General features: G+C 47.2%; 86 protein-coding genes and 1 pseudogene. 26 read left to right on the forward strand and 61 right to left on the reverse strand.

Features of this window, described 5'->3' with window-relative positions:
• Positions 1-1,024: 1,024 nt before the first annotated feature.
• The gene (locus BC351_RS21105; RefSeq protein WP_079414741.1) at positions 1,025-2,542 is read right to left on the reverse strand and encodes an extracellular solute-binding protein; all 1,518 of its coding nucleotides are present in this window, start codon (positions 2,540-2,542) and stop codon (positions 1,025-1,027) included.
• 152 nt (positions 2,543-2,694) lie between these two features.
• Here BC351_RS21105 and BC351_RS21110 point away from each other — a divergent pair, with 152 nt between their 5' ends.
• Positions 2,695-5,019, forward strand: coding sequence for a helix-turn-helix domain-containing protein (locus BC351_RS21110; RefSeq protein ID WP_079414743.1), 2,325 nt, complete (start codon positions 2,695-2,697; stop codon positions 5,017-5,019).
• Between the two features lie 49 nt (positions 5,020-5,068).
• Here the strand turns inward: BC351_RS21110 and BC351_RS21115 are convergent, their stop codons facing one another.
• From BC351_RS21115 to BC351_RS21130, 3 genes are all read right to left on the reverse strand, one after another.
• The gene (locus BC351_RS21115; protein WP_079414745.1) at positions 5,069-5,353 is read right to left on the reverse strand and encodes a hypothetical protein; all 285 of its coding nucleotides are present in this window, start codon (positions 5,351-5,353) and stop codon (positions 5,069-5,071) included.
• Positions 5,354-5,699: 346 nt separating this feature from the next.
• Positions 5,700-6,539, reverse strand: coding sequence for a sugar phosphate isomerase/epimerase family protein (locus BC351_RS21125; RefSeq protein ID WP_079414747.1), 840 nt, complete (start codon positions 6,537-6,539; stop codon positions 5,700-5,702).
• 15 nt (positions 6,540-6,554) lie between these two features.
• The gene (locus BC351_RS21130; RefSeq protein WP_144028479.1) at positions 6,555-7,631 is read right to left on the reverse strand and encodes a Gfo/Idh/MocA family protein; all 1,077 of its coding nucleotides are present in this window, start codon (positions 7,629-7,631) and stop codon (positions 6,555-6,557) included.
• A gap of 123 nt (positions 7,632-7,754) precedes the next feature.
• On the opposite strand from BC351_RS21130, the gene BC351_RS21135 reads away from it, so the two are divergent.
• From BC351_RS21135 to BC351_RS21155, 5 genes are all read left to right on the forward strand, one after another.
• Positions 7,755-8,651 carry an AraC family transcriptional regulator gene (locus BC351_RS21135; protein ID WP_079414749.1) on the forward strand — a complete coding sequence of 299 codons (897 nt, stop codon included), beginning with the start codon at positions 7,755-7,757 and terminating at the stop codon, positions 8,649-8,651.
• A gap of 134 nt (positions 8,652-8,785) precedes the next feature.
• Complete coding sequence (locus BC351_RS21140) at positions 8,786-9,517, forward strand: RNA polymerase sigma factor (RefSeq protein ID WP_079414750.1); 732 nt, start codon at positions 8,786-8,788, stop codon at positions 9,515-9,517.
• 7 nt (positions 9,518-9,524) lie between these two features.
• A complete protein-coding gene (locus BC351_RS21145; RefSeq protein ID WP_244209121.1) occupies positions 9,525-10,550 on the forward strand; it encodes a hypothetical protein in 1,026 nt (341 codons plus the stop codon).
• 615 nt (positions 10,551-11,165) lie between these two features.
• Positions 11,166-11,678, forward strand: a complete 513-nt coding sequence (locus BC351_RS21150) for an SRPBCC family protein (RefSeq protein WP_079414754.1) — start codon at positions 11,166-11,168, stop codon at positions 11,676-11,678.
• 141 nt (positions 11,679-11,819) lie between these two features.
• Positions 11,820-13,376 carry an ABC-F family ATP-binding cassette domain-containing protein gene (locus BC351_RS21155; RefSeq protein ID WP_079414755.1) on the forward strand — a complete coding sequence of 519 codons (1,557 nt, stop codon included), beginning with the start codon at positions 11,820-11,822 and terminating at the stop codon, positions 13,374-13,376.
• A gap of 105 nt (positions 13,377-13,481) precedes the next feature.
• On the opposite strand, the gene BC351_RS21160 is transcribed toward BC351_RS21155, so the two are convergent.
• The 4 genes from BC351_RS21160 to BC351_RS21170 all read right to left on the reverse strand — a co-directional run bounded on the left by BC351_RS21160 (position 13,482) and on the right by BC351_RS21170 (position 16,851).
• Positions 13,482-15,071, reverse strand: coding sequence for a DUF5050 domain-containing protein (locus tag BC351_RS21160; protein WP_244209122.1), 1,590 nt, complete (start codon positions 15,069-15,071; stop codon positions 13,482-13,484).
• Positions 15,072-15,239: 168 nt separating this feature from the next.
• Positions 15,240-15,674 (reverse strand): hypothetical protein, encoded by a 435-nt coding sequence (locus BC351_RS21165; RefSeq protein ID WP_079414757.1) that lies wholly within the window; start codon positions 15,672-15,674, stop codon positions 15,240-15,242.
• Between the two features lie 12 nt (positions 15,675-15,686).
• A complete protein-coding gene (locus BC351_RS42340; protein ID WP_158082175.1) occupies positions 15,687-15,833 on the reverse strand; it encodes a hypothetical protein in 147 nt (48 codons plus the stop codon).
• Between the two features lie 100 nt (positions 15,834-15,933).
• Positions 15,934-16,851 (reverse strand): Rossmann-fold NAD(P)-binding domain-containing protein, encoded by a 918-nt coding sequence (locus BC351_RS21170; protein ID WP_244209123.1) that lies wholly within the window; start codon positions 16,849-16,851, stop codon positions 15,934-15,936.
• 144 nt (positions 16,852-16,995) lie between these two features.
• On the opposite strand from BC351_RS21170, the pseudogene BC351_RS21175 reads away from it, so the two are divergent.
• Positions 16,996-17,295, forward strand: a pseudogene (locus BC351_RS21175) (DeoR/GlpR family DNA-binding transcription regulator); the annotation flags it as partial.
• Positions 17,296-17,562: 267 nt separating this feature from the next.
• On the opposite strand, the gene BC351_RS42775 reads toward BC351_RS21175, so the two are convergent.
• From BC351_RS42775 to BC351_RS21190, 5 genes are all read right to left on the reverse strand, one after another.
• Complete coding sequence (locus BC351_RS42775; RefSeq protein WP_167388038.1) at positions 17,563-17,730, reverse strand: hypothetical protein; 168 nt, start codon at positions 17,728-17,730, stop codon at positions 17,563-17,565.
• Between the two features lie 37 nt (positions 17,731-17,767).
• Entirely contained in the window at positions 17,768-17,944 is a 177-nt protein-coding gene (locus BC351_RS42780) for a hypothetical protein (protein ID WP_167388039.1), read from the reverse strand.
• Between the two features lie 523 nt (positions 17,945-18,467).
• Positions 18,468-18,845: a glyoxalase superfamily protein gene (locus BC351_RS21180; protein ID WP_079414760.1), complete on the reverse strand. Its 378-nt coding sequence runs from the start codon at positions 18,843-18,845 to the stop codon at positions 18,468-18,470.
• Positions 18,846-18,926: 81 nt separating this feature from the next.
• A complete protein-coding gene (locus tag BC351_RS21185; RefSeq protein ID WP_079414762.1) occupies positions 18,927-22,178 on the reverse strand; it encodes a response regulator in 3,252 nt (1,083 codons plus the stop codon).
• Positions 22,179-22,275: 97 nt separating this feature from the next.
• Positions 22,276-23,556 (reverse strand): GGDEF/EAL domain-containing response regulator, encoded by a 1,281-nt coding sequence (locus BC351_RS21190; RefSeq protein WP_079414764.1) that lies wholly within the window; start codon positions 23,554-23,556, stop codon positions 22,276-22,278.
• 283 nt (positions 23,557-23,839) lie between these two features.
• Here BC351_RS21190 and BC351_RS21195 point away from each other — a divergent pair, with 283 nt between their 5' ends.
• From BC351_RS21195 to BC351_RS21205, 3 genes are all read left to right on the forward strand, one after another.
• Positions 23,840-24,544: a response regulator transcription factor gene (locus tag BC351_RS21195; RefSeq protein ID WP_079414766.1), complete on the forward strand. Its 705-nt coding sequence runs from the start codon at positions 23,840-23,842 to the stop codon at positions 24,542-24,544.
• A gap of 222 nt (positions 24,545-24,766) precedes the next feature.
• Positions 24,767-25,597, forward strand: a complete 831-nt coding sequence (locus BC351_RS21200; RefSeq protein WP_158082177.1) for a Ppx/GppA phosphatase family protein — start codon at positions 24,767-24,769, stop codon at positions 25,595-25,597.
• A 144-nt stretch (positions 25,598-25,741) separates the two neighbouring features.
• Positions 25,742-26,740 (forward strand): zinc-binding dehydrogenase, encoded by a 999-nt coding sequence (locus BC351_RS21205; RefSeq protein ID WP_158082178.1) that lies wholly within the window; start codon positions 25,742-25,744, stop codon positions 26,738-26,740.
• A gap of 315 nt (positions 26,741-27,055) precedes the next feature.
• On the opposite strand, the gene BC351_RS42345 is transcribed toward BC351_RS21205, so the two are convergent.
• Entirely contained in the window at positions 27,056-27,214 is a 159-nt protein-coding gene (locus BC351_RS42345) for a hypothetical protein (RefSeq protein ID WP_158082179.1), read from the reverse strand.
• 251 nt (positions 27,215-27,465) lie between these two features.
• Here BC351_RS42345 and bcbE point away from each other — a divergent pair, with 251 nt between their 5' ends.
• Complete coding sequence (bcbE, locus tag BC351_RS21210) at positions 27,466-28,698, forward strand: bacillibactin exporter BcbE (protein ID WP_079414771.1); 1,233 nt, start codon at positions 27,466-27,468, stop codon at positions 28,696-28,698.
• 89 nt (positions 28,699-28,787) lie between these two features.
• On the opposite strand, the gene BC351_RS21215 is transcribed toward bcbE, so the two are convergent.
• From BC351_RS21215 to BC351_RS21255, 9 genes are all read right to left on the reverse strand, one after another.
• Positions 28,788-29,489, reverse strand: a complete 702-nt coding sequence (locus BC351_RS21215; protein ID WP_144028481.1) for a response regulator — start codon at positions 29,487-29,489, stop codon at positions 28,788-28,790.
• Positions 29,458-31,017, reverse strand: a complete 1,560-nt coding sequence (locus BC351_RS21220) for a DUF4118 domain-containing protein (RefSeq protein ID WP_144028482.1) — start codon at positions 31,015-31,017, stop codon at positions 29,458-29,460. Before BC351_RS21220 ends, BC351_RS21215 begins: the two co-directional genes overlap by 32 nt.
• A gap of 4 nt (positions 31,018-31,021) precedes the next feature.
• Complete coding sequence (locus tag BC351_RS21225; RefSeq protein WP_079414774.1) at positions 31,022-33,322, reverse strand: histidine kinase; 2,301 nt, start codon at positions 33,320-33,322, stop codon at positions 31,022-31,024.
• A 73-nt stretch (positions 33,323-33,395) separates the two neighbouring features.
• Positions 33,396-33,959, reverse strand: coding sequence for a potassium-transporting ATPase subunit KdpC (kdpC, locus tag BC351_RS21230; RefSeq protein ID WP_079414775.1), 564 nt, complete (start codon positions 33,957-33,959; stop codon positions 33,396-33,398).
• A 28-nt stretch (positions 33,960-33,987) separates the two neighbouring features.
• Positions 33,988-36,030, reverse strand: coding sequence for a potassium-transporting ATPase subunit KdpB (gene kdpB, locus BC351_RS21235; RefSeq protein WP_079414776.1), 2,043 nt, complete (start codon positions 36,028-36,030; stop codon positions 33,988-33,990).
• 30 nt (positions 36,031-36,060) lie between these two features.
• The gene (kdpA, locus tag BC351_RS21240; RefSeq protein WP_079414867.1) at positions 36,061-37,731 is read right to left on the reverse strand and encodes a potassium-transporting ATPase subunit KdpA; all 1,671 of its coding nucleotides are present in this window, start codon (positions 37,729-37,731) and stop codon (positions 36,061-36,063) included.
• Between the two features lie 47 nt (positions 37,732-37,778).
• Complete coding sequence (locus BC351_RS44390) at positions 37,779-37,856, reverse strand: potassium-transporting ATPase subunit F (protein WP_079414868.1); 78 nt, start codon at positions 37,854-37,856, stop codon at positions 37,779-37,781.
• A 110-nt stretch (positions 37,857-37,966) separates the two neighbouring features.
• Positions 37,967-38,368 carry a hypothetical protein gene (locus BC351_RS21250; protein ID WP_244209124.1) on the reverse strand — a complete coding sequence of 134 codons (402 nt, stop codon included), beginning with the start codon at positions 38,366-38,368 and terminating at the stop codon, positions 37,967-37,969.
• Between the two features lie 180 nt (positions 38,369-38,548).
• Positions 38,549-39,016, reverse strand: coding sequence for a hypothetical protein (locus BC351_RS21255; RefSeq protein WP_079414777.1), 468 nt, complete (start codon positions 39,014-39,016; stop codon positions 38,549-38,551).
• Positions 39,017-39,400: 384 nt separating this feature from the next.
• Here BC351_RS21255 and BC351_RS21260 point away from each other — a divergent pair, with 384 nt between their 5' ends.
• Positions 39,401-40,120 carry a hypothetical protein gene (locus tag BC351_RS21260; protein WP_079414779.1) on the forward strand — a complete coding sequence of 240 codons (720 nt, stop codon included), beginning with the start codon at positions 39,401-39,403 and terminating at the stop codon, positions 40,118-40,120.
• 568 nt (positions 40,121-40,688) lie between these two features.
• On the forward strand, positions 40,689-40,955 hold the full coding sequence (locus BC351_RS42955) for a hypothetical protein (protein ID WP_208629813.1): 267 nt from the start codon (positions 40,689-40,691) through the stop codon (positions 40,953-40,955).
• A gap of 46 nt (positions 40,956-41,001) precedes the next feature.
• Here BC351_RS42955 and hpaB read toward each other — a convergent pair whose 3' ends face one another.
• Both hpaB and BC351_RS21275 read right to left on the reverse strand, forming a co-directional pair.
• Entirely contained in the window at positions 41,002-42,450 is a 1,449-nt protein-coding gene (hpaB, locus tag BC351_RS21270; RefSeq protein WP_079414782.1) for a 4-hydroxyphenylacetate 3-monooxygenase, oxygenase component, read from the reverse strand.
• A gap of 118 nt (positions 42,451-42,568) precedes the next feature.
• The gene (locus BC351_RS21275) at positions 42,569-44,395 is read right to left on the reverse strand and encodes an APC family permease (protein WP_079414784.1); all 1,827 of its coding nucleotides are present in this window, start codon (positions 44,393-44,395) and stop codon (positions 42,569-42,571) included.
• A 165-nt stretch (positions 44,396-44,560) separates the two neighbouring features.
• On the opposite strand from BC351_RS21275, the gene BC351_RS21280 reads away from it, so the two are divergent.
• On the forward strand, positions 44,561-45,454 hold the full coding sequence (locus BC351_RS21280) for a helix-turn-helix transcriptional regulator (RefSeq protein ID WP_158082180.1): 894 nt from the start codon (positions 44,561-44,563) through the stop codon (positions 45,452-45,454).
• Here the strand turns inward: BC351_RS21280 and BC351_RS21285 are convergent, their stop codons facing one another.
• The 19 genes from BC351_RS21285 to BC351_RS21380 all read right to left on the reverse strand — a co-directional run bounded on the left by BC351_RS21285 (position 45,455) and on the right by BC351_RS21380 (position 66,142).
• Positions 45,455-46,951 carry a response regulator gene (locus BC351_RS21285; protein ID WP_079414787.1) on the reverse strand — a complete coding sequence of 499 codons (1,497 nt, stop codon included), beginning with the start codon at positions 46,949-46,951 and terminating at the stop codon, positions 45,455-45,457. It abuts the gene before it with no gap.
• Positions 46,948-48,705, reverse strand: a complete 1,758-nt coding sequence (locus BC351_RS21290; protein ID WP_079414789.1) for a cache domain-containing sensor histidine kinase — start codon at positions 48,703-48,705, stop codon at positions 46,948-46,950. Before BC351_RS21290 ends, BC351_RS21285 begins: the two co-directional genes overlap by 4 nt.
• Positions 48,706-48,717: 12 nt before the next feature.
• Positions 48,718-49,530 (reverse strand): carbohydrate ABC transporter permease, encoded by an 813-nt coding sequence (locus BC351_RS21295; RefSeq protein ID WP_079414790.1) that lies wholly within the window; start codon positions 49,528-49,530, stop codon positions 48,718-48,720.
• On the reverse strand, positions 49,530-50,468 hold the full coding sequence (locus BC351_RS21300) for a carbohydrate ABC transporter permease (RefSeq protein ID WP_079414791.1): 939 nt from the start codon (positions 50,466-50,468) through the stop codon (positions 49,530-49,532). The genes BC351_RS21295 and BC351_RS21300 overlap by 1 nt, the downstream gene beginning before the upstream one ends.
• 69 nt (positions 50,469-50,537) lie before the next feature.
• On the reverse strand, positions 50,538-51,878 hold the full coding sequence (locus BC351_RS21305) for an ABC transporter substrate-binding protein (RefSeq protein ID WP_079414792.1): 1,341 nt from the start codon (positions 51,876-51,878) through the stop codon (positions 50,538-50,540).
• Positions 51,879-52,056: 178 nt separating this feature from the next.
• Positions 52,057-53,379, reverse strand: a complete 1,323-nt coding sequence (gene melA / locus BC351_RS21310) for an alpha-galactosidase (protein WP_079414793.1) — start codon at positions 53,377-53,379, stop codon at positions 52,057-52,059.
• Between the two features lie 28 nt (positions 53,380-53,407).
• Positions 53,408-54,184, reverse strand: a complete 777-nt coding sequence (locus BC351_RS21315; RefSeq protein ID WP_079414794.1) for an SDR family NAD(P)-dependent oxidoreductase — start codon at positions 54,182-54,184, stop codon at positions 53,408-53,410.
• 25 nt (positions 54,185-54,209) lie between these two features.
• Complete coding sequence (locus tag BC351_RS21320; RefSeq protein WP_079414796.1) at positions 54,210-55,019, reverse strand: SDR family NAD(P)-dependent oxidoreductase; 810 nt, start codon at positions 55,017-55,019, stop codon at positions 54,210-54,212.
• A gap of 15 nt (positions 55,020-55,034) precedes the next feature.
• Positions 55,035-56,030, reverse strand: a complete 996-nt coding sequence (locus tag BC351_RS21325; RefSeq protein ID WP_079414798.1) for a sugar phosphate isomerase/epimerase family protein — start codon at positions 56,028-56,030, stop codon at positions 55,035-55,037.
• A 50-nt stretch (positions 56,031-56,080) separates the two neighbouring features.
• Positions 56,081-56,848, reverse strand: a complete 768-nt coding sequence (locus tag BC351_RS21330; RefSeq protein ID WP_079414800.1) for an SDR family NAD(P)-dependent oxidoreductase — start codon at positions 56,846-56,848, stop codon at positions 56,081-56,083.
• A complete protein-coding gene (locus BC351_RS21335) occupies positions 56,845-57,861 on the reverse strand; it encodes a galactitol-1-phosphate 5-dehydrogenase (protein WP_079414802.1) in 1,017 nt (338 codons plus the stop codon). Before BC351_RS21335 ends, BC351_RS21330 begins: the two co-directional genes overlap by 4 nt.
• Before the next feature lie 144 nt (positions 57,862-58,005).
• Positions 58,006-59,154, reverse strand: coding sequence for a mandelate racemase/muconate lactonizing enzyme family protein (locus BC351_RS21340; RefSeq protein ID WP_079414803.1), 1,149 nt, complete (start codon positions 59,152-59,154; stop codon positions 58,006-58,008).
• 56 nt (positions 59,155-59,210) lie between these two features.
• The gene (locus BC351_RS21345) at positions 59,211-60,179 is read right to left on the reverse strand and encodes an ROK family protein (RefSeq protein WP_079414805.1); all 969 of its coding nucleotides are present in this window, start codon (positions 60,177-60,179) and stop codon (positions 59,211-59,213) included.
• Positions 60,180-60,196: 17 nt separating this feature from the next.
• Positions 60,197-61,048, reverse strand: a complete 852-nt coding sequence (locus BC351_RS21350) for an MBL fold metallo-hydrolase (protein ID WP_244209125.1) — start codon at positions 61,046-61,048, stop codon at positions 60,197-60,199.
• A gap of 302 nt (positions 61,049-61,350) precedes the next feature.
• A complete protein-coding gene (locus tag BC351_RS21355) occupies positions 61,351-61,590 on the reverse strand; it encodes a hypothetical protein (RefSeq protein ID WP_079414806.1) in 240 nt (79 codons plus the stop codon).
• Positions 61,591-62,115: 525 nt separating this feature from the next.
• Entirely contained in the window at positions 62,116-62,634 is a 519-nt protein-coding gene (locus tag BC351_RS21365) for a TetR/AcrR family transcriptional regulator (RefSeq protein WP_079414809.1), read from the reverse strand.
• 180 nt (positions 62,635-62,814) lie between these two features.
• Positions 62,815-63,558, reverse strand: a complete 744-nt coding sequence (locus tag BC351_RS21370; RefSeq protein ID WP_079414810.1) for an SDR family oxidoreductase — start codon at positions 63,556-63,558, stop codon at positions 62,815-62,817.
• 193 nt (positions 63,559-63,751) lie between these two features.
• Positions 63,752-64,339 carry a TetR/AcrR family transcriptional regulator gene (locus BC351_RS21375; protein ID WP_079414811.1) on the reverse strand — a complete coding sequence of 196 codons (588 nt, stop codon included), beginning with the start codon at positions 64,337-64,339 and terminating at the stop codon, positions 63,752-63,754.
• A gap of 192 nt (positions 64,340-64,531) precedes the next feature.
• Positions 64,532-66,142, reverse strand: coding sequence for an AraC family transcriptional regulator (locus BC351_RS21380; protein ID WP_079414812.1), 1,611 nt, complete (start codon positions 66,140-66,142; stop codon positions 64,532-64,534).
• 168 nt (positions 66,143-66,310) lie between these two features.
• Between BC351_RS21380 and nikA the strand changes: the two genes are divergently transcribed.
• Genes nikA through cntE form a run of 6 tightly spaced genes read left to right on the forward strand, consistent with a single transcriptional unit; the run spans position 66,311 to position 72,582 of the window.
• Positions 66,311-67,927, forward strand: a complete 1,617-nt coding sequence (nikA, locus tag BC351_RS21385) for a nickel ABC transporter substrate-binding protein (protein ID WP_079414814.1) — start codon at positions 66,311-66,313, stop codon at positions 67,925-67,927.
• The gene (gene nikB, locus BC351_RS21390; RefSeq protein WP_079414816.1) at positions 67,914-68,864 is read left to right on the forward strand and encodes a nickel ABC transporter permease subunit NikB; all 951 of its coding nucleotides are present in this window, start codon (positions 67,914-67,916) and stop codon (positions 68,862-68,864) included. The genes nikA and nikB overlap by 14 nt, the downstream gene beginning before the upstream one ends.
• Positions 68,861-69,694: a nickel ABC transporter permease subunit NikC gene (gene nikC / locus BC351_RS21395; RefSeq protein ID WP_079414817.1), complete on the forward strand. Its 834-nt coding sequence runs from the start codon at positions 68,861-68,863 to the stop codon at positions 69,692-69,694. The genes nikB and nikC overlap by 4 nt, the downstream gene beginning before the upstream one ends.
• 20 nt (positions 69,695-69,714) lie before the next feature.
• Positions 69,715-70,551, forward strand: a complete 837-nt coding sequence (locus BC351_RS21400) for an ABC transporter ATP-binding protein (RefSeq protein ID WP_079414819.1) — start codon at positions 69,715-69,717, stop codon at positions 70,549-70,551.
• A 16-nt stretch (positions 70,552-70,567) separates the two neighbouring features.
• Positions 70,568-71,398 carry a nickel import ATP-binding protein NikE gene (nikE, locus tag BC351_RS21405; RefSeq protein WP_079414820.1) on the forward strand — a complete coding sequence of 277 codons (831 nt, stop codon included), beginning with the start codon at positions 70,568-70,570 and terminating at the stop codon, positions 71,396-71,398.
• Positions 71,395-72,582, forward strand: a complete 1,188-nt coding sequence (cntE, locus tag BC351_RS21410; RefSeq protein WP_079414821.1) for a staphylopine family metallophore export MFS transporter CntE — start codon at positions 71,395-71,397, stop codon at positions 72,580-72,582. The genes nikE and cntE overlap by 4 nt, the downstream gene beginning before the upstream one ends.
• A gap of 606 nt (positions 72,583-73,188) precedes the next feature.
• Here the strand turns inward: cntE and BC351_RS21415 are convergent.
• Positions 73,189-74,121, reverse strand: coding sequence for an alpha/beta hydrolase family protein (locus BC351_RS21415; protein WP_079414822.1), 933 nt, complete (start codon positions 74,119-74,121; stop codon positions 73,189-73,191).
• Positions 74,122-74,507: 386 nt separating this feature from the next.
• Here BC351_RS21415 and BC351_RS21420 point away from each other — a divergent pair, with 386 nt between their 5' ends.
• The 4 genes from BC351_RS21420 (at position 74,508) to BC351_RS21435 (ending at position 76,569) form a co-directional block, all read left to right on the forward strand.
• Entirely contained in the window at positions 74,508-75,122 is a 615-nt protein-coding gene (locus BC351_RS21420; protein WP_079414824.1) for a TetR/AcrR family transcriptional regulator, read from the forward strand.
• A 323-nt stretch (positions 75,123-75,445) separates the two neighbouring features.
• Positions 75,446-75,640: a helix-turn-helix domain-containing protein gene (locus BC351_RS21425; protein ID WP_244209131.1), complete on the forward strand. Its 195-nt coding sequence runs from the start codon at positions 75,446-75,448 to the stop codon at positions 75,638-75,640.
• A gap of 292 nt (positions 75,641-75,932) precedes the next feature.
• Entirely contained in the window at positions 75,933-76,187 is a 255-nt protein-coding gene (locus BC351_RS21430; protein WP_079414825.1) for a hypothetical protein, read from the forward strand.
• Positions 76,177-76,569, forward strand: coding sequence for a retropepsin-like aspartic protease (locus BC351_RS21435; RefSeq protein WP_079414827.1), 393 nt, complete (start codon positions 76,177-76,179; stop codon positions 76,567-76,569). The genes BC351_RS21430 and BC351_RS21435 overlap by 11 nt, the downstream gene beginning before the upstream one ends.
• 35 nt (positions 76,570-76,604) lie before the next feature.
• Here the strand turns inward: BC351_RS21435 and BC351_RS21440 are convergent, their stop codons facing one another.
• The 5 genes from BC351_RS21440 to BC351_RS21460 all read right to left on the reverse strand — a co-directional run bounded on the left by BC351_RS21440 (position 76,605) and on the right by BC351_RS21460 (position 87,836).
• The gene (locus tag BC351_RS21440; RefSeq protein WP_079414828.1) at positions 76,605-77,708 is read right to left on the reverse strand and encodes a slipin family protein; all 1,104 of its coding nucleotides are present in this window, start codon (positions 77,706-77,708) and stop codon (positions 76,605-76,607) included.
• Between the two features lie 656 nt (positions 77,709-78,364).
• Positions 78,365-83,464: an S-layer homology domain-containing protein gene (locus tag BC351_RS21445; RefSeq protein WP_079414830.1), complete on the reverse strand. Its 5,100-nt coding sequence runs from the start codon at positions 83,462-83,464 to the stop codon at positions 78,365-78,367.
• Between the two features lie 330 nt (positions 83,465-83,794).
• On the reverse strand, positions 83,795-85,558 hold the full coding sequence (locus tag BC351_RS21450; RefSeq protein WP_244209126.1) for a GTP-binding protein: 1,764 nt from the start codon (positions 85,556-85,558) through the stop codon (positions 83,795-83,797).
• The gene (gene cysD, locus BC351_RS21455) at positions 85,446-86,369 is read right to left on the reverse strand and encodes a sulfate adenylyltransferase subunit CysD (protein ID WP_079414833.1); all 924 of its coding nucleotides are present in this window, start codon (positions 86,367-86,369) and stop codon (positions 85,446-85,448) included. The genes BC351_RS21450 and cysD overlap by 113 nt, the downstream gene beginning before the upstream one ends.
• Positions 86,370-86,660: 291 nt before the next feature.
• Positions 86,661-87,836 (reverse strand): MFS transporter, encoded by a 1,176-nt coding sequence (locus tag BC351_RS21460; RefSeq protein WP_341866013.1) that lies wholly within the window; start codon positions 87,834-87,836, stop codon positions 86,661-86,663.
• 257 nt (positions 87,837-88,093) lie between these two features.
• On the opposite strand from BC351_RS21460, the gene BC351_RS21465 reads away from it, so the two are divergent.
• A complete protein-coding gene (locus BC351_RS21465; protein WP_244209128.1) occupies positions 88,094-89,287 on the forward strand; it encodes an oxalate decarboxylase family bicupin in 1,194 nt (397 codons plus the stop codon).
• A gap of 45 nt (positions 89,288-89,332) precedes the next feature.
• On the opposite strand, the gene BC351_RS21470 is transcribed toward BC351_RS21465, so the two are convergent.
• Entirely contained in the window at positions 89,333-90,340 is a 1,008-nt protein-coding gene (locus BC351_RS21470; protein ID WP_079414837.1) for a DUF3231 family protein, read from the reverse strand.
• Between the two features lie 65 nt (positions 90,341-90,405).
• The gene (locus BC351_RS21475; protein WP_079414838.1) at positions 90,406-91,686 is read right to left on the reverse strand and encodes an ArsB/NhaD family transporter; all 1,281 of its coding nucleotides are present in this window, start codon (positions 91,684-91,686) and stop codon (positions 90,406-90,408) included.
• Positions 91,687-92,081: 395 nt separating this feature from the next.
• On the opposite strand from BC351_RS21475, the gene BC351_RS21480 reads away from it, so the two are divergent.
• Positions 92,082-93,362 (forward strand): ArsB/NhaD family transporter, encoded by a 1,281-nt coding sequence (locus BC351_RS21480; RefSeq protein WP_079414873.1) that lies wholly within the window; start codon positions 92,082-92,084, stop codon positions 93,360-93,362.
• 54 nt (positions 93,363-93,416) lie between these two features.
• Here the strand turns inward: BC351_RS21480 and BC351_RS21485 are convergent, their stop codons facing one another.
• From BC351_RS21485 to BC351_RS42960, 9 genes are all read right to left on the reverse strand, one after another.
• On the reverse strand, positions 93,417-93,803 hold the full coding sequence (locus BC351_RS21485) for a rhodanese-like domain-containing protein (RefSeq protein ID WP_079414839.1): 387 nt from the start codon (positions 93,801-93,803) through the stop codon (positions 93,417-93,419).
• Between the two features lie 23 nt (positions 93,804-93,826).
• Positions 93,827-94,090: a metal-sensitive transcriptional regulator gene (locus BC351_RS21490; protein WP_079414840.1), complete on the reverse strand. Its 264-nt coding sequence runs from the start codon at positions 94,088-94,090 to the stop codon at positions 93,827-93,829.
• 95 nt (positions 94,091-94,185) lie between these two features.
• On the reverse strand, positions 94,186-94,665 hold the full coding sequence (locus BC351_RS21495; RefSeq protein ID WP_079414842.1) for a DsrE/DsrF/DrsH-like family protein: 480 nt from the start codon (positions 94,663-94,665) through the stop codon (positions 94,186-94,188).
• Between the two features lie 24 nt (positions 94,666-94,689).
• Positions 94,690-94,917 (reverse strand): sulfurtransferase TusA family protein, encoded by a 228-nt coding sequence (locus BC351_RS21500; RefSeq protein ID WP_079414843.1) that lies wholly within the window; start codon positions 94,915-94,917, stop codon positions 94,690-94,692.
• Between the two features lie 27 nt (positions 94,918-94,944).
• Entirely contained in the window at positions 94,945-95,517 is a 573-nt protein-coding gene (locus BC351_RS21505) for a sulfurtransferase TusA family protein (RefSeq protein ID WP_079414845.1), read from the reverse strand.
• A gap of 33 nt (positions 95,518-95,550) precedes the next feature.
• Entirely contained in the window at positions 95,551-96,693 is a 1,143-nt protein-coding gene (locus BC351_RS21510) for an MBL fold metallo-hydrolase (protein WP_144028485.1), read from the reverse strand.
• 35 nt (positions 96,694-96,728) lie between these two features.
• Entirely contained in the window at positions 96,729-97,508 is a 780-nt protein-coding gene (locus BC351_RS21515) for a sulfite exporter TauE/SafE family protein (protein WP_079414846.1), read from the reverse strand.
• A 284-nt stretch (positions 97,509-97,792) separates the two neighbouring features.
• A complete protein-coding gene (locus BC351_RS21520; RefSeq protein WP_079414847.1) occupies positions 97,793-99,208 on the reverse strand; it encodes an MDR family MFS transporter in 1,416 nt (471 codons plus the stop codon).
• A gap of 655 nt (positions 99,209-99,863) precedes the next feature.
• On the reverse strand, positions 99,864-100,113 hold a 250-nt coding region (locus BC351_RS42960), incomplete at its 5' end, for a hypothetical protein (protein ID WP_208629814.1).

Genomic DNA, 100,113 nt, shown 5'->3' on the forward strand with positions numbered 1-100,113 from the left:
GCGCTGGGGGCGGCGGGGTGAGCGAGCTGAGCCGGGAGAGCCGGGGGCGGCCCGGGGTGAGCGGGCACATTAGGCAGATCGGGGGATAAGAGTTTCAATTTGACTCTTATTTGGCTATTTCCGCTGCTTTTGGCGTAAATAGCAGCCCTGTGGGCTTGGGGGCTCCTATTCTGCTCAGGGGCCTGCTTCCGCCGTCACTCGTAGAGAGCAAGAGCCCCATCTGCTCGTCGGGCAGCCCCCCTCCTCATTTACACCCCTCGTGCCTGTTCCCTCCCTTTTTTTAGGGATTTTCCCACACACAAACTTCAAACGGAACTACAGTCCGCTATTTCCAGCAAAAAGAGCAAAATAGCAGCGAAAAGGAACTATGATCCGCTATTCAGTCCAAAATGCACGTTTCCGATGAGAAACGAAGCAAATAGCGTACCGTAGTTCCGCTTGCACAGGAATAGTCGCTATTTTCATCCAAATAGCGGAACCCAGTTCCGCTTCAGCTGTTTTCCGGCAGTTTTCGACGGAAAAAGCAGCCCCTGGGGGGCGTCTACTATGCTGGCGGAGCCGGCTTCGGCCACCTTGGGTAACAAATAAGAGTCCCGAAGGACTCTTATCTCTCCATTTCCGCTGCTTTCAGCGGAAATAGGAGCCCCCAGGGGCTCTCATTCTGCTCATGGAGCCGGCTTCGGCCACCCTGGGTAACAAAATAAGAGTCCCGAAGGACTCTTATCTCTCTATTTCCGCTGCTTCCAGCGGAAATAGGAGCCCCTAAAGACTCTTATTCCCTCGGTTGAGCTGTCAGCCGGCTTCGGCCACCTTGGGCAACAAAATAAGAGCCCCGAAGGACTCTTATCTCTCTATTTCCGCTGCTTTCAGCGGAAATAGAAGCCCCCAAAGACTCTTATTCCCTCGGCTGAGCTGGCAGCCGGCTTCAGCCGTCACCATCAGCCACCTCCCCACACACCATCGCCGTGCATGACTTTTGGCAAAAGGAGTTGTGCAACCTCATTCTAAATTTGTGGCACAGATGCTACTTCTTCCCATATGCCTCGTTGTATTCGACAATAATCTGGCTGCCGCCGCTGCGTTTCCAACGCTCGATTTCTTGCCGGAAGGCTGCTTTGTCCAGCTTGCCGAGCATGTAATTGTACGTTGCGTCGGATATTATTTTATACAATTCAACGCCGCGCTCATCATACGTTTTGGACTCCAAACCTAGGGTCGGGTCCTTGATCACGTATTTCTCATTGTCCAGACTCAGTTTATCCGCAAGCTGGGATAAGGACTCACTCTCTGCGACCTGTTTCACTTGCGGATTGTTTAAATCTGCAATCATCAGCGCATACAGTGCATTCACTTCATTGACACGAAGCTTGGACGTCTCTTCCGTCAGCTGAACTTTGCCGCCAATGGTCGTGTAATGCCGTCCTTCCAGTCCGTATTTCATCAAATTGGCAATATCCTTATCCATCGTCTGGTCAAAAAACTGCAGCATCTGCTTCAGCTCAGCCTCCGTGCGAATCGCCTTTTTTGAAAACAGGTAGAGGGCGCTGTAGTTGGGAATTGACCACATTTGAAAGCCCTTCGGTCCCTCAATATGGTTGATCAGCGTAAGTTTCGCCTGCGGATTCGCCAGCTGGACCTCGTCGGATAGCCGCTGCACGTCCTGCATGCTGCCAATGTAAGCTCCGGCAACGCCGCGGATTATTTTGTCCCGCTGCACATCCTTGCTCGTTACCGCAAAATCGGAGTTGATCAGCTTCTCCTCATACAACTTCTTCATGTAATTCATGGTGTCCACATAGGCTTCAGTTTCGAATTCTGGAACAAGCTTGCCGTCTATTAAGCCCCAATTATTCGGCGTGCCGAAGTAGGAGCTGATTGTTTTGAAAGCGCCAAAAACCAAATCATTTCGGTCCGTCAAACCGATGGTATCGTCCTTCCCGTTGCGGTCGGGGTCACCGTAAGTAAACGCTTTTAAAACTTGATACAGCTCATCCAGATTCGTTGGTTTGGCCAGCTTCAGATTGTTCAGCCAATCTTCACGAATAATAATCCCTTGACGGGAGGACGGCCGCTCAGTGTACAAACCATATATTTTGCCATCCACCGCTGCCTGTCCCAAAATCTCTTTATTTAGCTGCTTCAAATTCGGATAGGCATCCAAATAAGGTCCGATATCCCAGAATGCGCCGGAACGGATCGAATTTTTCATCAGCATATAGTCGGTATATTTCACGTAGGTAGCTTTTTTCAATGAGTTGGTGGTGAGTGCTGTGTTCATTTTGTCGGTGTAGATACCGTCAGGAACCCAGTTCAATTCCAGCTTCGTTTGCGTAAGCTTCTCAATTTCTCCAATGAGCTCAGGGATGGGCGGGTGCGGAAAATGCAGCGGCGCCATAATCGAAACAACAGGACGACTGTCGTTCGCTTCCGATGCCTTCGTTGCCGTACTCTTCTGACAAGCACCTAGCAGCATGATCATCAATAGCCCCGCAAACACGAATACATAAACCTTGAAACCCTTGCTATGTCTAGCTTCTCTCATATGAACTCCCCCTTGCTGCAGCCATGTTTGTCTGGAAATCAGAGATAATGATTATCCCTTCTTCAGATGATTATTGCTCTAATCGTAAGTCTTGACTACAATACATAGATAGTCTATCACGACCATCCTAGACAGATAAGGTGTTGGATGCGATGCGCTCTTTAAGTTTTCTTAGCAAAATGACCATCTTCGGATTTCTGCTCAGCACGCTTCCGGTTATTTTTATCGGCGCTTTTGCTTTCGTAACCTCGTCGAGCGAGATCCAAAAAAATGTCAACGAAGGCAAAATGCAACTAATCGCCCAAATCAATTCCAATGTAGAGCAGAAATTAACGACTGTCAACCATACACTTAATCAGGTCATTAATTCGACCGTGCTCAAAAAAGCGATGGACATGCCCTTAACTGTAAACGATTTCATGATGTATGACGACCTGCGCAGCGAGATCCGGTATATGCAATCTTTCGACACGAAGCTGGAGGATGTCATCCTGATTAATGCTAGGCAGAACTGGATGATTAAGAATTCAGGCTTGTACCGTTTTGACAGTTATCCGTTTTACGATAAGCTTCTGAACCAAATGAACACGCAGGAGAACAGCACATGGGTCATGAATCCGTCCAAATGGTTCTACACCGAAGAAAACTCACGGAGCGTAAGTTGCGATTATAGCATTTCCTTGGTGAAAAAGCTGCCGACCACTGGTCTGGAGAAATACGGCATGGCAATAGCGAATATCCCGGCTTGCAGCCTGCAGGATCTGTTCCGCAACGATACGGAGTACCTGGATGACATCCTGATTATGGACGAGCACAATCAGATCATTATGCATCCTGATCCTGACCTGATCGGCAAGCCTATCACAGAGGCTGGATTGACCGATATGAGCCAGTTCGCCGCGCCCACAGGCCAATTCACGACAGATATTCGCGATAAGCGCTACGCGGTAAGCTTCCTGCACTCGAATTTAAATAACTGGACCTATTTATCACTAACTTCAATCGACAGCTTGACCAAAGAGTCCGGCAAAATCGGGACCTACACCATTTATGTCTGCGTGCTGATGCTGCTTCTCTCCATGCTGCTGGCTTGGCTGGGTTCGCGTAAAATGTACTCGCCGATTCAGCTCCTTTTGAACCAAATCGGCGGCCTCGTAACCGTGAATCAGAAGCGCAAAGCCAACGAATTCCAAATGATCGGCGAGCACGTCCATACGTTATTTCAATCCAAATCTCAGCTGGAACGAGAGGTTCATCAGCATATCGGGCAGGTGCGGACGTTTTTCTTGATCAAAGCATTTCAGGGACACATTAAGCAAAGCGAACTGCTTGAGAAGCTGAAACAGTTCGGCTACACGAAGCATATTGAGGCATGGAAAACGATGTCCGTCATCACCATGCAGATTGACTCGATTGACAATACGCGTTATGAGAAACGCGACATGGAGCTGCTACTCTTCGCTGTGCACAATATTATCGAGGAGCTTATTCCTTCCGATCAGCGGCTTGCGCCGATCATCATGGATCAGACCGTCGTTACCTTGATCGGCAGCGCGGATGGTGAGGCGGACGCTTTCCGCAATACGGTTTATGCGTTGACAGAGCAGCTGCAGCAGCACATTTTCAACTATTTGAAATTGCATGTCAGCATTGGGATCAGTCTTCCCATCCATACCTTCAGCCAGATCGCCATTGCCTACAGAGAAGGTTTGGAGGCTTTAAGACACCGCATCAAGCTGGGCGAAGGCATCATTATTCAATATGAAAATATTAATTCCGGCAAGCATTATTTGAATTTAAACTATCCAAAGCCTGTCGAAAATGAGCTGATAGACGCCATCAAGCTTGCTGAAAAGGATAAATCCAAAGAGCTGCTGCGCCAGCTGCTGCAAGCCGTATTCGCAGCTCCGCTTACGCCTCAGGAATACCAAATTCCTCTGGCACGCCTGCTTAATAACCTGCTGATGGTGATGCAGGAATCGGGCATTGGCCTCAATCAGATTCATCCGAACAAAGGCTCCCTATTCGAGGAGCTCCTGAATTTGCATATGACGGCCGAAATCGAAGATTGGTTCTGGACCGAGGTTATCCATCCTCTAATCCGAATTTACCGTGATCGTCAGGATGCCCAGTACCACAATATTTCCGAAAAAATTATTGATCTCGTTCAAAAATATTACGATACAGACCTGACTTTAGAGGATTGTGCATCCCGTTTGCACTACAATGCGAATTACTTAAGCAGTATTTTCCGTAAAGAAACGAACTGCTCCTTCAGCGACTATCTATCTGCGTACCGCTTCAACATGGCGAAGAAATGGCTGTCGGAATCCGATATGCCGATTAAGGACATCTCATCCAAGCTGCGCTACAACAATTCACAGAACTTTATTCGCTCGTTCCGCAAACAGGAGGGACTTACGCCCGGCCAATATCGGGATAAGCATAAAGAAGGCAAGGAGCCTACAACTTCGTAGGTCCCTTGCCCTTTTTTACCTGCTTGTCCCAGATGATGGCTGACAACAGCTAGGTAGTTGGCTGTACCGCCGCTTTCAGCGCTGCACGATGATTCCATAAGAAGGAAACCACGCTGTTTCGTTCTTCAAAAAAAGACTCCTTAGGGTCCAAATAGTCTTCACCCAGTCCATGAACGCTGAAACGATCGTCCCCATAATTCATCAGGGTGAGCTGTCCCCCGCGTTTGTTGTCAGCAAACACCAAATATAGTTTTTTCCCTGATGCATCCCACTTGGCAAATGAAGAAAAGTTGTCCAAAATCAAGCCAATATCATTCTTCTTTTTAATTTGCATGATGTCGTATCCTCTCTATCATTTTTAATCAAAATGGTAGCGGAGATTGGCTGCAAAGGTTGTCACATGCTGGGGGTGAATGATGAGAAGTTTTGTCGACTTGTTTTTTGGGGGCGTATAGGGTGTGCAGGGGCGTGCAGCAGGCTCGCTCTGCTACCCGAATCGCGGGCGTTTTCTGGGGCTTGCGCTTCAGCCGCAGCTTTAGCGTTGGTTTTCAGCCTTACCGCTCCAGCCGTAGCGGAAACGCTCCTGCTTCCCAAACAAGCCGCTTCACTACGCTCTCTAATCCAACCAAAAAAAGCAGGCCAGCCCATAAAAGGCCAACCTGCTTTACCCAAAAATCCGCCTAACCAATGCCCGCTTCGGCGTACACCTTATCAAAACCGGCTTTGGAGCGCTGCACCAAACTTTCAGGGGAATCCGTTGGCGGAGCCGCTGTCAAAATTTCCTGAGCCACAGCACCCTTATAGCCAATCCGCTGCAAGCCTTGCAGGAAGCCAGCCAAGTCAATAACGCCTTCTCCCGGATAGATGCGCCCGTTATCTCGTACATCCTCGAGCGGCACGTCCGGCGCGTCGTTGATGTGAACATGAACGATCTGGTCTGCGCGGAGCTTCTCGATGTCCGCAACAGTTAACCCGTTCGTGTACCAGTGGTACGCATCGAACAGCAGACCAACATTGCTCTCGCCAATCGCATCGATCCAATCCAGCGTCTCTTCGAGTGTCCAGATGAACGGATGCTTCCACTGCGTACGCAGATGATGCGGTCCGACGAACTCCAAACCAAGACGAATGCCGTACGCGCCAAGGATTTGAGCGCAGGTGCGCAATCGGCGTGTAGCCAGCGCCATGAAATGTGCAGCTTTATAGTCCGTTGACGGCAGCACATAGGTGCAGCAGTTCTTGCAGCCTAGCGCTGCTGCAGCCGCTGCCGCTTGCGTTAGTTTAGGCAAACCATCAAGGAATGCCTCTTCGCTATGGCGCCACTCAACCGGCAGGCCAATCGAGCCGATAACGAGGCTATGTTTGCCCAAAAGCTCACGCGCACCATCTACACCGTGACTCTCTACTAAGCCTAGCGCATCGATATCAATCGCTTGAAAGCCATATTTGGCCGCTAGCTCGATAAATTGCTCATTGCTTTCCAGCTTGCCAAGCCCTGCTCCGGTTAATCCTCTCAGCATGGTCTTTCCTCCTATTTAAATATCCCAGTTTAGTTTTACTTCATTGCCCGTACGGGAAGATTCATAGATAGCATCCAAAATTAAATTATTCGTATAGCCTGATAAGGCAGAAGTAATCGGCTGCTTTCCTTGCGTAATGCAATCCAGGAAGTGAAGGCTTAGTCGTAGACGCTCGCCCTCGTCATCTTCTGGTTTTTTCAAATCAGTCTCAATCGCCCGATTAAATTTCTCTGTCAGCAGCTTGCCGGAAGCTCCCTTGTAGCTTGCTCCGCCCTCTGAGCCCATAAGATGAATGAATGGCGTATTGTCAGTGTCCATATGAACAGCCCAGCTAACCTCAAGCGTTAGGGTGCTGCCATCTTCCATGCGGATCAAAGCGGTAGCCAAATCTTCCACGTCATATGTACCATTCCAATTAGGCTTGCCCCACGTACCGATTCCTTTCTTGCGCGGCCCAAATTCGGCATAGGTTGCCCCAAAAACCGATACCGGCTTCGGATTGCCCATCAAATACAGCGCCAAATCCAGCATATGCACCCCAATATCAATTAACGGTCCGCCGCCAGATTCGTTCATCTTCGTAAACCAAGTTCCCCAGCCCGGAATTCCTTTGCGGCGGAACCAGCCGGTTTTGGCTGTATAAATTTTGCCGAGCTCGCCTGCATCAACTTGCTCTTTGATAAGCTGCGGCACAGCTTCCCAGCGCATTTGGTGACCAATCATGACCACTCTGTCAGAAGCTTCGCTTGCCTTGTAAATTTGCTTCGCTGCTTCCGCATTAATGCCCATCGGCTTCTCAATCAGCACATGTTTACCCGCTTCAATCGCCTGCACCGCAAGTGATGCGTGATATTGATTCGGCACTCCGATGATAACGGCATCCACATTTGCACTATGTATAAGTTCTTCGGGAGTTGCTGCCACATGAGCAATGCCATGTTCCTCAGCACGCGCTTCTGCTAGAGGCAGATACGTATCCGTAATCGCTGTAATTTCGCATAAATTTGCCAATTTGGAAAACTCGCGGATATGAACGCCACCAATATTCCCCGCACCAATAATACCTAATCTGATTTTGTTAACGCTTCCCACAACAAGTCTCCTCCTCATATCTGCATCCTGTTCGAACTGCTTTTATGATAAAATAAACAGACGAAGAAAACGCACCTAAATTTCGAAAAACGTCCCAATTCTTCGAAGGAGACCAACCTTATTATGACGTACTTTCCCGATTATCTGAAAACGTACCCAAATATGGATTCATCCTTCCCTTTCCACCTTAGCAAAAATACACTTGCTCACGGATTTCGGGCTCATCGCCACGATTATCTGGAGTTCTCTTTTGTCATAGACGGGCACGGGGCCGAAATGATCAATGATGTGAAACACACGATGACGCCGGGCACTTTCACCTTCGTGCTTCCTTATCAGGTGCATGAAATCTTCACCGATCCCGGTCAAAATCTGGTCCTCTTCAACTGTACGTTCAGTATGGACCTTCTCATGGAGCCAGGACATGATCAAGGCTTGTCCGGCCTTTTTCAAGACACGAATACCCTGCCAGCCTTTGTTCAGCTGAGTGGGCAAGATCAACAACAGATGAGCACGCTCATTGAGGATATGTACCAAGAGTACAAAGGCGACGAGCGCTACCGTCAGACGCTGCTGAAATCCAAGCTGAAAGAAGTACTCGTACGCTTCGACCGCAGTCGCTGGAAGCAAGCCGAAGCCGATCATCTTGAAGTGGTCGAAATCGCACCTATCCTCGGCTCCAAGGCGAGCCCCTCCGTGTGGCCCATTATTCACTATATCCATCGGAATTACCAAGAGGATCTCGCCTTGTCGGATCTGGCCTCACGTTTCTCGATGAGCATCTCGCGCATCAGCGAGGTCATTAAACAAACGACCGGCCAGACGTTCGTCCATTTCCTGCATGACCTGCGCTTGCGCCATGCTTGCAGCCTGCTCGTGTCCACGGACATGAGTGTGACCGAAATTGCTCTTGAGGTTGGCTACGGCTCATACAAAACGTTTTCTCGGATTTTCCGGGAAAGCAAAGGCGTCGTGCCTAAGGACTACCGCAAAGTCGAGCATGGGCGGCGGGTGACATGAGATTTACAATACACCGTGACAAAGGATTGCAGACGCGAGGAAAACAGAATCCTCAGCTGTATTCCTTTTTTTTCGTGCGATGATAGATTCCCATGCTTTGGTGGCATCTATGAGATAGCGGGGAGAGTGAGAAGATGAATAGGCGCTTGGAACAGCTCGAGGATGGCTATAAGGAAACACAACGGGAACTTGTCCTGCGGGCACGTGCTGGAGATAGAGAAGCATTCGGGGATCTGGTACGCCACCATCGAAGCCAAGCACTCGGCCTTGCGGCATCAATAGCGCGAGACACCTTCATCGCCGAGGATATTGTGCAGGATGCGCTTATTCGGGCATTCATGCACATCGGCACCTTGATGAATGCGGATCGCTTCGTTCCTTGGTTGCAGCGGATTGTTCGCAATCAGGCTTATATGAAGCTGCGCCGAGGAGGACTTTACGGCAAAGAACAGCCCTTCTCATCTTTCAGCCATCAAGCGGAAGGGACTCTGATACCTACAGACTGGTCGGACATCGACAGTATCCTCTTTCGGCTGGCGGGCTCAGCAATCGACGAAGCGTGCTATCGTGATGATCCTGCGGAATCCTTCCTGAGAGCCGATATGCTTCAATGCTTGCGGGAACTGCTGTCGTGCCTCGGCAAGCGTGAGCGGGCCGTCTTTGAAGCACATTTTTTCGATGAGCTGACTCCTGTTCAAATCGCGGCTCTTTTTCAGACCAAAACAGCCAATGTGTACAATATCCTGTCCCGCTCACGCTCCAAAGTGTGCAGAGAAAGAATTCGCGTCTCTCTGAATGGCTACGTGCAGCAAAGAGCCGCCCTAGGTCTGCCCAAGCGGATTATCCTTTCCTCTCCCCCAATCTGATTGTTCAATGGAGGTTACTACTATGCTAGTGGAACAACGCATCAACCGGGACTGGACGAAGACCTTGTCCTCCGCTGCAAGCACTATTTATGGATCAATTAGCTATACGGATAAAAAGAGCTTCTCCCTCATCGACGTCATGGGCATTACAGGACATGCGTTTCGCCTGAATATCGATCCGATCGAGGTCAATGTGGCTGGGCCCACTTCTTTTCCTGGTGGCTATATCTTTCGCCGCAATCTCTGTAATCTCGGCTTCACCAGCAATATGGGAGAAGCCTCTGTCCCCGTTTCGCCCGACATGTTGGAGAAAACGATAGCCCTAATACAGCGTTCTATAGATAAAGGCTATCCAGCCATTGCCTTCGATCTCTTTACGCCGGAATTCGGTCTGATTTATGGCTACGATGATGACAAGCAGCTGTTCTATGCCAAAGATGTCTCGCAAGATGGCACACTTTCCTATGCCCAATTCGGTCAGCCCAAAATCCCAGTCCTCTTCCTCATCACCATCGAAGATAGCCTCGCCCACTCCAAATATGAAATTCTGCGAATGTCGCTCGATATGATTGTCGATCATGCTCGAGGGCGTGAGTGGGCGCATATGTTCAAAGACCGCTACGCGCAGGGTCTCAAGGGGTATGAGGCTTGGATCGAAGCTATGGAAAAGCGCAGCGCCGATGAATTCGGCAATGCTTATAACGCAGCTGTCGCTGCTGATGCGAGAGAATTTGCCGCCGAGTACCTGCGGGAAATGGCGGTAAAATGGGACGGCAGCAATGTCGTTGAACGCAACGTCCGCGCCCATGCTGCCGAAGCTGCCGCCCATTATGCCGTTGTCGCAGAAGCGCTCAGCGAATTGCGCGACATGTTCCCGTTCCCCGAAGGCGGAACGCCCAAGGAGCCGGCAACAGCGGACCGGGCAATTGACCTGCTGCTCCAAGCCAAAGAATCCGAGACGAAGGGCATCGAAGTTCTGGAGAAGCTGCTGAACTTCATGAAGGCGTACCACTCGGATATCTGGGTGCACTAGCGGGGTGAACCGATTGTCGCTGCACCACGCTCAACGGAATTCTCTTGCATCCATCGCTGCCGCTCCACGATGTCATTGGATTAAATCCAATGACATCACCATTTAACCCATATCTACTTGGATATATCCAATGAAATGAGCAGCTTTCGCTCCCCCCAATCCTACTGCACCAAATAAAACCCACATATTAGGTAATACTGATAACGAAGCATGTTTGCATGTTTACATGTTTACATGTTTGCATGTTTACATGTTTACCTGTTACCTGTTCGCCTATTCGCCTGTTTATCTGTTCGCCTGCCTGCTTCCTTCCGAATTTACCCACATCTCTGCATCAATCCATTAACGATTCAAATATTCCTTGACAGGAATATTCCCTCAGAGGTATATTATAAATGTGAATTCGACTATAAGCGATCTTGCAGAGTCTAACCCTTTTGCATATTGTCGAACTTTTGCGAGACGAGCATCGTGGAGGTTCAGCCCGCTGCTAATTGGCGGATCTACCTGCTGCGAGCCCGGCACCTACTAGATCTGAAATGCCTTTCGCCGTATGTGCGGAGACTACAAGCAATTTTTCTTCATAAACCATTATCTTAATTGGAGGAATCGATCATGTCCGAGAACACAAACCCTGCTAACCAAGAGTTAGAAATTACACGCATTTTCAATGCTCCCCGTGAGCTTGTATTCAAAGTTTGGACCGAGGCGGAACACCTGGAGAAATGGTGGGGGCCAAAAGGATTAACATTACAAGTAGCCAGCCTAGACCTGCGTCCCGGCGGCTCCTTTCATTACAGCATGACAACACCGGATGGTCAGATCATGTGGGGTCTGTTTAAATATCGTGAAATTTCACCCACTGACAAGCTTGTATTCACGAATTCTTTTTCCGATGAGGAAGGCAATGTTACCCGCGCAGCATTTAGCGCTGCTTTTCCGCTGGAGATTCTTAATGTATTAACGTTTGAAGAACTGGATGGCAAAACAAAGGTTACTCTTCGCGGTGGACCCCTCGATGCTTCAGACGAAGAAAAACAATTCTTCGCCGGTATGTTCGACAGCATGCGCCAAGGCTTCGGCGGAACGTTCGATCAACTGGACGATTACTTGGCAACGATTGCCTAAACAATTACTTAAACAACTGCCTAAATGTACGCCGACTCTGCGGAGTCGGTTTTTTCTTTCATCTGGGAGTTGTTAGCGCCGTATCGTTTATAATAAAATGAAAGTAAGCAAAGAAAAAGTTCACAAGAAAAGGTGTCATTCATGAGCATATTAAATGTCGAAAAATTAAGTCACGGCTTCGGAGACCGCGCCATCTTCAACGATGTCTCCTTCCGTCTGCTCAAAGGCGAGCATATCGGACTCATCGGCGCAAACGGTGAAGGGAAATCTACCTTCATGAACATCATCACAGGCAAGCTTCAGCCGGATGATGGGAAGGTCGAATGGTCCAAGCGTATGCGCGTTGGCTACCTGGATCAGCATGCTGTGCTGAACAAAGGCATGACTATCCGCGACGTCCTTAAGGGTGCCTTCCAATACCTGTTCGATATGGAACAGGAAATGAACGATATGTACGGCCGCATGGGCGATGTGTCGCCTGAAGAGCTAGAGCGGATGCTTGAAGATGTAGGAACGATTCAAGATACGCTAACGAATCAAGATTTCTACATGATTGATGCCAAAATCGAAGAAACAGCCCGCGGGTTGGGGCTTACAGATATTGGACTCGAGAAAGATGTCCATGATTTAAGCGGCGGACAACGGACCAAAGTATTGCTGTCCAAGCTCCTGCTCGAGAAGCCGGACATTCTGCTCCTCGATGAGCCTACCAACTATCTCGACGAGCAGCATATCGAGTGGTTAAGACGCTACCTGCAAGAGTATGAGAATGCCTTCATCCTCATCTCCCATGACATTCCGTTCCTTAATAGCGTAATCAACTTGATTTATCACATGGAAAATCAGGAATTAAACCGTTATGTTGGCGACTACGAGCATTTCCAACAGGTTCATGAAATGAGAAAGCAGCAGCATGAGTCGGCCTACAAACGCCAGCAGCAAGAAATTTCCGAGCTTAAAGATTTCGTAGCCCGCAACAAAGCGAGTGTTGCAACACGGAACATGGCCATGTCCCGGCAAAAGAAGCTCGACAAGATGGAAGTCCTCGAACTGGCTAAGGAGAAACCGAAGCCTCAATTCAGCTTCAAAGATGCGCGAACGTCCAGCAAGCTGATTTTCGAAGCTAAGGAGCTCGTTATCGGATACGGCGATCCTCTTTCCAGAGCACTTGATCTCCGCATGGAACGCGGTCAGAAGATTGCCCTTGTTGGTGCCAACGGGATCGGGAAAACGACGCTGTTGCGCAGCATTTTAGGCGAAATCCCAGCGTTGTCCGGCACTGTTCAAAAAGGCGAGAACCTCTTCATCGGCTATTTCCAACAGGAAATGAAAGATACGAACTACAACACCTGCATCGAGGAAGTCTGGAACGAGTTCCCTTCGTTCACGCAGTTCGAAGTGCGCGCGGCGCTCGCAAAATGCGGGCTTACCACCAAGCATATCGAGAGCAAAATTGCTGTGCTGAGCGGCGGCGAGAAAGCCAAGGTCCGTCTATGCAAGCTGATCAACCGCGAAACCAACCTGCTCGTGCTCGATGAGCCTACCAACCATTTGGACGTAGATGCCAAAGAAGAGCTGAAACGTGCGCTGCAAGCGTATAAGGGCAGCATTCTGCTTATTTCCCACGAACCGGAATTTTATCGCGACGTTGTGACAGAGACCTGGAACTGTGAATCCTGGACGACCAAGGTATTCTAGTCCTGCAACCAAAGAACCTTACTCCTGTGAGAACAGTGTGTAAGGTTCTTTGTTATTTCACAGAAGCTGCCGTATGGGCTAGTTTCTCCCATCTCCTCCTCTGTGTCACTTTTCAGCAATCCTTCTGATTACGTTATCCTTCGCAGATCTAATCAAAATCGTATCAGTGTAGACATATACGTCCGAAACCTGATCAGCTACAGCCAAATCAAGCTTGCCCTCACTGTCTATAATCTTAAGCCCATACGCTTCCCCGGCTGCAAGTTTGGCTACAATTTTGCCATTAGCGACTTGTGCGCTTTCCACCGGTTCCTTCAGAATCAGCTTATCTTCGCCATTGGGGATGGCTTTGTACAGATTGGATTGTCCCTTGGCGTCCAAAGAAATATAGAAAATATGACCATCCACTTCATCAAACCATCCAGCCACTTTATTGCCTGATACCTTCTGCTCAAGAGTTCCGTCCATGTTGGATACGTATAGGTTATGATCGGCAACTTTCACATAATAGAGCTTGTTATGGATAATTTTAAAATAACGGACTCCGGAATTAATCAACTTGGTAGTTTCATTCGTATTAAGATTAATCTTATGTATCTGATTGAGCTCACTCGTGGTAACTGGATAAGAAGAAGCCAGTATATAAACATCGTCTCCGATGACTGTCGTGGATTGGTCCTTGCTGAACCCTGTACCTTCACCCGCGGTGATATACCATCCATAAATATGCTTCGCGTCCCCTGCCTGAACCCCATCCTTGTACTCTTTACCCAATGGGACAACCCGCAGGTTATCTCCCCCAGGAGGGACCCCCTGCTGGATGAACAGGGTGCCTTTTGACGTTTTTTTAAAATCCACATAACCCCGCTGTTCCAAGCTCCCTTTGCCAGCATCGTTTACTCTGACATAGTTGTCTGATCCCATGATCGCTCCACCCGTATGATACGAAAACCAAAGCTCTCCATCTCGAATCCCAAATGTCACGTCTTTATTATTGCCATACTTGGAATCCGGCTCGTAGGAATAGACTTCCTCTTGCTTCGTGGTGTCTTGTACGGGTACTCGAATCACTTGGTTCGTGCTCCCCTTCGTTTCCACATAATAATAGTGATCTTGGAATACCGCCACGCTGCTCTCACCTGAAGATACCGGAAGATTCACAGCTTCCATGTGCGGATTGCCAGAAGTGATGGAAAGCCCCTCCGCGTCATCCCACGCATAGTCCCAACCAAATGCATCATGAGCATAATGCCAAGTAAGAGGAAAATAAACAACATCATTATAGCTCAGCAAAGGGTAATCTTCTTTGGAGTTATCCACAGCTAACCCATTTATCGTCATGGCGTAGTCAGGAATGCTGGCCTTGCTGCTTTTGGCATTTGGATGACCGGACAAGTAGGGCACATAGGAGGAAGTCACTTTTCCTTTGGTTACGCTAAGACCATCTTGCACTGTCCAAGCCGTCTCCAATCCCAGAAGCCTGGCATCGTACCACGTCATCGGAAAATAAGTGATATCTTTATACACCAGAAGCGGATATTCCCGTGTTTGATTATCGACATTATTGCCATTTAACTTAACCGCGAACGTTGGCAGCGTTACTTTCACCGTTTGCTCGGATGCGAAACTTTGGCCAGCTGGCCATATCAAGCTCATACAGCCCGTAAGCAGTAAACCCCATGCCACATTTTTCACCAGAATACATCTCCCTTCCAATATTTTCTATATACATTAGACGAGAGAGGGAATCCTTTTGTTTCGTTCCAGACTTTGTAAAATTTCTGATCATTTTTTTATACCTATCCCAAAAAAAGCCGCCAAGGACTTCACTCGAAGTCATCGACCGCTTTGGGGAGCTATTTCCTATCGGAGGAGCATTTTTTTGAGAAGAAGACCTATGCCTACACCTACGAAACAGAACAACAAGGACAACCAAACAGGACCCAAGAAGTAGGGCGAGTAAATCATACCAACCGTTGCAAAAAAAGCCGCACTCACATAAGGCAGGAAGGACAGAGGCTGCTCCTTTTCATCCGCATCGCGATACGCATCCCAGATACCAAACATATACACACAAGGGTAGAACATCAGCCATTCATAATCCGTCGTCTCAATAGCTCCAGCAATATTCCCTTGGAAGCTCATTTGGATGGAGACATTTAAATCCGACTTCACATTAATCAAAACTTCCAGTGCAATTAATACGACACCCTTCAAGTATTTCTTATTCAAAAATTGCCCGAAACCAGGAAGCGCTATGCTCCATAGGAGCCGTTCTATTTTATGTCCCTTGACCACGAATACCCCCGCTTACACAGAGAGAAGTGCATGACACGCAATTGCACCTTGTCTATTTCTTAAATAACATATATTTGTTAAGGTCAGGGGCGTGAATTCACCAGAAGGTAATCTACTGTGTTCTATTTTCTTAGCCATGATCATTTCTTCTTGCTTCATTGATGAAGCCTCCCCATTCTAGGTTGTCAGCATTGTTTAGTTTTTCCTAAAATGTAAGGTTCTTATGTATTCAAAATTTTCTTGCCTGTCCGCCGCGAGCTCAATCATGGGAAATGGGCGGATAATAATGAAGCAATAAACTCTTTTGAACATGCAGCCTATTCTCCGCTTGCTGATAGATAATCGACTTCTCTGATTCAATCAGCTCCTCTTCGATCTCAAATCCCGGATGCACAGGCATATCATGCATGATGTAAGGAGAGCAGCCAGCTAGATTGTGCTTATTGATCTGAAAAGGCATCATCGTTTGAATTCTTCTATTTTTCTCTTCTTGATAATGGCTATCCTGATAATTCTCCATGTCCACCCAAGTGTCCGTATAAATAAAATCTGTCCTTTGTATAGCCTCCGATATATAATGAGTGTTCTCCACATAACCACTCCGATAAGCTTTCTCCATAAGCGCTTCATCCCATGATGCTTCGTTCACGATTGGCGTTACCAACAAAAGGCGAATACCCAAGGTAACACAACCTGCTATCAGCGAATTAACGACATTATTATGAATCCCCACATAGGTCAGCGTAATACCTTCAAACGTACCTTTCACCTCATAAATGGTCATTAAATCGGCCATGGCCTGACAAGGGTGGTACTTCTCACAACAGCCATTAATAACCGGGACTTTGGAATAGGCTGCCAATTCAAGCAAATCGGTATGCTTCTTTAATCTCGCCATAATGACATCACAGTTCCTCGATGCATAACGTACTTCATATTGAATAGGAGATAAACTGAAATTACTTGCGTTCCAATCCATGGTTACCGCGTATCCGCCCATTTGATTCACACCAGCTTGAAATGACAAGTTCGTCCTTGTCGATGTTTTTTGGAACAGCATAAGCAGGCCTTTTCTTTCGAAGGCATGATGAAAATGCTGCGGGTTTTGTTTCATTTCCAACCCTTTTTGAATAATTGAAACCAACGTATCCTTATCGAGTTCTTGTAAAGATAGCATATTAGGCAGCAATTCCTTCACCACTTTCGCATATTCATACATTTAAATGAATATAAATACATATTAGGTTTAGGATATTGTTCTGTCAATAGTTTTGATGGGAGCTCTTAAGAACAACAAAAGCAGCCAGGCAAGGCTTATGATTTTATCCGGCAATTCTCGTTGGACCTCTGTTTTATTACGGGCGGAGCAATATCCAAAAACGGGATCAGTACCGCCACTCCAGAAGTAGCAAGCCTCGGTAGAAGCGCTATTGAAATTTCGAGAAAAACAATCTGCCTAGCTCCGCATGAGAAATTAGGAATCGACGCCTTCGCCAAGTTGTCTCCTATTACACCTATTGATCTATTAATTACAGATGAAGAAGCGACCATTGAAGCGATAGAGGAAATCGAAAGCCGAGGCGTTAAAGTCATCATTGCCAAAGTAGGCGAGACTGACTAATGTGCCGATGCCGCAAAACAAAAAAGAAATAGACGTTTCCCTTTGCACAGGACGTCTATTCCTAGGACATGGAGCCCTTGCAAGGCTCCTTTTTGATTATAGCATACAGTTCTCGGAACGTTAGCCTCAGGTCTATCGCACAACGTAAAATAAGGAATCCAAATTGCACAGCCTAGGCTTGTAATGCAAAAGATGATCATTAGCCGCGGCAATCTTGAAAGGATCAATCCATTCTCCCAAACCCAAAAGTCCCCGTAGAGTTCAATGTTACTTATCCATTTTCTTGAGTATCTTCTGCAGCGTAGCGTTTATATTGATTAGTGCCATGAAAACAAACCCCAGCATAATAAAAGTCACGATTTCTCGCGTGAAAATTGAGACGGCAGCCAATATTACCGCATAACCTCCGTATAAAGAATTGCTTAGAAATTTCATTATCAACTCTTCCCTTCTTATGTATGGCTATCAGCCGCTATGAAAACAATCGAGACAACAAGATCACAAGCAGAGGTCCAATGACTGCGAATCCAATACATAGTGCAAGGATTTTCATCGGCAGAGACAATCCTGTGGATTCATTCATTTTATCTAGTTTCTGGTTTATCTCTTTGAGTTCTTTCAGTATTTCTTGGCTTAAGTTTTCAGACATTTATAATCCTCCTTTGAATAAAAGGAATTTCACTCCATTCATTATTACCATAATAAGGGAACGAGTTTGAGCAGTCCACTGAACAAGCAAAAAACCTCCAAAACCACCGCCTCAGGTGGTCTTAGAGGCTCATGAGTAACACGAAAGGGAACTATGATACGCTATTTGAGGATATTTCAGCGGAATCAGGTACGAGACGGAACTGGAGTCCGCTATTTCTGCCTAGAAGCATGATAATCAGGGGAAAAACCCTAAATAGCGTACCTCAGTTCCCTTTGACGGGGAATATGACCATTTCGCATCAAATAGCGTACCCTAGTTCCGTTTGCCCGGAAATATGCCCCAATCCCACTCCCATTCCGCGTCCGCTACGTTCGCCAGTTCTCCGTCCGCTACGCTCGCTGGTTTTCCGCACCGCGTGCGCCTCCCGGCGCGTGGTGCTCGGTCACACGCCGGCTGTCAAACCTCGTCCGCCTTACCGGAATTCTAAGCCAATGGGCCCCGAAGCGAGCAAGCCCTTTGCTCAAGTCAGTCTTTCGAACATATTCAGCTTATTCCCGAAGCCATCAATGACCGAGATCTCCCTGGTGTTCCAAGGGGTCGTTTCGAGGCCTGGGCGGAAATACTTGTAGTTTTTGGCTAGAAGCTTCGCATGCAAGGCTTCTATTCCTTGCACTTCGATATTCAGCGCTGCTCCAGGGCAGCAGTCGCCATGGTGTTCAGAAAGATGCAGGATGCAGCCTCCCTGTGATACTTGCATGTAGATGGGGGAATCCTCATCGCCCTGCTGCCAATCCAGCGTGAATTCCAAATAATCCAAGTAGAATTCTTTGGCCTTCTTCACGTCAAATATACGCAGAATCGGAGTCAATGACTTAAACTGTATTTCGGTGCTTGCCATACCCTAGAACACTCGCCTTCCTAAGAGGATACCTCCAAGTATTCCACTAACTGCTCTTGTTATCCTGCCGCGATCTTCGCATTAGCCGCAGATTTGCTCCCAGTCATCGCTTGCCCCAATGATCCGATCTATTTCATATTGTACGGCGGCAATGCCCTCTTTGCAGGCTTCTGCGGGACTTTCCTCGAGAAGGTGCTTTTCCAATGCACAAACAGCTGCTAACAACGAATCTGCGTAGAAATTTGCAGCGATTCCTTTGAGGGTGTGAACCATTCTGCGGGCAACCTTGTTTTCCTGATTGATAACCAGTGGAAGCAGTTGTTCCGCGAATTGCGTGTAGTCCTGCCTGAATTTCTCCAGCATGTACTGGAAGATGTGGGTTCTCTGGTCAATATTCCTCATGACGCGTTCAGTATCTACACCTGGGATGTCGAATAACCATTTTAAATCCAGCCACTTCTCTATCATATCGGATAGCTGTTTTTCATCTACCGGCTTAATTAAGGTATCATTCAGGCCAAGCTTCAGAAGCTGAGTCTGATCCTGCATGAATACGTTTGCTGTAAGCGCAATAATCGGGATTCCTTTCATCGACTTATGCTGCCTAAGCTTCATCGTAGCTTCGTAACCATCCATCTCGGGCATATGAATATCCATAAGAATAAGTTTCCATGCCTGCTGTTCGATCATAGCCAGCGCTTCTTTGCCATTTTGCGCGATCACAGCTTGATATCCGAGCTTCTCCAGAAGATGCGAGATTACCAGCTGGTTGATCTCATTATCCTCAGCTACGAGGATGGAACCCTTCGAAACGAAGCCGCCAATCTTCAATCCAGCAGCATCCATCTTCGTCGATGGAGAAGTCTCCATTTTGCGTATTTGTTGATTCATTGCCTCTAAGCTCTTCCGTAATGTAAGTCGACTAACTGGCTTCACGATGATCATATCCGCTTGAATCTCCTTCGGAAGCGCTGACATTTCTTCCCTGCCTTCCAAAGTTGTAAACGCAATCACTTTGGTCTGCGATCGATCAATCGCATTCAATACACGCTGCCAGGAAGATCGCTGCTGCAGCTGTGCCATTTGCATATCAACGAAGATGTAATCGGGTGCCGCTTGCTCGCGTTGTTCTTTTTCCAATACGGCAAGTAGATCAGGCATGGATGCAACAGCCTCCACATGGAGCTGAAAGGAACTCAGAAGCTCGGTAATATGCTCAGCCACGACTGGGTGATCTTCCGCCACAAGGACGCGGGTATTCCATCCCGGCAGATATCCAAGCTTTTGCCCGGGATTGTCCCTCTCCTCCGCTTGCTCGCAATGTCCAAATAGAAGACTGAAATAAAAACGACTTCCAGTTCCAAGCTTAGTATCTACCTGCAGAACGCCTCCCATAGATTGGACCAAATGCTGGCTGATGACAAGCCCCAGACCTGTTCCGCCGTATCTTCGACTTGTGGATGTATCCGCTTGCGAAAAAGGTAGAAATAACTGGGACAGCTGCTCCTTGGAAATGCCAATGCCCGAATCCTCTACGGCAAAGGAGATAATAACGCCTTCTTCGACATATTCCTCCAACTGCACTTTCAATCGAATATAACCTTCTTGTGTGAACTTAATCGCGTTATTCGACAAATTAATAAGCACTTGTTCTAACCGAAACGGATCTCCGCTGACAATGTCCGGTAAATCCATCGACGTATCCAGCATGAGTTCAATGCGCTTGCTGCCAGCCGTAACACCAACCAGATCTGCGACCTTCTGGAGCGATGTTTCCAGCGAGAAGTCTACCTTCTCTAACGTCATTTTGCCCGCCTCGATTTTGGAGAAATCCAGGATGTCATTGATGGTTGCGAGCAGCACACGCGAGGACGCATCCATTTTGCTCAAATAATCCTTCTGAATCTCGCTTAAATCGGTCCGCTGCAAAAGCAAGGATAACCCCATAATTCCATTGAGCGGCGTACGAATTTCATGACTCATTCTGGCAAGGAATTGGCTCTTCGCCCGATTGGATTCATCTGCTTCTTCCCGCTTCTTCAAATCCGTGATGTCGTGGACGGTCCCGGTAACACCTGTAATGTCCGTTCGATCATTGTTAAAAAGAGGCGATAATGTAACGTTATACATGTGCTCGGTGTTATCAGGCTGCAGGAGATTGATGGCGAATTGCTGTGTTTTCCCTCCCATAATCGTTTGTACAAAGGCTTTATCCCATTTCTGCGGATCATCCATCTGAACCACATCGGGCAATGGCTTCCCTTTGACCTGCGCGGGGGTGAGCTGATAGGTCTGATACATTTTATAATTCGCAGAGGATATCTTTCCGTCCAAACGAAATCGAAAAATGAAGTCTTCCGAATTCTCCACAAGCGTCCGGTACTGCTCATCGCGAATCTGTGCTCTCATCTGCGCTGTACGATGCTCGGTTACGTCCACTGCTGAGCCAATGACTTCATGAACAGAGCCATATTTGTAAATCGGCTGCAAGGTAACCAAAATGATATACCCTTCAAGGTCATATTCGTATGTGATGCGCTCGCCTTCCCACGCAATTTCATATTGCTGCATGAGGTATTCGGTAAATTCCTTCTTGAGGACAATGACTTCGTTCACTCTTTTGCCGATGAATTGACTTGGTCTCATGCCAATCTGATACAACAGTTGTCCTTCGATAAGGATGTATACGAAATGATCCCGATGCTTATGAAATTTAAACGTAAACCCCGGTTGAAACCTCAGCATGTCGATAAGCTCTTGTTCCACTTGACGAATCTTTTGCTTATATTCCCTGGCTCGCACCAGATACCGAAGAAAACAAGCAACAATAAATACACATATCATTTGATACGTAATATAAGTCATAACCACACCAATCGGCATTCGATAAATAAGTCCAATCATCGCATAATAAAAGATAAAGAAGAAAGCTTCACCATACAGCCATTTCAGCCAGTAAGAGCTTGTTCGCCGGAAAATGAATCCGGTTCCAAGAATAGCAACTATACCAATCAGCATCTGCGGGATCTGGACAGAGCCTTCCATCAGGAAGCGCCCTACCCATAAGAAAACAAATGTAATCGATAAGGAGACAAATCCGCCCAAATAGGCCGAGAGCAACAAGCCTACTCCGCGGAAATTAAGACTAATGTGATCATCAATATGGACACCGAAGTTAAGCAGAATAACGATAAGGATGCCATGGGAAATCCCTACAAAAATTTTATAGAACCAAGACGGCTTCTGATCCAACTTCGTAATAATAAAAAATTGTTCCACGAAGATGACGAATACGGTAATAATAGCAAAATTAGTAATCAAATCACGCAACATTAGCAATCACCAACCTATTTTCAACTTAACCTGATCCGTTAGTACGATCTGACCGTCATTTCCGTGAGGGCAATCTCATAAGGCGCTGTCCCCATCGTTATATTACGCATATTTCTTGATGCAAAATGTCCTCAATCTGCTTCGCTTGGACTGGAGGGCTGAAATAGTAGCCTTGCACGAACCGGCAGCCGCATTCCTGAAGCACCTGAAGCTCTTCCTCCGTTTCAACGCCTTCTGCTACTACGAGCAAATTCAGGTTTCTGGCCATTGTAATGACCATATTCACGATAGCCGCATTCACTTGTTTGATCTTCAAGCCCTTGATAAACGATTGATCAATCTTCAATTTATCAATGGGGAAATCCTTGAGGTAGCTCAGTGAGCTGTACCCTGTCCCGAAATCATCCATGGCTACGCGAATGCCCAGCATCTTCAATTGACTAAGCGTGTCTGCAACCAGCTTAACCCCCATACTCATACTTTCTGTAATTTCAAGCTCCAAATACTGAGGCTGTAGACCCGTCTCTACTAAGATTGACTTAATCATGGCATAGAGCCCTCGATCCATAAACTGTCTGCGAGATAAATTAACGGCCACGAACATCTTGGGTAGTCCCGCTTCCTGCCAAGCCATATTCTGCCTGCAAGATTCCCTCAGCACCCATTCGCCAATTTGGTGAATTAGACCGCTTTCCTCTGCAATAGGAATGAAATCGCTAGGTGATACATGACCAAGAACTGCACTATGCCAGCGAATTAAACTTTCTAGTCCGACAATACGTTTTGTCACGATATCAACGACGGGTTGATAGACAAGACGGAACTCCTGTTGATCAATCGCTTTGCGCAAGTTAAACTCGATATCCATCCGTCTTTGAAATTTATCCTGCTTGTCCAGCAGCCCCTCAGAGATCGCGGCTTCCTTGTTCACATCGACAGGAATCGCGGACTCATAGACACGTTGAATGCCATTGTGTACAGCCATCTTGCAGCGTTCCAGGAAATAAGCAGTCATGACGCCTGCATACGATTCTTGAGCCAACAATTGTGTATGAAAATAATCCGTCGCTCCGATCCGCATGGCTTGAATCGTTTGCACAGCACCTTCCGGCGTTTGCGAGCTGAGCATCATGACTGGGATCGGATAATGGCTCATAATCAATTGAACGGCGATAAGCCCCTCCGAGTCAGGCATATCCAAATCAATGACAACCAAGTCCGTTTTGTCTGTCAGAATACAAGACAAGGCCTCATTGCCATGGTGAGCTGCACCTATAACCTCAAATGACGTGCCTTTCGCGAAAACAGGTGTCACCGCTGCAAGGAACTCATACGACTGACTAACGATAATGACCCCATACCTGTTCCAAAGACCCATTTAATAAACACCCCCTAAAAACAAATGTCCCCAATTACTGTTAATTCCATTTTACCTTCCACATATTAGGGCACTTACCTAAAAGGTATGAATCATTCAACTTTTTTTCGCTAATATTTTACTAACATTTTCGGATTAAATAATAAATAAAGCGGTTTACTCTTAAATTTCGACACCGTATAATAGAAATAATGAGTAAAGTGTTAGCAATCATTATTCCCTCTGTTCATTTCATATTTCATTTGTATTTGGAGACTACAGTTAGTTTGGGGGGAGTTTACGAATGGACAGAATATTATTAATAGAGGACGACGATATTATCGGTGAGATGATCTGTATGTATCTGAAAGAGGAAGAATTCTTAGTCCTAAGATCACACAATGGTCAGGAAGGTCTCGCAGCCTTGCATGACTTCAAACCCGATCTCATTCTTCTAGACCTTATTCTTCCTGACTTTGAAGGCACAGATTTATGCAACTCATTACGCAGCATTACACCTGTTCCCATTATTATTATTTCTTCCAATGCCCGTGTAAGTGAGAAGATTGAAGCCTTCACCGTAGGCGCGGATGACTATTTATGCAAGCCCTTCAGCATGCATGAGATGAAAGCAAGAATTCAAGCTTTATTACGTCGGTTTAAGCAGTCACATCCCCCAGAAGTGCAGCAACTCCCCGTTCAACAAGCGGTCACCGTACCGCCAATGGATCTGAACATAAACTTGGAAAAAAGAACACTCTACGTTCGCGGAGAGTCCGTGGAAATGACCTTTTCCGAATTCGAATTGATTCGCTTGCTGTTTGAACATCCTGAGCGCGTGTACCGCCGAGAAGATCTCATCAATGCGCTGCGCGGTTTCGATTCCTACATTAATGATCGAGCTATCGATGTACATATTACAAATTTACGAAGAAAAATTGAAATCAACCCCAAAGAACCCAAATACATCAAAACAGTGTGGGGTGTTGGGTATAAATTCGTTCTCTAAACAGGGGACTTCATCCATTAAGGATGGGGTCTTCTTTTTTTGCTGCGAAAGAAAGAAATGTCGGATCTCCTAGTATTTTGACGAAACCTGTTATAGATGAAAACAAATTACAGATATTAGTAAAATATGGTTGACAGAGAAAACGATAATCCCTTATTATTGGACTTCTGGAACCACATAATGATTACCATACGACGGAATAAATGGGTGAGGTCTTATCTTATGCAACGTGATAAATTGATCTTGGATTTGGGAAGTCATAGCGCTAAAATATTCAAAAAGTCCCAGGAAGGCATCAAGCAAGTTGATGTACTGACATGGGAGCTCCTAGAAAGCGAAGCAAGCCTGCCGGACATTGAAGGCCAATTGAAATCGTTATTAGCTACTAATCATACTTTTGTCGAAAGGTTTGACGAGGGCACGGTGGAAGCCATCGGTACAGAAACTATGCGAAGATCGCCGCTTTTATCCGAGCATATGCAGCAAATATGCAAAAATCTGCATATTGCGTATCGCACGATCAGCCAGAAGGAAGAGGCTGAACTGCTGAGGAGGGCTGTGGCAGCTTCCGATATCCCAAGTGATCTGGATGTCATCAATGTCGGAGGCGGCAGCATTCAAATTATGACGCGAGACAGCCAAGAGCCTTACTTGATTCCTTTCGGGATCTCTGATCTGAATCACCAATTTCAGCTGCTGGAGTCTCCGCCTTACAGGCAGATTGCCACCTGCATCAAATGGCTTTCGTGCAGGCTGCCAGCTACGTTGAAAACGTTTGCTTTTACAGGTGGGGAACGTGCATATTTGAAGCATTTCGAAGTTGAGCTGGAGCAAGATCTCTACTGCCTAAGCAGCGATTTCCACTCACTCGCAAGACAACTGGCTGCGCTGGATCTCTCCGATTTGGAAGCTAACTCTCCCTTCGATCCCAAATGGATGCGCGGAGCTGTCGCCTCTAATTGCATCGTACTCGCTGGCTTGATCAAATCAGGCAGCACCAAATTCCTGCCATCCGATCTTCATATTGCTCATGGTTTCATCAATCAATTATAGGCTTCACGCTCGGGCTCATCTGTACCCGTGCTAAGACTTAACCTAAATTTGATGTTTGCAAAGCGTCCGCTGCGCAGTCTTGTATTATATAATACAATGTGGACAATCTTTGTTATTTTACATCAGATAGGTGGGGCAATCAGAATGGGGAAAACGATGAAAGCTGCGCTGATTCAAAGCTATAGCGGGGCTTCAGGAATTGAATTCGGTGAAACAATGGTTCCTCAGATAACAAGTAACGAAGTGCTTATTCAAGTGCACGCGGCCTCTATCAACCCTGCCGACTTGCTGTTTCTTCATGGGAATTACGGCCTCCAAAGGGCCTTGCCCTCCGTTGGCGGCATGGAAGGCTGCGGCACCGTCATTGCAACAGGAAGCAGTCTGGCAGCCCGCATGCTCAAAGGGAAACGCGTAGCCTTCGTTTCCGAGGTTTTCGGTTCTTGGTCGGAGTATACGAAGGCAAGCGCAATGACATGCATGGTTCTGCCTGATCATGTGTCCGACGAACAAGGCGCTGTGTTCTTCGTGAATCCCGCGAGTGCCATGGCGATGATGAAGATCACCAAGCAGCTCAAATCCAAGGCGATTGTTCAAACCGCCGGTGCCAGTGCTCTTGGGCGAATTCTAACAAAGATCGGCAACGAACAGGGCATTCCCGTGATTAGCATTGTGCGCAAGGATGAGCAGGAGCAGCTCCTGCGAGAACTCGGCGGACAGCATATTCTGAACAGCAGCGCGGCCTCCTTCCAAGAAGACTTGAAACGGAAGTCTCATGAGCTCGGCGCTGCGGTCTGCTTCGATGCCGTCGGCGGCGATTTGACAGGCTCCGTGCTGTCAGCCCTCCCAGATGGCTCCTCACTCTTCCAATATGGCCTCCTTGGCGGTCATACGACAACGATCAACGCGGATGATCTGGTTTTCCGCCGGAAACGAATCAGCGGATTCTGGGCCTCCGATTGGGTGAAGACCCAATCCATCTTTGAGCTTCTCGCTTTGCAAGGCGCGATGAAGAAATCCATCGGCTCTGCGATCCAGACCGAAATCAGCCAAACCTATGCGTTGCATCAAGCCGTTCATGCCATCGAGCATTACGCCGCGAGCATGACCTCAGGCAAAGTACTGCTGCTGCCTAAGGTTCATTAAAATCCACATCCAAACAAGGAGCTGTCCCATAAGCAGATAAGGCTGCTTGAGGGCAGCTCCTTTTTACGCTTGGGACCACTTTTGCTGGCCGTTTCTCCTCTTTGGGGCGGTGAGCCTTCCAAAAAGGCAGGCTCAGACTCTTTTGCTCGCCGCATCTCCCCTTTGGGGCGCTGAGCCTTCCAAAAAGGCAGGCTCAAACACAATAGCAGGCCGCATCTCCCCTTTGGGACGCTGAGCCTTCCAAAAAGGCAGGCTCAAACACAATAGCAGGCCGCATCTCCTCTTTGGGGCGCTGAGCCTCCCAAAAAGACAGGCTCAGACTCTTTTACTGGCCGTTTCTCCCCTTTGGGACGCTGAGCCTTCCAAAAAGGCAGGCTCAGACTCTTTTACTGGCTGCATCTCCGCTTCGGGGCGCTGAGCCTCCCAAAAAGGCAGGCTCAGACTCTTTTGCTGGCCGCTTCTCCTCTTTGGCACGCTGAGCCTCCCAAAAAGGCAGGCTCGGACTGTTCTCAAAGGTTTTTCTGGAGCTGCAAAGTAATCCCCCCATCATCTATCTATCTATCTATCTATCTATCTATCTATCTATCGGCACCTAAACACTACCCTTGCTTGCCTGCCTGCCTGCCTTCCGTCCGCCAGAAATAAATCACGGATAATATGCCCCCGGTTCGGTTATTTTAATGAACGATACGAGATCATATTGCGAGGTGTAGCTAGGCTGCGTTATGGGGAATTCAAATAAGAAAGAACTACTATCAATCGCGTCCATCCCACTCATCATGACCCTCGGAAACTCCATGTTAATTCCGGTACTTCCGGCAATAAGGAGTAAATTAAGCGTCACATCACTTCAAGTCAGCTTGCTGATTACCGTATATTCCGCCATAGCGATCCTTTTAATCCCGATTGCCGGCTATTTATCCGACAGATTTGGTCGGAAAATCGTCATCATCCCAAGCTTAATTATTACGGGTATCGGCGGGCTGCTTTCAGGATTAGCGGCATGGTGGGTGGATCAACCGTATATTATGATGCTTCTTGGCCGCTTCATTCAGGGGATAGGCGCGGCTGGCGCATTTCCTATTGTCATTCCCTTGGTCGGCGACATTTTCAAAAAGGAAAGTGACGTTAGCAGCGGTCTTGGCCTTGTCGAAACAGCCAATACCTTTGGCAAAGTGCTTAGCCCTATTTTGGGCTCTGCCCTGGCTATGGCCATCTGGTTTTTGCCGTTTCTGTTCATTCCGTTGTTATGTTTGATCTCGATGCTGCTTGTTCTCTTCCTGGTAAAGCCTCCAGCCAAGAGCACCGAACAAGCAAATCCGGTCTCCTTTGCAGGATACCTGTCCAACATCAAAACGATATTCAAAAATAACGGCCGCTGGCTCTATGCCATCTTCGCAATCGGCTGTGTCTGCATGCTTGTCATATTTGGTGTCTTAACTTATTTGTCCGATCTTTTGGAAGATAAAGTCCACGTCGTGGGTGTAATAAAAGGATGCTTGCTGGCTATTCCGCTTGCTGCTCTATGCCTGGCTTCCTTTGCAACGGGCAAGCTGATCGGAAGGAATCAGCGCCTCATGAAGTGGATTATTTTTGCTGGACTGATTCTATTAACGGGTAGCCTTCTTGTCTGCGGGTGGGCAACCTCCACCTATGTGCTCATGACTTTAATTAGCCTTGCGGGGATCGGCATCGGCGCGGCTTTGCCTTGCCTTGATGTGATGATTACCGAGGGAATTGAGAAAGAACAGCGGGGAACGATTACGTCGATATACAGCTCGATGCGGTTCATTGGCGTAGCCATTGGTCCCCCTTTGGCATCCATTCTAGTCAAAAGCTCACCATCGCTGATGTTTTTCATTATCGCCGGACTGAGCGTAGTCGCCAGCGCCATTGCCCTCTTCGCAATCCGGCCGAAGAAAGACGAAAAGCTCCCATTAAAGGGAGCCTTAGCTTAAACACGATAGATAGCTGTCCCAGCCGTCTCTGCTGTCTATGCTGTCCCTGCCGCTACTGCCGTTACGCACCGCGGGACAGCTTTTTTTGCCTATAAGGACGGCTCCTGCCACATGAATCGGTAGCCGATCCCCGGCTCCGTTAGAATTAATTGTGGTCTTGTGGGGTCTTCCTCGATTTTTTTCCGCAAATGACCCACATATACCCTCAGGTATTGGCTGTCGGATTCATACTGATGACCACCCCATACTTGCTTAAGCAGTTGGCGATGCGTCATGACACGTCCGGCATTGAGGGCGAGCACTTTTAACAGATCATATTCCGTAGGTGTCAACTTCAGCTTCTCTCCCTGAAGCTCCACCATACGCTGGGATAAATCAATGACGAGCGGTCCGAGCCGAAGCACGGGTTCATCCTGTGTTTTGGCAATATGCCGCAGCGCCACCCGCATGCGAGCCATGAACTCTCCCATGCCGAAAGGCTTCGTAACATAATCATCGGCACCGCGGTCCAAAGCCGCAATCTTATCCTGCTCCTGATCTTGGGCGGTAAGAATAATAATCGGCACCTGTGACCATTCACGAATATGCTGGAGGACTTCCATGCCTGTCATATCCGGCAAGCCTAGATCCAGTACAATCAGGTCAGGCCGAACCATCGTTGCCTGCAGCATGCCTTCTTGGCCTGTCGCCGCTTCCGAAGCTTCAAAGCCATGTGCCGTCAATGTAACACGCAATAATTTGCGGATCTGCGGTTCATCATCAATGATCAAAATCTTCGCTCCTGCTGTCATCTCCATCCTCCTCTCTCTCTGCGAAATGCAATGGCAAGCAAATATGAATCGCCGTTCCTTGTTCTCCATTCAGGGTCGCTGTAATATATCCATTGTGAGCTTCCACTATGCTTTTGCAAATAGCTAGCCCTAGGCCAGTGCCGGGAATATGCTTGGTTAATTGCCCGCGATAGAACTTCTCAAACACTCGCGCCAAATCGCTCGAGGCAATCCCAGTCCCCTTATCTCGGATGACCAACTCCAGCATCGCTCCCTGCTGCTCAGCTTCGATCACGATTTCGCTGCCTTCAGGTGAATATTTGATCGCATTGCTAATGACATTGATCAGCACTTGCTCGATCAGCACTTCATCCAGCGGAACCGAAGGAAGCTCCGCTGCCAAGCGGATGCTGACCTTGCGATGCTGGAGAGAATCCTTCAGCTGCGCAAGGGCAACGCCGACAATGTCCTCAATGCCGCACCATTGCTTGTTCAGGCGCAGCATACCGCTCTCAATGCGCACCATGCCCAGCAGGTTGCCCACTAATCTATTCATCCGTGTGGAGCCTTCGCGAATGGTCAGCAGCAGCTCACGCCGATCTTCGGGACTGAAGACGGCCTCACTTTCCAGTAATCCTGTAACGGACCCTATGATCGCAGCAAGGGGCGTCCTTAACTCATGCGACAGGGAGTCGAGCAGCGCTGTTCGCAGCTTTTCCGATTCGGCGGTGAGCTGAGCGACCTTGGCTTCGTTCGCCAGCTTAACGCGCGAGATCGCGACGGCGACCAGATCCGAGAGCGCTTCGATGATCCGGATCAGCTCCGGCATTTCCGACATCCCGCGATCTCCAACATCCACAGCCATGACACCATGCACCTGACCATCTGTCTCTAAGGGGACGTGAAGGTCCGATGACTCTCGCAAGGATTGTGTGCCCCGCCCGGCTCGGGCATGATGTTTGTAAACCCATGCCGCGATGGACAAATGCGACTCCTCATTCGCCCACTCCAAGCCATCTCGCGAGTAGGCTTCTACCTGCTGTTCTCCTATTGAGTTTTGCAAAATAATAGCAACCTTCGCGCCCAGCGTATCGGAGACATGCTGCACGATTTGATTGAGCAACACGTCTACATCGGAAATCGCCGTAATTTTGCGGCTAAGCGCATACAGCGCAGCTGTTCCCGCTTCTCTCTGCTGCGCTTGATGGAATTGATTCCTCAGCCTTGAAGCCAAGCTTGCTGTAAGGGCTGCCACGGATAAAAAGACGAGAAAAGAAATCACATAACGCAAGTCAGCAACAGTTAGACTAAAAACGGGAGGGACGAATAAAAAATCAAACGAGATAACACCTATCGCCGCAGCAAAAAAAGAGGGGCCCCTCCCCCAACGTACTGCACTGAGAAGCACAGGAAATAAATAGAGAAGTGCGATATTAATCAAGCCCAAAAAAGCACCAAACGTTTTTAAAAACAAAGTCATAACTACAATAAAAAGACTGGTCATCACGTAAGATTTCCAGTTTGCCAAACTATTCGTTTTATTCATCATGCTATCATTTTACCTTATTTCCAGCTATTTGCCACGCCTCGTAACCGGCTACAATGAGAACGTCCATGTGATTCGCAAGCGGCAGAAGCTTTTTCGTTATGGCATCTTTCCATACAATAATTTGCGTCGCACCCGCGCGGCTGGCTTGCGCGGCAAAAACAGCTGGAATCTGTTTGCGATTCGTCACTTCCTGAAATGAAAACTCGCCGCCCAGCCGCATAGTCAGCTTCTCGATCACATCGAGCTTCTGCTCCCATCCCTCGCCGCTGCGAGCGGCAATGACACTCACATGCCATGCTGCTTTTAGGCGATGGGCAATGCGGAAGCCGCGGCGAATTAAGCGATCGGCTTGCGGAATTTCCGTGATGCAGACGTAGATAACTTCTTTGCGTCTCCAAGGACCGCGAAGAGAGCTTTTGCGCTCCATAGATTCTAAGCGTTCATCCACATCGTCTGCAATTTCCCGCAAAGCCAATTCTCGCAAGGCGATCAAATTGCCCGTTTTGAAGAAGTTATTCAGCGCCTGCTCCACTTTGACCATCGCATATATCTTGCCTTCTCGCATGCGAAGCTGCAAGGCTTGGGGCGCAACGTCGATCAATTGGACTTCATCCGCTGTTCGGAGAATACTGTCCGGAACCGTCTCCCTCACCCGTATCCCGGTAATTTGCTCGACGGCATCATTCAAGCTTTCCAAGTGCTGCACATTCACCGTTGCAATGACCGAAATACCCGCTTCGAGGATGTCGAGCACATCTTCATACCGCTTCTTGTTCTTGCTCCCCGGCACATTCGAATGAGCCAATTCATCAACCAAAACGACTTCAGGCCGCTGGCGAAGAATGGCTGCAGTGTCCATCTCCTCCAATTTGACCCCTTGATACACAATTTCTGCTCTCGGGAGCACCGCAAGATCACCAATCTGAGCGATGGTTTCTTTTCTTCCATGCGTTTCGAGCAAGCCGACTTTGACATCAATCCCCTTTCTGAGAAGATCATTTCCTTCCCGCAGCATGGTATAGGTTTTACCGACTCCCGGGGCAGCCCCGATATAAACCTTGAATCTGCCGCGCTTAATTTTCTCGATTTTTGCATCCACTTCCTGCTTGCTCAGCCGTTTGTACTTGTAAGGCTCTTTCTGCGTCTGAATATGGGCAGGCAGGATTCGTTCTCCCTCTTGAGAAGCGCGATCGGCAACCAGAAACACGTCGATATTTCGGGTTCTTTTTAAGATCCCGTTGATCACGGAGCCTTGCAGCAAGGTTTGCCACTTCGACTGTCTGGAATGCCCCATGACCAGACGTGTTACTTTATGGGAGATTGCGTAATCGACCAGCGTGCGCGGAATGCTGCGGCGGCAGCGAAGCGGCAGCTCTTCGAATTTGGCGCCTACTTTCTGCACAAGCTTCATCATAGACCGGCGAAAGGTCGCTGCTTCTTTGGTGAGCGGCTTATTGAATTTACGCAAGGTAACCACGTGCAAATCGCCATTCAGCCGCTTCGCGATCTGTTGTCCTCTGCGCACATAGATGGAGCCATTCCAGTGATATTGCGTCGTTACCAGGATGCGCTCCGTTGCCCCGGATGGCCCCAGATAGCCCATCTCTTCACGGTGTGCTTCCAGTGAATCATTCACATCCTCGGCGACAAGGCGGAGGGCAAGCTCACGAAGCACGCCTAAATTCCCGCGTTTGAACAGGGCCGCATCCCGATTTCCTTTCAAGTGTCCTTCTTCCAATCGATTCAGAATCGTTTCCGGTGTGGCGTCTATTAAACGCACCTCATCCGCAAGCTCCAACGTATCCGAAGGCACGCAGGGTCCCATTTCAATCCCCGTCAGCTTATGAGCGAGCTCCATCGCCTCTTCCAGCTCATACACATTTACCGTTGTAATAACACTAATATCATGGGAAAGCAGGAACTTAATATCATCCAAACGGGAGGGAAATTGGGCTTCGTCCCGATTACAATGGGCTAACCCGTCTACCAGAACTACCTCTGGGTTTCTTTCGATTAGTGCATCCAGATTCAGATCTTTTTGCTCAACACCGTCTTTAATCCAATGAATGCTCGGGACCCTTTCCAAATCTCCTAATTGCTCCACCGTTTCCGGCCTTTGCAGGGTGGATACCGCACAGATCACCACGTCGATTCCCTGCTGCTTGAGGTTATGTCCTTCCCGCAGCATATGGTAGGTCTTCCCTGAGCCGCTAACGGCTCCGATATAGATCTTCAGGCTGCCGCGATGCAGCTTTGAGATCGATAACAGAATCTCTTCCGGTGTTTTTCTTTTGAAGCCCTCCAAGACAGCATCCTTCTCCCTTCTTCCTAAAAAGACATGAAACCACTCTCTATGAACGAGAGTGGTTGTCTGCTGATTACAATTTCACTTGCTTAAGCAGTTCCATATTTAATTCCGTCACATTGACTCTTGGCTCTCCGAATAGGCCCAGTTGACGCGTTTTGGTGAACCGATCCACCAAGTCATTGAGACTGCGCTCCGCAATCCCGGTTTCCTTGCTGATTCGAGGCACTTGAGCTTTGGCCCCTTCCGGGGACAAATCAGGATCGAAGCCGGAGCCAGACACCGTCACGACATCAGCGGGGATATCCGTTAGCGCTGGATTTTCCTTTTTCAAAGCATCAATCTTTTCTGCCATCGCTGCTGCATAATCGCTTGAAGCTACTGCCATATTGGAGCCTGACGAGGCGGTTGGATCGTAATTGGCTGCAGAAGCCCTAGGATGAAACAGCTTCGGTGACTCAAAACCTTGGGCCAGCAATTTCGACCCGATCACGGTACCGCCAGATTCAATGAGGCTTCCATTCGCCTGCTTAGAAAATAGCACCTGAGCAACGCCTGTCGTTGCAAGTGGGTAAATAAGCCCACAGACGATCATGAATACGATCGACACACGAATAGCTATAAAAACCGATTTCATAACGATATCTCCTCGTTTCTCTTTCTCTTTATACGATGTTTAACCCATGAAGGACCATATCAATGATTTTAATGCCAATGAACGGCACCACAACACCGCCAATACCGTACAACAGCACATTGCGCGACAACAATCTATTCGCTGACATCGCCCGGTATTTCACACCCTTCATCGCAATAGGAATGAGCAGCGGGATGATAATCGCATTGAAAATCAGCGCGGATAAGATCGCCGATTCCGGCGACGCCAGATTCATAATATTGAGAGATTGCAGCTGCGGCATGGCAAGAATGAACATCGCTGGAATGATTGCGAAGTACTTGGCGATATCATTGGCAATTGAGAACGTTGTTAAAGCGCCTCGTGTGATCAGCAATTGCTTGCCAATCGAAATGACGGAGAGCAGCTTGGTCGGATCGGAATCCAAATCAATCATATTGGCCGCTTCCTTCGCAGCCATCGTGCCTGAATTCATCGCGAGGCCAACATCAGCCTGGGCTAGTGCTGGCGCATCATTCGTTCCGTCGCCGGTCATCGCGACCAGCTTGCCTTCCTGCTGTTCTTTTTTAATCGCGGCGATTTTATCTTCCGGCTTTGCCTCGGCAATAAATTCGTCTACCCCTGCTTCAAGGGCAATCGTTGCCGCTGTTAACGGGTTATCCCCCGTACACATGACGGTTTTGATCCCCATAGCACGCAGCTCGGCAAATCGTTCCTTTAAGCCCGGTTTCACCGTATCCTTGAGGTAAATAACACCGTAAATTCGTTCATTAACCGCAACAGCCAGCGGAGTGCCGCCAGCTTTGGCAATTCGATTCGTGATCGTCTCTAGATCAGCAGGAATCTTGCCCCCCAAAGCGGCTGCGTATTTTTTGATCGCATCGACCGCACCTTTGCGAATTTGCAGACCTGTTGTCAGGTTAAGTCCAGACATCCGCGTCTCTGCTGAGAATTCCACCACTTCTGCCCCTTCATAGGCACCAGCCGGCCAGGATTCACCCAACTTATTGGCAAGCTCTACGATAGAGCGCCCCTCCGGTGTTTCATCTTTGACGGATGCTTGCAGCGCTGCAAAAGTAATATCTCTGGCTGGTACGCCATTCACGGGTACAAACTCTGAAGCCATCCGATTCCCGAAGGTAATCGTGCCTGTTTTATCGAGAATCATCGTGTCAATATCCCCGGCAGCTTCAACAGCCTTGCCTGACATCGCAAGAACATTGAACTGGGTCACACGATCCATACCGGCAATACCGATAGCGGATAAAAGCCCACCGATGGTCGTCGGAATCAAACACACCAGCAATGCGATCAGCGTAGAAATCTCCAATTTAACATTCAAATACTGTGCCATCGGGACCATGGTCATAATGACGATTAAGAAGATAAGCGTCAACACAGCAAGCAGCGTCGTTAACGCAATTTCATTCGGCGTTTTCTGCCGTTTGGCGCCTTCGACGAGCGCAATCATGCGGTCCAAGAAAGATTCGCCGGGATCGGTCGTTACTTTGACCACGATATAGTCTGAGGCGACCCGTGTTCCCCCTGTAACCGAGGAGAAGTCACCTCCTGCTTCCTTAATCACCGGAGCTGATTCGCCCGTAATGGCAGATTCATCTATAGATGCTAAACCCTCAATGATTTCACCATCAGAGGGGATTATTTCTCCTATTTCTATGCGAACGATATCTCCCTTACGAAGCGTCGTAGAAGATACTTCTTTATAAGAACCATCCTTTTGAACAACACGAGCCATCGTGTCGGACTTGGTCTTCCGCAGCGAATCGGCCTGCGCTTTGCCTCGCCCTTCTGCCAAAGCTTCAGCGAAATTAGCAAACAGCAAAGTGAAGAGCAGAATCAGAAATACCGCGATATTATAACTCCTGCCTACTTCCGTCGCGCCAAATAAATCAGGTACAAAGGAAAGCAGGAAAGTAATAACCGTTCCTACCTCCACGACAAACATCACCGGATTTTTGATCATCACCCAAGGGTTTAATTTCTTAAAGGAATCTATGATCGCTTGATTTAAAATATCTTTTGTTAGTGTTTTTTTACGTTCCACAGCCATGCCAATCCTCCCTCTCTACTACGTCTATCTTTAACGCGCTGCCAAATGTTCAGCAATCGGACCCAAGGCCAGCGCTGGGAAGAACGTTAGAGCACCGATAACTAGAATAATCATGATTAAAATACCCATAAATAAAGGTGTGTTCGTGCGCAGCGTGCCCGTTGTCACAGGAACCACCCGCTTGACAGCCAGTGAACCTGCTATGGCCAGCATGGCAATAATCGAAATGTAACGTCCTACTAACATGACAAGACCGATACTAATCGCATAAAAATTCGTGCCTGCACTTAGGCCGCCAAATGCCGACCCGTTGTTCGCTGCACCTGAGGTGAAAGCATACAATACTTCTGAAAGTCCATGGAGACCTTGATTCGCTATCGAAGTGACGGATTCAGGACGGGAAAGTGCCCAAGCTGTTGGTGCCAAAATAATGAGCGGATGCATCAGAATGGCGATTGCAGCTAATTTCACTTCTTTGCCTTCGATCTTTTTGCCCAGAAATTCCGGCGTTCGACCGACCATAAGTCCACATATGAATACGGATAAAATCAGATAGAGCAGCCCATTCAGCAAGCCAACCCCTTTGCCTCCAAAGACATTGTTCAGCATCATTTCTGCCATAGGAACCATGCTTCCCAGCGGCGTGAGCGATTCATGCATAGCATTTACGCTGCCTGTTGTGGCTGCCGTGGTGACTGTTGCAAAAAGCGCCGTTTCCGAGAGTCCGAATCGAACTTCCTTGCCTTCCATATTCCCGTGCACGCCCATGGCATCAACGGCAGGCACACCTTTATACTCGGCATAGAACACCGTAGCGAGCATGACCATGAAGATGATGCCCATGGCAGCAAATACGGTCCAGCCTTGCTTTTTATTCTTGATCATTAACCCAAATGCGTATACCAGAGAGGTAGGCAGCAGCATCATACATAGAATGTGGATGAAGTTGGTCACTGGTGTTGGATTTTCAAAAGGATGCGCAGCGTTCGTACCGAACCAGCCGCCGCCATTGGTGCCGATATGCTTAATGGATTCAAAAGAAGCAACTAAGCCGCGCGTTATCGTTTGCTGGGCTCCTTCCAGCGTTGTCGCTTGAACGGCTCCCAGCAAAGTTTGCGGTACACCTTGAAAGACTAAAACTAAAGCTACAATGAAACTTAGCGGCAGAAATACCCGTATAATAGCTCTGGTCATATCCACATAAAAGTTTCCGAGATTGTCTTGACGGCCAATTAATCCGCGAATAAAAGCTACCGCCACTGCGAATCCGGTTGCTGCCGACGTAAACATCGGGAACGTAATCGCCACCATCTGCGAGAGATAGGACAGAGTATTCTCACCGCTGTAGGCTTGCCAGTTCGTATTTGTAATAAAGGAAGTCGCTGTATTGAACGCGATCGTTGGCGATACATTACCGAGCCCATCGGGATTAAGCGGCAAATACTTCTGCAGCCGGAACACGGCATACATGAGCAGCATCATGACAAAATTGACTAGAAGTACAGCTCCTGCATACTTTTTCCACCCCATCGCTTCTTCTTCTTTCACACCCATTAGGCGATAGGTTACACGCTCAAAGGGAGCAAATATGCGATCAAGGCCACTTTTTTCATATCCAAAAACTTTCACCAAGTAATTCCCCACTGGCTTCACCAGAAGCATGATAATCCCCAGTGTGACGACTACTTGCAACAATCCCATACCCATAGTAGGTTCTCCCCTTGCTTACATAAGTTCATATTTGATAATTAAAATTTCTCCGGTTTCACTAAGACAAAACCCAGATACACCACGAGGGCACTGGCAAGTAATCCAATCACAATCATATGAATGCCTCCTATGCTTTCTCACAAAATTTGATAAATCCCCAAAACGCTAAAAACGGTATTGCCATCAATAGGAGTATTGTCACATCGTTGTACATAGAGCACCTCCTTCAAGTTAGAGATGATATTAAAAATTTGACATCACCATTTTTAGAATAGATCACATAGTCCGCGCCCAGCCCTTTGTAGATCAATCTGGGATTAACGCTTTGCGTAATCACATAGATAGGTCTGGATGTCAGGCTTCGACATAATTGGATATACCTGCAGCACAGCGGCAAGCTCTCCTCGAATAGAATGACGGTTCCGATCGGATAGTCGGGAATGAAGAAGGTTTCCGGTTTCGACGTATCCACTTGCATAATTTGCTTCACTCCCTGCCTTTCCAGCTCGAGTCTTTCCATCTTGTTGTTGGTCAAAGCAATAAAAGGAAGGCCAGCCAGCTTCACCAGCTTCATAAAGTCCTCGCCTGCCTTGGTTGGCGCAGCTATCAGCAAAAAATCGCTTTGCATGTCGATCACCGCCCCCTTTCCTGAATCATTGTAACGCCGAACCGTATAAAAATGAGGTAAAGAATCAGTAGCCAGCGTATAAAAAAAACATAAAAATCAGCCTGATTCCCCAGCAGCCGCTCATGAAAAAAAGAGCACCTCCTCGCTAAATACGCAGAGGAAGTGCTCTTTTTAGAAATCCTAGAAAGAAATATACGTCTGTGAATGGTCGAATAAATAAGTGCGGTTCCCTGGGAAGCTTCGTTCTTTTTTGCCTGCAGCCGAGTGTTCGAGCTTATCGAATAGATCCATCAAAACGGATTTCATGAGATGTGCCCGAACCGTTCCCCATGCCACTTCTTTCTGATGAATGTACACCAAACCATCCTCAGGCGTAAGTCCTTTGAGCTTTTGGAATACAATAGCCCATTGCACGAAATCCCCTTTCAGGCTCTCGCAAGGAATGACGAATTCCCCTAAACCATTAGTTCCGAGATTAGTTGAAATCGTCAGCAAACCGCAATGGCAGTCATTGCTATGACCGGGCTGCAGCTGATCCGACAGTTCGCAGTCAAATCGGAAACATTCGATACGGGTGATCTTGCACGCCTGAGTAAGTTTGGTGGTACATTCCTCTTTATCGAGTACAGACAGGGGTTCGGGATACATAATCAATTCACTCTCCTTCAATATATGAACAATAAAAAAAGCCTAATTGCAGAGAATCTCTACCCTCAGGCTTCTTTGCAGCGCCTTGAAACAAACTGTGAAGTTGTTGAGACGAATCTTACTCCTTTCAGCCATTGTTGTAAAACGTGGCGAAGTATCCTATTTATTATTTTTCGAGGCATTTGAATGAATGGAAGCGCATCCAAATAAAATTTGCATTAATTTTACTCGTTGATTCTCCCGTTTACTCCCATTTTCAGCATTTTTATTTCATTTTTATAGGTTGCTCTCGTTTCTTTACCCCCTTTTTATGCCGTTCTCCTTTACGATGATTTCAAGCATGTGAGAGCAATACCCTTAAACCAGTCAGAAGGAGATAATGCCATGGCTTCCTCTCGCCAATGTTATTTAGGAATCGTTCCCCACCTGCTAAATCCGATCCATTTGGCTTACGAATGGTTTGGTGTTGTATGGCTGGAAGAGGAGCATCAATTCCCTGTGATTATCGGCTATTGGTTCGCTAACGAAAAAACCGAAATCTTAGAGAATGTGAAACTATCCGGCTGCAGCCAATGGGTCGAAGTATCCAATCACTATATCCTCATGAATATGTATCAATCCATCCGCAAGAAACAAAGCGACGAAGATTGGAATCATCGCAGCCGCTTATCGATCCGAACGATGTTCACATCACCTTGGAAAGAAGCATCCCCAGGGTTGTATATCATCAAATCCCGGAATACCTACCCCCTTCATGCTTCAGCCGTGCTGAAAAAGAAGTTCTTTGTATGGCTGGAACACACAGCTGTATGTGAAACGGAAGAGGAGTTTCGTGCTTTCATGGGACGAGTACATGCAGAGCACCAAGACATGCAAGAGCACCAAGACATGCAAGAGCACCAAGACATGCAAGAGCACCAAGACATGCAAGAGCACCAAGACATCCAGAGCACGAAGACATGCAGAGCGCGAAGACATGCAGAGCACGAAGACATGCAGAGCACGAAGACATGCAGAGCACGAAGACATGCAGAGCACCAAGATATAGCACGAAAAAGAGGCTTTCTCCAGGCGAAAGCCCACCTACCTCAAGACTCACTTTAGCCAATCCTCTCAGCAGGAAGCGCGAAATCCGTCTCCACACGATGGCAATGCGATTCGCATTGGCTTTGATTTTAGTACCATGTACTTTCACAATATAGCCTGTGTGTAATTTGGCCTGCGCTCGAGTTGGTAGGGGACTTCTCGCCTGCCGGACCTCTGTCTGGCGTTTTTGGCAATTGGAATAACTCAAATCGTAAAATTCCTGCGATTATGCATCTTTTTGTTCTTGAAATAACCTAAATCGTGAAATTCCTGCGATTATACATCTTTTTAAGGCCTTTTCTTCATTTCTGGGTGAAAAAGCTTAAAAAGCCTGCACTTTGGCAGGCTTTCAGAATCAGCGACAATGTGCCTCACTTCAATGAAGAACCCAGGGCCAAATAAACGGGGGGCTACTTGAGCTACTTAGGCTATTTGGGCTACTCAGGCTACTTGAGCTACTTGAGCTACTTAGGCTACTTGGGCTACTTGGGCTACTTGAGCTACTCGGAGCTACTCAGACTGCTTTGACTACTTGGGCTACTTGAACTATTTTGGCTACTTGAGCTACTTAGGCTATTTGGGCTTCTTGAGCTACTTGAGCTACTCGGGCTACTCGGGCTACTTCGACTACTTGAGCTACTTTGACTACTCGGGCTACCTGGACTACTCGGGCTACTTGAGCTACTCGGGCTACTCGGGCTACTTGAGCTACTTTGACTACTCGGGCTACTTCGGTTACTCGGGCTACTTGAGCTACTCGAGCTACTTGGGCTACTCGGGCTACTTGAGCTACTCGAGCTACTTTGGCTACTCGGGCTATCCCACCTCAAGGGATAATCCCTTTTTTTACTAATTCACTCGGCGCTGAGAGACCATCGATACCAGCTCTCCGCGTTGGTTTACGACAGAAAATCTTGCACCCGCTGCTTGAACGTTTCTCTGCCTTGGTACCCATGATACAAGCGGTTGTTCACGATGAGCGAATTCCCAAAGAAGAATCGCTCGTAAACCGTCTGTCTGCCGCCAAATGCGCTGACGCTCAGCTCCCACGCCAGCCTGGATAATTGCACATTCTCTTTGGCATCCAGGCCTATGCCTTTCAAGTACCGATCCAATTGGCCATGGATTTCGCTGTCGAAATCTTTCTCATCCGGGATCATGATAAGCCCGCTTGAGCCAATTAACTGAATGATTTCAATCATACGGGGATATATTTTCGGAAAATACGCATTAGCGGCAAGCAGCGGCTTCCGATTGGGAAGCATGCTGCCCCACCGATCGAGAGCCGCGCCCTTCTCGGCGGCAAGCTGCAGAGCCTTGAGCGTTTCCAAGGCGATGATAACCTCCGTCACCTTCTCAACCACATGCTCATGTCTCTCCAGTCCGGCGGCTTCGACCATTGATTCAATAGTTCCGAGCAGAAACTCCGTTTTGGCGATGTTTTTGCACATAATCTGTGTGCTGGCATGGGTAAAGAAACGGCTTTCGTCGAAGAATCGGTACGCCAACTCCTCATTCCCGCATATAAAGACCCGATCCCACGGGACTAGCGCATCATCGAAGATGACAAGCGTATCCATCTCCTCAAAGCGGGAGCTTAGCGGATAATTAAACGTAGATTCTCCGCCTACGAAGCTTTCCCGGCAGATGAACCGGACCTTAGGCAGGTTGCTCGGCACAGCAAATGCAAATACAAAAGGATTCTCCTCATCCCCCTCACAAGGAAGCGGTGTTGGATACACAAGAATTTCGTCCGAGGTGGCCCCTTGCGTATCTAATAGAAAAGCTCCGCGGATCACGATGCCATCTTTATTCTTTTCGATAACACGAGCGGCAGACGGCTCTTCAAAAAACTTCATAAAGCTCGGCCATCTGCTTGCCTTTGGTTGGATAAACACATGCGAAAGCGTGATGTCATTTTCACGGCAATAGGCATAGTACTGTCTCAAATTCGAAGCATATTGCGGGTTTTCCTCTTCAAGATAACCTGCCGCGGAAGCGAACGCCATTAGGGATGTATTCATATAATCGGGGGCGCGGCCGAGAAAACCGTGATGCGTATTCGCCCAAATCTGCATCATCTCTCTCCTTGCAGCAAGATCCTTCTTCGTCTTAGGCTGCAAGAAGGATAGCCCGACCGGATCTCCTGTGAGCGGCGAAGCATACGACATTTTGGCTTTCAATTTGTCCTCCAGCTGCATATCATACATGGCTGATTGAGTCGTCATAAGCCCCTTGAACGCTTTATGCTCCGATATCTCCCCCTTCACCTGCTCACCCGCTAACCAGATCTCAGGTAAATTCTTATTTATTCGTTCAATATACTGACCTCCATTTTTCACTGGCATTGTACACTCGCCTCCTTGATTCACTGTGTTACTGTATTCAAATCAAGGCTGCTTTGCATGAACGAATGCCTAATAGGAAGCTAATTCATGGAAGAAACTGGTCGACTGTCCGTTCCAGCTATTTTTTCAAATGGTAAGGAACTGTCGTTACGACTAGATTCCGTCGATACAGCAGGAAAGCGCGAATCAACAAGCTGGACTGGTTATGGAGGATATTGTGCCAGCTTTTCTTGGGAATAAACTGCGGAATCAAGACGGTTACCCGGAAATTGGCTTCATTCGCTTTATGTTCAACGGTGTCTATGAATTTCGTCAAGGGATGAATAATGCTGCGATACTGGGAATGGAGCGTGACTAATCGGACATCCGGCTGCCAAGTCTGCCATTTCTCTTCGAATTGCTTCTCCGCATCCCGATCAAAAGCAACATAGACGGCAATAATCTGGTCCGGTGAAAGCGATTTTGCATAATTCAAAGAATTTTCCACAACATGCGTAATCCCCGCAACAGGCACGATCATGATATTGCCTTCGATAGGAATCGTCGGTTCACAGGTGGTGATACGCAGCTGTTCGCCGACAGCCTCATAATGTTTTTTGATTCGATGGAAGATGAACACAATCAAAGGCAGGAAGATTAAGACCGCCCACACCTGACCGAATTTGGTTAAAAAGAAAATCATCATAACCGTAAAGCTAATCAAGGCTCCAACCAAATTAACCGTTAATTTCAGCACCCAGCCTTTGGGCTTCTCACGTATCCACTTGACCAGCATTCCTGTTTGAGCCAGCGTAAAGGGAATGAATACCCCAACGGCGTACAGCGGGATCAGATGTTCCGTTTTCCCTTTGAAGGCGATGATCAGCAGGATGGACGCTACCGCCAGAAAAATGATCCCATTGGAATAACCTAATCGGTCTCCCCGAATGGTGAACATTCTTGCGATGAATTTATCTTTGGCCAAATTAACAGCCAGCAGCGGGAATGCCGAATAGCCCGTATTCGCGGCGAGCACGAGGATCATGGCTGTAGTCCCCTGGATGAAATAATACATCACATTACGCCCAAACGTCTGAGAAGCTATCTGAGAGACAACCGTTTCCTGCGCTTTGGGAGCAATGCCGTAATAATAAGCCAGATAGACGATTCCCGAGAATAAAATCGCCAGCAAGAGCCCCATCGCCATTAGCGTTTTGGAGGCATTATTCGGACCGGGATCTTTAAAGTTGGGAATTGCATTGGAGATCGCTTCGACACCGGTTAAGGCGGAACTCCCTGACGCAAAGGCTTTTAGTAGCAAAAATAAGGAAATACCAGCAACAGGAGTACCCAAAGAGGCATGTAAATCCGGTGCCACATTTCCCATTAGGATGTGGTATACGCCTACGATAATTAAGATGATCAATGCCAAGATAAACAAGTAGACCGGATAAGCCAGTATGGAAGCTGATTCTGTAATCCCCCGCAAATTCAAGATCGTTATGAACACAACGAGGATAACAGCGATCTCGACATTGTAAGGATGCAGGTGCGGGAAGGCTGAGGTTATGGCATCCGTCCCCGCGGAAATACTGACCGCAACGGTTAAGATATAATCGACTAATAAGGAACCTCCCGCAATCAACCCTGCGTTCACACCGAGATTTTCCTTCGATACGACATACGCCCCGCCACCATGCGGATAGGCGAAAATAATTTGACGATAGGACAAGATAAGCGCAAGCAAAAGAATGAGTACGCCAACAGCAATCGGAATCGTATACCAGAAGGCTACTGCGCTCACGGTAATCAAAACAATGAGTATTTGTTCGGGTCCATAGGCAACCGAAGATAAAGCGTCTGATGAGAGAATGGCTAAAGCCTTCGTTTTATTCAGCTTTTGCTCCCCTAATTCGTTAGACTTTAAAGGCTGACCGATTAAAAGCCTCTTTAATGCATACCACATATCAACACCGCCATCCTTAATAAGATCACCTTAATAATACCCCATTTATGAGAAAAGGAACCAAAAATTAATGACCTTAGAATTATCCCCTTACACCAATCGGATGTGTGATAAAATGGGAAATGCAACTTGATACATCAGTCTACCTGTTGGATGGTGAATACAGTGATCGATCGATTCCCTGCAATTCGGCATGCCACTTTTCGGGAGCTGTCTCCGAGCGTGCATTGGGCACAGATGCATCAGCGAACGCCTCAGTTCAAATGGTCACGACGCATGTATGATTATGAGTTCCTCTATGTCATGCAGGGGGACATTCGAGTGACCTTGCTTGGCGAGTCTTTCCTCGTTCCCGCGGAACATCTGTTGTTTCTGCCAGCCAGCGTGCATCATAGAATTGAAATTCTGACAGAGCCTTGTGTGCAGCTGCTAGGCATCCATTTCGATTTCTTCAATGATTTGCACATGAAACAGGAAGAGCTTGTCGTCGATGAGAGCAATCCCTATGAAGAATCCTTCTGTGCGATGCCTTATATAGAAGGCAACCCGATTCTGCCCTTCCGATATGCGATTCATCTGCCCCCGGCTATCGTTTCGCTAATGGAGGCCATGATTCAGGAAACGAATGAGCAGAAGCAAGGCTACGAAATGATCTGCAATGGGCTTATGCTGCAAATGCTCACGCTGCTAATCCGCCATCATGATGAAACCAACCGGGTCCATCACCCCAAATATCAAGAAAGCTTACATCATTTAGCCCATGAACTGAAAACGCATTATCGAAGAAAGTGGACCAATGTCGAGATGGCCGCTTTCATCAATGTTCATGAAGACTATATGAGTAAGCTGTTTAAAGATAGTATGGGCATGAGTCCCAATAAATATCTGCAATCCATTCGCCATCAGCAAGCCAAGCGGCTCCTTCGCGAAACCGATGATAAAATCGAAGCCATCGCGATGGAAATCGGCTATGAGGACTTTCACTATTTCAGCCGGATGTTCAAAAAGTGGGAAGGCATTTCCGCGCAGCAGTACCGCAAATTCTCGCAAATGATTTAATTACACCTGACTTTTGCGAAAGTCGGACGGATAGCTCGAGCAATTCTCTACGAACAGCTTGGTGAAATGCCGCGTGCTGTAATAGCCCACCTTCTCCGCGATTTGCTTCACCTGCAAATTCGTGTTGAGCAGCAGTTCCTTCGCTTTCAGCATGCGGATATTCGTCAAATATTTCACAAACGGTGTTCCTGTTTTTTTATGAAACTGCGTGCTTAAATAGTTGGCGGAAACGTTCAGTTGATGGGCAATTTGGCCAATCCCGACATCATCCATATAATGCTGCTCGATATACTGGACGACATGTTCAATGAAATCAGCCGTGACCGGCTCTCTTGGCTTAATTTCAAGCAGCCGAAGCTCCCCTAAGCTTCGCAGCTCATGGATAACCTCATCTTCAGAGGAGGGTCCTGTCATCCGAATGCCAAGAGCATGCTGCATAAATAGCTGAACCGCCTGTTTGGTTTGATCCATAGTCAGCCGTTGATCCTGCTGAAACAATATTTCCATTTCACCAACAGCCGTCTGGTAATTCAAGTAAGCTCTGAAATGCAGATGGTGCTTGATCGAGCAGAACAGTTGGCTGACTTTAACTTTCGCTGGAACGCTCGCTTCTGCTTCCAATTCCTCATAACCCACACGCCGCCCAATTCCGCAGATAACACGAAGATGACTCCATTGCCCAAGCTGAACTAGCTGCATATTTAACGACTCAAAGCCGTGGCAATCCCTGGTCTGCAAGATCGTAACGGCCGTTCCCTCCCGCTGGTAGCTCTGAGCAAGCTCATCCAACGCGCCGAAGAAGTGCTGCATCTGATCCCTACAGTCTACGCCTTTCGATGGATCCCAAGAACCGATTGCGGCCATATCGCCACTTGGCAGCGAAACGACTGCGAAATTCATGCCGTATACAAGCTGGCGGTTCATTCGCAAGCGCAGCTCATCATAGAAGACACACATCAGGTCCGACAGTGCTCTTCCCGTCATCGTGGTATCAAACAAACAAATCGCGCCAACAAACCAGCCTTGTATGAAGACGCTGTCCAGTTCCTCGAATTTCAGAGACGTGAGCCCATTACAGAGTGCAAACAAGCTATTCTCAAATTGCTGATTCAGCATGCGGATGAACTCTTTGTTATCCTTTGCCGTATTCGTCAAGGCACGCTCTAATTCAACCGGATTGATGGGCTTCAGCAAATATTCGGACGCCCCCAGCTTCACAGCCTCCTGCGCGTAGCTGAAGTCTGAGTAGCCGCTCAGAATAATCCACTTTGTACATGGAGAAATAATTTTCCCCAGGCGCATGGCCTCAAGGCCACTCATCCTCGGCATGCGAATATCAATAATCGCTACACTTGGCTTATGTTCTTGGACCAGTTCCAGCAATTCTTCTCCATTGGATGCTTCCCCCACAAGATCCCATGAGGTCTCTACTTCCTGAATCATAATTCGGATACTAGCCCTAATCAGATGCTCATCATCTGCAATGATAAATTTCATGCTCGCTTCACATCCTTTAGAGGAATAAGGATCAGGACCGTCGTTCCCTCATTCTGCTTACTGCTAAGCACCATAGAAGCGCCCTCGAAAGATAACTGTAAGCGCTCTCTAACATTGCGAATCCCCAAACCCTCTCGCGCTGCCGCCGAGTCATAACCTACACCGTTATCACTGATTTCGATAAGGACAACTCCTTCCTCCTGACCGTTATCCATCATCGGCTGAAAGTGAATATCCATGCGCAGCTCACATACATGATCACACGGCTCAATCCCATGAATAATGGCATTCTCCACGATCGGCTGCAGCAGCAGCTTGGGAATTCGGATTGAAAGCGCGTTGGGATCGCAGCTGATATGCACCTGCATCCTTTCCGCGAAACGAACCCTTTGCAGACTGCAATACTTATTGATAAATTCAATTTCCTCCTGCAGTTGGGCCCAGTCATTATGCTCTAGCGTGTATCGCAGCATGCCGCTCAAAGAGAGAATAGCGCGTTCGAGCTGCATGCTTTGTCCCGTACGATTCAGCCCAATAAAGCCATTCAGCGTATTATATAGAAAATGAGGCTGAATCTGCGATTGCAGCGCCCGATATTCGGCATTTCGTTTGCCTAGCACGGCCTTATATTCCCGATCAATCAGCTCTCCGAGCTTCGAAATCATCGTATTCAGATTCATGCCTAACTGCGAAATTTCATCGTTGCCTTTGACGTGATAGGCGGTTGTTAGATCTCCGCGCTGCACCCTTTTCATCACTTGAATCATCTGCTTAAAAGGAGTCACGATCCAATGGGATACCGTGAAATACAGGAAGAGCGCGATCAGCAGACCGCTCGCTGCGAAAGCAAATCCCAGCCAATACACGCCCTGCAAATGGGCTTGGAGGAACGCCTCTGGCGAGAGAATGGCAATCGACCATTTGGAGCGGCTGATCGTTTCGCGGACGACCGAGTAGGATGCATCCGCCGCTGTCACGGTATGACTGCCCGAGGCGACCTGCTGCTGCAGCTCCGGGGAAATTGGATGATTCGCGTAGATTAACTGCTGATTATCGTCAAGAATAACCACGATAGCCCCAGCACTGAGCCGGATGCCCTTCATCATTTGATCCAAAAGCACCGAATCGGCATCCGCCATAATGATGCCCAGCGGACGGCTGGAATCAGGGTCCTTGATGAGGCGAGCGACAGAGAACACCTCGGTGCCTGCAAGATTTAAATAGTTCTGTTGATGGACACCTGTGAAAGCTACGTTCCCATCTGCCTTGACCGCCTTCTGATACCAGATCTGCTCCGCAAACGGAAAGCCTTTGACCACTTGATCCGAGTAGCTGTTGGGCGGTGTAATATAAACAGAACCATCCATCGGCAGAAGAATGGTTCCCAGTATGTCTTTGCGCATATTTTTCAAATAATTCGGCAGCGTTTTATTGAGCATTTCTTCCGCTTCATACTGCTCGAATGGCGTTAACTGATTCCACTGCGACGTGGATTTCAGCTTCAAAGCGCGCATAACCTCGTTGTTCAAATACGGGGTAACCGTCATGCGTTCCAAGTCGTCCAGATACGTTTGAATATCAAACGTTAGAGCCGTCAAAGTCCCCTCCAGCAGAGAGGACTCCTGTTCTTTGATCAGATGAAGATAATAGGAGGGCAGCTGAGTCACAATACCGACAATCGGGATCACAATCGTGATGAAAAAGAGCAGTGATAAGCGCAGTCGAATGGATTGCCTGATGGTATCCCCTCCCAAAGTTATCCACAGCTAACCTTTAATGGCCCCAGAAGCAAGCCCGGAAACGAAGTACCGCTGCAAAAATAAATACACAATCGTCATCGGAATCGCTCCCATGAAGGAGCCGGCTGCGACCCAACCGACATTGCTCGTGTATTGACCGAAGAAGGTAGAAAGCGCTACCGTAATCGTCCGCATTTCCGGCTTTTGCAGGAAGAAGATCGAGAACTGGTAATCGTTCCATACGGCGACACCCGACAAAATAATAACCGTCGCCGTTACCGGCTTAAGCAAGGGCAAAATGACCGTGAAAAACAATTGAAACCGCCCCGCCCCATCAATCATCGCAGCTTCGTCCAAATCCCGAGGAATCGTACTAATGAAGCCGGTGTACAAGAAAATCGTCATCGGCAGATTAAAGGTAATGAACAGCAGAATGATGCCCCAATATTGATTCATCCCGCCAATATCTACCATAAACTTATACAATGGCACCAAAATAGTCAATGGGGGAACGATCAAAGCAGATACGAAAACAGCATAGATGAATTTGTTCCACGTCGTCTGGCGCCGAGCAAGCGGATAGGCCGCAATAGAGCCGATGACGACAATCAAGATAACCGAGATGATCGTCACGATAAAATTGCTGCGGAACGCATCTCCCAGATGAGCTTCCCGCCAGGCATCTCTGAAATTGTCGATATAGAAGTAGCCAGGCATCATCCATTTGGAGCTGACATCATCGAACGCTTTGAGCGACGTCGTGATGAGAATATAGAAAGGCAGGATGTGGATCAAGCAGATAAGCAGGGAAAAGATAGTGAGCCACGTCTTCTTTGTCATTAGGCATTGACCTCCCTTTTTCTCAGGAATAAGAGGGCTGAGATACTTACGATGGAGATCATAATAAACATTAGAATACCGATCGTTGCGGCATATCCGGCATCCTCGCGACCGAAATAAAGCAAGTACATAATGGAAGATAACGAAGCCGAGGCATAACCCGGACCACTGTTGGTCAAAGCGACAATCACGTCGAATAGTTTCAGGCCGCCAATCAGATTAAGCACCATGCTGACGGTAAAAGCAGGCGCGATGAGCGGCCATGTCACATGGAGGAACCGCTTGACAGCTCCCGCTCCATCAATCGTTGCGGCTTCATAATAATCCTTGGGAATCGACTGCAGCCCCGCCAAATATAACACCATTGCAATCCCCAAATACTGATACGTATTGACGAAGGTAATAATCCAAACGTTGAGGTTCGGATCTCCCAATAAATTGGACGGCTGATCGGTGAACAAGAGAATAATGTCATTGATCGCCCCGCCTTGATACTGGAAGAAAAAGTACCAAATATACCCCATAATCAACGAACTGATAATGACTGGCAAATAGATGACCGTACGGACGAGTCCTCGGGTTCGAATGTTCATATTTAAGAATAAGGCGTAGAGCAATCCAATGATATTTTGAAAAACGGCGCTGCCGATGCCATAGATAGCCGTATTTCGGATGACTTTGAGAATTTCTGGATCCTGAAACATCCGTTTATAGTTTTCGAAGCCGATCCACTTATAGCCTTGATTGTACCCATCCCAATTGGTAAACGAAATTTTAATGCCTTTGAAAAACGGATAAAAAATAAAAATGAAAAATAAGAGCAGCGCCGGAATATAGAGCAAATTCAATAAAGCCCCATTGCGAATCATACGCCCCATTACCGTCGTTGACTTTCGTTCCAGCTTAGCCTGTGCCAGCACAGTCCTTGGTTCCGCCATGTGAACACCATCCTCCTTCGTCGAATAGGAAGAAAAGGAGGGTGGCTGTCACCCTCCCTCATCTTGCTATTACTGATTGCGCAGACGTAAATATTCGGATTTCATTTTATCGGAGAATTGCTGTGGAGAAACGGTACCGGCTAATAGAGCCACACCTGTTTTGCACATGACATCCCACATCCCGTTCGGCAGGTACACCCGGTCAAAATAAGGGAATACGCGAACATTCTCAAATTGTTTGTAGTACTCCGAAAATTCATGTTTGGACGCAATATTTTTCAGCCCGGAAGGCAGCTTCGTCGCATTGGCGATCTTGGACATATTGTCCGGCTTCGCAAAGAAGGCGATCAGTTTCTTGGATTCCGCCAAATGCTTGCCGTCTTTCCAAGCGCCCATCGTGTAGCGCTCACCGCCGGAGAAGGATTGGCTGTCGCCATCCACCATAGACGTTAAAGGCGCAATGCCGATTTTGGCATTTTTATTATATTTGTAGACTTCATCTGCGAAGGACGGCGCTCCGAAGACGAAGGCTACCTTGCCTTGAGCGAACAGCTGAGGCATATCGCTGTATTTGGCTGTCAGCACATCTTTGTTGATGTAGCCTTTTTTGTTCATATCTTGCAGCTTTTGCGCAAGCGGTGTCCATTTGTTCCAGTCGAACGTACCGTCGAGCAGTGTTTTGGCATCATTCGTTGCCGGGCTGATGTACATAGAGGTCGCATAGAGGTCGGAGAAGCCGCCGATCATCCCATTATCCACGCCAGACATGAAGAACGGTGTCACGGCATTGTTGCTGGAGGTTTTGATTTTCTCGGCAGCCGCCATCAGTTCATCGAATGTTTTGGGCGGTTGAATGCTGTACTTTTCAAGAATTTCCGCATTATAGGAAATGCCGTCCTTCGCTTCGCTCATAACGAGCGCTTCGACTTTACCGTCTTTATCCGTAACGACCGGCTTAATCGTGTCCGTCATATCTTTGGCCCAAGGCTCGTCGCGCAGATCGGCCAAATATTTGCCATAACGGATAATGGCCCAGCCATGCGTATCGAAGACGTCCGGCAAATCATTAGCCGCCATTTTAACCTTCAGAATATTCTCGTATTCCGCACCTGGGAATTGAAATTCAACGGCAATGTTCGGATTTTCTTTTGTAAAATCAGCAGCGATGCCTTTCATCATTTCTTGATTCGGCAGCTCTGTAATGGTGCTGTAGACAGTTAGCTTTAATTTATCCCCACTCGGTTTCGCATCAGGTGTCGTAGTTGTCGCTGCTGTTGTTGGTGCCGCCGTGCTCGTATTGCCTTTGTTGTCTGTCGTCGTCGTCCCTGAACTTGGTCTGCTGGAACAACCCATAAGGACAATAGAGATTGTTAAGATCACGGCCATAACACTTAAAAATGTTTTTTTCATGTGCACGAATCCTCCCTTTTCATGAATCGACGTGATGATACTGACTGTATTTAACTATACATTTTGTATCACATTCTAATCATATCAGGTTTGGTTGCGCTTACAAGTGTAGTAAATCTACGCTGGAAGCGCTATTTTTTATGCGAGGACCTTCACGCTGACAACGACCTGCTTATGCTTACGAGAGCTGCTTGAATTGGGGAAGCCATGCCTGATTAGCTGCGAACATCTCGTCGACCATTGCCTTAATTTCGGCTAGACTGAGCACTGCGGAAGTTAGAGGGTCAAAGCAAATCGCGTGAAAAATGCAGCGTGGGTCTCCCGTAAGCGCCCCTTGAACCGCCAGCTCCTCACAGCGTGCGCTTGTATTCACAAGCACAGCCAATTGGTCAGGGAGTGCGCCGACGTGAATCGGGCTTAGACCTCCCTTAGAAGCAAGCACCGGCACCTCCACACAGCAGCCTTCCGGTACATTGTCAATAAGACCGAAGTTCCGCACATTGCCGTTGAATTCAAATAAAGTCCCATCGCCAATCGTTGCGTTGAAAATATAGGAGGCATATTCCTCGCCCCGCTGAAGGTCTATCGGGCTATCCCGCCATGCCTCCATCTGCTCATGCCAATTCCCGTTCAGCTTCTCGGCATACGTAATGATTTCGCCATAACGGCCGGGATTCCAACCAGTACCATGGGTACAATATTTCTCAATCAAATCCGGGCGTTTCCGGAACCAAGCATTATACTCCGAATTATGACCGCTGGATTCTGTCACATAATAGTCCAAATGTAGAAACATTTCATTGCGGACCTGTTCCTCATTGTAGATCTCAGGTCGTTTCGCAACCGCCTCTCTGATCAGAGGGTAGGCGTCTTTCCCCTTCCATTTGTAATCCAAATAGAAGGCTTGATGATTAATCCCTGCGCACCGGTAGGTGATCTCTTCCATGGGAGCGCCAATCCAGCCGGCGAGCATAGCCGCCGTTCCTTGAACGCTATGGCACAAGCCCGTTACCTGGACTTTGCTTTCACTTTGCATCGCGCGGACGAGCATGGCCATCGGATTCGAATAATTCAGGAAGATCGCTTCAGGGCAATAGCGCTCAATATCCCGGCAAATATCCAGCATCACAGGTACGGTGCGCAGAAAGCGAAATATGCCGGCCGGACCGCGGGTGTCGCCGATATTGATATCGACGCCATATTTCTTCGGAATCTCAATATCCGTGCGCCAAATTGCCAGATCGCCAACCAGAATCGTGCAGACGACTCCGTGAGCACCTGTCAGCGCTTCCGCCCGATCAGTCGTTGCTTCTACTTGAGCTTGGTACGCTCCGGCAGCAATAAGGTTATCCACAGCGGTCTTGGCAAAAGCCAGTCGTTCCGGATTTATATCCATCAACGCAATCGTGCAGTCTTCAAAGGCTGGAAATGTGAGCAAATCGCGAACCAAATTTTTGGTAAAGACCAGGCTGCCTGCGCCAATAAACGCAATCTTCTTCATAGGGTCTCACTCCTCATCACCATAATCGTTACCGCGAGCTGATGCCGCCATCCACCGTTAATTGCTGCCCTGTGATTTGATCTGCGAAATCCGACGTCATGAAGACCGCCGCTGAGGCGATGTCATCTCCGGTTTGCATTCTGCCCATCGGCATCCGTGAAATGGCCTTCTCCAGTGAATCTCCGCCTTCTCCTGCTGCTGCCAAACGAGCCATCTCCCCATCCGAGGCCACCCAACCTGGGTGGATACAATTCACTCTTACACGCTGCCTAGCAAGCGCACTGGCCAAATTCCGCGTCAGTGTGACGATTCCGCCCTTCGATATCGCATAAGCTAATGTATCCGGAGCACCCGAGGTTGCATGCAGCGAACCAATATTGACGATACTCCCTCCGCCTCTGCTGATCATACCGGGAACCGCTGCTTGGCACATTAAATAAGCACCCTTCAGGTTAATGTCCATCACACGGTCCCAGAACGCCTCATCTGTCTCGGCCAAACGGGCGCGCGGGAAGATGCCTGCATTGTTAACCAAAATGTCCAGCCCGCCGAATTCCTGCTCTGCGTAGGCCACCGTCTTCGCTACCTCGCTTCCCCTCGACACATCACATCGGATGAACCGCGCCGAGCGGCCCAATTGCCGCCACCCCGCAGCTGCCGCTTCGCCCTGTTCATCCACATCCGCGACAACCACGTTCGCCCCATAACTGCCAAATTGCTCCGCAATAGCGGCACCGATGCCCTTCGCTGCGCCCGTCACGAGCACCGTTTTGCCGGCAAAGTTAAAGCTAGCCTTCTCCCTCATCGTGCAGCCTCCTCATCGCTTGACACTAGAACTCATAAGCTCCTTCGCTTGCTGCTTTCTCATAGGCAATTCGCGGTATTTGCGTAGCCAGCTTCCCGCCGCTGATATCGATCATCGTACCGGTGATGTATCCCGCAAAGTCAGAAGCCAGGAAGCAGATCAAATGGGCAACATCGTCCTTCTTCCCCCAATGGCGGAACGTCAGCGTATCCAAGAGCCGCTGCTGCTGAGGTTCCTGTAAATCGGCGAAATGGTTCATATCCGTTGGAATCATCCCTGGCGCATAGCAGTTGACCGCAATGTTCCACGGTCCGAGTTCTCCGGCGAGCACGCGTGTGAACTGCTCCACACCGGCCTTTGACGAAGCATACGCTGCGCTCCCATAGCTCGGAACGATAGCGGCGAAGGAGGCTGCATTGATGATGCGCCCCGATTTTTGCCGTTTCATCACGGGAGCGACCGCTTTGCACATCAGGAAGGTGCCTTTCAGATTGATATCGAAATTCAAGTCCCACACCTCTTCCGCCAGCACATCAATCGGGGCTCCGCCCGCAATACCCGCGTTGTTGACGAGAATATCGATTCGTCCATACTTTTCTACAATCTGATCGATCACTTGCTGAATTTGCGCTGCGCTGCGCACATCACAAAGATACTGGCTGCCTGGATAGCCGTTCAACGCAAATTCGCTGCCTACAGCCGCCAGCAAATCCTCCTGAATATCCGTTATCACCGTAATAACGCCTTCTTGCGCCAGCGTTAGAGCAATTTCCCTGCCAATCCCTCTCCCCGCTCCGGTCACAACAGCCACTTTTCCCGATAGATCAATGTTCACGCCGTCCCTCTCCTCTCAGCCTCCGACTCGTTTCTGAGCGCTGGCGCGCGCCTCCACTACACCACGCATATAGGCCACACTTGTTAGCAATTGCCGCTGCTCGTACGTGATGATGTCATCTTCCGGTGCACCTTTTTCATAAGGAGTCCGCCAATCCCCGATCGGTCTGGCATTGGCATTCACAAACCGCAGAACCCCAGCTAACTGAGCCGCCGAGCGAAGCGGATATTCCGGCCAGTAGTCCTCGCAGAGCACTCTCGTGTGCCTAGCTTCCAAAGCCCCAAGCTCCATCGACATATTCACTTCAGGACAGTAAGACTCAAAGATGTGAAACAGCGCTGGAAAATCAACCACACCCTGCCCCAGCGGGCAGCGCACGAGCCGATACCCTTCGTCGCTCAAATAGGTCCAGTAATCCTTGAGATGCACATGCTTCAGGTATGGAGCGATCCTTCTTGCGAACGAAACCGGCTCCTCCGCCGTTGCCAGTGGGTTGCCTGTATCGAGCGTAATCCCGAAGCTAGGAGAATCAATCTCTTCGCAGAGCCATAACAGCTCCTCGGATGCCAAATCCTGATGATTTTCTACGGCCAGCGCAACACCGGCTTTCTCTGCGGCCCTCGCCGCTTCACCAAGTCCGGACAAGACCTCGTCTAGAAAAGATGTCCAGCGTCCAGCCAGTTTGCGCCGATCACCGCCAAAGTCAGCCCCGCCTACAACCGTGCGGACGATCGGAGCCCCCAGCTGCAGCGCAGCTTCGAAAGCTTGAGAGAGCGGCTTCGGATCGTAACCGCCAGAAGCCACAACGAGATATTGGCCTCCTTCCCGCGCTCGGAGAGCCAAAGATCCGATATTCTCACCCTCCAGCAGCGAAATTGGCAGTTCAATCCCTTGAAGGCCAAGTTCAGCCGCCTGTTCCAAAAGCTGCGAAGCCGTAATGCGTCTGCGGGTAGATTGTGGATGAATGCCCATCATAAACGTAGTGCCATAGACAGCAAGACCGAGTTTCATGATCGCTCACCTTTTCCTCATTAGTCTTCCGTTTGGATAAAATCCTTGCTCTACTTCGCTGTCCATCCGCCATCCACAACCATCGAAGACCCCGTCATGAAGCTCGAGGCTTCCGACGCCAAATAGATTACCGCACCGATAATCTCCTCCGGCTTCCCCCACCGGCCCAACGCGATATTGTCCACGAAAAAGCGGTTCGCCTCTGGATTGTTCATCACGACCGTATTCAGTTCCGTTGCAATCGGTCCCGGGCATAACGCGTTCACCGTAATGTTATAAGGGGCCCATTCCAAAGCAAGAACCTTGGTGAGCTGAATCAAACCGCCTTTGCTGGAACAATATGCGCCTCTTTCCGGCAGCGCAATGCTGCCCAGCATGGAGGACATATTGATCACTCTGCCATATCGCTGGTTCTTCATCGTCTTGGCGACCGCACGGGCGCAAAGAAACGGCGCTTTCAAATTCGTATTCTGCACCAGGTCCCAGCTGGCTTCATCGAAGTCCTCAATCGGCTTGCGGACATTCACACCCGCATTATTGATCAAAATATCAATTCGCCCGAACGCCTCCACAGCCGAAGCCACCATCGCATCAACCTGCTCGGCAATCGTAACGTCAACGGCCAAGCCAAGCGCACGCCGCCCTGTTGACTGTGCGATGGCCTGAGCCGAGGCCTCGGCCTTCTCCTTCTCGCGGCTCGTTACGATCACATCAGCTCCCGCTTCGGCCAAAGCTTGCGCCATCACAAGCCCCAGTCCCCGTGTTCCGCCCGTAATTAAAGCGACACGGCCATCCAATCGAAACAGTTCCAGACTCATGGCGCAGCTTCCCCCTTCTCGTGATCAAGCGTTAAAAGAATTTTGGCTATATTCCCGGGGTTCTGGATGAGTCGTTCGAAACAAGCACCCCCTGTTTCTAGTGGAGCAAGCAGTGTCCAAGGCGACAGGCTGACACGTCCTTCACTAATCCACTGCAGCGCCGTCTCAAAGTCGTCCGAATGGTACGCGAATGCGCCCATCAGCTGAATCTCGCTGCGAATGATCATATTAATCGGGAGGCTGCTCTTCTCTTCATGCAGCCCAGTCAATACCACGCGCCCGCCGGGACGCACCGACTCTACGCATAATTGGCGGGTTATCTCCATGCCGACGGCATCAATTGCAGCATCGAACATACTCTTCTCCTCTGAACGGAGAGTGTCCAGACGAGTGGCCGTTACCGCGCCCAGTTCCTTGGCAATCTCCAGCCGCTGCTCGTTGATGTCTATAAGCACGATGTGCTGCAGGCCGTAGACTTTGGCCGCTTGGAGTGCCAAAAGCCCAATGGGTCCCCCGCCCATAATCAAAAGGCGATCCGTTGGCAGCGGTTTCAACAGCTTGCAGATATGTACCGCGCAGGCGAACGGCTCCGTAAAAGCTCCCTCTTCGAAGCTCACATGGTCCTCGAGCGCATAGACATTCCGCTCCGCGACAGCCACATATTCGGCGAAGGCGCCCGGTCGATGCGCCCCGAGCAATTGGCGCTCTGCGCACAGCTGAGCGGCGCCCGTCCGGCAGGCACGACAGCGCCCGCAAGACAGCAGTGGGTTCGCCGTCACACGATCCCCTCGGCGGAACCGGGTGCTTCCTGCTTGCTCGACGATCCCAGCGAATTCATGCCCCATAATGAGCGGCGGCTTGCGCAGGGAATTATGGCCCAAATATCCGCTTAGCTCGGAGCCGCAGATGCCCACCCGCTCAACACGAATAAGCACCTCATCTGTCCCCAGAGACGGAAGATCTACCTCGCGCAGGTTCATGCTGCTAGGTCCTTCATAGACTAAGGCTTTCATGGATGAACACCTCCCTATTTTGTCTTGCGAATCATGGCAAGATCACGGCACTGTTACGATAAGACGGCAAGATCACAGCAAGAACACGGCAAGTACCAACAAAATCACAGCAAGGTCACACGCAAAATCGCGAATGCGGCAGGCCTATTCGTTCTTCAATCGCTTTTCCCAGCCTTGCTTGAATAATGGAATCCAGTGACCGGGATCGTAAGGATGTTTCGCCATCTCTTCCAAATTCAATTCTATGCCCAGGCCATGCCCCTCCGGCGGACGAAGATAACCCTGTTCCACCTTCAGCGGCGGCATCAGCAGCTGCTCTTCCCACGGCTCGTTAAATTCATCGAAGATTTCATGGATGAAGAAATTCGGTGTCGCCATGTTCAGATGCGCGCAGACGACCGAGCATATCGGCCCCTGCGCACTATGTGGGGCTGTCACCCCATTATGCGCATGCACCATGCCGCAAATCTGCTTCGATGCCGAGATGCCAAGATACTGCGGTTCCAACTGAATGATATGAACCGCATCATGCTTCAGCAGCTCCGCGAACTGCTCGCGGTTGTAGTAATCTTCCCCGCAGGCGATCGGGACAGGACTGCGCTTCGCCACCTCGACCATGGAGGAGATTCGCTGCGGCGGCACCGGCGCCTCGAACCAAGTCGGCTTGTAAGGCAGCATCGCATCCGCGAATTGCAAAGCCGTATGCACGCTGAAGCGGTTATGTCCTTCGATGAGGATATCGACATCGGGACCAACAGCTTCACGAACGGCAGCAATAATTTCTAGGCTAGCCTGAAATTCGTTTCTTTCCACGGTGCGCCAAGCGTTGCCGAAGGGATCGAACTTCAAAGCCGTGTAGCCTCTGGCCACGACCTCTTTCGCTTTATCGTGAAAGCTCTGCGGCTCACGAGGCCCACGGTACCAGCCATTGGCGTAGCAGCGCAGCTTCTCATGGCATTTGCCGCCAAGCAGCTTGTAGAGAGGCTGCTCCGCCAATTTGCCGATGATATCCCAGCAAGCGGTTTCAATAGCCGCCAAGGCTGAGCCTTGAATTTGGCCGCCATCCGAGTACACATCCCGCGTCATCTTCAAGGAGATTGTCTCCACGTCATGCACATCCATCCCGATGTACAGATGCTTCAACTCATGAATCGCCGCTTCCACCGTTTTGGCGAAGCCATTCAACGTCCCTTCGCCAATTCCGCATACCCCCTCCTTCGTATGCAATTTAACGAACAGCCAATTCTTCCATGAATTTCCCACGATGAACGTCTCTACATTTGAAATGATCATGTTGTCGCCTGCCCTTCATTCATTTTAAATTCAGTCTGCTCATCTTGAACTGTATGTCAGCCATTAGCTTCACTTCTCAGCTTGGCATAAGCTGCAGCGCCTACCATCCCGGCCCTCACGCCTAATTCCGCCTGAATAATCTGGCATGCACCCGATGACAGTTTCAAAGCATGAGCGCCTACCGTTTCTCTCACCGGATTCAATAACCGATCACCCGCCGCAGACATCCCGCCGCCTACAATAATCACTTGTGGATTCAACAAATTAATCACGCTGCTTAAGCCAAAGCCTAGAATCTGGCCCGTCTCCTGCATGACCCTTTTCGCTAAAACGTCTCCGTGATCATAAGCATCGGAAATCATAGCCGCCGTTATCCGCGTCAGATCCCCGCCCGTCCAATCTTGAATGATACTGGTGAAGCCTTGCGCCAGCTGATCCTTGAAGGTCCGAACCATCCCGATGGCAGAGGCATACCTGCCTAGACAGCCTGAGCTGCCGCAGCGGCAAGGACGACCTTCCCTAAACATATTCATATGGCCTATTTCCCCTGCACTGGCCGTTGTGCCATATACCATTTTGCCATCCTGAATAATGCCTGATCCTAAGCCGGTGCCCAGCGTAATGAGCACAACATGCTTGCAGCCTCTTCCAGCACCAAACAGCCACTCGCCATACAAATTCACACGCACATCATTATCGATGTAAACTGGAAAGCAGAAATCAGTCTTCAACATTTCCACGGCGGGAACATGATCCCACCCAGGGAAATTCGGCGAAAAGATCGACAGCCCTAGCTCAGGATCAAGAAGCCCTGGAATGCCAACCCCCATCCCAATAATTTCCTCTTGCGCAATCCCGGTCTGTTGAAGCATGTCATGAACGATCTTCTTGATCTTGCTGATCACCCTATCAGGTCCTAACTCAGCTTCAGTCGGATCGCTTCTTTCCTGTATCACTGCGAATTCCGCATTAAAAACAGCCGCTTTGATTCGGGTCCCACCCAGATCTACACCAATCCAATACATGCCCACGCCATTCCTTTCTATCCCAAAAAAGCTCTCGGAGTCACATACACATAACGTTCTCCCCGCGCCAGTATTTGACACTTGACTTGAGGGTACTTCTCATTCAACTCATCCACAAAATAACCGGGACGCTCCGCATTCCCTGCGAATGTCTCATAATGGAGCGGAATCACCGTATCCACATCCAAATCTGCCACTAGCTTAGCGGCCTCCCGGTAATTCATATTGCCGATTATCCCTTGCTTGGTGCGGAAATAATCCCGACCATTGATGGGCAGCATCGCCAAATCAATACGATAGCGGCTTAGCACATCGGGAAGTCCCGGATAAACAAGGGTGTCGCCAGCATGATACAGAGTCACACCATTCAGCTCCAGAATATAGCCGACGTAGCGGTGCTGCCCTTGTTCATTCATTTCCAGCTCTTCATGAGCAGCGGGGATGGCCTGAATTTTCAATTTGCCCTCAAACAGAGCTTGGGAGCGCTCCGTATCCGAATCCATAACGTTGGAAGCCTCACCTCCAATTTGTACTAAAAGCTCTCGACACACAGCAGGCGCTACTACGAGTGCCTTTTCATTTTGCCGCATGAGGACGCGCAGCGTGCCGGGGTCCAGATGATCCGCATGTTCATGCGTAATCAAACATAGATCCGCATTCGTAATGGCTTCCGGCGTTATCGGAGGTTGATACAATCTGCGGGTCCCTTGCTTCTCCAAATCATCGGAGACGAACGGGTCGATATAGACGGTAATGCCCGCTCCTTTGACAATGACGCTCTCTTGGCCTAGAAACCAGATCCCCAGGGTGCCATAAGGGACATTGGTATTGTTTATTTCCTGAATAAGCGGATGCTCGTGCGGCTTCACGCAATTCCCTCCTGTCCACTGTAAAATAACTGCTTTCACATGCATTGTATCAAAAATAACCGCGTCAGCATTTGCCCAAAGCAGAAAACATGTTGGACTTTTCCGATAGGCGGGCCAACAGAAAAACCCCTTCTGGGGTATGACCACGGAACCCCTCCTTTGTCGATGGAAACGCTGCGAGTGTCTGCGTTTTAGAGAGATCACTAGGGAAGATGCCATCTTCGCTGATCGAGCCTGCCTTTTCGGCTGGCTCAGCGCCGGGTGGATGCTTTTCTCCTGCTGAGACTGCTTTTTTGGCAGGCTCAGCTTGCTTTTACCTCGATCCAGCCTGCTTCGCGGGTCGAGACTGCCTTTTCGGCAGGCTCAGCGCCGGGTGGATGCTTTTCTCCTGCTGAGACTGCTTTTTTGGCAGGCTCAGCTTGTTTTTCCCGCGATTCAGCCTGCTTCGCGGGTCGAGCCTGCCTTTTCGGCTGGCTCAGCGACGGGTGGATGCTTTTCTCCTGCTGAGACTGCTTTTTGGGCAGGCTCGGCTTGCTTTTCACGCGATTCAGCCTGCTTCGCGGTCCGAGACTGCCTTTTCGGCTGGCTCAGCGCCGGGTGGATGCTTTTCTCCTGCTGAGACTGCTTTTTTGGCAAGCTCGGCTTGCTTTTGCCTCGATCCAGCCTGCTTCGTGGGTCGAGACTGCCTTTTCGGCTGGCTCAGCGCCGGGTGGATGCTTTTCTCCTGCTGAGACTGCTTTTTTGGCAGGCTCGGCTTGCTTTTACCGCGATCCAGCCTGCTTCGCTGGTCGAAACTGCCTTTTCGGCTGGCTCAGCGCCGGGTGGATGTTTTTTCTCCTGCTGAGACTGCTTTTTTGGCAGGCTCAGCTTGCTTTTGCCACGATCCAGCCTGCTTCTCCAAAACAGAATCGAAAAAGGAAGATTCCTTTGTCCGAGGTCAACCGAAGCGCCTGATCCATCCTACTTGCTTCCTTACCCTTCCGCTCTCTCTCCATAGTCTTCTCGCACTCTCTTCTTCTCACTAATTTATTGATTAATCAATTACAAGTAACGAAAAAAATTTAATCCTATCTCTTTATCATTAAATTGGGCATATCCAGCGCCATCGACACGTTACAAAGCATGCCTCGTGCCAAAAATATAGTAGTGCGCTCTTGCGGTTCTTCAATTCCTGCCTGCAGAAAAGCATTGAAAACGAGCTGCTGCACGTCGTTCATCCCTTTGGTCATCGTCTCACGGACAGGAGTCTCCAGAATGGTCATTGCTTGCATTTGCAGCAGAATCTCATAGCGGTGTGACTCCATAATTTTCTCATAAGCACGGGTGAAGCCTTCTTCCAAAAACTCGGGAGCTTTCGTATCTCGAACGAGTTGGAAGGTATGCAGGATTCGCTGCCAAGACAGATCTAACGCCGCTACAAGCAATGACTCCTTCGTAAAAAAACGATAAACATAGGGCTGTGAAATCGCTGCCCTCTCCGCAACCTGCGCGGTTGTTGCCCGGTAATAGCCCAACTCGGCGAACACTTCAACAGCTGCAGAAATAATATCATTGCGTCGATCCAATGATGTTGTACCTTTAACCATGACCTATCTCCTATCATCTTTATTGATTGACCAATCAATAACTGATCTTAGTATAGATCATCATCTTCTGATTTGCAACTCCTCTTCAGCAGAAAATTGCGCAGCCTTCAAGACTCCACCTCATCTCATGCTCCCACAAAGGAAAAGAGACACCTATCGTAATAGGCATCTCTTTCTGTTTTATATGAAACCGCCGTTAACCCGAAGCGTTTGGCCCGTTACCCATTGTGACTCTTCACTAGCCAGAAACAGCACAACACCTGCAACATCTTCAGGCTCACCGAGACGGCCGAATGCATTCATGCCAGCAATCCCTTTGATCTGTTCTTCCGACTTTCCGACTGTGAAAAGCTCTGTATGAATTGGTCCAGGTGCGACCGCATTAATCGTGATCCCTGACGGGCCAAACTCTTTGGCCAATTGGCGTGTGAATTGTTCAACGGCTCCTTTGGTACCCGCATACACGCTGTAAGTCGGGAACATTGCACCCGCTACGGATGTGGAGAAATTGATGATACGACCATTCTTGTTCATGTGCTTATGAGCTTGCTGGATGGCGAAATAAGTCCCTTTGACGTTGATGGCAAATTGTTTATCGAAATCCGCTTCTGTCATGGCAGCAATAGGCTTGGTAATCATAATGCCGGCATTATTTACAAGGATATCGAGTTGTCCGTAAGCTTGGAGGGTTTCCTGAAAAAGCCTTTCGATCTCGCTGACTTGACTGATATCAGCTTGGATCGCCAAGGCCTCACCACCATTTTGTTGAATGCTCGTCACCGCTTCCCCCGCAGCAGCCGGATTACTGGCAAAGTTGATAACCACTTTAGCCCCCCGTGCCGCCAGTTTCTCTGCAATTTCCCGGCCAATTCCTCTGGATGCTCCTGTGACTAGCGCTACTTTTCCTGCTAAGTTGCTATTCATATGTTTATTCCTCCTTAGGTATATGTTGAAAATCGTTGAATTCGTTTCATATTCCCAAACTTCCTTACTTGAATAATTTGAGTATAGCCGATCCAATAACAAATAACAAGTGACAATTTTATAATTACGTCATTTAATCCACACTAAAAAACCCCTCTGCTTCTCAAATCCTCAGAAGGGCTTTCGTCTGAAACTAAGAAATACCTTTAAGCACTAACTGCCATACCCTCTCGAAATCCGCAGCATTCGTCGAATCGAGCCATTCAGGGGCATGCGCAGGATGATGAAAGCGGGATGTGGCTAAGAAAATAGCCCTTGCAGCATCCTCACTAGCGTCCACATGAAATTCTTGTGTTTTGACCCCCGCGTCGACAATTTGAGTAATTTGCTGAATCAGCTGATGAACATGGTCTTGAATCAGTTTGACCGCTTCTTGGGTCACCGATCTATACATGCTGAACATCTCAGGATCTTCTAAGACATAATTCCGCTTGAAGACTACCAAGGTATCGAGCCATAGACGCAAACGATCCCTGGCTTGACCTTCGGTCTGATTCGCAATCTCTTGCAAAGAACTGGCTAAACCTAACAGCCATCGCTCCGTAACGGCCTCTCGCAAAGCGGATTTACTGGGGAAATGACGGTAAAGCGTACCGTGGCTGACTTGAAGGACCTTGGCGACATCGACAACCGAGGTTTTCTCTGGTCCGTAACGACGCAGCACTTGTTCCGCGGCATCCAAAATCGCTTCTTTCGTTAATGGTTGTTGATCATTGGCCATGGTCGTAGAAGAGCAGTTGACTAAACTAGCTGACTTGCCTGTTCGCGTCTGCTCCTCCTCTTCCCCCCTTTCTCCTGATCTTATCTTACCATACTATTAGAAATAAAATAAATGACAATATCTAGATTATGTCATTCGACACTAAATCTTTCCCATCTTTGACGAGCTGTGCCATAACTTTGGCCCTCTATTCTAAATAGACCTGATAATGCGCGGCAATAAAGGGAGAAGCCGATCCATCGTAATCGGGTCATCGAAATTCCATTTTCCTTCTAATATATGAACGCAATTTTCCCCCAACGATTTCCAATAGGGATGATTAGTTACGCTCTGTGCTTTACGCTTAGAACGTTCATACTCATCCACGAGCAGAAATAGATGGTCAGCCTCGTAGTCCTTGATCATCTCGGGTTCAATAGCGAAAAACGGAACGCTTCTGGCGATCAAATCTTTCACTTTATCAGAAGGTTCGAAAGCTAAAGGATGATATAGCGTGAATGCTACACCTCTCATTCCCATGACATAGATGACACCATCATTCACGACGAAAATGGTAGCTTGCTTCCGTTTATCCATAGGAGAGGCAAACAGCCGCGTCCATATCTCATTGGATCTCTGCTCATGGCTCTCCACCCAATTCCGCGCTTGGTTGGTTCTACCGAATAGATCAGCTACTTTCAGAAGCCGATCATACGTATGTTCAAACCGGTCAATAGCTACGATGGGAGAAATATCGGACAGCTTATCAATCCAGTCGAGCCGGAAACCACTATATACAATAAGATCGGGATTCAACGCTTTCACCTTCCCCGGTTCACCTAAGAGTCCGACATCTGCTATGTTGTTCAATTCCTCGCGATAAACTACTTTTTTGCCAATTACCGTCATATCCGCACCAATCGGCCTAATGCCCAGAGCCAATAAATCGCCAAGTACCGCACCCACTGCCACAACTCTTGTGAAAGGACTTGCGCTTCGCTCATTTGTTATCCCTTTGTTGCTTTTTGTGCGGACATATTGTTTGGGGGTCATCCCCATCTCATGCCGAAACTTGCGGGAGAAATAATATTCGTCCTTAAAACCGACTCGGCGGGCAATTTCGCGCAAAGGGTCATCCGTTTGGAGAAGAAGCTCCTTGGCCCTGTTGATACGTACCTCAGTCAAATATTCAAGCGGTTTTTTGCCAATCAACGACTGAAACAAATCACTGTATTTCCAACGGCCCACACCTGACATTCGCGATAGCAGCTCAACCGTAATTTCTTCCCGATAGTTGTGATTGAGATAGTTAATGGTCTGTTGAACAGCTGATGTGGCATCGGTGAAAGAATGCATGGTTTGGACATTTTCCATCAGCAATACAAGAAGCTCTTGCAGACGAATCTGCTGCTTACAACGTTCTATGTACTCATGTCTCAAAGCATCGCTAGCTCCATGAGCAACCTGTTCTAGCAAATCGACAAGCCGCGACAATGGCATCACATCAATCTTCGTCTCATATGGAACACAGGGCCCAATATCAATCGACGGTTCTTTTTCCCCCCTGCCATAGGCATGGAAGCGAATCATATATACAGCCCCAAGCAGATCACTTCCGCCGCTGATCTCTATTTCCGCCTTGTCCCCTGGGGCCAGAAGCATGCAAGATCCTTGCTCCGCATACAGAATATGCCCGGCCAGACGAAGATTGCCTCCCGTTCGGGCAAAGCAAATGATTCGATGGCCCGTCCTATCCGTAGGAACAACCAACTTGTTGGACAACAAATCTATGATTTTAACCTCTAATATATCGTATATATACATGTCAGGGATCTCCTCCTTCTCCGTCCATGCCTGCTAGTGCTTAGGAATATGTACCCGCTCTTTTTTGTCCAATAAAAAAACAGTTATTTCTCCATTGTTAAGTGTAGCAAAAAAAAATATTATTATCGAGCATGATAATCATTATCACTACAAAGGGGAATTAATCTGATGATCAGCAAAAAATCAACTCGTTTCATACCAAAAATAGCTGTGCTATTAGCATTGCTTATCACTGTATTAGGTTGCGCGAATCCAAAGCCAGCAGCCAACGATTCAACGGCTCCGACACAGAAGCCAAAGGAGATCACCGTTTCCTGGATGAGAGATTTGGGCCCGTCGAATCCTCATGCCTACTATCCTAATCAATTATTTTCACAATCGATGATTTACGAGCCGCTTGTCAGCTATAACGAAGGCGGAGAGCTTAAGCCTTACCTTGCCGAGTCATGGAACATTTCCACAGATGGCAAAGAGTACACGTTCAAACTTCGCAAAAATATTAAGTTCTCGGATGGTTCGTCATTTAACGCTGCTATCGTGAAAAGAAATTTCGATGCCATCCTGAAAAACAAAAGCACGCACTCTTGGCTTGGCATCGCAAAGGTGCTGGAGAAAACCGAGATTGTTGACGAGCAGACGATTAAATTAACGCTCTCTGAGCCGTATTATCCAACCCTACAGGATTTGGCGACAGTTCGGCCTTTCCGTTTCCTAGGCGAGGCTGGTTTCCCAGAAGGCGATGATACCCTAAAAGGTCTAAAAGCACCGATAGGTACAGGACCGTGGATGATTACGGAGTACAAACAAGATCAATACACCGTTTTCACTAGAAACCCTAACTATTGGGGTGAGCAGCCAAAGGTTGATAAGGTAACGGTTAAAATCATTCCTGACAGCGAAACGCGTGTACTAGCTTTTGAAAAAGGCGAGCTGGATATGATATTCGGCGAAGGCGCGATCAGCCTAGATGCCTATAAACAACTGCAAAGCACAGGCAAATACGGAACAGCGCTCTCGGATCCGGTAGGTACTAGAAATATGTTGTTGAACTCCTCCAACGAGAAGCTTGCGGATCAACGCGTTCGTCTTGCACTCCAACATGGCTTGAATAAACAGAGCATCGTGGATGGTATTACAGGCGGTGTAGAACAAAAAGCCTATTCTATTTTATCTAACAATTACCCATACGTGGATTTGAAAGTTAACCCGATTGATTACAGCACAGCCAAAGCAATGGCATATCTAGATGAAGCCGGTTGGAAGCTGGCCCCAGGGCAAACCATTCGGGAAAAAGACGGCAAAAAATTAGAGCTGGAATTAGTGTACGATAAAACCGATCCGATTCAAAAAGTAATGGGAGAAGCCGTGCAGGCGGCATGGGGAGAGATTGGCGTTAAGCTGAACATCGCCGGTGTGGAATTAACTACCGCAACGAAGCTGCTCCGAGAAGGCAAATTCGACGTCCGTTTCTGGTTTAATTCCGGTGTCCCTTATGATCCCCATACACTTATTAATGCTGTGAAAGAACCAAGCTTTGGTGTAGCCGAAGCCCATTCACGCATTCCTATGAAGCAGGAGCTGGACCAGAAGATACAGACGGTGCTTGCCTCCACGAATGAAGTCGAACGCAAGAAGCTTTATACGGAAATTTTGACAACTTTGCATGAGCAGTCCGTCATCGTGCCCATTTCTTACATTAAACAAACCGTTGTTTACAATAAATCCTTATCCAACGTTACCTTCCCTGCAAGCCGTTGGGATCACCCTTTCAATGGAATTAAGTAGCTATATCGGGAAACGACTGCTCGCCATTATTCCTTTGGTTATCTTCGCTACACTTCTCACATTTATCTTGATTCAGCTTTCGCCGGTGGACCCGGCGGAAGCTTATTTCTCGGCTTCGCATATTCAACCGACGAAGGAACTGCTTGCTGAGAAGAGACAAGAACTGGGGCTGGATCGACCACTTTACGCGCAGTACTGGCAATCGTTAACCCAGATCGCCCGACTTGATTTCGGAACATCCTATCTGTCCAATAAACCTGTATGGGACGAGGTGACGCTGCGACTGCCGGCCACCTTGCAGCTTGCTTTCAGCAGCATCATCGTAACGATTATTGTCAGCATAGGACTGGGATATTTGTCAGCTGTTTACTCCCATAGCTGGGTGGATTATTTCAGCAAAGCACTTTCCTTTTTTGGTGCATCCATTCCGCAATTCTGGCTTGGCTATTTATTGATCTTTTTCTTCGCTGTCCAACTAGATTGGCTGCCCGTTAATGGCATGGGAAGCTGGAAGCATCTAATCCTGCCTTCACTAACCCTGTCACTTGCACTTATCGCGGTCTATAGCCGACTTTTGCGGGCAAGTATTTTGGAGCAATTACAAGAAGTTTATGTGTTATATGCCAGAACTCGTGGTATACATGAAAAAGTGATTATGCTTAAACATGTGATGAAAATTGCCATCTCCCCCGTCATTACTGGCTTGGGTATGAATTTCGGCAAGCTGCTCACGGGGACGATTATTGTAGAGCAAGTGTTTTCATGGCCAGGGATCGGCAGATACTTCATTGAAGCCATCTTTAATCGAGATATTCCGGTCGTTCAATGCTATGTGCTTCTCGCTGCATGCGCATTCCTTCTTTGCAACCTGATCGTTGATGTTGTTCAAATGTATATGGACCCTCGAATTTCCTTGAAAGGAAGAACCGATTCTTGATTAAACCTATAAAGAATCTTCTCTCCGGTAGGAAGACCATCATCGCGTGTTCTTGCTTCCTGCTGCTTTGTTTCTTAATCACGATTCTGGCACCTTGGCTTGCCCCCCATGATCCGATCAAGGTCAATCTAGCCTTGAAGCTGCAGCCTCCTTCGTCTGACTATTTATTAGGTACGGATCATTTGGGGCGTGATCTATTATCCCGACTGTTGTACGGAGCTCGCATATCGTTAGGCTTAGTTTTCCTTGTGTTTATTTTATCCTTAACCATAGGGCTAATCGTTGGAACGGTTGCGGGGTACAAAGGCGGATGGATCGACAACTTCCTCATGCGCTTCTGCGATGGCGTTATGGCTTTTCCAAACCTTGTGCTTGTGCTCGGAATTGTAGCGATGCTAGGTCCCGGTATTATGCAGATCGTGTTTGCCCTGCTTCTTGTTCAGTGGGTAACCTATGCTCGCATGTTCCGCGGCCTCGTTGTTAGTTTAAGAGAACGTCAGTTTATTACGGCTGCCATTATAAGCGGGTCCTCACCTTGGACCATTATGAGGAAACACATGATACCCAATGTCCTGCCCCCTATCGTCGTGATCGGGACCCTTGAGATTGGTTGGGCGATTATGGATATATCAGCGCTGTCTTTCCTTGGCTTAGGCATTCAGCCGCCTACCCCTGAGTGGGGCGCCATGATTCATGAGGGCAAGAGCTACATTCGGAGCCATCCTGAACTGATGATGTACCCCGGATTTTTTATTTTACTTGTCGTCATTAATTTCAATCTGCTCGGTGAAGCGCTATCGAATAAATTTGGGGTAAAAAAACGATTTTAAACAAGAAATGAGGCCCTTATATGGACATAACTCGCAAAGTCTTGCAGGTAAGTGGGCTGAACGTCAAAGTCACAACAGATCAAGGCCAGCTTCAGCTTCTTCATGATATTCATTTTGATTTAAATGAGGGGCAAATTCTCGGTCTAGTCGGCGAAAGCGGCTGCGGCAAAAGCATTACATGCCATTCTCTCTTGCAGTTGATGGATCAACATACCATCGTCGAAGGCAGCATTCAACTGGGTGGCCGTGAGCTTAACGGCTTGGATCCGAAGGAGATGCGCCGCATTCGCGGCAAAGAAATAGGCTTTATTAGGCAAAATCCGATGAATGCCTTCACGCCAGTGTATTCAATTGGCAATCAATTTATCGAGACCATCCGTACGCACTGCAAGCTGAGCAAAAAAGAAGCCTATGAGTTGGCTGCCGTTTCTCTAGAAAAAGTGAATTTGCCCAAGCCTTACGAGATTCTCAAGATGTACCCTTTTCAACTGAGCGGAGGCATGCTGCAGCGGGTGATGATTGCTATGTGCATGTGCCTGAAACCCGCCGTCGTCATCGCTGATGAACCAACGACTGCACTCGATATGGTCAATCAATTGCAAGTGTTAACACAGCTGGAACGGCTGCGATCGGAATGTGGCACAACCATTTTGCTGATTTCTCATGACCTAAGCGTCATTGCAGAGATGGCCGATGAAGTTATCGTTATGCAGCATGGGAAAATTGTCGAACAAGCCAATGTCTTTGAGCTGTTCGATCACCCTGCAAATGCCTATACCAAAAAATTGCTAAACGCGAGGTTGCAGCTGCCCGATCCTTCTAACAAGCAGACGGTCGAATATGCTGTAAACTTTTAAAAATGGGGTAACAACAATGAGTTTGTTGCAAGTACAGGAAGTCAGTCATACTTACGAAAAAAATCGATTATTTGGCTCCATACGCCAACAACCGCCGATCCTTTCCAATATTTCCTTCTCCATGGATGAAGGCGTTTGCCTAGGTTTATTGGGAAGCAGCGGAGCTGGGAAAAGTACACTTGGCAAAGTTATTCTTGGCTTGGAGAAGCCACAGCAAGGCAAGATCATCTTTATGGGGCACGATATGTACAGCATGAATGCAACAGCCCGCAGAAAGATTCGTCGAGATCTGCAAGTTGTTTTTCAAGATTGTTATTCGGCGGTTAATCCACGCATGTGTGCCGAACAGATCATTGGAGAGCCGCTCAGCAACTACAAGTCCATGTCGCCGCTTGAACAAAAGCGAGCGATCGGCGAGCTGTTGGAAAGGGTCGGTCTACAAGCAGCGGACATGGTGAAATACCCCCACCAATTCAGTGGCGGCCAACTGCAAAGAATCAACATTGCCAGGGCGATTGCGCTGAACCCGAAACTCATCGTGTTAGATGAGCCGATCAGCAGCCTTGATATGGTCAATCAAAGCCAAATTTTAGCGTTATTGCATGACTTGAAGCTATCATTTGGGCTTTCTTATCTGTTCATCACCCATGACATCAAGGCTGCTTACGCCCTGTCGGATCGGTTAGCGGTCATGGATCAAGGAAAGCTTGTGGGGCAGTTCGCAAATAAGGAATCGATTTTCACATCTTCACATCCTGCTGTGAAGCTTTTGTTGCAATCCGTCCTTGCTGAGCATCCCCGAGACCGGAAAATCAAATCCGTTAAAGCGGAATGTCGGTCGCTATGAACAAAAACGGCCCCTTATCTTTACCTTTTATCCAGCTATATGCCATTACTTTTCTATTTTTCAGCGCGAATCCGATCTTGAATATCATTGTCCCACTGCGCAGTGAAGCTCAAGGCGCAAGCAATGCAGAAATCGGCGTCATGATGGGCGCTTATATGATAACGAGCATGCTCTTCCGTCCGTGGGCGGGAAGTATCGTCCATCGCTTCGGACCACTGTCTGTATTACGCGCTTTATTGCTTGCAAATGGCCTTATTCTAATTCTGTATACGACAACTGGGCTGGAATGGTACTTCGCTCTTCGTGCTATGCAGGGTGTAACGACGGCATTTTTCTCCTTATCGCTGCAGCTAGGTATTGTTGATAAGCTGGCTCACCATGATCGTTCTCAGGGCATATCGCTTTATTTGTTAGCAGGCATGCTGCCTACCGTAATCGGCCCTATTCTGGCATTAACCTTGTGGGACTGGGGCGGAATGAACGCATTCACCACATCTATGATCGTTATTGCCCTTGCCACAGGTATCTTAGGCTTCAAAGCTCCGCTGCCCTCCGGTTCGCAAGTCACTCAGGATGAGCAGCAGCATGCAAGCTCCATGACTTCTCAGCTGCGCCAGCTGTGGACTCATCGTGCATTTCTTGTATGCAGTGCAGCCATGCTGATTGCTTCTGTCTCCTTTGGCGCTGTTACAACGTTTATTGCACTCTATACGAAACAAAGCGGTGTCGGTCATGCCGGCATTTACTTGATGCTCCAAGCTGGCGTGATGGTTTTCTGCAGATTCGCCTTACGCAAAAAAGTTCCGTCAGACGGCCAATGGCATCCTCGTTTTCTCGTCGGCTTACTGCTAAGTATGGCTGTTGGCTTGCAGCTATTGGCACTAGCCGTATATGGAGGAGCATTATTCATGTATGCGGGTTCCATGTTGATTGGGTTAGGCATGGCACTGCTCTATCCCCATTTAGTCACGTATTTGACCATCGTACTGCCATTGTCCTCCCGCAATATGTTAATCGGCGTGTTCATTGCCGTATCCGATCTGGGTTCTGTACTTGGCAACATCGCGATGGGGACGATTGCCGATCATTTGTCCTACTCTTATATGTATGGCATATGCGCTGGCTTATTGCTGACCTCTGTTGCGATTGTACTCGTAAGCGGTCGCCGTTTAGCGATTGAATAAATGGAAGAAGCCTCCGAAGCCACTTAGATGGCGATGGAGGTTTTTTTGATTTTCATCTAAATTTCTCATCTTATTTTCAAGTATCCCCTTCTCCAATTTTAAATGGAGCAGCTCCATATCCAGGTCCTGCCCGATAGTATGCACCGCGGTAAGTATGTCCTCTGCAGTAAGAATGTGTCGAGTGACAAGAATATCGTCCGATTAATATATCCGCCGAAATGGACAAGAACATAGTCCGATTACCAATTAGATGTATATCTAAATAATGTACATATGTAGTTAAACCCCCAATAAGCACCATAAATTCTTACGAAATGAGCTTTGAAGCTGTTCGAGCTGGTGGGGTTATCAGTCTTGTTGGTGTAATGCATTATGAAGAGTTCTAGTTGGTTTTGTAAGTCTTGTTGGACGCAATATAACGCTTATGGCGGCCAACGCCAACTCGATCATATATGGAGCAATTGTTGCCGCACATCTGGGATACAGATCGATATGATTTCATACCTCCCTCGCTGTATATTACCCTTTATGTTATAGACGTAAAGTAGGTACGCTCCTTTACCAGTGAGAGGTGGGTAAAGGAGCGTATCTAGCTCTTGTTAAAGTTTACTTGGATTCAATTCGACCGATTGGATTTGTATCTTCTGACAAAGACTTTTGAACTGCCAACCAGCTGTCATGTTCAATATCGAGCGCATGACAAAGATAAGCCCATGAGACCAGCTGAATTAAGGCGACATGTTCTGGATTTTCATCTGTTGTTTCTTTAACCTCATAACCTGGGATTCCGCCAAGTGAGTGTTCTGCACCGAATAGGGTGAGCAAGCTCTCGGCTCCTGGGCTTAAGAAGTAGGGGTCGGACATCCATTCCGGACCGCGGACGGTCAACTGATACTTTTGCGGGGTGTAGTCTTGGTCCCCGACGATCACAAGCGTGGGCGTGGTCATGTGCGTGAAGCTCACGTTCAAGTGCGGCATATTCTCGGCCGCGAACGGCGTCAGGTTATCTCCACCTTGTCCAGCGGTGGCGAACAGCACGCCCGCTTTGATGCGCGAATCGGACAGGTCCACGTCCTTCTTAGTTTCTGGGTCGAGGACTCGCAATCCCAAAAGATTGCCCGCCGTTTGGCCGCCGAAGGAATGTCCGGCTGCTGCTATTCGGCTTCGGTCAGTGCGTCCACTGAGGCCTGGTACGGTAGATTCAATAAGGTCTAATTTATCGAGGATTCGCTTCATGTCCTCGACTCGGTAACGCCAAATACGTGGTTTACGAGGATCGTCATGAGTAAGGCCAACAGTTCTCGAATCGAGGAACGTAGGTTGAATGACCACGAAACCGTGAGCAGCCCAGAAGTCGGTCAAAGGGCTATAGCCGTCAAGCGAAGATCCATTACCGTGTGCGAAAAGAATAATTGGCAAATTGCCTCCAGTTGTTGGGGCGGATATTTTCACTAACAAATCCTCACCACGGCCTGGGGCTTCTAGTACTATCGACTTCACAGAGACGATGGTAGAGGTAGCGTTCATATTGATTTTCATACTGAATATTCCTTCCTTTCTCTTCAAACCATTAATATTTATGATTTCGCCTTTGTTTTGCTATAGCAGAACATAAGTGGAACGATGTTCCTATTATATGCGGAACGATGTTCCATTTGCAAGGTATTTATTAAAATTCCCTTTATATTGAAATGGACATCTCCTGAAAGACTTGATGGACAATAGTTTATAATACCCACAGTATTTTTAGATTATATTGGATTATGTAATGAAGGGATTCTACAGGTCCTGTTTCAATGTCCAATTTGAATATGCAATACTCTTTAGTTTGAAGCTATGATTATGTCTTGTTAATATTAACAATAGGTCAGTAGCTAAATTCCATTGACGTAATGTAAAATTAACTTATGGGGGATATAACTTATATGAACGACAAAACGGAAGATAGCAGTGAAGGATTGAAGCCTCGTCAGCAGACAGTTCGAAGCGTGCGTGCCGATGCACAACGCAACATTAATGCTTTGCTCCAATCAGCAATGACAGTGTTCGCAACTTCGGGGGTAGACGCTCCAGTTCGCGAGATTGCGGATAAGGCTGGCGTAGGAGTTGGAACTGTTTACCGTCATTTTCCACAACGGTCAGACTTAATTGAAGCTGTTTTTCGTCAGGAGATTGATGCTTGTGCAGATGCTGCAGTAGACTTAGCCGATAAATATAAACCTGTTGAGGCACTGGAGCGATGGATGTTACGTTACTTGGAGTTCATAGCAACTAAACGCGGACTCGCTGCAGCTCTACATTCTAGCGATCCGGCATACGAAACCTTACCTATTTGCTTTGTAGAGGAATTAAGTCCAGCTCTAAAGACTTTGATTGAAACAGCAACAGCTGCAGATGAAGTACGTGCCAAGATTACACCAGATGAATTGTTGTGGGCGGTAGCAAGCCTCTGTACGGCAGTAGACAACGGTAATATAGAGCATGCGAAAAATATTGTTTCTCTTCTTGTGGATGGGTTGCGTTACCGTGCGAACCGTTAACACTTCGACAGAATCCTTTCTTTTTTTCTGCGATGAATTGATCAGAAACGCACGAGACATTCTGAATGAATTCCCGCAATGGATTAAAGCGGCGACTGAACAACGGATACTTAGAGCATAATCAATATACAGCGAATTATCGCCTTGAATGGCGGAGCCCAATTTGCCGCATGAAACAAGGCACAGTTCTCCTCCCTGGCGAGAAGACTGTGCCTTGTTTACGTAGTAATAACGAACCCATGCCTACTTGTTGCTTTGTTAACATTCAGTTTATAAACGTCAATTACAATGCCTTATATTCAAAGCTAGTAGAAACACGATCAATAACCAAAAGTGTAAAGCACAACATCTCCTTGCGCGAATTATCCAGGCTGTCGGATGTTAGGCATGCCGCGCTAAGCGAGTTGGCAAATGGTAAACGGGAGAATATTAATTTTAACCATATTGAGAGGGTTGCTGAGGCGCTGGAAATACAGGATATACGGCAAATCATTGATTTGGTTGAGGTTGATGAATAGACAACTCAAGTAAAATAAACAATGATAAAACCCTAGATGCATTAAGCTTCTAGGGTTTCTTACAAATTCAGGATATTAATCTAGTCATAGAGGGTAAGTTCTTCCTCGAAGCGACGTTCGACTTGTGGCTCGGTTTGCTGTTTTTTTCACGGCCTTTCTTCGGGATAGGGCCTATAGAAGCAAAAAAGAGAAGACCTGAAAACTTGGCCTTCCCGAAGATCACGACTGCTCTATTATTCGTTTTATATGGTATACTTTTAGCAAGAAATACTGTGAGCGAGGTGTATGTCCTATGCAATGGCAAGAAGTTCGCAATATTTATCCTGATCAGTATGTTTTGCTTGAAATCCTGACTTCCCACACAGAGAATAATGTTCAGTACGTTGATGAAGTCGCTTTAGTTAGAGCAATTCAAGACCCACATGAAGCAACTAAAGAATTATTTAAGTGCAGGGACAACAATATCGTCTACCATACCGGACAAGAGAAGATAACCATCGAAATTAGACATAACCCATTATATAGGAGTAGACGAAATGCAGATTGAATTTGCTTATAATCTACTCCAAACATCTATGACCATTTGCTATAAAGGACGATCTTTGACTATCAACAATTTAATGATTGATACCGGTGCAGCGCATTCCCTTCTCTCCTCTGATATCGTGTCAGAAATCGGCATTGAATTCGAGAACGGCGATAAGCTTGTAAGAAGCTTTGGAATTGGCGGAGAAGAGTTTTCATTCCAAAAGCAGGTAGATCAAATCCGGCTCGGTAACCTTGTTATGAACGATATCAAAATAGATTTTGGCGTTTTCCACGATGATATCAATTACATTAACGGACTTATTGGTTTAGATATACTTAAAAGCGGCAACATGATTATTGATCTCAAACAGATGGAAATGTATCCTGCGCCAACAACATAGCATTGTAATGGGACGTGCAGGCCCGCATCCCGCTATTATCTAGCTCCCCCAAGAAGCGAATTCAACTGTTCCAGCAGATTGTCTCTGCCGGTGAGCGAAATCGTCCCGATTTTCTCACAAATTTTCTCGAGAAATTCAAGCTCCTTCAAGCGGAATAGGGTCTGATTCTCGTCCATCAACTTAGCTGTGTTCAGCAGACTGCGAGTAGAAGCCGTTTCCTCACGACGGGTAATCAAGTTTGCTTGGGCTTTCTTCTCTGCTAGCAGCACAGTATTAAGTATCTCTTTTATATCCCCAGGCAAAATAATATCCTTCACGCCGGCAGAAAAGAATTTGACACCGTAATCCTCACTCTTTTCGTTCAGACGGGACAGCACAAATGCCGCAATCTCTTGCTTCATCCGCAACAGGTCATCAAGCTTCAATGTCCCGACGTATTCACGCAGAATAAGCTGCAACAGAATATAGACCTGATCTTCAAAAGCTTTAATTTCCAGTGCACGCAGCGGATTGATAATCTTGTACTGGCAGACGAAGTTTAAGCGAAGCGTTACCTTGTCCTCTGTCATCATTTCCTGACCGGTCATATCCAGCTGTTGCTGCCGTAAATCCACGGTTTTTATCGATGCCACCACAGGCCCCTTCCAGAAATAATATTTTCCTGGGGCAAGCTCCCTCTGCATGACGTTGTTATAAAAAAGCATCCCTGTCTCGTGACTGGCCACTTCGGAAACATAAAGATAGCCTGCAACTTTCGCAAATATGGCTCTATCTATATCTGCACCAACTGCTGGTTGGCGAATATCCACTCGCGTAAAGTCGTGCTTTTTCAGCACATTCCAGAAAGCGTATTTACCGGCTGTCATAAGCGATACGAACTTGCCATCCTCATAATGAAGCACGTACTCATGATCTTGAATATTGATAACAGTCAGCTCCTCAAGCAACCGTTCATCCTGAAGAAATAAATTTAAATCCTTCCCTTGTATGGCAAATGGCTTAGTAACATTCAACAACACGATTTCATCGTCTGAAAATGGAGCGAGTCGATAAACACCTGGCTGCAGGTGCTTCACATAACTGCCTTTCTTAAACAGCAATCCTCGCTCGTCAGCTTTAACGATAACTTTCTTAAACATCATTTATCTCCTCATTTCATGGAACCTTTGTGGTTTGTTGCGACCTTTATTAGGGAACCCTCTTGTTCAAGAAGCGGAGCCAAGCTTAAGGTTGAAGAATCAGTACTTGCGCACGAAACTTTCTGATGACGATGCGGCACTCCATTTCAGCCCGCGCTCGCTCATCTTGCCATTATGTGGCTAAGTACTTAATCTCTGAACTGGTATCCACAGGCTGCATAGCTGCTTTCTCAGTGCCTACTCGAAGCCAGGCTGAGGACTCCCACTCACAGGTCTAATAATTTGTTTATCTCGATGGGAAGTCGAGTATTCTACCAGAATCGCTCATTATGCGATTGGGGAATCGAACCCCAAATGTGGTTTCTTGCCGATCCGATCGTACAGGATACCGTAACATACCATGCACGGCACTGCGGGATATCTCGATATCCCCGCCTCGTTACGACCGTCCGAACAAGAAACAATGTATGATTGCCTTACAGGTTCTATCTTCGCTTACTTTCGAAATAACGAACATGGCGGAAGTATTACGACGACGCATAAAGTTTTCCATTCCACCCAAATCCATCCCTAATTGAAAAGGAGCACGTATAAAAAGTGGAACACCAAATAACTCTACATCATTGACGTAGAGTTATTTGGTATAGAACTTATTTTTATTTCACATCGCTAATTTGTTTCAGCATACGTACGACAACTGTGACCACTTGAGCCCTTGTACTATTTTGAGCAGGAGCAAAATGAGTATCGTCTACGCCGTTCAGCAATCCGAGCCTTGTAGCCGCTGCAACGTATTGTTTAGCCCACTCGCTTATGCTGCTTGTGTCTGCATAGTCGTTCGGCTGATCTGAGACAATATCACTCAGTTTTTTACCAGTACCGTTCAAATACGCCTTGACCATCATGACCGCCAACTGCTCTCGCGTAACATTAGCTTCTGGAGAGAAGGTGCTATCGCTTGTTCCTCCTACGATATTCGCCGCATAGGCAGCGTTCACAGCATCCACATACCATGAATCTGCAGCTACATCTTCAAAAGCTTTGGTTGTTGCTTGAGCGGACAGGTTTAGTGCTTTCTTAAGGATTGTAACAAACTGCCCTCTGGTCATATTGCTGTCAGGTTGAAAGGATTGATCGTCCATACCGTCGATAATCTTCTTGCCGACAAGTTGCTCAATGTCTTTTTGCGCCCAGTGTCCTTGGGTATCTGTGAATGTCTTTACGGCAGCTGCTGTCTTTTCCAACACAGCATACTTCGAGAAATGTGACAATGTTGCGGTAATTGTACCGTCACCATTAATCTTGCCTCCCAAGTAAGTCCAAGTGTTCGTTGTTTCATCCAACCAATACACACCCAGATTCTTAGCGTCCGTTACTTTTGACTGATCATAGCGGAAAGTAGCCTCAATCGGCGTATCAAAAGTAGTTATAACCTTATCTTTTTCGGCTAAAGAAAAATCCAGTATCGGAGACGTCGGAGCGAAACCGCCCAATGTCTGAAGAACTTCAGAGGCAATTGTAAGCTTCACAGTTTCAAATTTGTATGTCCCGCTCAAGGAGTTAACAGGGAACTTGAACTGCACGTCGTTAGCTTTAATAATAATAGGCTTGCCCTTATTCGCTGCAATCTGAGCGATATCTCCATCGAAACTAACCGTAGTAATATCGAGATGCTGTTTAACCGTTGCATCAAGTATAAGCTCGTTCTTTGCTTCCTTGGCAAGATCGATCAGCATATCTATATGAGCCGGTTGGAAGGCATAAGTCATTTTGCCGTTAGCGTCACGCGTCGGCAAGCTTACGCCACCACCACCGCCTCCGCCACCTCCACCACCGCCTCCAGGTCCAGGTGGAGCCGGAGCGGAAGGCTCAGCATTATACGCCTTTTCAATCTTCAGGCTTGGAATGCCCTCGCCACGTTGCACCGAGAAATAAAGACTTCCAGCCCCTGTTCCCAGCTGCGGAATGGTAAATTTCGCTGAAGTCAATCCATCCCCAACTATTTGATATAAGAAGGAATTAGCTGAGTTTGGATCACGGTACACTCGAACAATGTCTCTAGGATTTAATCCCGAGATGGTAATTGTGTCGGGTGTCCCTGATTTGTTGTTAGTAATTTGAATTTGATCGGGTGTCAACGATGATCCGTAAGTCCGATCAAATAAGTCAGTCGTAGTAGGAGTGCTCATCCCAGTCGAGGAAACCGCATAAACGGCAATCTTGGTTGCCCCTAATGGAATCTGGGTATTCATAGGAATAGTGGTCTCATAGATTCCAGTTTGATTTACTGGCAAACTAATAATAGGTTTGAGCTTCTGCAGTAGATCGTCGACAAAGTAAATCTCGTAACGCATAATACCATAGAAATTATTATTTGTATAAAAGGATAAGTAGCCACCCACTTTCCCTTTATTTCCATCATCATCCCTCTGTTGTAGGTACCCAACTGGATTTTGAAAAGTTATCGGCAAGTTAGAAACAGGCTCACTTGCTATGTTGTTTGCCAACAAATAATAATCTCCCAATACTTTCTCATCATTTGCCGAATTGATAGCCGATAGCCTCACCTTCGAGGCACCTGCTGGGATCTGCGTATCTAAGATGGAAACATTATACTGCTGCTGCCCCTTGCTGACTTGTGCAAAAGTGCCCCCCATTTGCGCCCCTATAGAATCAATAAATTTGACAACATAATTTTTCACACTTGTTTCATCAATGAAAGGAACCCAGTGCAATTCACCCTTGTAATTCTTCGCGCTAGTATCAATATCTTCGACATAATTACTAAAGGGATCGAATTCAATGTTATCCCATAATCCGAAATAATATCCGTTAGTACTTTCACCTAAATTATTTTTACCAAAAATCCCGATTCTTTCGGCGCCCGCTGGAATCGCAGTACCATTAGGCAAAGTAATTTCATAACTTGGATAGTTCAACCCATGGCTTGGACGAATGAGCCTGCTTTGTGTTAATTCAGCAATGGATTGTAGTTTTACGTTATTTTTATCTACAAAATAGAGATCATAGCTTGTTGCAGCTCCACCTGAAGTAAGGTCATACCAACTGATCGAGCCGCCAATGTTACCACGGGATCTATCTTCATCGTAGATATAAGGGAACAAAAGGTTGGGAACTGGAATCGCCGGATTCGTCCCTGTAATAACTGGGCTGCTCATAGTATTGTCAAAAATTTGCATGCGGTACATTTCTGTACTTATATTCCCGGACAAGTCCATTGGTCGCAAATCGAGATAAACTGCTCCTGCAGGTACCAAGTTTTCAGCAATATCAATATGATAATTTATTAAAGATGATTGATTCTTTGGAACGCTATACGCACTTCCAAGCGCTGTTCCAGATGCATCGGTAAAAATCAGTTGGTAGCCCGAATACATAGTTTCAATTGGAGTATACCAATTCACTAATGGATGGACCTTCCCACGAATTGGGTTCTGATCTTCTAATGTGTACACAAAAAAGGAGGATGACCAGCCACCGCCATAATCCGATATCATAACAGTAGCGGCGGAAGAGCTTTCTCCAATTGCATTCTTGGAATAAACGCCTAAATACATCGCTCCCGCAGGTATGCTAGTTTTTGGAATACTGTAGTTATAGGACGAGCTATTTACTGCATAAGGAACTTCCGCTATTTTACTTCCAATTTTAATCATATTTTGATTTAAGAAATACACCGTGTAACTACTTATATAAGAAGTACCTGGTGTGGTGTACCAATAGAGATTCCCACTTATTTCTCCCGCATTAGCGTCGTTATCGTTAAAATTAACATTAGAAACTTGCAACGACGGCGCTTTAAGTTCTGGTGCTTGATCATGGAGAGCCTGCATAGAAGTGAATTTCTGTATGGTTTTCCCATCTTCAGAAACCACAACAATTTGACCGTCTGGCAGTGTCAGCACATTTTTCGCGATGAATGGCAAAGGGTATTGCATGGTATACGAGTCCCGATCCCAAACCGAGTCTTGTGCAAAAACATTAGCTCCTTTAGCCGCAATAACTGCAGCTCCAAAATAGCCCTTCCATGCTGGAATCTGAATAAGCGTATTCTTATCCAAAAGATTGCTCGCGTAGTATAGATCGTTGCCGTTCATCGTGATCGTACCTAATACGTTGTTGTACGCTTGAGATACTGCTTGCTGAGAGAAGTTAGTTAAGTTGAACTTAATAGCCGTACTTGTACCTGAGGAATAAGGTGACTTTTCTCCGAAGTATAATGCATTATCTCCTAGACTAAGGACCATACGACCAGGATTAATGCTTGTAGCGTAATTTACCTTAGTTCCAGTAGCAGTATCAATGACATGTATCCCCGGATAACCAGAAACACTCATATTTAATGCTAATGCGGTATATATTAGCTTTTGATTACCATATACGACTTGGCTGACAAAATTGCCGACATCCCATGAATAGACAGCTCCGTTGACACTTGTTCCAGAAAGTGTATTCACTTTTATAATTTGTGTTGCTGAAGCATTGCTAATATATAGGTCGTCATGATCTATAAATATCGAATTAGGGTTAGATCCTATGGTTCGCGTTTCTTGAACAGTCATATCGCTTGTACGAATCCTCATCAACTGATTGCTTTCCGAGGAGATGGCAAACAGGCTTGTACCATCACGGCTATATACGAGATCGGTCACCGACTTATTAAATAACAGTTTTAGACCGTCGTTCTGCCAAGATATCGGAGTAGTTGAGGGTGTCAGATTCACATTAATGATCTTTATAACGTTTGGAATGTTAGGATTCCTACTATCCGATCCTGCATAAGAATAAACATGATTCTGACTATCCATTAGAATTTTTCTTGATGCCACAGGAAGTTGAGAAATTTGAGTAAATCCTTCTCGATCATACACATAGCTTCGATCTGGTGCGTCATTTTCGGAATTAATCGAATGGCTGGTAAACACCGTGTTGCCTTGAACGTACATTACACCGTCTTGATAGGTACCTTGAATAGAGGTTAAATCTGTATTCTTAAATCGGTAGCCTGCATAGAAAACCTGATTGCCATCAACAATTACTTTTCTGGCAGGACCAAAAAATCCGTAGTTATTATTATAGGTAGTTCTTGAAAGTGACTGCAGAGTAGAAGTGCTGAATGAGAAAAGATTAGATCCAGTAGAGCTCGACTCGCCAACAAACAAAATATGGTTTGCTGTATCAACAGCTAAATCAGGATAATAAAAGGTATTGTGAGTCCCCCCATTCAGCAATGTCTCAGTTTGCGTTGTTAAATTGTATGCCGCTACACGACACCACTGGTCGAATTCTGCATAAAACAGCTTATCGCCGTCGATAGCCAGTTCGTACGGCTGTATAGACGTTGAGATCGTGCCCATTACTTCCTTTTGCGCAATATCTACAATAGCAATTGCCTTTGTTCCTGATAAAGCGACATAAAGCTTGCCTCCAGATTGTACTAAATCTGAAGGCGCAGTAAGCGTGACTTGCTTCTCTATCTGAAGGTCACTCATTCGGATAAATAGTAGACTATTAGCCTCCTTAGAGACAGCATAGATATATCCTCTCGCTTCATCCAGTATCCACTCCCTGATAGGATTGGTAAGCGCAAGCGAAGGAGATGATGTTTCTGTTCCTGCGAATGCTTTATTACCATTTATCCCAGGCAATATGGTAGATGAGAGAATCATAAAGATAGCCAATAGGACTATAGATATTCTTTTATTTAATAAATTCCTGTACGTTCCGGTATGCATGGAAAATGATCCCCCAACTTTGATCTAACGTTATTTTTTGTCAACAATATACTACAAACTATCAAACCTATATATTGGAAATTGCGAGAATACATCTCCCCTTTAATTCAAAATCAAATTCTGTGCTATGCCTTCCCAGATAAGCAGGCTTGACTGCTATACCGAGCTTCTAATGACTTCGTTACATGAACCAAATACCCTCTACCTTTATCAAAACTTAATAATGCGTTCCCCATAAAACAAAGCCCTAGGCTGCGGAAACAAGAAAATACCCCTACATTACTGATGTAGGGATACCTTTTTCAAAACTATTTCGTTGGATCGAAGCTTCTAAGAATTAATCAAATAGTTCATAACGCGTTTCACTACTTCACTCGCAGCTTCTTCGATCGAATTCTTGCTTGTATCGACTTCAATCTCCCTAAATTCTTTGCCAATGATCTCGCGCGCAGTTTCACGGTCGCTATCGGCCGGGGAATCATTCGATACCAAAGCAATAAGTCCAGCATCGTTCAACACTTTGGCAACCTCCGCCAATCGCCGCGGCGATTCTCCCTGGCCATTCTCGAGCAGCATAGTATGGTAGCCTGTCGATACCAAACGTTTTTCGACTTCCTTTGCAAGGGTTAAGTTATCCGCAGCTGAACCGGTGAACCAGAGGGTTAATGGATTCTGTCCTTTTTGCTGGGCACGAACATCTCTAGTGACTTCCGTATCAAGCCGTACAACGCTGTCGGGGCTTTGATGGGCTTGGTCAATCACTCCGCAAGCGGATGTCATATTGGTTACACGATCAATCAGAATAAATCCGCCAATACTTTTATACTGTTCAAAGGAATCAAAAACGATGTCGTCGGATAAAGAAAATTCACATTTTGCTACTTCATTTTTGACAATATGATCGGCTGGAACTGTATTTCCAGTATTAATATCGATTTTATGCGTAATTGCTGTTACGGTACCGGGCAGGACTTTCGTTCCTACTTTGACCAAATAATTTTTGCCAGGAGTCAGTACGGAATCATCCATCCAAAGAATCGTAGCGGTAAAACGATCAGCCTCTTGGATCTGAGTATCCTTCGTGAATACGCAGCCCCGGGAAACGTCGACTTCACGATCCAATTGAATGGTTACGGGTTGCCCCGCATAGGCTGAATTCCTATCTTGGTCTGTCACTAAGATACGTTTGACTTTCGCTTTCTCACGACTGGGCAGCGTCGTCAACTCATCGCCGACCGCGATGCTTCCAGCCTCAATCTGACCTTGGAAACCGCGAAACGTATGGTCTGGTCGACATACACGCTGAATTGGCATCATGAAATGTTTCGTGTCGTTGGTCTCAAGAACATCCACATTTTCTAAATAGGACAATAAAGCAAGACCCTCATACCAAGGAGTATGTTGTGATTTTTTGGTAATGTTATCCCCTTCTGTGGCAGAAACAGGGATGACCTCTATGCTTTGGAAATGAAATTCAGCGCTCGTTTTGGAGAACTCCTCTTTGATGTCATCAAATATCTTTTGTTCAAAATGAACTAAATCCATTTTGTTCACAGCTAATACAAGATGTTTAATTCCCATGAGTGCGCAAATTCGGGTATGACGTTTGGTTTGGGTAATTACCCCTTTGGTTGCGTCCACAAGAATGACGGCCAGATCCGCAAAGGATGCGCCTACTGCCATGTTACGTGTATATTCTTCATGCCCTGGCGTGTCCGCTACAATGAATGAACGGTGATCCGTCGTAAAATACCGATAGGCCACATCAATTGTTATCCCTTGTTCACGCTCGGCCAGCAATCCATCAAGAAGCAAGGAATAGTCAATTTTTCCGCCACGGCTGCCAAGTCTGCTATCCAGCTCTAGTGCTCTTTCTTGGTCGGCGAACAAAAGCTTAGCTTCATAAAGCATATGTCCAATTAAAGTGGATTTGCCGTCGTCAACACTTCCGCATGTAATAAATTTAAGCAGACTTTTCATTTTAGAAATAGCCCTCCCGTTTACGTCTTTCCATACTTCCCGCCGCTTCTTGGTCAATAACGCGACTTGTCCGTTCGGATGAAACCGCCCCAAGCGTTTCTTCAATAATGGCATCAAGTGTATCCGCCTCGGACTCGACACCGCCAGTAAGCGGATAGCAGCCTAATGTGCGAAAGCGCATTTTCTTCATCTCAATTTGTTCGTGAGGTTCGAGTTTCAGCCGATCATCATCCACCATGACCATATGTCCATCACGGTTGACGACGGGTCTTTCTTTGGCAAAATAGAGAGGCACAATATCAATGTTTTCTCTGCGAATGTATTGCCAGATATCTTTTTCGGTCCAATTGGATATTGGGAAGACGCGGATGCTTTCCCCTTTATTAATTCTTGTGTTGAAAAGCTTCCACATTTCCGGCCGTTGGTTTTTCGGATCCCAAGCATGATTCTTATTCCGGAAGGAGAAAATACGCTCTTTCGCACGCGACTTTTCCTCGTCACGTCTTCCACCGCCAAACGCAGCGGTAAATCCGTATGTGTCCAATCCCTCTTTTAATGCTTGGGTTTTCATAATATCGGTATACGCGGAACCATGATCAATGGGGTTGATCCCTTGTTTAATACCTTCCTGATTCGAATGAACAATCATTTGGATCCCGAATTCTTTCGCTTTGCGATCGCGGAATTCAATCATTTCTTTGAACTTCCACGTCGTATCAATGTGCATGAAAGGAAATGGCGGTTTCTCGGGATAAAAAGCTTTCAGCGCCAAATGCAGCATCACTGAGCTATCCTTCCCGATCGAATACAACATCACGGGATTCTCACATTCCGCCGCTACTTCCCGGATAATATAAATCGCTTCAGCCTCGAGTTGATCCAGATGCGTCATTTCTTGTATGGAATCAAGCATCAGTTTTTGCATGGAAAGGTGCCTCCTTTTAATTCTTACTAAATCCATCGGTATTTTCTTATATACTATCAGATTCTGGCTTTTATGCAAAGTGGAAGAAAGTAAATTTCTCTATATTTCTATCATTTCCCTCGAATATTGTCGTACTTTTTCTGAGAGTTCCACTTTCTTGTCGATTAGGACTACCTTAGAGAGCTCGTAGTTATCCATGTGAACACTACATATTCTACTCGTAATTAGAAAATGGGTGCATTGGCCCAGAGAAAAAAGGATAAAAATCAAAGAGCTGTCCCCCATGTAGATTCATCTACTTGAGGGCAGCTCTTGTTCTGGGATCAGGTCTGCATCTGTCCCTTTCGTTTCTTTGCCGAAAACTAACAGCACACAGGCGCCAATCACGATAGCGACGAAAAATATTAGAAAAATAGCGCCGATCGTTTGCTTTTGAGCCACTAACACCCCTACCAGATATGGCCCCAGAATGCCTCCGACTCGGCCAACTGAGGCTGCAAGTCCCACACCTGTCGAGCGGATTGGCGTCGGATACAGCTCTGGGGTATAAGCGTACATAGCTCCCCAAGCGCCTAAATTAAAGAAAGATAAGCAAATCCCCGCGGCAATCAGCATCCCCTCCGTTGCTGCTTGACTGAACCATACGGCACTTGCCGCCGTAAACAGCAAATAGCTCACAAGTACAAATTTGCGGCCAAATTTCTCGATGAAGAATGCTGCCGTAAAATACCCTGGTATTTGGGCCAAGGTCATGATGAGTACATATTGAAAGCTTTTCACAAGACTAAAGCCCTTAAGAACCATAACAGTTGGGAGCCATAGAAACATGCCGTAGTAGGAAAACACGACCGTGAACCATAACACCCATAGCGTCAAGGTTGCACGTCGATGTTCAGGGGACCAGACTGAGGCTGCGCGTTCGCGGAATGACAGCTTGGGATTCTTTTGCTCCCTATACCGGGGTGAATCTTGAATGGCTCTTCTGAGATATAACGCGTATACAGCAGGAAGAGCGCCCAGAAGGAAAGCCGCTCGCCAGCCATAAGCAGGAATAACGAAGTAAGCAATCAGCGCGGCCAATATCCACCCGCATGCCCAAAAGCTCTCCAGCAGAACGACAGCACGCCCCCGTTCATGCGCCGGAAACGACTCGGAAACGAGCGTTGACGCGACAGGCAGCTCCCCGCCAAGACCGAATCCCGTGATGAAACGCAGCACGCATAGCATGACAAAGCTTGTAGCCAAAGCGGATAACCCACTAGCTGCGGAGAAAACAAGGAGCGTTCCTAATAACACAGCCTTACGTCCATGACGATCCGCAAGCGATCCTGCTACGACAGCACCAACAGCCATGCCGATGGAGTTAATGGCTACCAGCAGTCCGACCTGCTGGGCTCCCAGCTTCCACTCCACTGCCAGCGCAGCCACGATAAACGAAATAATTCCAACATCCATCGAATCGAACAACCAGCTGACTCCTGCACTTAGCAGCAATTTCCGTTTAGTAGGATCACGCAACAAGGTAGCTGATATCCCTCACTTTCGTTCCAAGAAGACATAGTCAGAATACTTCACTCTGTTTTCTTTAGCTTTCCCGAGATTTCCAGCATTAGTCGGAAACTCTACACAGCATGAATATGCCAATGTCCTTGCATACTTTATGAATGCTCCTCATATTTTGTAAAGTGCTAGCAATGCCTTTATGGCCGAAAAGGGTGAATGGATTGAACAATAACAAGCGTACACATGAATCTAACGCGAACATCCCCCAACCGATTAGACATGATGGCGCCGGTTGGGTTGACAAGGGCCCACGCGATATCCTGAGAGACCGAGAGAATCCCGATATGCTCGTCCCACCTTCCACAGATGCCGGGCTCATTCCCAACCTGAAATTCTCTTTCTCCGATGCGCATATGCAGCTCAATCATGGTGGATGGTCACGTGAAGTTACGGTTCGTGAACTTCCTATTGCCACAACACTCGCTGGCGTCAACATGAGTTTGACTCCCGGCGGCGTGCGTGAATTGCATTGGCATCAGCAAGCCGAGTGGGCTTACATGATACTTGGCAGCGCTCGGATTACTTCGATTGACGCCAATGGCCGAAACTTTATAGCTGATGTGGGACCTGGCGATTTATGGTACTTCCCTCCAGGACTTCCTCACTCTATTCAAGGGCTGGCTGAAGGCTGTGAATTTCTTCTTGTCTTCGACGACGGCAAATTTTCAGACCTGAATACCTTATCCATCTCCGATTGGTTTGCGCACACACCCAAAGACGTGCTGTCCGCTAACTTCGGCACACCGATGAGCGCATTTGATCATATCCCATCCGACCAGGTTTATATTTATCAAGATGAGATCCCTGGCTCCATCGAGAGTCAAGCGGTCAGTTCACCTAATGGTACCGTTCCACAAAGCTTTACCTATTCCTTATTAGCGCAGCCGCCTATCAAAACACCTGGCGGAAGTGTGCGAATCGTTGATTCCACCAATTTCCCCATTTCGCAAACTGTCGCTGCCGCTCTGGTCGAAATTCAGCCTGGAGCTATGCGGGAATTGCACTGGCATCCGAACAAGGATGAATGGCAATATTATCTGACAGGGCAAGGTCGCATGACGGTGTTTGGCGGGAACGGAACGGCCCGCACTTTCGATTACAGAGCTGGCGATGTGGGCTACGTGCCTTTTGCCTTTGGCCACTATATCCAGAATACCGGCACTCAGTCGCTTTGGTTCTTAGAGATGTTCAAAAGCAATCGTTTCGAAGACGTATCCTTGAATCAATGGATGGCTCTGACACCTGCCAGTTTGCTGGAAAGCAACTTACATATAGGCCCTGAATTACTGGATGTACTCCGCAAAACAAAGTGGCCTGTCGTGAAGTATCCCGGTTTCTCCTATTACCCTAAATAAAATAAAAGCACCTCCCGCCGTTCAAAATGGTGAGAGGTGCTAATTTTATGCCTTCGTTAGTTGTTTCCTGTCTTCGATTTGCGGAGGTTCCTCCATCCAGCCATGCTTGATCATAAGTTCTCCCCCTTCTTTGAGAAAGGGCAATATTTTCTGAGCAAGCCGAGCCATCGTAAGCGGTAGATCACTTCGCAAGCTAAAAGCTCCACCAAGCGCATTGCTCCCCAGACCAAAAGATCCCAGTAAATTGGTAATATACATCATTAGCTTATCGGAAAAGGGAGCAATCGTCGAATTGGTCGCTTTCCCCGCAGCGGTAGCCGGTGGCTCGATATAATCCTCGCGCAAATATTCGCCTAGGGTTGTTTCGACATCAAGGGACAGCTTCATCCCTTTTACAAAGTATTCCTTTACATGTTTATCATTAGCTACTTGGGCGAATCCGATCATTAATTGCAAGCCAACAAGGTTATTCTCGATGGCATGATGAATCAGAGAAACTTCAATTGCATTTAGTGATCTTGTTGCCTTCAGCAAGTTAAAGCCGGATAAATAATGGTTGTCCTTAATAAAGGTAACCTCTTTGGGCATCGTCATAAAAGGCGGACGGACCAGCACCCCTTTATCCAAAAGAAACTGGGTGCAATGGTCAAATATGTCTTGCGCGTTAGCGGTTAAGGTCTTGTACAGTTTCCTAATATCTTGACGATAAGACATCGTGGAGTACAAGGCAAACAGGCTGGTTTCGATCTTGCCCATCATCTGCAAGAACATCGGTTCATACAAATAATCAAATAATTTAGGAACCCCTTTATTGACATCATTCGCCGTAAAGCCAAGTGGCAGGACGGCCCCTTCTTGCTCAAAAATGTTTTTTAACGTTTCTATCGTTCGTTCAGTAAAATCATAAGTTTTCTTCAAGATCTTCTCGATATCTCGATTATCTACGTGTTCAAGAAAATATTCCAAAAACCTCGCGAGCATAGTTTTTTCTTGATATGTCATCCATAAGTTTCCTATTTCTGTTGATGTCAATGGAATATGGTCCGAATTCATTGTTATACTCCCTTGTTTTATTTTATATTCTATCCATTAACACCATTTAAATTCCCCCCGTTTCCTTACAACAGATATCGCCAATAAATATAAACACTTGAAAGCACGATGGAAAGGATCATCAATGGGAAGCCAACCTTCAGGTATTTAACGAAGGAGATGGGATAACCCTCTTTTCCCGCTAAGCCAGCAACGATGAGATTGGCACTAGCGCCGATCAGTGTCCCGTTGCCTCCCAAGCACGCTCCTAGAGCAAGACTCCACCATAGAGGCTCGGGATTGCTGACTCCTCTAATGCTCATCTCTTGAATCATAGGAATCATCGTTGCCACAAACGGGATATTATCCAGAAATGCCGATGCGATGGCACTCAGCCATAGAATCAACATGGAAGTGGCAAGGATATTGCCGCCTGTAAGCTCAATGGCTTTGGCCGCAAGTTCGGCGATTACCCCCGTTTCCACCAATCCCGCAACAAGAACGAACAATCCAACAAAGAAGAACAGGGTGATCCATTCCACACTATGAAAGGCTTTCTCCATCATGGACTCTCCGGTTACAAGAAGCAGTAAGAACGCTCCACTGAGGGCAACCGTCGCAGATTCCAAATGCAAGGTTTGATGGAGAAAGAAGCCCACGATCGTCAATCCGAGAACAACTAAACACTTCCTCAGAAGCTTGGAGTTCGTTATCATAGCCTTCTCATCCAATTCCATGATGCTCCTCTGCAGCTCTGGAGTTGATTGAATTTGCTTTCTAAACATAAGAACAAATAAAGGAAAATAGACCAAAATAATGATGATAACAATGGGGGTCAAATTCGTGATGAACGCCATAAACGTTAATTCTTTGACGGCACTGCCAATCATGATATTCGGCGGATCTCCAATCAAGGTCGCTGTCCCTCCGATATTAGAGGCAATGATTTGTGTGATCAAAAAGGGAATCGGATTTATACGAAGCTGCCTTGTAATACTGAAGGTGACCGGAGCCATGAGCAAAACCGTTGTGACATTATCCAGTAAAGCCGAAGCTGCTGCCGTAATAACAACTAATGCGATCATTATTCGTGTGGGCTTCCCTTTGGCTATTTTGGCCGCTTTCAAAGCCACATATTTGAATAGCCCGGTTTCCGCCGTTACACCCACGATAATCATCATGCCAATGAGCAGCCCCAACGTGTTGAAATCAATGTGGTGCAAGGCCGTAACTTGATCAACGATGCCGCATACAACCATAAGTACGGCACCAAGCATCGCCAAGATCGTACGATGGATTTTCTCTGAAATGATGAGCCCATAAATAGTTAAAAAGATGCCAATTGCCCAAATTGCTTGCTGCTCCATAATGCCTCCCGTTTTCTTCTTTACTGACCATTTGCTCGAAAAAAAGCAAAAAGAGCCCTTTGGTGACAGGCTCCTCCGAAAATTCCGTTATGCAATTAGTTATACTATACTTTTTTTCAAAAACAATGTAAAGATACTGAACGCCTGAATGGCGTATTGACAATAAGGGAATTGCCATGTAAATTTAAGCTACAAGTTTAAACGGTATTTGGTATTGGCGACATTATCGTCCAAAGACTAATTGAATATTGATGTTTTGTGGAGGAGCCTGTCACCAAGGGCTCCTTTTGTTCTTTTTTCACAGAAGGAGTCCTTGGTTGGGCTCTTTTTTTATGCCGTTTAACTTGCTGTTTTGGGGAATAGTACAAATAAATGATGTGAATCGAGGTGGGCCTATGGAACAACAAGCAATTTTGGCAATTGGTATCTTTCTTCTTACGTACGGTATGATTATCGCTGAGAAAGTTCATCGCACCATCGTGGCTATGATCGGTGGTGTACTTATGGTGGTTCTTGGTGTTGTCGACCAGGACTCCGCTCTGCATCATATCGATTTCAACACGTTAGGACTCTTAATCGGCATGATGATCATCGTGAATATCACAGCCGAAACCGGTTTGTTTACTTATATCGCACTTATTGCTGCAAAGAAGGCAAAAGGGGAGCCCGTCCGCATCCTCGTATCTCTCGCGCTGATCACAGCGATTGGCTCCGCCTTTCTTGATAACGTGACCACTGTACTGCTGATGGTGCCCGTTACATTCAGCATTACACGGCAATTGCGTGTGAATCCCGTCCCCTTTTTGATCACACAAATCATTGCCTCTAATATCGGAGGCACCGCGACGTTAATCGGGGATCCCCCGAACATCATGATCGGCAGCGCCGTCAAGGAGTTAACCTTCCTGGCCTTCATTAACAATCTTGCTCCCATTGTCGCTGTCATTATGGTTGTCACGATCCCCATCTTCGTGCTGTTGTTTCGCAAACAAATTCAGACGACACCCGAGCTTAAACAGAAGATCATGCTAATCAATGAAAAAGAAGTTCTCACAGATCGCAAATTAATGGTGAAAAGTCTTGCTGTCTTAGGGCTTACGATCGTCGGTTTCTTTCTCCACCAAATGCTGCATCTGGAATCCGCGACCGTAGCTCTAGCTGGGGCGTTTCTGCTGCTGCTCCTGACTGGCGAGCATGCCATGGAAGAAGCCTTCACAAAGGTGGAATGGACGACTATCTTCTTCTTTGTTGGGCTGTTCGTCTTAGTCTCCGGTTTGGTGGAAACCGGCATCATCTCCAAGCTCGCTGCGCAAGCCATTGAGCTGACTGGCGGAGATCCCTTGGCGACATCCATGTTGATTCTATGGCTTAGCGCGATCGCATCTGCCTTCCTGGATAACATCCCATTTGTCGCTACGATGATTCCTATGATTCAGGAAATGGGAGTGATGGGAGTTGGCAACCTCGAACCGTTGTGGTGGAGTCTCGCACTGGGCGCTTGTCTTGGCGGCAACGGCACCTTAATCGGAGCGAGTGCGAACTTAATCGTAGCTGGCATGTCCGGCAAAGCAGGACACCCGATTAAATTTGTAACGTATATGAAATACGGCTTTCCACTCATGCTGCTCTCAGTGTTGTTAGCCAGCATTTACATTTATGTTAGATATTTAATTTAACGACAGCCAAAACCCAAAAATCATTAACCGCATGGGGCTAATGATTTTTGGGGTCTATTGGGTCAGCTTCCCTTTCCAGGACATCATGCCCCCCTGCAAATGAGATACTTCATTAAATCCCTGTCCGCGAAGGATCTTAGCAGCTTGCTTGCTCCTCATCCCGCTTCGGCAGTAGAGATATACATGCTCCTTGCTCTTTATTTCTCCAACTCTTTTTTTCATTTGAGTCAAAGGAATATTGATCGCACCCGGGATGTATCCTTGCTTGACTTCGCCAGGTTCTCTTACATCAATCAAGACAGCCTGACGGTTTGTCTTCAATTCCTCCTCGAATTGATCTGAGGATAAGTGCTTAAGACCTTTCACAGGGGCGAATCGCGAATAAATAAACCATACCAGGAAAGCAAATGCGACGATATTAAAAAGGGATTTATAATCCATAAACCGACCTCTTTTCTATTTCTTTAGCGGCTTTTGACTAGCAGTTCTACGGCTTGCTTGACCATTTTCCCAGTATCTCTGCCCGCTTCCTTTTCCTCAAGAATACATTGCTCCAAATTGACCGCAACAATATAGGCGATCGCTTTATCCGCGGCGCTTCGGACAGCAGAGATTTGGCTGACAACATCCTTGCAATTCTGCTCTTCCTCCATCATTTTCAAGACACCGCGAATTTGCCCTTCCATACGCTTTAGCCTCTTTTTCACATCATCATCGTAGATCATCATCCTATGCCTTCCTCTCCTAAAATACCTATATAGGTATATTATTGCCGATGTGACGGATGAAAACAATATGAACGGGGCGCGCATGAATCATGAATCTAAATAAATAAATTGACTTTGGCATCTGCGGCATCGCCTAAATATGCGGCTACACCTGCATAATGAATGCCATCCATAAGCTCTTCCTGTTGTAAACCCAGCAAATCCATCGTCATGGTACACGCAACCAATTTCACATTTTGTTCTTGCGCCAATTCGATTAATTGCGGCAGCGACAGCGCGTTATGCTTTTTCATCACATGTTTAATCATCTTCGGGCCCATACCGCCGAAATTCATTTTGGAAAGGCCCAGCTTATTCGCACCGCGCGGCATCATTTTGCCGAATATTTTCTCCAATAGACCTTTGTTCACCGCTATTTTTTGATCCTTGCGCAAGGCATTCAGTCCCCAAAAGGTAAAGAAGATCGTCACTTCATGATCATAAGCTGCCGCTCCATTGGCAATGATGAATGCGGCAATCGCTTTATCAAGCTCACCGCTAAACAGGACAATGGTCGTTTTCTCCTTGTTTTCCACTACGGTTTCCTCCTATCCGTTCTATCAAGATCTTTTTTTCACAGTAAAAGTAAATACGCCCTGATCCTCTTTAGCTTCAATAAGCTCGTGCTTCGTTTGATGCACCCATGCCTGGAAATCCTTCATAGACCCTTTATCCGTCGTCAGTACTTCCATGATCTGTCCCGCTTCCAAAGAATCAATTCCCTTTTTTGCTTTAACAATCGGCAATGGACAAGCAAGTCCTTTGGCATCAACAATCAAATTCACCATGTTAATTCCCCCTGTTTCCTGAATTTGTTAGTCCTTCTCTATCTCATAAGCCCATGTTGACATGCCAGGCGTGATATTCGTCAGGTTCGTAAACCCCTTCTCTGCAAGCAATTGACACGCCATATCACTCCGGCTGCCAGTGCGGCACACAACGTAATACTCGTGGTTTGGGTCAAGCTGAGTCATCTTCTCTTCAAGCTCGCCAAATGGAAGAGACACAGCCCCAGGAATTCGGCCAAAAGCATATTCTGCCGGCTCGCGCACGTCCAGAATCTTCAATTTGTCACCCTTCGCTAATTTAGCTTGAATCTCGTCATTCGTTGTCCTATTTGCAAATGTCAGTTCCGCTTTTGTTCCTGATGCATCAGCCTTGCGAATGTAATGCTTATATACGCCGTTCTCCTCTATTAAACCCACATACTGGTGACCCGTACGATTCGCCCAGCCCTGCAAGTCAGCCACTGAGCCTCTATCTGTTGCTCGAATTTCTAATACTTCTCCGGGATTCATATTCTCCACAGCTTGCTTGGTACGAACCACGGGCAGCGGACAAGCAAGTCCTTCACATGCCAATGAACGATTAACGTGCAGAGCAGTCATGATCTATTCCTCCATTCTGTAATTAAGTAGAACTTATTCATGCACAGCACAACGGTTCGGTCCTATTTCCATTTCGCGCTGCTCTTCCAGCGTGGGATTCATTTTCCCCATATTCGTTTGCCGTATTTGCTGATAAGCATTAGGCTGAGATGGCAGGTTCTCCGTCACCGTACGTCTGAATTCTGATTCATCAAGCAGGTTCAACCCTGGATTATCGTGATACAAATCTCCCAGACGAGCAGATACTTGCCCTCTGGCACCTAACTCTGCAATGCTGCCAAAATGGGCAGGAAGTACGATTAATTCGTCCGATAGCTGCTTATACCGCTCATACAAGGTCTCTCTGAGGTCATCTACCCAGTCCTCCGCTTGCCCCGCCAAATCGGGACGGCCAATCGACTTCACGAATAAGATATCCCCTGAGAGCAAATATTGCTGATCAACAATTAACGAGGTGCTGCCAATCGTATGGCCTGGCGAATATACCGGCTGAATGCTGATTTCCGTATGCCCAATCATCAGTCGACTGCCTTCTTCCAGCTTCTCATAGTGGAATTCAACATCTGTCGCATCTTTTGGCGGGAGCCAATACGATCCTCCTGTTTTGTCGGCTAAATAACGACCACCCGAAATATGATCCGCATGCAGGTGAGTATCAACGGTATGTTTGATTACAGCCTGATGATCTCTAGCAAAATCTTCAAATGTCTCCGTCATCCGAACGGCATCAACAACCAAAGCTTCTCCATTTGAAATAACCATATAGGATAAGCAGCCCTTCCCTAAACGGACAAATTGATAGATGGCGCCGCCATCCTTCAAATCCCCAATTTTCACAGGCTCCAGATGCTCACTCCATGACTTCATACCGCCGATTAAATAGGCAATGTTTGGTTTGCCATTCTGAATCAATTGCTCCGCAACAAATTGGGAGGAACCCTCCTTCGCGCAAACGACCACAACTTCGCGGTCATCCGGAATTTTATCCAAAATGTCTTCAACGCCCTCCAGAAGTTCAAAATAAGGCACATTGATAACCTCGACCGATTTCCCTTCGATCTTCCAATCTCCAAAATCACTTTCATTGCGAACATCGAGTATAAAAACAGGTTGATCGCTTCCTACTTTCCGAGCTAATTCCGCTGCGTACATTCCCTGAAGCTGCTTATCATTCATTGTAGTTGCCTCCATGACCTGAAGATTATTTATCTCTACGCTAGAATCGAAATCCATATTTTAAAGACAGTTGCCGTTATTAGCGCCGCCAATATCCATTGAAGAAGCTTGCTGTTCACCTTCTGGCTTAGCATCGCTCCAAGCGGTGAAGCCACTATGCTTGCGATGACAAGCACGATAGATGGCAGCAACAGCATATGCCCGCCCACTAACTTCCCCGTTGTTGAACCAATCGAAGATACGAAAGTGATGGCCACGGAGGACGCGATGGCAACCCTCGTTGGGATTTTAAGAACAACCAGCATCACTGGTACCGTAATGAAAGCTCCCGCCGCGCCAATAATGCCAGATACGATACCGATGATTAAGGCTAGGCTAACAGCCAACGGCTTGTGAAAGGTCACTTGTGTTGCTTCTTGAACCTCTATCCCTTTCTTGGGTAGAAACATCATGACCGCAGCGAGCAGCGCCAAAACGCCATAAACCAAATTGATAACCGAGCTAGGCAGCGTGTTTCCAACGAAACTTCCGAAGAAACTGCCAACAATCATCGTTCCACCCATATAAAGAACTAGGGGCCTATTCAGCAGTCCGCCTTTTCGAAATACGAACATGCCCATTAAGCTTGCAAAAAACACCTGCACCGCACTAATTGCTGATACTTCCTGTGCCGTAAAAGCTGTATAACCCAATGCCGTCGGTATAAATAACAGCATAGGATAGTTAATAATGGAACCTCCGATTCCCACCATTCCTGAAATAAACGAGCCTAAGAAGCCAATAGCGAAAATAGTTATGATCCATGTAAAATCCATACGGCTCCTGCCTTTCCTAATCCATAGAGCAGGATTAAATTCGAATATTTATATACCCACTAGGGTATATAAATGTACAAAAAAAATTTGCCCATCATATCGAGCAAGAATGCATTTTTTTGTATACCCCCTTATTGTCATTTGTTATTTACGTATACCCGTATGGGTATAAAAACAATATAAAGGACATCCTCATTTTAGTCAACCCCCTGAAATTAGCAAAGGTCAAATAAAAATAAGCCCTGAGACTAGTTACCGGGCTTTGGTGAAATATTAAATTGAACCTACCTAATTTGCGGTTTACGAATAAAGAAGCTAAGCACCAGTCCGAAAAGAGCCAACCCAAATGGAATAAAAAATGTTTTACTGAATGCATCAGCCATGCCATCTAGGGTATGAGGAAGGATGCTCAGTTGACTCGATAAATATGCTGTAATGATAGTAATTGCAAATGAGACCACGATTTGTTGAGCCGACGTTGTGATTGGCGTGACGCGGCTGACAAGTTCCTTCGGAGCAGATTTCAATACATGCGTGTTGATTTGCATCATCGTGAGACCTTGACCTAATCCAAGGAAGGCCAGACAACTTACAATGAAAGCCGTGCTTGTATCCACCGATATTTGAGTCATTGCAAAAAGCGAGCATGCTGTGGAAATAATCCCGACGAAGGCAATCGGACGAATCCCGAATTTATCAAACAATCTGCCGCCAACATTAATGCCAATCGATGACATGATCGCTTGAGGAATGACCAACAAGCCGGCATCTAGAGGAGATAAGCCTTTAACTTGCTGCAAAAAGAGCGGGAAAAGTAGAATAGATCCGAAAAGAGCCATCATATTGACCCAAGCTAAAATAATTCCTAAAGTGAAATCCCTTGAGCGGAATGCTCGAAGCTCCAAAAGAGGCTGCTTGTGCCCAAGTTCGACCAAAATGAATGCAAACAAGGCAGCAACGCCGATGGCAAGAAAAGTTACCGTCAAAGAGCTGGACCAGCCATTCGTTCCGCCCTCATGAACAGCAAATACTAGCGAGCCGAAAGCAATCGGTGCCAGTATGGCCCCTTTGATATCCAACTTCATTTTTTTGCTTGGGCTAGCGGATGGAAGATATTTTTTGTTAAGGAAAAAGGCAATCACACCAACCGGAAGATTAATTAGAAATATCCACTGCCAATTGACGTATTCAATAATCCACCCCGATAACACGGGGCCCAGGATAGGAGCCAGAAGCATGGGAAGACCCATAATCCCCATCACAGAGCCGCGTTTGTCCGGAGGAGCCAGCTGAAAGGTCATGGCAATGCCAATTGGCGCAACCATGCCTCCGCCTAAACCTTGAATAATCCGAAAAATAATCAATTGATCCGCTGTCTGAGCAAAAGAACATAAGACCGAGCCGCCTACAAACATGACGATACTCCATAGAAACGCTCGTTTTGCCGAAAAACGATCCGAAAACCAGCCAGCAAGTGGAATTACAGCAGATAAGGCCAGTGTATATCCTGTAATAACCCACTGAATATGCTTTAAATCGGTATTGAATTGATGCACCAGCTTAGGAATAGCGACATTCATAATCGTACCATCCAAAACAACGAGAAACATGCCTGTTGCAATCGCCAAAAGGATTGGCAAAATTGCTTTTAAAGAGAACGCCTGTGGTACACCTTTTGCTTCTGCCGTCATATCAACCATCTCTCTTTCTTCCTTCTTCGTTTTAAAATAACATAACGAACTATGTACGTAAAGAACACTGTTCGCGTAGGGCAAGATTTGTCTTAACAAATACAATATAACTGCACTTTATAAACTGAATATTAACTTTAAGGGTTATCTTTACTGATCTTTCTTTCGTGCATTTGCCCCGACGCATGTCCATGTGTCTTGTTCCGTGTTATACGTCCAGTTGTCGATTTTACTAATATCCTTTTGCCATGCCTTACTTTTCTCGCGGTGGTAGGTGCTATATTGGACGATGGCAAAGAGCAGACTTTACTTTTCTAGATGAGTGATGAGACAGCGCGTGTCGGTAGGTCGCTGATGCCCGCTGTATCCGAGATTGAATTTGATTATCGGTGCCACTCTGCACATCGTAGCCCGGCCTCAGTTGACCGTTTCGCATGTGGTCTTCTTTCATCACGCACAGCCTTTTTCCGAGGCTTGTCCTTCAGTGCTGCTTGGAGCAGAAACCTTGTCGGAATCTACAGAACCTGAATTCCTGCGATTGCTCATCTTTTGGTGACTTCGAAGCAACTGCAGGAGCAAATTCCTGCAAATCTGCATCTTTTTTGCTCAGAATCTGCCTGTAGAACCTGAATTCCTGCAAATATGCATCTTTTGATGGACTTTTTCAGGTTTTAGGAATAATATTCAATAAATTCCTGCGTAATTGCAGGTTTTTACCTTTTTCAAGCGATTTTATCAAAAAAGCCTGCACTTTTGCAGTTTTTACTTGGATAACACTGGAGTAACTCCGGTGGAATTTGGCAACAGGCTGGGGTTGTAGTTGAATAGGCAGTTGCTGTGGTAGTTGTAGTTGTAGTTGTAGTTGTAGTTGTAGTTGTAGTTGTAGTTGTAGTTGTAGTTGTAGTTGTAGTTGT

Source organism: Paenibacillus ferrarius (assembly GCF_002027705.1).
GTDB lineage: Bacteria > Bacillota > Bacilli > Paenibacillales > NBRC-103111 > Paenibacillus_E > Paenibacillus_E ferrarius.

What these genes read in the sequence shown, in the direction of transcription:
- BC351_RS21145 (WP_244209121.1), top strand. Translation starts at nt 9,525, where the DNA reads ATGGAGGTTACTACTATGCTAGTGGAACAACGCATCAACCGGGACTGG.
- BC351_RS21205 (WP_158082178.1), top strand. Translation starts at nt 25,742, where the DNA reads ATGGGGAAAACGATGAAAGCTGCGCTGATTCAAAGCTATAGCGGGGCT.
- BC351_RS21440 (WP_079414828.1), bottom strand. Translation starts at nt 77,708, where the DNA reads ATGTTTAAGAAAGTTATCGTTAAAGCTGACGAGCGAGGATTGCTGTTT.
- BC351_RS21200 (WP_158082177.1), top strand. Translation starts at nt 24,767, where the DNA reads ATGCAACGTGATAAATTGATCTTGGATTTGGGAAGTCATAGCGCTAAA.
- melA (WP_079414793.1), bottom strand. Translation starts at nt 53,379, where the DNA reads ATGAAGAAGATTGCGTTTATTGGCGCAGGCAGCCTGGTCTTTACCAAA.
- BC351_RS21110 (WP_079414743.1), top strand. Translation starts at nt 2,695, where the DNA reads ATGCGCTCTTTAAGTTTTCTTAGCAAAATGACCATCTTCGGATTTCTG.
- bcbE (WP_079414771.1), top strand. Translation starts at nt 27,466, where the DNA reads ATGGGGAATTCAAATAAGAAAGAACTACTATCAATCGCGTCCATCCCA.
- BC351_RS42340 (WP_158082175.1), bottom strand. Translation starts at nt 15,833, where the DNA reads ATGAAGCAAGAAGAAATGATCATGGCTAAGAAAATAGAACACAGTAGA.
- BC351_RS21125 (WP_079414747.1), bottom strand. Translation starts at nt 6,539, where the DNA reads ATGCTGAGAGGATTAACCGGAGCAGGGCTTGGCAAGCTGGAAAGCAAT.
- BC351_RS21115 (WP_079414745.1), bottom strand. Translation starts at nt 5,353, where the DNA reads ATGCAAATTAAAAAGAAGAATGATATTGGCTTGATTTTGGACAACTTT.
- nikB (WP_079414816.1), top strand. Translation starts at nt 67,914, where the DNA reads ATGGAATTAAGTAGCTATATCGGGAAACGACTGCTCGCCATTATTCCT.
- hpaB (WP_079414782.1), bottom strand. Translation starts at nt 42,450, where the DNA reads ATGCCAGTGAAAAATGGAGGTCAGTATATTGAACGAATAAATAAGAAT.
- BC351_RS21510 (WP_144028485.1), bottom strand. Translation starts at nt 96,693, where the DNA reads ATGAATGATAAGCAGCTTCAGGGAATGTACGCAGCGGAATTAGCTCGG.
- BC351_RS21400 (WP_079414819.1), top strand. Translation starts at nt 69,715, where the DNA reads ATGGACATAACTCGCAAAGTCTTGCAGGTAAGTGGGCTGAACGTCAAA.
- BC351_RS21255 (WP_079414777.1), bottom strand. Translation starts at nt 39,016, where the DNA reads ATGTATCCCGAACCCCTGTCTGTACTCGATAAAGAGGAATGTACCACC.
- BC351_RS21520 (WP_079414847.1), bottom strand. Translation starts at nt 99,208, where the DNA reads ATGGTTGATATGACGGCAGAAGCAAAAGGTGTACCACAGGCGTTCTCT.
- cntE (WP_079414821.1), top strand. Translation starts at nt 71,395, where the DNA reads ATGAACAAAAACGGCCCCTTATCTTTACCTTTTATCCAGCTATATGCC.
- BC351_RS44390 (WP_079414868.1), bottom strand. Translation starts at nt 37,856, where the DNA reads ATGATTGTGATTGGATTACTTGCCAGTGCCCTCGTGGTGTATCTGGGT.
- BC351_RS21420 (WP_079414824.1), top strand. Translation starts at nt 74,508, where the DNA reads ATGAACGACAAAACGGAAGATAGCAGTGAAGGATTGAAGCCTCGTCAG.
- BC351_RS21490 (WP_079414840.1), bottom strand. Translation starts at nt 94,090, where the DNA reads ATGATGATCTACGATGATGATGTGAAAAAGAGGCTAAAGCGTATGGAA.
- BC351_RS21505 (WP_079414845.1), bottom strand. Translation starts at nt 95,517, where the DNA reads ATGACTGCTCTGCACGTTAATCGTTCATTGGCATGTGAAGGACTTGCT.
- BC351_RS21365 (WP_079414809.1), bottom strand. Translation starts at nt 62,634, where the DNA reads ATGGTTAAAGGTACAACATCATTGGATCGACGCAATGATATTATTTCT.
- BC351_RS21195 (WP_079414766.1), top strand. Translation starts at nt 23,840, where the DNA reads ATGGACAGAATATTATTAATAGAGGACGACGATATTATCGGTGAGATG.
- BC351_RS21470 (WP_079414837.1), bottom strand. Translation starts at nt 90,340, where the DNA reads ATGAATTCGGACCATATTCCATTGACATCAACAGAAATAGGAAACTTA.
- BC351_RS42780 (WP_167388039.1), bottom strand. Translation starts at nt 17,944, where the DNA reads ATGTCTGAAAACTTAAGCCAAGAAATACTGAAAGAACTCAAAGAGATA.
- BC351_RS42775 (WP_167388038.1), bottom strand. Translation starts at nt 17,730, where the DNA reads ATGAAATTTCTAAGCAATTCTTTATACGGAGGTTATGCGGTAATATTG.
- BC351_RS21190 (WP_079414764.1), bottom strand. Translation starts at nt 23,556, where the DNA reads ATGGGTCTTTGGAACAGGTATGGGGTCATTATCGTTAGTCAGTCGTAT.
- BC351_RS21140 (WP_079414750.1), top strand. Translation starts at nt 8,786, where the DNA reads ATGAATAGGCGCTTGGAACAGCTCGAGGATGGCTATAAGGAAACACAA.
- BC351_RS21435 (WP_079414827.1), top strand. Translation starts at nt 76,177, where the DNA reads ATGCAGATTGAATTTGCTTATAATCTACTCCAAACATCTATGACCATT.
- BC351_RS21475 (WP_079414838.1), bottom strand. Translation starts at nt 91,686, where the DNA reads ATGGAGCAGCAAGCAATTTGGGCAATTGGCATCTTTTTAACTATTTAT.
- BC351_RS21430 (WP_079414825.1), top strand. Translation starts at nt 75,933, where the DNA reads ATGCAATGGCAAGAAGTTCGCAATATTTATCCTGATCAGTATGTTTTG.
- BC351_RS21135 (WP_079414749.1), top strand. Translation starts at nt 7,755, where the DNA reads ATGACGTACTTTCCCGATTATCTGAAAACGTACCCAAATATGGATTCA.
- cysD (WP_079414833.1), bottom strand. Translation starts at nt 86,369, where the DNA reads ATGCAAAAACTGATGCTTGATTCCATACAAGAAATGACGCATCTGGAT.
- BC351_RS21250 (WP_244209124.1), bottom strand. Translation starts at nt 38,368, where the DNA reads ATGCAAAGCGATTTTTTGCTGATAGCTGCGCCAACCAAGGCAGGCGAG.
- BC351_RS21180 (WP_079414760.1), bottom strand. Translation starts at nt 18,845, where the DNA reads ATGGCAAGCACCGAAATACAGTTTAAGTCATTGACTCCGATTCTGCGT.
- BC351_RS21415 (WP_079414822.1), bottom strand. Translation starts at nt 74,121, where the DNA reads ATGAAAATCAATATGAACGCTACCTCTACCATCGTCTCTGTGAAGTCG.
- BC351_RS21315 (WP_079414794.1), bottom strand. Translation starts at nt 54,184, where the DNA reads ATGAGGGAGAAGGCTAGCTTTAACTTTGCCGGCAAAACGGTGCTCGTG.
- BC351_RS21275 (WP_079414784.1), bottom strand. Translation starts at nt 44,395, where the DNA reads ATGTGGTATGCATTAAAGAGGCTTTTAATCGGTCAGCCTTTAAAGTCT.
- BC351_RS21105 (WP_079414741.1), bottom strand. Translation starts at nt 2,542, where the DNA reads ATGAGAGAAGCTAGACATAGCAAGGGTTTCAAGGTTTATGTATTCGTG.
- BC351_RS21295 (WP_079414790.1), bottom strand. Translation starts at nt 49,530, where the DNA reads ATGACAAAGAAGACGTGGCTCACTATCTTTTCCCTGCTTATCTGCTTG.
- BC351_RS21335 (WP_079414802.1), bottom strand. Translation starts at nt 57,861, where the DNA reads ATGAAAGCCTTAGTCTATGAAGGACCTAGCAGCATGAACCTGCGCGAG.
- BC351_RS21445 (WP_079414830.1), bottom strand. Translation starts at nt 83,464, where the DNA reads ATGCATACCGGAACGTACAGGAATTTATTAAATAAAAGAATATCTATA.
- nikA (WP_079414814.1), top strand. Translation starts at nt 66,311, where the DNA reads ATGATCAGCAAAAAATCAACTCGTTTCATACCAAAAATAGCTGTGCTA.
- BC351_RS21150 (WP_079414754.1), top strand. Translation starts at nt 11,166, where the DNA reads ATGTCCGAGAACACAAACCCTGCTAACCAAGAGTTAGAAATTACACGC.
- nikE (WP_079414820.1), top strand. Translation starts at nt 70,568, where the DNA reads ATGAGTTTGTTGCAAGTACAGGAAGTCAGTCATACTTACGAAAAAAAT.
- BC351_RS21515 (WP_079414846.1), bottom strand. Translation starts at nt 97,508, where the DNA reads ATGGATTTTACATGGATCATAACTATTTTCGCTATTGGCTTCTTAGGC.
- BC351_RS21215 (WP_144028481.1), bottom strand. Translation starts at nt 29,489, where the DNA reads ATGACAGCAGGAGCGAAGATTTTGATCATTGATGATGAACCGCAGATC.
- BC351_RS21500 (WP_079414843.1), bottom strand. Translation starts at nt 94,917, where the DNA reads ATGGTGAATTTGATTGTTGATGCCAAAGGACTTGCTTGTCCATTGCCG.
- BC351_RS21450 (WP_244209126.1), bottom strand. Translation starts at nt 85,558, where the DNA reads ATGCCATTATTGAAGAAACGCTTGGGGCGGTTTCATCCGAACGGACAA.
- BC351_RS21325 (WP_079414798.1), bottom strand. Translation starts at nt 56,030, where the DNA reads ATGAAACTCGGTCTTGCTGTCTATGGCACTACGTTTATGATGGGCATT.
- BC351_RS21480 (WP_079414873.1), top strand. Translation starts at nt 92,082, where the DNA reads ATGGAACAACAAGCAATTTTGGCAATTGGTATCTTTCTTCTTACGTAC.
- BC351_RS21185 (WP_079414762.1), bottom strand. Translation starts at nt 22,178, where the DNA reads ATGTTGCGTGATTTGATTACTAATTTTGCTATTATTACCGTATTCGTC.
- BC351_RS21485 (WP_079414839.1), bottom strand. Translation starts at nt 93,803, where the DNA reads ATGGATTATAAATCCCTTTTTAATATCGTCGCATTTGCTTTCCTGGTA.
- kdpC (WP_079414775.1), bottom strand. Translation starts at nt 33,959, where the DNA reads ATGAAATCGGTTTTTATAGCTATTCGTGTGTCGATCGTATTCATGATC.
- BC351_RS21170 (WP_244209123.1), bottom strand. Translation starts at nt 16,851, where the DNA reads ATGCTATCTTTACAAGAACTCGATAAGGATACGTTGGTTTCAATTATT.
- BC351_RS21260 (WP_079414779.1), top strand. Translation starts at nt 39,401, where the DNA reads ATGGCTTCCTCTCGCCAATGTTATTTAGGAATCGTTCCCCACCTGCTA.
- kdpB (WP_079414776.1), bottom strand. Translation starts at nt 36,030, where the DNA reads ATGGCTGTGGAACGTAAAAAAACACTAACAAAAGATATTTTAAATCAA.
- BC351_RS21300 (WP_079414791.1), bottom strand. Translation starts at nt 50,468, where the DNA reads ATGGCGGAACCAAGGACTGTGCTGGCACAGGCTAAGCTGGAACGAAAG.
- BC351_RS21345 (WP_079414805.1), bottom strand. Translation starts at nt 60,179, where the DNA reads ATGTATTGGATTGGTGTAGATCTGGGTGGGACCCGAATCAAAGCGGCT.
- BC351_RS21155 (WP_079414755.1), top strand. Translation starts at nt 11,820, where the DNA reads ATGAGCATATTAAATGTCGAAAAATTAAGTCACGGCTTCGGAGACCGC.
- BC351_RS21380 (WP_079414812.1), bottom strand. Translation starts at nt 66,142, where the DNA reads ATGTATATATACGATATATTAGAGGTTAAAATCATAGATTTGTTGTCC.
- BC351_RS21340 (WP_079414803.1), bottom strand. Translation starts at nt 59,154, where the DNA reads ATGATCATTTCAAATGTAGAGACGTTCATCGTGGGAAATTCATGGAAG.
- BC351_RS21220 (WP_144028482.1), bottom strand. Translation starts at nt 31,017, where the DNA reads ATGATGAATAAAACGAATAGTTTGGCAAACTGGAAATCTTACGTGATG.
- BC351_RS21285 (WP_079414787.1), bottom strand. Translation starts at nt 46,951, where the DNA reads ATGAAATTTATCATTGCAGATGATGAGCATCTGATTAGGGCTAGTATC.
- BC351_RS21375 (WP_079414811.1), bottom strand. Translation starts at nt 64,339, where the DNA reads ATGGCCAATGATCAACAACCATTAACGAAAGAAGCGATTTTGGATGCC.
- BC351_RS21305 (WP_079414792.1), bottom strand. Translation starts at nt 51,878, where the DNA reads ATGAAAAAAACATTTTTAAGTGTTATGGCCGTGATCTTAACAATCTCT.
- kdpA (WP_079414867.1), bottom strand. Translation starts at nt 37,731, where the DNA reads ATGGGATTGTTGCAAGTAGTCGTCACACTGGGGATTATCATGCTTCTG.
- BC351_RS21370 (WP_079414810.1), bottom strand. Translation starts at nt 63,558, where the DNA reads ATGAATAGCAACTTAGCAGGAAAAGTAGCGCTAGTCACAGGAGCATCC.
- BC351_RS21330 (WP_079414800.1), bottom strand. Translation starts at nt 56,848, where the DNA reads ATGAGTCTGGAACTGTTTCGATTGGATGGCCGTGTCGCTTTAATTACG.